This window comes from Amycolatopsis sp. MtRt-6 (assembly GCF_017308975.1).
GTDB lineage: Bacteria > Actinomycetota > Actinomycetes > Mycobacteriales > Pseudonocardiaceae > Amycolatopsis.
Genome location: NZ_JADWPD010000002.1, coordinates 391628 through 505414, shown reverse-complemented (window position 1 = coordinate 505414; position 113787 = coordinate 391628). Strand labels below are relative to the sequence as shown.

105 protein-coding genes and 1 pseudogene (1 of these 106 running past the window's edge) are annotated in these 113787 nt (G+C 72.9%); 53 read left to right on the top strand and 53 right to left on the bottom strand.

Features of this window, described 5'->3' with window-relative positions; genetic code table 11:
* Positions 1-1394: the final stretch of an RHS repeat-associated core domain-containing protein gene (locus I4Q55_RS05925; RefSeq protein ID WP_206784966.1), read on the top strand. Its footprint begins 5296 nt before the window's first position; the window shows 1394 of its 6690 coding nt (coding positions 5297-6690); its start codon lies beyond the left edge, outside the window; it ends in the stop codon at positions 1392-1394.
* A complete protein-coding gene (locus I4Q55_RS05920; RefSeq protein ID WP_206784965.1) occupies positions 1391-1870 on the top strand; it encodes a hypothetical protein in 480 nt (159 codons plus the stop codon). Before I4Q55_RS05925 ends, I4Q55_RS05920 begins: the two co-directional genes overlap by 4 nt.
* Before the next feature lie 183 nt (positions 1871-2053).
* On the opposite strand, the gene I4Q55_RS05915 is transcribed toward I4Q55_RS05920, so the two are convergent.
* Positions 2054-3316 carry a hypothetical protein gene (locus I4Q55_RS05915; RefSeq protein WP_206784964.1) on the bottom strand — a complete coding sequence of 421 codons (1263 nt, stop codon included), beginning with the start codon at positions 3314-3316 and terminating at the stop codon, positions 2054-2056.
* A gap of 116 nt (positions 3317-3432) precedes the next feature.
* Between I4Q55_RS05915 and I4Q55_RS05910 the strand changes: the two genes are divergently transcribed.
* The 3 genes and pseudogenes from I4Q55_RS05910 to I4Q55_RS48970 all read left to right on the top strand — a co-directional run bounded on the left by I4Q55_RS05910 (position 3433) and on the right by I4Q55_RS48970 (position 5561).
* Complete coding sequence (locus tag I4Q55_RS05910; RefSeq protein WP_206784963.1) at positions 3433-3927, top strand: DUF6630 family protein; 495 nt, start codon at positions 3433-3435, stop codon at positions 3925-3927.
* 186 nt (positions 3928-4113) lie between these two features.
* Entirely contained in the window at positions 4114-4584 is a 471-nt protein-coding gene (locus I4Q55_RS05905) for a cupin domain-containing protein (protein WP_206784962.1), read from the top strand.
* 162 nt (positions 4585-4746) lie between these two features.
* Positions 4747-5561, top strand: a pseudogene (locus tag I4Q55_RS48970) (ROK family protein).
* Here the strand turns inward: I4Q55_RS48970 and I4Q55_RS05895 are convergent.
* Positions 5544-9785 (bottom strand): cation-translocating P-type ATPase, encoded by a 4242-nt coding sequence (locus I4Q55_RS05895; RefSeq protein WP_307793127.1) that lies wholly within the window; start codon positions 9783-9785, stop codon positions 5544-5546. The pseudogene I4Q55_RS48970 and the gene I4Q55_RS05895 sit on opposite strands and share 18 nt — an antisense overlap.
* Positions 9786-9877: 92 nt before the next feature.
* Between I4Q55_RS05895 and I4Q55_RS05890 the strand changes: the two genes are divergently transcribed.
* Together I4Q55_RS05890 and I4Q55_RS05885 are read left to right on the top strand one after the other, a co-directional pair.
* The gene (locus I4Q55_RS05890; protein WP_206784961.1) at positions 9878-10288 is read left to right on the top strand and encodes a YkvA family protein; all 411 of its coding nucleotides are present in this window, start codon (positions 9878-9880) and stop codon (positions 10286-10288) included.
* Between the two features lie 29 nt (positions 10289-10317).
* Complete coding sequence (locus I4Q55_RS05885) at positions 10318-11160, top strand: TIGR03619 family F420-dependent LLM class oxidoreductase (RefSeq protein WP_206784960.1); 843 nt, start codon at positions 10318-10320, stop codon at positions 11158-11160.
* Positions 11161-11329: 169 nt separating this feature from the next.
* Here I4Q55_RS05885 and I4Q55_RS05880 read toward each other — a convergent pair whose 3' ends face one another.
* Positions 11330-12268: a LysR family transcriptional regulator gene (locus tag I4Q55_RS05880; protein ID WP_206784959.1), complete on the bottom strand. Its 939-nt coding sequence runs from the start codon at positions 12266-12268 to the stop codon at positions 11330-11332.
* 71 nt (positions 12269-12339) lie between these two features.
* Here I4Q55_RS05880 and I4Q55_RS05875 point away from each other — a divergent pair, with 71 nt between their 5' ends.
* The 11 genes from I4Q55_RS05875 (at position 12340) to I4Q55_RS05825 (ending at position 24061) form a co-directional block, all read left to right on the top strand.
* Positions 12340-13044, top strand: coding sequence for a succinate dehydrogenase cytochrome b subunit (locus I4Q55_RS05875; protein ID WP_206784958.1), 705 nt, complete (start codon positions 12340-12342; stop codon positions 13042-13044).
* Positions 13044-14966 (top strand): fumarate reductase/succinate dehydrogenase flavoprotein subunit, encoded by a 1923-nt coding sequence (locus tag I4Q55_RS05870; protein WP_206784957.1) that lies wholly within the window; start codon positions 13044-13046, stop codon positions 14964-14966. The genes I4Q55_RS05875 and I4Q55_RS05870 overlap by 1 nt, the downstream gene beginning before the upstream one ends.
* The gene (locus I4Q55_RS05865) at positions 14963-15709 is read left to right on the top strand and encodes a succinate dehydrogenase/fumarate reductase iron-sulfur subunit (protein WP_206784956.1); all 747 of its coding nucleotides are present in this window, start codon (positions 14963-14965) and stop codon (positions 15707-15709) included. The genes I4Q55_RS05870 and I4Q55_RS05865 overlap by 4 nt, the downstream gene beginning before the upstream one ends.
* A 501-nt stretch (positions 15710-16210) precedes the next feature.
* Positions 16211-18229 (top strand): phosphocholine-specific phospholipase C, encoded by a 2019-nt coding sequence (locus I4Q55_RS05860; RefSeq protein WP_206784955.1) that lies wholly within the window; start codon positions 16211-16213, stop codon positions 18227-18229.
* Positions 18230-18364: 135 nt separating this feature from the next.
* Positions 18365-18661, top strand: a complete 297-nt coding sequence (locus tag I4Q55_RS05855; RefSeq protein ID WP_206784954.1) for a DUF1540 domain-containing protein — start codon at positions 18365-18367, stop codon at positions 18659-18661.
* 104 nt (positions 18662-18765) lie between these two features.
* Positions 18766-19380 carry a helix-turn-helix domain-containing protein gene (locus tag I4Q55_RS05850; protein WP_206784953.1) on the top strand — a complete coding sequence of 205 codons (615 nt, stop codon included), beginning with the start codon at positions 18766-18768 and terminating at the stop codon, positions 19378-19380.
* 52 nt (positions 19381-19432) lie between these two features.
* Positions 19433-20599: an FAD-binding oxidoreductase gene (locus I4Q55_RS05845; protein WP_206784952.1), complete on the top strand. Its 1167-nt coding sequence runs from the start codon at positions 19433-19435 to the stop codon at positions 20597-20599.
* Positions 20596-20868 (top strand): (2Fe-2S)-binding protein, encoded by a 273-nt coding sequence (locus I4Q55_RS05840; RefSeq protein WP_206784951.1) that lies wholly within the window; start codon positions 20596-20598, stop codon positions 20866-20868. Before I4Q55_RS05845 ends, I4Q55_RS05840 begins: the two co-directional genes overlap by 4 nt.
* The gene (locus I4Q55_RS05835; protein WP_206784950.1) at positions 20865-22151 is read left to right on the top strand and encodes an NAD(P)/FAD-dependent oxidoreductase; all 1287 of its coding nucleotides are present in this window, start codon (positions 20865-20867) and stop codon (positions 22149-22151) included. The genes I4Q55_RS05840 and I4Q55_RS05835 overlap by 4 nt, the downstream gene beginning before the upstream one ends.
* Entirely contained in the window at positions 22148-23059 is a 912-nt protein-coding gene (locus I4Q55_RS05830) for a dihydrodipicolinate synthase family protein (protein ID WP_206784949.1), read from the top strand. Before I4Q55_RS05835 ends, I4Q55_RS05830 begins: the two co-directional genes overlap by 4 nt.
* Positions 23060-24061, top strand: a complete 1002-nt coding sequence (locus I4Q55_RS05825; protein WP_206784948.1) for a proline racemase family protein — start codon at positions 23060-23062, stop codon at positions 24059-24061.
* A 23-nt stretch (positions 24062-24084) separates the two neighbouring features.
* Here I4Q55_RS05825 and I4Q55_RS05820 read toward each other — a convergent pair whose 3' ends face one another.
* From I4Q55_RS05820 to I4Q55_RS05810, 3 genes are all read right to left on the bottom strand, one after another.
* On the bottom strand, positions 24085-25179 hold the full coding sequence (locus I4Q55_RS05820) for a family 2 encapsulin nanocompartment cargo protein terpene cyclase (RefSeq protein ID WP_307793126.1): 1095 nt from the start codon (positions 25177-25179) through the stop codon (positions 24085-24087).
* Between the two features lie 12 nt (positions 25180-25191).
* Positions 25192-26043, bottom strand: a complete 852-nt coding sequence (locus I4Q55_RS05815; protein ID WP_206784947.1) for a geranyl diphosphate 2-C-methyltransferase — start codon at positions 26041-26043, stop codon at positions 25192-25194.
* Positions 26044-26264: 221 nt separating this feature from the next.
* Positions 26265-27806 (bottom strand): multicopper oxidase family protein, encoded by a 1542-nt coding sequence (locus I4Q55_RS05810; protein ID WP_374194447.1) that lies wholly within the window; start codon positions 27804-27806, stop codon positions 26265-26267.
* Positions 27807-28218: 412 nt separating this feature from the next.
* On the opposite strand from I4Q55_RS05810, the gene I4Q55_RS05800 reads away from it, so the two are divergent.
* Positions 28219-29100, top strand: a complete 882-nt coding sequence (locus I4Q55_RS05800; RefSeq protein ID WP_206784946.1) for a LysR family transcriptional regulator — start codon at positions 28219-28221, stop codon at positions 29098-29100.
* Here the strand turns inward: I4Q55_RS05800 and I4Q55_RS05795 are convergent.
* Genes I4Q55_RS05795 through I4Q55_RS05775 form a run of 5 tightly spaced genes read right to left on the bottom strand, consistent with a single transcriptional unit; the run spans position 29069 to position 34061 of the window.
* The gene (locus tag I4Q55_RS05795) at positions 29069-29899 is read right to left on the bottom strand and encodes a carbohydrate ABC transporter permease (protein ID WP_206784945.1); all 831 of its coding nucleotides are present in this window, start codon (positions 29897-29899) and stop codon (positions 29069-29071) included. The genes I4Q55_RS05800 and I4Q55_RS05795 overlap by 32 nt on opposite strands.
* Complete coding sequence (locus I4Q55_RS05790) at positions 29896-30801, bottom strand: carbohydrate ABC transporter permease (RefSeq protein ID WP_206784944.1); 906 nt, start codon at positions 30799-30801, stop codon at positions 29896-29898. The genes I4Q55_RS05795 and I4Q55_RS05790 overlap by 4 nt, the downstream gene beginning before the upstream one ends.
* On the bottom strand, positions 30798-32111 hold the full coding sequence (locus I4Q55_RS05785) for an ABC transporter substrate-binding protein (protein ID WP_206784943.1): 1314 nt from the start codon (positions 32109-32111) through the stop codon (positions 30798-30800). The genes I4Q55_RS05790 and I4Q55_RS05785 overlap by 4 nt, the downstream gene beginning before the upstream one ends.
* 56 nt (positions 32112-32167) lie before the next feature.
* On the bottom strand, positions 32168-33043 hold the full coding sequence (locus I4Q55_RS05780; protein WP_307793124.1) for a DUF3152 domain-containing protein: 876 nt from the start codon (positions 33041-33043) through the stop codon (positions 32168-32170).
* A 19-nt stretch (positions 33044-33062) separates the two neighbouring features.
* On the bottom strand, positions 33063-34061 hold the full coding sequence (locus I4Q55_RS05775) for a polysaccharide deacetylase family protein (protein WP_206784941.1): 999 nt from the start codon (positions 34059-34061) through the stop codon (positions 33063-33065).
* 194 nt (positions 34062-34255) lie between these two features.
* Here I4Q55_RS05775 and I4Q55_RS05770 point away from each other — a divergent pair, with 194 nt between their 5' ends.
* Positions 34256-35191 carry a hypothetical protein gene (locus I4Q55_RS05770; protein ID WP_206784940.1) on the top strand — a complete coding sequence of 312 codons (936 nt, stop codon included), beginning with the start codon at positions 34256-34258 and terminating at the stop codon, positions 35189-35191.
* An 88-nt stretch (positions 35192-35279) separates the two neighbouring features.
* Here the strand turns inward: I4Q55_RS05770 and I4Q55_RS05765 are convergent, their stop codons facing one another.
* Positions 35280-35750, bottom strand: coding sequence for a hypothetical protein (locus tag I4Q55_RS05765; protein WP_206784939.1), 471 nt, complete (start codon positions 35748-35750; stop codon positions 35280-35282).
* A gap of 1050 nt (positions 35751-36800) precedes the next feature.
* On the bottom strand, positions 36801-37112 hold the full coding sequence (locus I4Q55_RS05760) for a WGxxGxxG family protein (protein ID WP_206784938.1): 312 nt from the start codon (positions 37110-37112) through the stop codon (positions 36801-36803).
* A 261-nt stretch (positions 37113-37373) separates the two neighbouring features.
* Here I4Q55_RS05760 and I4Q55_RS05755 point away from each other — a divergent pair, with 261 nt between their 5' ends.
* The 3 genes from I4Q55_RS05755 (at position 37374) to I4Q55_RS05745 (ending at position 39037) form a co-directional block, all read left to right on the top strand.
* Positions 37374-37715: a hypothetical protein gene (locus I4Q55_RS05755; RefSeq protein WP_206784937.1), complete on the top strand. Its 342-nt coding sequence runs from the start codon at positions 37374-37376 to the stop codon at positions 37713-37715.
* A gap of 287 nt (positions 37716-38002) precedes the next feature.
* Complete coding sequence (locus I4Q55_RS05750) at positions 38003-38368, top strand: hypothetical protein (protein ID WP_206784936.1); 366 nt, start codon at positions 38003-38005, stop codon at positions 38366-38368.
* Positions 38369-38683: 315 nt separating this feature from the next.
* Positions 38684-39037 carry a hypothetical protein gene (locus I4Q55_RS05745; protein ID WP_206784935.1) on the top strand — a complete coding sequence of 118 codons (354 nt, stop codon included), beginning with the start codon at positions 38684-38686 and terminating at the stop codon, positions 39035-39037.
* A 47-nt stretch (positions 39038-39084) separates the two neighbouring features.
* On the opposite strand, the gene I4Q55_RS05740 is transcribed toward I4Q55_RS05745, so the two are convergent.
* Positions 39085-40095, bottom strand: a complete 1011-nt coding sequence (locus I4Q55_RS05740) for an AI-2E family transporter (RefSeq protein WP_206785046.1) — start codon at positions 40093-40095, stop codon at positions 39085-39087.
* A 215-nt stretch (positions 40096-40310) separates the two neighbouring features.
* Between I4Q55_RS05740 and I4Q55_RS05735 the strand changes: the two genes are divergently transcribed.
* The gene (locus tag I4Q55_RS05735; protein ID WP_206784934.1) at positions 40311-41246 is read left to right on the top strand and encodes a glycoside hydrolase family 43 protein; all 936 of its coding nucleotides are present in this window, start codon (positions 40311-40313) and stop codon (positions 41244-41246) included.
* Positions 41247-41352: 106 nt separating this feature from the next.
* Positions 41353-42105: a hypothetical protein gene (locus tag I4Q55_RS05730; protein WP_206784933.1), complete on the top strand. Its 753-nt coding sequence runs from the start codon at positions 41353-41355 to the stop codon at positions 42103-42105.
* A gap of 3 nt (positions 42106-42108) precedes the next feature.
* On the opposite strand, the gene ligD is transcribed toward I4Q55_RS05730, so the two are convergent.
* The gene (gene ligD / locus I4Q55_RS05725; protein WP_206784932.1) at positions 42109-44073 is read right to left on the bottom strand and encodes a DNA ligase D; all 1965 of its coding nucleotides are present in this window, start codon (positions 44071-44073) and stop codon (positions 42109-42111) included.
* A gap of 85 nt (positions 44074-44158) precedes the next feature.
* Positions 44159-44716 carry a TetR/AcrR family transcriptional regulator gene (locus I4Q55_RS05720; RefSeq protein ID WP_206784931.1) on the bottom strand — a complete coding sequence of 186 codons (558 nt, stop codon included), beginning with the start codon at positions 44714-44716 and terminating at the stop codon, positions 44159-44161.
* A gap of 122 nt (positions 44717-44838) precedes the next feature.
* Between I4Q55_RS05720 and I4Q55_RS05715 the strand changes: the two genes are divergently transcribed.
* Both I4Q55_RS05715 and I4Q55_RS05710 read left to right on the top strand, forming a co-directional pair.
* Positions 44839-45543 (top strand): alpha/beta fold hydrolase, encoded by a 705-nt coding sequence (locus I4Q55_RS05715; RefSeq protein ID WP_206784930.1) that lies wholly within the window; start codon positions 44839-44841, stop codon positions 45541-45543.
* 45 nt (positions 45544-45588) lie between these two features.
* Positions 45589-46206: a class I SAM-dependent methyltransferase gene (locus tag I4Q55_RS05710; protein WP_206784929.1), complete on the top strand. Its 618-nt coding sequence runs from the start codon at positions 45589-45591 to the stop codon at positions 46204-46206.
* On the opposite strand, the gene I4Q55_RS05705 is transcribed toward I4Q55_RS05710, so the two are convergent.
* Positions 46199-46951: an HAD family hydrolase gene (locus I4Q55_RS05705; protein WP_242545315.1), complete on the bottom strand. Its 753-nt coding sequence runs from the start codon at positions 46949-46951 to the stop codon at positions 46199-46201. The two genes, I4Q55_RS05710 and I4Q55_RS05705, sit on opposite strands and share 8 nt — an antisense overlap.
* Between I4Q55_RS05705 and I4Q55_RS05700 the strand changes: the two genes are divergently transcribed.
* On the top strand, positions 46950-47594 hold the full coding sequence (locus I4Q55_RS05700) for a hypothetical protein (RefSeq protein WP_206784928.1): 645 nt from the start codon (positions 46950-46952) through the stop codon (positions 47592-47594). The genes I4Q55_RS05705 and I4Q55_RS05700 overlap by 2 nt on opposite strands.
* 25 nt (positions 47595-47619) lie before the next feature.
* Here I4Q55_RS05700 and I4Q55_RS05695 read toward each other — a convergent pair whose 3' ends face one another.
* Positions 47620-48066: a DUF4383 domain-containing protein gene (locus tag I4Q55_RS05695; RefSeq protein ID WP_206785045.1), complete on the bottom strand. Its 447-nt coding sequence runs from the start codon at positions 48064-48066 to the stop codon at positions 47620-47622.
* Between the two features lie 149 nt (positions 48067-48215).
* Between I4Q55_RS05695 and I4Q55_RS05690 the strand changes: the two genes are divergently transcribed.
* Complete coding sequence (locus I4Q55_RS05690) at positions 48216-48374, top strand: hypothetical protein (protein WP_206784927.1); 159 nt, start codon at positions 48216-48218, stop codon at positions 48372-48374.
* 104 nt (positions 48375-48478) lie between these two features.
* A complete protein-coding gene (locus I4Q55_RS05685) occupies positions 48479-49204 on the top strand; it encodes an ATP-binding protein (RefSeq protein WP_206784926.1) in 726 nt (241 codons plus the stop codon).
* A 160-nt stretch (positions 49205-49364) separates the two neighbouring features.
* Here the strand turns inward: I4Q55_RS05685 and I4Q55_RS05680 are convergent, their stop codons facing one another.
* From I4Q55_RS05680 to I4Q55_RS05640, 9 genes are all read right to left on the bottom strand, one after another.
* Positions 49365-50093 (bottom strand): hypothetical protein, encoded by a 729-nt coding sequence (locus I4Q55_RS05680; RefSeq protein ID WP_206784925.1) that lies wholly within the window; start codon positions 50091-50093, stop codon positions 49365-49367.
* Positions 50094-50183: 90 nt separating this feature from the next.
* On the bottom strand, positions 50184-50414 hold the full coding sequence (locus I4Q55_RS05675) for a DUF2188 domain-containing protein (RefSeq protein ID WP_206784924.1): 231 nt from the start codon (positions 50412-50414) through the stop codon (positions 50184-50186).
* Positions 50415-50476: 62 nt separating this feature from the next.
* Positions 50477-51343, bottom strand: coding sequence for a 4-hydroxyphenyl-beta-ketoacyl-CoA hydrolase (gene couO, locus I4Q55_RS05670; protein ID WP_206784923.1), 867 nt, complete (start codon positions 51341-51343; stop codon positions 50477-50479).
* A gap of 13 nt (positions 51344-51356) precedes the next feature.
* On the bottom strand, positions 51357-52343 hold the full coding sequence (locus I4Q55_RS05665; RefSeq protein ID WP_206784922.1) for a 3-hydroxyacyl-CoA dehydrogenase NAD-binding domain-containing protein: 987 nt from the start codon (positions 52341-52343) through the stop codon (positions 51357-51359).
* Positions 52340-54262 (bottom strand): acetoacetate--CoA ligase, encoded by a 1923-nt coding sequence (locus tag I4Q55_RS05660; protein ID WP_206784921.1) that lies wholly within the window; start codon positions 54260-54262, stop codon positions 52340-52342. The genes I4Q55_RS05665 and I4Q55_RS05660 overlap by 4 nt, the downstream gene beginning before the upstream one ends.
* Positions 54259-55035 (bottom strand): crotonase/enoyl-CoA hydratase family protein, encoded by a 777-nt coding sequence (locus I4Q55_RS05655; RefSeq protein ID WP_206784920.1) that lies wholly within the window; start codon positions 55033-55035, stop codon positions 54259-54261. The genes I4Q55_RS05660 and I4Q55_RS05655 overlap by 4 nt, the downstream gene beginning before the upstream one ends.
* On the bottom strand, positions 55032-56558 hold the full coding sequence (locus tag I4Q55_RS05650; protein WP_206784919.1) for a long-chain fatty acid--CoA ligase: 1527 nt from the start codon (positions 56556-56558) through the stop codon (positions 55032-55034). The genes I4Q55_RS05655 and I4Q55_RS05650 overlap by 4 nt, the downstream gene beginning before the upstream one ends.
* Positions 56559-56569: 11 nt before the next feature.
* The gene (locus I4Q55_RS05645; RefSeq protein ID WP_206784918.1) at positions 56570-57673 is read right to left on the bottom strand and encodes an NAD(P)-dependent alcohol dehydrogenase; all 1104 of its coding nucleotides are present in this window, start codon (positions 57671-57673) and stop codon (positions 56570-56572) included.
* A 20-nt stretch (positions 57674-57693) separates the two neighbouring features.
* Positions 57694-59166, bottom strand: a complete 1473-nt coding sequence (locus tag I4Q55_RS05640; protein ID WP_206784917.1) for an aldehyde dehydrogenase — start codon at positions 59164-59166, stop codon at positions 57694-57696.
* Between the two features lie 360 nt (positions 59167-59526).
* On the opposite strand from I4Q55_RS05640, the gene I4Q55_RS05635 reads away from it, so the two are divergent.
* Positions 59527-59952, top strand: coding sequence for an STAS domain-containing protein (locus I4Q55_RS05635; protein WP_206784916.1), 426 nt, complete (start codon positions 59527-59529; stop codon positions 59950-59952).
* 10 nt (positions 59953-59962) lie between these two features.
* Here the strand turns inward: I4Q55_RS05635 and I4Q55_RS05630 are convergent, their stop codons facing one another.
* From I4Q55_RS05630 to I4Q55_RS05615, 4 genes are read right to left on the bottom strand one after another with little or no spacing between them, the layout of a single operon-like run.
* Positions 59963-60289 carry a hypothetical protein gene (locus I4Q55_RS05630; RefSeq protein WP_206784915.1) on the bottom strand — a complete coding sequence of 109 codons (327 nt, stop codon included), beginning with the start codon at positions 60287-60289 and terminating at the stop codon, positions 59963-59965.
* Positions 60276-60665: a PRC-barrel domain-containing protein gene (locus tag I4Q55_RS05625; RefSeq protein ID WP_206784914.1), complete on the bottom strand. Its 390-nt coding sequence runs from the start codon at positions 60663-60665 to the stop codon at positions 60276-60278. The genes I4Q55_RS05630 and I4Q55_RS05625 overlap by 14 nt, the downstream gene beginning before the upstream one ends.
* Positions 60662-61894 (bottom strand): NRAMP family divalent metal transporter, encoded by a 1233-nt coding sequence (locus tag I4Q55_RS05620; protein WP_206784913.1) that lies wholly within the window; start codon positions 61892-61894, stop codon positions 60662-60664. The genes I4Q55_RS05625 and I4Q55_RS05620 overlap by 4 nt, the downstream gene beginning before the upstream one ends.
* Complete coding sequence (locus I4Q55_RS05615) at positions 61891-62316, bottom strand: hypothetical protein (protein ID WP_307793123.1); 426 nt, start codon at positions 62314-62316, stop codon at positions 61891-61893. The genes I4Q55_RS05620 and I4Q55_RS05615 overlap by 4 nt, the downstream gene beginning before the upstream one ends.
* A 100-nt stretch (positions 62317-62416) precedes the next feature.
* On the opposite strand from I4Q55_RS05615, the gene I4Q55_RS05610 reads away from it, so the two are divergent.
* On the top strand, positions 62417-62953 hold the full coding sequence (locus I4Q55_RS05610) for a phosphatase PAP2 family protein (RefSeq protein WP_206784912.1): 537 nt from the start codon (positions 62417-62419) through the stop codon (positions 62951-62953).
* On the opposite strand, the gene I4Q55_RS05605 is transcribed toward I4Q55_RS05610, so the two are convergent.
* The 9 genes from I4Q55_RS05605 to I4Q55_RS05565 form a co-directional block, all read right to left on the bottom strand.
* Entirely contained in the window at positions 62925-63857 is a 933-nt protein-coding gene (locus tag I4Q55_RS05605; protein WP_206784911.1) for a sensor histidine kinase, read from the bottom strand. The two genes, I4Q55_RS05610 and I4Q55_RS05605, sit on opposite strands and share 29 nt — an antisense overlap.
* 278 nt (positions 63858-64135) lie before the next feature.
* A complete protein-coding gene (locus I4Q55_RS05600) occupies positions 64136-65008 on the bottom strand; it encodes a S1 family peptidase (protein WP_206784910.1) in 873 nt (290 codons plus the stop codon).
* 127 nt (positions 65009-65135) lie between these two features.
* Positions 65136-67100, bottom strand: coding sequence for a family 43 glycosylhydrolase (locus tag I4Q55_RS05595; protein ID WP_206784909.1), 1965 nt, complete (start codon positions 67098-67100; stop codon positions 65136-65138).
* Between the two features lie 28 nt (positions 67101-67128).
* Positions 67129-68490: a glycoside hydrolase family 43 protein gene (locus I4Q55_RS05590; RefSeq protein WP_206784908.1), complete on the bottom strand. Its 1362-nt coding sequence runs from the start codon at positions 68488-68490 to the stop codon at positions 67129-67131.
* 26 nt (positions 68491-68516) lie between these two features.
* Positions 68517-69905, bottom strand: coding sequence for an endo-1,4-beta-xylanase (locus I4Q55_RS05585; protein WP_206784907.1), 1389 nt, complete (start codon positions 69903-69905; stop codon positions 68517-68519).
* A 35-nt stretch (positions 69906-69940) separates the two neighbouring features.
* On the bottom strand, positions 69941-70945 hold the full coding sequence (locus tag I4Q55_RS05580; RefSeq protein WP_206784906.1) for a cellulose binding domain-containing protein: 1005 nt from the start codon (positions 70943-70945) through the stop codon (positions 69941-69943).
* A gap of 191 nt (positions 70946-71136) precedes the next feature.
* The gene (locus tag I4Q55_RS05575) at positions 71137-71883 is read right to left on the bottom strand and encodes a glycoside hydrolase (RefSeq protein WP_242545313.1); all 747 of its coding nucleotides are present in this window, start codon (positions 71881-71883) and stop codon (positions 71137-71139) included.
* Positions 71884-72037: 154 nt separating this feature from the next.
* Positions 72038-73123 (bottom strand): ricin-type beta-trefoil lectin domain protein, encoded by a 1086-nt coding sequence (locus tag I4Q55_RS05570; protein WP_206784905.1) that lies wholly within the window; start codon positions 73121-73123, stop codon positions 72038-72040.
* Positions 73124-73301: 178 nt separating this feature from the next.
* Positions 73302-75656 carry a ricin-type beta-trefoil lectin domain protein gene (locus I4Q55_RS05565; RefSeq protein ID WP_206784904.1) on the bottom strand — a complete coding sequence of 785 codons (2355 nt, stop codon included), beginning with the start codon at positions 75654-75656 and terminating at the stop codon, positions 73302-73304.
* Between the two features lie 390 nt (positions 75657-76046).
* Between I4Q55_RS05565 and I4Q55_RS05560 the strand changes: the two genes are divergently transcribed.
* The 5 genes from I4Q55_RS05560 to I4Q55_RS05540 all read left to right on the top strand — a co-directional run bounded on the left by I4Q55_RS05560 (position 76047) and on the right by I4Q55_RS05540 (position 83020).
* Entirely contained in the window at positions 76047-76793 is a 747-nt protein-coding gene (locus I4Q55_RS05560; RefSeq protein WP_307793122.1) for an FCD domain-containing protein, read from the top strand.
* An 80-nt stretch (positions 76794-76873) separates the two neighbouring features.
* A complete protein-coding gene (locus I4Q55_RS05555; protein ID WP_206784903.1) occupies positions 76874-78232 on the top strand; it encodes an RICIN domain-containing protein in 1359 nt (452 codons plus the stop codon).
* Positions 78225-79265, top strand: coding sequence for a LacI family DNA-binding transcriptional regulator (locus tag I4Q55_RS05550; RefSeq protein WP_374194446.1), 1041 nt, complete (start codon positions 78225-78227; stop codon positions 79263-79265). The genes I4Q55_RS05555 and I4Q55_RS05550 overlap by 8 nt, the downstream gene beginning before the upstream one ends.
* Before the next feature lie 20 nt (positions 79266-79285).
* Positions 79286-80716 (top strand): arabinofuranosidase catalytic domain-containing protein, encoded by a 1431-nt coding sequence (locus I4Q55_RS05545; RefSeq protein WP_206784902.1) that lies wholly within the window; start codon positions 79286-79288, stop codon positions 80714-80716.
* 459 nt (positions 80717-81175) lie between these two features.
* Positions 81176-83020, top strand: coding sequence for an RICIN domain-containing protein (locus I4Q55_RS05540; protein WP_206784901.1), 1845 nt, complete (start codon positions 81176-81178; stop codon positions 83018-83020).
* Positions 83021-83042: 22 nt separating this feature from the next.
* Here I4Q55_RS05540 and I4Q55_RS05535 read toward each other — a convergent pair whose 3' ends face one another.
* Complete coding sequence (locus I4Q55_RS05535) at positions 83043-84233, bottom strand: oxygenase MpaB family protein (protein ID WP_206784900.1); 1191 nt, start codon at positions 84231-84233, stop codon at positions 83043-83045.
* Between the two features lie 148 nt (positions 84234-84381).
* On the opposite strand from I4Q55_RS05535, the gene I4Q55_RS05530 reads away from it, so the two are divergent.
* Positions 84382-85539 (top strand): TetR/AcrR family transcriptional regulator, encoded by a 1158-nt coding sequence (locus I4Q55_RS05530; protein ID WP_206785040.1) that lies wholly within the window; start codon positions 84382-84384, stop codon positions 85537-85539.
* Between the two features lie 17 nt (positions 85540-85556).
* Here the strand turns inward: I4Q55_RS05530 and I4Q55_RS05525 are convergent, their stop codons facing one another.
* From I4Q55_RS05525 to I4Q55_RS05515, 3 genes are all read right to left on the bottom strand, one after another.
* Positions 85557-85997: a hypothetical protein gene (locus tag I4Q55_RS05525; protein WP_206784899.1), complete on the bottom strand. Its 441-nt coding sequence runs from the start codon at positions 85995-85997 to the stop codon at positions 85557-85559.
* Between the two features lie 156 nt (positions 85998-86153).
* Complete coding sequence (locus tag I4Q55_RS05520; RefSeq protein ID WP_206784898.1) at positions 86154-87158, bottom strand: SDR family oxidoreductase; 1005 nt, start codon at positions 87156-87158, stop codon at positions 86154-86156.
* Positions 87155-88957 carry a thiamine pyrophosphate-requiring protein gene (locus I4Q55_RS05515; protein ID WP_206784897.1) on the bottom strand — a complete coding sequence of 601 codons (1803 nt, stop codon included), beginning with the start codon at positions 88955-88957 and terminating at the stop codon, positions 87155-87157. The genes I4Q55_RS05520 and I4Q55_RS05515 overlap by 4 nt, the downstream gene beginning before the upstream one ends.
* Before the next feature lie 157 nt (positions 88958-89114).
* Here I4Q55_RS05515 and I4Q55_RS05510 point away from each other — a divergent pair, with 157 nt between their 5' ends.
* Positions 89115-89558 (top strand): DUF6098 family protein, encoded by a 444-nt coding sequence (locus tag I4Q55_RS05510; protein WP_206784896.1) that lies wholly within the window; start codon positions 89115-89117, stop codon positions 89556-89558.
* Positions 89559-89606: 48 nt separating this feature from the next.
* On the opposite strand, the gene I4Q55_RS05505 is transcribed toward I4Q55_RS05510, so the two are convergent.
* The 3 genes from I4Q55_RS05505 to I4Q55_RS05495 form a co-directional block, all read right to left on the bottom strand.
* Complete coding sequence (locus I4Q55_RS05505) at positions 89607-90572, bottom strand: threonine/serine dehydratase (RefSeq protein WP_206784895.1); 966 nt, start codon at positions 90570-90572, stop codon at positions 89607-89609.
* Between the two features lie 9 nt (positions 90573-90581).
* Entirely contained in the window at positions 90582-90956 is a 375-nt protein-coding gene (locus tag I4Q55_RS05500; RefSeq protein ID WP_206784894.1) for a VOC family protein, read from the bottom strand.
* 484 nt (positions 90957-91440) lie between these two features.
* Positions 91441-93729, bottom strand: coding sequence for a LuxR C-terminal-related transcriptional regulator (locus tag I4Q55_RS05495; protein WP_206784893.1), 2289 nt, complete (start codon positions 93727-93729; stop codon positions 91441-91443).
* Positions 93730-93848: 119 nt separating this feature from the next.
* On the opposite strand from I4Q55_RS05495, the gene I4Q55_RS05490 reads away from it, so the two are divergent.
* Genes I4Q55_RS05490 through I4Q55_RS05480 form a run of 3 tightly spaced genes read left to right on the top strand, consistent with a single transcriptional unit; the run spans position 93849 to position 97136 of the window.
* Positions 93849-94874, top strand: coding sequence for an amidohydrolase family protein (locus I4Q55_RS05490; protein ID WP_206784892.1), 1026 nt, complete (start codon positions 93849-93851; stop codon positions 94872-94874).
* Positions 94871-95764, top strand: a complete 894-nt coding sequence (locus I4Q55_RS05485; RefSeq protein WP_206784891.1) for an amidohydrolase family protein — start codon at positions 94871-94873, stop codon at positions 95762-95764. Before I4Q55_RS05490 ends, I4Q55_RS05485 begins: the two co-directional genes overlap by 4 nt.
* A gap of 19 nt (positions 95765-95783) precedes the next feature.
* Positions 95784-97136 (top strand): MFS transporter, encoded by a 1353-nt coding sequence (locus I4Q55_RS05480; RefSeq protein ID WP_206784890.1) that lies wholly within the window; start codon positions 95784-95786, stop codon positions 97134-97136.
* A 6-nt stretch (positions 97137-97142) separates the two neighbouring features.
* Here the strand turns inward: I4Q55_RS05480 and I4Q55_RS05475 are convergent, their stop codons facing one another.
* Entirely contained in the window at positions 97143-97913 is a 771-nt protein-coding gene (locus tag I4Q55_RS05475) for an NAD(P)-dependent oxidoreductase (protein WP_206784889.1), read from the bottom strand.
* A gap of 76 nt (positions 97914-97989) precedes the next feature.
* On the opposite strand from I4Q55_RS05475, the gene I4Q55_RS05470 reads away from it, so the two are divergent.
* The 5 genes from I4Q55_RS05470 to I4Q55_RS05450 all read left to right on the top strand — a co-directional run bounded on the left by I4Q55_RS05470 (position 97990) and on the right by I4Q55_RS05450 (position 103312).
* Positions 97990-98664, top strand: a complete 675-nt coding sequence (locus tag I4Q55_RS05470; RefSeq protein WP_206784888.1) for a GntR family transcriptional regulator — start codon at positions 97990-97992, stop codon at positions 98662-98664.
* A 61-nt stretch (positions 98665-98725) separates the two neighbouring features.
* A complete protein-coding gene (locus I4Q55_RS05465) occupies positions 98726-99430 on the top strand; it encodes a 4-carboxy-4-hydroxy-2-oxoadipate aldolase/oxaloacetate decarboxylase (protein ID WP_206784887.1) in 705 nt (234 codons plus the stop codon).
* Entirely contained in the window at positions 99427-100491 is a 1065-nt protein-coding gene (locus tag I4Q55_RS05460) for a 4-oxalomesaconate tautomerase (protein ID WP_206784886.1), read from the top strand. Before I4Q55_RS05465 ends, I4Q55_RS05460 begins: the two co-directional genes overlap by 4 nt.
* A gap of 108 nt (positions 100492-100599) precedes the next feature.
* Positions 100600-101820: an MFS transporter gene (locus I4Q55_RS05455; protein ID WP_206784885.1), complete on the top strand. Its 1221-nt coding sequence runs from the start codon at positions 100600-100602 to the stop codon at positions 101818-101820.
* A 241-nt stretch (positions 101821-102061) separates the two neighbouring features.
* A complete protein-coding gene (locus I4Q55_RS05450; protein WP_242545311.1) occupies positions 102062-103312 on the top strand; it encodes a diguanylate cyclase in 1251 nt (416 codons plus the stop codon).
* 217 nt (positions 103313-103529) lie between these two features.
* On the opposite strand, the gene I4Q55_RS05445 is transcribed toward I4Q55_RS05450, so the two are convergent.
* Positions 103530-104516 (bottom strand): LacI family DNA-binding transcriptional regulator, encoded by a 987-nt coding sequence (locus tag I4Q55_RS05445; protein WP_206784884.1) that lies wholly within the window; start codon positions 104514-104516, stop codon positions 103530-103532.
* An 81-nt stretch (positions 104517-104597) separates the two neighbouring features.
* On the opposite strand from I4Q55_RS05445, the gene I4Q55_RS05440 reads away from it, so the two are divergent.
* Both I4Q55_RS05440 and I4Q55_RS05435 read left to right on the top strand, forming a co-directional pair.
* The gene (locus I4Q55_RS05440) at positions 104598-105428 is read left to right on the top strand and encodes a phytanoyl-CoA dioxygenase family protein (protein WP_206784883.1); all 831 of its coding nucleotides are present in this window, start codon (positions 104598-104600) and stop codon (positions 105426-105428) included.
* A gap of 35 nt (positions 105429-105463) precedes the next feature.
* Positions 105464-105604 (top strand): hypothetical protein, encoded by a 141-nt coding sequence (locus I4Q55_RS05435; protein WP_206784882.1) that lies wholly within the window; start codon positions 105464-105466, stop codon positions 105602-105604.
* A 48-nt stretch (positions 105605-105652) separates the two neighbouring features.
* Here the strand turns inward: I4Q55_RS05435 and I4Q55_RS50100 are convergent, their stop codons facing one another.
* From I4Q55_RS50100 to I4Q55_RS05425, 3 genes are all read right to left on the bottom strand, one after another.
* Positions 105653-105775: a hypothetical protein gene (locus I4Q55_RS50100; RefSeq protein WP_277991823.1), complete on the bottom strand. Its 123-nt coding sequence runs from the start codon at positions 105773-105775 to the stop codon at positions 105653-105655.
* Positions 105776-105859: 84 nt separating this feature from the next.
* Positions 105860-106996: a glycosyltransferase gene (locus I4Q55_RS05430; RefSeq protein ID WP_206784881.1), complete on the bottom strand. Its 1137-nt coding sequence runs from the start codon at positions 106994-106996 to the stop codon at positions 105860-105862.
* 102 nt (positions 106997-107098) lie between these two features.
* Positions 107099-107335 (bottom strand): hypothetical protein, encoded by a 237-nt coding sequence (locus I4Q55_RS05425; RefSeq protein ID WP_242545309.1) that lies wholly within the window; start codon positions 107333-107335, stop codon positions 107099-107101.
* A 463-nt stretch (positions 107336-107798) separates the two neighbouring features.
* On the opposite strand from I4Q55_RS05425, the gene I4Q55_RS05420 reads away from it, so the two are divergent.
* Entirely contained in the window at positions 107799-108905 is a 1107-nt protein-coding gene (locus I4Q55_RS05420) for a S1 family peptidase (protein WP_242545308.1), read from the top strand.
* 42 nt (positions 108906-108947) lie between these two features.
* Here the strand turns inward: I4Q55_RS05420 and I4Q55_RS05415 are convergent, their stop codons facing one another.
* Positions 108948-109208, bottom strand: coding sequence for a GlsB/YeaQ/YmgE family stress response membrane protein (locus I4Q55_RS05415; protein WP_206784880.1), 261 nt, complete (start codon positions 109206-109208; stop codon positions 108948-108950).
* Positions 109209-109326: 118 nt separating this feature from the next.
* Here I4Q55_RS05415 and I4Q55_RS05410 point away from each other — a divergent pair, with 118 nt between their 5' ends.
* The 3 genes from I4Q55_RS05410 to I4Q55_RS05400 all read left to right on the top strand — a co-directional run bounded on the left by I4Q55_RS05410 (position 109327) and on the right by I4Q55_RS05400 (position 113662).
* A complete protein-coding gene (locus I4Q55_RS05410) occupies positions 109327-109752 on the top strand; it encodes a pyridoxamine 5'-phosphate oxidase family protein (protein WP_206784879.1) in 426 nt (141 codons plus the stop codon).
* A gap of 208 nt (positions 109753-109960) precedes the next feature.
* Positions 109961-111784, top strand: a complete 1824-nt coding sequence (locus I4Q55_RS05405) for an alpha-L-fucosidase (RefSeq protein WP_206784878.1) — start codon at positions 109961-109963, stop codon at positions 111782-111784.
* 9 nt (positions 111785-111793) lie between these two features.
* Positions 111794-113662, top strand: a complete 1869-nt coding sequence (locus I4Q55_RS05400; protein WP_206784877.1) for a beta-N-acetylglucosaminidase domain-containing protein — start codon at positions 111794-111796, stop codon at positions 113660-113662.
* Positions 113663-113787: the final 125 nt, after the last annotated feature.

Sequence of the window (113787 nt, the reverse complement as noted above, 5' to 3'; positions counted from 1 at the left end):
CGGTCACCGACGGCGTCGACGACACCGGCAGGCTGACGTCGACCACGGCAGTCACCGGCACCACGACCGTGCTGTCCGCGACCTACGGCCGTGATCCGGCCGGGCAGCCGGCCACCCGCACGGTGGGTCAGGCGTCGCAGACCTTCGGGTACAACCCCAAGGAGCAGCTGGCCTCCGACGGCTCGGCGACCTACACGACCGACGCCGCCGACAACCCGACGACCGTCGGGGCCACCACGCAGGCGTTCGACGCGGCCGGGCAGCTGTGCTGGTCGTCGGCGGCCGGGACGGTCACGAACCCGGCCTGCGCCACCACCCCCGCCGGCGCCACCGCGGTGACCCACGACGGCGTGGGCAACCGGAAGACCGCCGGCTCGGCGACCTACGCCTACGACCAGGCGTCGCGGCTGACGGCGTTCACCGGGCCGGCGACGTCGGCGACCTACCGCTACGACGGCAACGGCCTGCGGACGTCGAAGACGGCGGGTGGCGTGACCACGACGTTCGTCTGGGACAACGGCGGCACGCCGAACATCCTGAGCGACGGCACCACCAGCTACCTCTACGGGCCGGGGCGGCTGCCGATCGAGCAGATCGGCGCGGCGGCGACCTCCTGGTTCGTCCACGACCAGATCGGCTCGACGCTGGCGCTGCTCGACGGCACCGGGGCCGTCGCCGGGCGCTACACGTACACGCCGTACGGCGTCGCCACCGCGTCCGGCACCGCCGGCACGCCGCTGCGGTACGCGGGCCAGTACACCGACGCGGAGTCCGGGCTGGTCTACCTCCGCGCCCGCTACTACGACCCCGCGACCGCGCTGTTCCTCAGCGTCGACCCGCTGCTCGACACGACCCGCACGCCGTACTCCTACGCCGGCGGCAACCCGTTGCTGTACGCCGACCGCACCGGCCTCAGCTTCTGGGACAGCCTCGGCTGGGGCCTCGCGATCGGCGGCGCGATCATCGGCGGCGTCGGCTGCGCGATCCTGGAGCCGTGCGGCGCGATCGTCGCGGCGGGCGTCGGGGTCGCGGAGGTCGGGGTCGCCGCCGTCGGCCTCGGTGCCGCGGCCGGCGCGGGAGCGGCCGTCATCCTGGGCGGCACGATGTACGCTGCCGTCGGCGGCAGCGCCGGCATGGACGACTCGGTCCTGCGCAACTGGGATCCGGGCGACAACTACGACGACGACGGCAACACCACGTCGAAGAGCCGGGAGAAGCAGCAGGAGCAGGCGGACTCCGCGTGGAACCGGATCAGGCAGCAGGTGCGGCAGCTGACGGGCCGGGAGCTCACCAGCGCCGACCGGCAGGCCTGGCACCGCAACATCGGTGAGCTGCACGGCGGGTACCAGGAAATCCTGCGAGAAGGACTGCGCATGTTCGGATGTGGTGAATGACCTCGGTGACCGAAGCGGTCCAGGCGCTGCGCGGGCTGCGCCTGACCGAAGTCCGGCGGGTCGCGAACATCGTGATCGTCGTGGTGCGGCCGGACGGCGGAACGGGCTGGACGATCCACGCGCAGTGCCCGTTCCGCGTCGTGCACGGTGACGTGATCCTGCTCGGATCGCGGGACATGAACTGGCCGCGTGACCGTGGCACCGATCGCGACGAAGCGTTCGAGAACGGCACCACGAAGTTCGACGCGCAGGCGGAGTTCCTGACGGGACGGTTCGCCGAAGGCGACTTCCGGGTGACCGGCGCGAAGCTGGGGCCCGGCGGCGAAGTGGTCCTCGAGGCCACGAACGACGGCGATCCGATCCGGCTCGAGATCTTCCCGGACTGTTCGGGGCCGTGGATCGAGAGCTGGCGGTTGTTCGCCCTCGACGAGGGGGCCGGGTCCTACGTGTACCCGGAAGCCGCCGGCCGCGACTGAGTCCGATGCCGGCGGCCGACGGCCGGCCTCGACGCGGCCATCGCCCGTGCCGAGGGGGAAGCTTCGGCACCGGCGGGGAGCACCCTGCTCGGCCTGTTCGTGCTGATGGCCGTGGTCCCTCGACGGGACGGCGGTGGACATCTGGATCCGCCACCCGGCGGACCTCCGCCGGGTGGCGGATGGTTAGCCGGTGGTTTCCGCCCGGGGCCGGATCAGCCCGGGAAGGCGGGCGACCAGCCAGACCAGCCCCAGCACGGCGAAGAGGGCCGCCAGGCGGAAGCCGAGGGTGATCACGCCGACCGGCCAGCCGGTGAACACGTGCCGGCGGGTCCAGTGCGTCGTCTTGGTGATGTCGAGGCCCGGCACGGCGTTCGCGAACCCCCACAGCTGGTCCCCGATCCCCACGGCGACGGGGGCGTCGGGCGGCAGCGGCGGGACCGCCGCGGCGAGGCCGGACCGGACTGACAACAGGACCGCCGACGCCGTCAGGACCAGCGCGAGGTGCGCCCAGAGGAGCACTCCGGCGACGGCGACCAGAGCCCACCACGCCGAATTGTGCCGGAAGAACGCCGCGACGATCACCCACAGCCCGAAGAAGCCGCACAGCAACAACAGCACCGCCAGCGTCAGCCACTGCACCGCCGGCGTCACCCAGCCCAGCGGCTGCGGGACGTGGTCGCGCAGCCACCGCGCGAGCGGGGCCTCCGGTGGCCAGAGGAACCACGCGCCGGCGTAGGCGGGCACGGCGAGCAGCAGCGTCCAGACCGCGGGCACCGCGGCGACTTCGGCGTCTTCCCCGATGTCCTCGCCCGCCAGGGTGCTTTCGCGGTTGCGCACCCACCAGTAGGCGGAGACCAGCAGTCTCGCCATGGGCAGCAGCAGGACCACCTTCAGGGCCACTACGATCGTGCCCGCCGCCGTGCCGGACAGCTCGGCCGGCTCCGGCCAGGCGAACGTGTCCTCGACCTCCAGGAACGGGACCGCGTCGAGCGTGTGCCAGAGGAAATACCGCTCGCTCGCCCACAGGCCGGGGACGCTGCCCGGCCGCGCGGTGAGCCCGCCGTGGCGCCAGAGGACGGTGACGATGCCCGCGGTCGCCTCGACCGTCAGCAGGGGGGTGAGCACCGAGGCGAGCAGGCCGACGCCGTAGGCGCGGGCGGCGGCCTGCTTGACGTTCCCGAACGCCCACAGGACCGCGCCCAGGCCGGCCACCGACAGCAGGGCGCCGGGCAGCACCCCGAGGAGCGCCGTCACCGGGCGCGGGCTGGTGACGGTGAACGTCTGCAGCAGGCGCACCAGGCCGGTGACCGGGACGGCGATCAACGCCGACACGAGCACGAGCGCGGGCAGGACGTCGGTGTGGCGCTCGCCGACGGAGGTGAGCTGGTGCCAGGACCGGGCGTACACCGCGGCGATCCCCCGGGGCAGCCGCGTCCACCTGGCCATCGTTTCCCTCCGGGCGGACGGTACGTCGCCCGTGGCCGGCGTCGCCAGCCCCGGCCCCCGGCCGGGTGATCTGCCATGATCTGCCGGTCGCACACCCGGCCCCGCGGAGGACATCGATGACGGCACGTGACGCGCTCCTGGCCGTGGCCGGTCTGCTGGCCCCGGACACCCCGCAGGTGGCCGCGCACGCCGCGGCCGCCCACGACGACCCCGAAGCGTTCGTGCGGGAGCACGCCGAGCGGCTCGACGAGCGCGGCATCGACGAGCCGTTCGAGCTGCTGCCGTGGACGGCGCTGGTGGACGCCCTCACCGACCACGGCCTGCTGGCCGAGATCGACTGGAAGGAAGCGCCCGACGAGATCACGGCCGGCCTGCGGGCGCTGCGGTCCGCACCGGCGGCGGACGAGGTGTGGGCGGAGCTGGCGCACAGCGAGCTGCCGACGGACGAGTTCCTCGACGCGGCGGGAAACCGGCTGCGCGACACCGGAACGGTCCTCGCGGTCCTCGACATCGAGTCCGACTGCTATCCGTTGGTGCTGCTGCCATCGACCCGCGCCGACGACCTGGTGAGCCTCGCCGCGGCGGCCGGGTTCACGGCCGAGGTGTGCTAGGACCATGTATTGACGTCGTCCACGCTTCGGTTGCCCTGTCGTGGTTTCCGGTGTTCATGCCCGATCGAGTGATGACCCTGTGTTCGATCGCCGGTAGCTTGGAGGGGTCGCGTCTGCGCGGTCCGCCGAAGCCAACCTCCGGGCCCTGCTACACCAGCCCGACAAGACTTCGACGAAGGAGAGACGATGACCGGCGAGGAAATCGTGCTCGGCCCGCTGCCGAAGGGGATCACCCCGGCCGGCGCGGGGACGAAGGTGTGGAACGTGCTGGGGCACACCTACTTCATGAAGGCGGCGAGCGAGACGAGTTTCGCGTTCGAAACCCACGACCCGCCGGGCACCGGGGTGCCACCGCACGTACACCCGACCCAGGACGAACACATCTACGTCCTGGACGGCGTCTTCACCCTGTACCTCGACGGCGAGTGGACGACGGCCGGGCCGGGCGACACCGTGCGGATGCCGAAGGGCCTGCCGCACGCGTACTACAACCGCAGCGAAGGCATCACCCGCGGTTTGTTCTGGGTGAGCCCGGCGGGCCGGCTGGCCCAGCTGTTCGACCGGCTCCACGACCTGACCGACCCGGCCGAGGTGGTGCGGCTGTCGGCCCTGCACGACGTCGACTTCCTGCCGCCGGGTGCGGTGGAAGGCGCCTGACCCGCGGCTACCCGCCGGCCGGGCCGGTGCTGCCGCGCGGGACGTAGTGCGCGGCCGGTGACCAGCGCTCGGTGACCGCGTCGCCGTCGATCCGGTGCCGTGGTCGCCCGCACCAGCCGCCCGGGGCCGGGCTCGGCGACGGCCGCCGAGGTCGTCGCCGAGATGGCGGCGGAGGCCGCGACCCTGGTCACCGGCGCGGGGATCGACCGGACGCGGCTGCTCGGGTTCGGGCTCGTGTTCCCCGGCCCGCTCGCCCCGGCCGGGGTGTCGCCGCCGTCGATGCGCCAGTGGCTGGAGTACCCGCTGGGCGAGGAACTGCGCCGGGTGACGGGCCGGCCGGTGCTGGTGGAGAACGACGCCGCGGCGGCCGCGCTCGGCGAGCTGTGGTCCGGGGGAGCGGGGACGTCGGCGACGTTCGCGGCGGTCTACATGGGTACCGGGATCGGGGCGGCCTGCTGGTCAACGGCCTGACGTTCCGCGGCACGAGCGGCAACACCGGGGAGGCCGGCCACGTCTGCCTGGACCTCGACGGCCCGGAGTGCTGGTGCGGCGCCCGCGGCTGCCTGGAGGCTCTCGCCGGCCCGGCGGCGGTGGTTTCGCGCGCCCGGGCCGACAGCAGGCTGTCCCGTGCGGCGGGCCTGCGCGGCGCGTCGGTGCCGGCGGACTTCGGCGCGCTGAGCCGCGCGGCCCGGCGCGGTGACGCCGCGGCGGTGGCCTTGCTCGAGCGGTCGGCGCGGTACGTGGCGGTGGGGGTCCGCACGTTGGCGAACGTGATGGATCTGGAGGCGGTGGTGCTGACGGGCCCGAGTTTCGCGATCGCGGGCGCGTCGTACGTCCCGGCGATCCGCGAGGAGCTGGAGCGCGCGGCCACGGCCCCGGCCATCGGCGGCGCGGCGATGGTGCTCCAGCCGGAACTGGTCCCCCTCCACGACGGCCTGCGCCTGCCCGGCCCCTCGAAGTCACCGAGCCCCCGCTGATCGCCCCGGCCTGATCTTGTCCTGATCGGACTCCGGGCGGAGGATCGGCAGCGTCGACGTCAGTGCTCCCGTTGCCACGCCTGCGCCGACGCCGGCCCAGGCCAGCGGGCCGAGCGGGGTGCAGCCGAAGAACTGGCTGACTCCCGGCGTCTGGACGATCGCGGCCAGCGCGAGCGCCGAACCCACCGCCGTCCCGACGACCAGCGGGCTGCGGCTGCGGCCGCGCAGGGTCTGGGCCAGCTGGGTGCCGACCAGGCCGCACAGGGCCATCGTGCTCGTGCGGCGGACCGTGCCCGGGGTGAACCGGCCGATCAGCCACGCCGTCGTCGCGCCGACGCCCGTCGTCACGCCGCGGCTGGTGATCTCGCGGTTGAGGCCCTTGCCGAGGCCGCCCGGTGCGCTGCCGTCGTCGTCCGGGCGGGTGACCGCCACCGCCATCGCCGGGAACAGGTCGGTCAGCAGGTTGACCAGCAGCAGCTGGCGGGTGCCCAGCGGCGAGTCGCCCGACAACAGCGTGCCCAGCACCGAGAAGCCGATCTCGCCCGCGTTGCCGCCGACCAGGATCACCACCGCGTCCGACACGCTGCGCCACAGCGCGCGGCCCTCCGCCACCGCCTCCAGCAGCACCGTCAGGTCCTCGTCGGTCAGCGCGACGTCGGCCGCGGTGCGGGCGGCGGTCGACGCGCGGGCGCGCACGCCGATGCCGACGTCCGCGGCGCGGATGGCCGCCGCGTCGTTCGCGCCGTCGCCGACCATCGCCGTCACCCGGCCCGCCTCGCGCAGCGCCTCCACGACCTGCAGCTTCTGCTCCGGTGCGACGCGGGCGATCACGCCGGCGCCGGCGAGCAGCCGGGCCCGGCCGGCCCGGTCGAGCGCGGCCAGCTCGTCCCCCGTGACGACCGGGGCGTCGGACGGCCAGCCGAGCGACGTCGCGATGGCCCGCGCGGTGTTCGGGTGGTCGCCGGTGAGCATGACCGGGGACACGCCGGCTTCGCGCAGCCCGGTGACCAGCGGTTCGGCCGTCGGCCGCAGCGTGTCGGCCAGCCCGAGGAAGCCGAGGAACTCCAGGTCCGCCAGCACTTCTTCGTCGTCGAGCGATGGCGCCGTCTTCCGGGACGCCACGGCCAGCACCCGCAACCCCTTGTCCGCCAACGCTTCGGCGGCGCGGGCCAGTTCCTCCGCGCCGGCGCAGGCAGGCAGGACGACCTCCGGGGCGCCCTTGACGACGAGCGCCGGATCGCCGTTCCCCTCCCGGCCGATCGTGGCCGAGTAGCCCCGGTTCGCTTCGAACGGCTGCCCGGCCAGCTCGGTCCAGCCCTCGTCCGGACCCGCGGCGTCGAGCACGGCGTGGTCGGTGGCGTGGGCGCGCACGTGGGGGTCGTCGAGCGTCCCCGGGCACGCCCGCGCCGCGGTCCGCAGCACGACGTCGCCCGGTTCCGGCTCGCGTGCCTCGCCGTCGGAGCCGGTCGTCGTCACCACGCGCAGGCGGTTCTCGGTCAGCGTGCCGGTCTTGTCGAAGCACACGACGTCCAGGCGCCCCAACGCCTCCAACGCTCGCGGGGCGCGGACCAGGATGCCCCGCGCGGACAGCCGCCGGGCCGCCGCCCGCTGGGCGACGGTGGCCACCAGCGGCAGCCCCTCGGGCACCGCGGCGACGGCGATCGCGACGCCGCCGGCCAGTGCCCGGCGCAGCGGGCGGCCGCGGATCGCCGAGAGGCCCGTGACGAGCGCGCCGCCGAGCATGGTCAGCGGCAGGGCGCGGCGGGTGAGGTCCTGCAGCCGCGCCTGGATGCCGACCGCGGCGGCGGTCCGGGTGGCCAGCTCGACGGCCCGGCCGGCCACGGTCTCCGAGCCGACCGCCACGACCACCGCCGTGCCTTCGCCGCTGACCACCGTGGTGCCGGCGAAGACCAGGCAGCTGCGCTCGGCCATCGGCGCGCCCGGCACCGGGTCGAGCTGCTTGGCGACCGGCAGCGACTCGCCGGTCAGCGCGGATTCGTCGGCTTCGAGGTCGTTGGCCGTCAGCAGCCGGGCGTCGGCCGGGACGACGTCGCCGACCCGCAGCTCGATCCGGTCGCCCGGTTCGAGGGCCCGCGCGTCGACGACCCGGCCGCCCTCCCGCCGCGCCCGCTGCCGCTCGCCGTCCCGCAGCTTCGCCAGCGCGCGGCGGCCGCGGAACTGCTGGGCCCCGCCGACGAGGGCGTTGAGGCCCATCGCCGCGGCCACCAGCAGCGCGTCCACCGGCGAGCCGACCACCGCGGACGCGACCGCGCCGAGGGCCAGTACCGGGGTCAGCGGGTCGTTCAGCTCGGCGGCGACGTCGGCGGCGAGGCCCACCCCGAAACGGGCCGGCGCCGCGGCCGGGTGCCGGGCCACGGTGCCGGCCACCGCCCGCACCCGCCGGGTCGCCAGGTCCCAGTGCGTCGGCTCGGCTTCCGCGGCCGCGAGCCGCTCGACGACCTCCTCGCCGGTCAGCTCGTGCCAGGCGATCCGGGTCCGGCCCGCCGGGGGCCGGGCGGCGGCCACCCGGACCGCGGCGAACGTGCCCATCGTCAGCCCGGTCAGCCCGCCGAGCAGCACCGGGTCCAGCCGGGGAATGGCCGGGACCAGCGTCCGGCGGCGTCGGGACGCCAGCAGCAGGCCGCCGATCAGGCCGCCCGCCGTCGCCACCCGGGTGGCCCGCTTGCTGTTGGCCCGCGCGGCGCCCGCCGCGCGCAGCACGCGCCACACGCCGGTCAGCCCCGGCCGGACGATCAGGTCGGCACCCCACAGCACCGGGGCGTTGCGGTCGGCGAGGGCGACGCAGAGGTCGCCGGCGAGCAGGCCCGCCACCTCGTCGCAGTGCGGCGCGCACCGGGCGGGCGGACGGGCGACGGTGAGCACGACCCGGCCGTCGTCCTGCAAGCGCGTCACCAGCCCGAAGAACGATTCCCCGGCGACGTCGTCGGCGAGCGTGGCGAACTCGCCCAGCCGGTCGCGGGCGCCCTCGCCGGCGATGAGCACCCGTGCTTCGGCCCGGCGGGCCGCGTCCAGCACGGCTTCGGCGTGCGGGTCGAGGCCGTCCTGGCCGTGCAGCGCGTCGACGTGCAGCACGACGGTGTCCACAGTGTCCAGTGCCTTGAGCCGGTCCGGGTCGCGGACGAGCACGCCTTCGCGGGCGAACGCGGTCCCCATCGCGGTGTGGAAGGCGGTGTCGGCGTACCGGGCGGGCATCGGCGACGCCGCGAGGAACGCTTCGGCGGCTTCGCGGGGGTTGCGGCGCACGAGCAGGTCGGCGACCGCGGCGAGCAGGCCGCCGCCGACGGCGGTGCGGGCGTAGTCCTCGTGGGGGATCCGGACCCGGCGCTCGGCCGGCGTCACGCCGAGACTGGGCCGGTCCGGCGAGCAGAGGTCGTCGTGGTGGGCGTCGAAGGCGGTGAGGCGGGCGATCGCCTCGGTGAGCTGCCCGGTACGGAGGAGGGCGTCCAGCAGCAGTTCGAGGGGGTCCTGGCTCAGCCCGCGCACCGCGGCGGACACGCCCGACCGGGCCAGCTCGGCCGTGTACCAGCCGAACTGCTCGTCGAGCGCGGCGCGGACGGCCGGGTGTTCCCGGGCCGCGGACACGGCCGCGCGCACGGCCTCGTGCACCCGCGCCCTCCGGGCGCCGACCGAAACAGCCAGGCCGGCGACGTCCATCGCCAGGGCGAGCGCGGCGGTCCGCACCCCGTAGGTGTCGCCGGGGTGGGCCGGGGCGGAGGCACCGGGCTCGGCCGGCGTCAGGTCGTGCCGTGCGCAGTGGTCGCCGAGCCAGTCCAGGACGCGGTCGGCGGCGGCTTCGTCGGCCAGGTAGAGGACGACGCTGCCGAGCCCGCCGTCCCAGTAGGCCCCGGCGACGCCGTCGTGCCCGGCCAGTTCGGCGGCGAACGCGGCGCCGTCCGGACGGTCCCCGGCAGGCCGCAGCGGGACGTGCAGCCGCCGTCCCGCGCGCCAGACGGCGGTGCGCGGACCAGCGGCGTTGCGCACGACCCGCGCGGCCCGCACGGCGGTGCGGCCGCTGGTCCGGGCGGCGTCCTTCGTGGCGCCGGCCGCGCCCGCGGTGAGCTCCCCGACGAGCGGGCTCACGGCGGAAACCGCCTTCTTCGCTTGCCGCGTCACGAGGACCGGCCCGGCCAGGGCGAGCGTCAGCCCCGCCTTCGTCACCGCGAACAACCCACCGAGCACTCCGACCTCCGCCTGCCGATCCACTCCGCTCGGCGTTCCCCGGTGGACGGAGGTCAAAACTTCCCGGCCCGATCGCGCGGCGGAACTGGACCGCGGTGCGCGTACCCTCGGTGGGCGTGACCGGTTCCTTCTGGTGGGACCTCCTCATCGGCGTCGCCGCCGCCCTGCTGCTCGCGTGGGCCGCCCTGATCGTCGCGCTCGTCATCGTCCGGCCCCGTGGCGGCCTGCTCCGGGAGGCGCTGCGGCTCCTCCCGGACGTGCTGCGGCTGGTCCGCAGGCTCGCCGCCGACAAGACCTTGCCGCGCGGGGTGCGGATCCGGCTCGGTCTCCTGCTCGCCTACCTCGCACTGCCGATCGACCTGGTGCCCGACTTCATCCCGGTGCTCGGGTACGCCGACGACGCCATCATCGTCAGCGCCGTCCTGCGTTCGGTGGTGCGCCGCGCCGGGCTCGACGCCGTGCGGGCGCACTGGCCCGGCACCGAGGACGGGTTCGCCGCCCTCGCCCGGCTGACGAGGTTGCCTTGACGTCGGCGTGAACGTTTAGCTTCGCGAGCGTGAAGTTCGGAATCAGTTACAGCACCCCCTTCTTCGGCGCCGACCCGGAAACGCTCGCCGGGTTCGCCCGGGACGCGGAGGAGTGCGGGTTCGAGTCGATCTACCTGCCGGAGCACGTCGCGCTGTACCCGGGCGCGCGGATCAGGGAGATGGCGCTGCCGCCGTCCCTGCCCTACGCCGATCCCCTGGAGTGCTTGACTTTCGTCGCGGCCGTGACGAGCCGCATCCTGCTGGGCACCGGGGTCCTGCTGCTGCCGTACCACCACCCGGTGGTGCTGGCCAAGCGGCTGGCGACCGTCGACGTGCTGTCCGGCGGGCGCATGCGGCTGCTGACGGTGGGCGTCGGCGCCCTGCCCGGCGAGGCGCGCGCGGCCGGCGTCGACTTCGCCACCCGCGGCCGCCGAGCGGACGAGGCCATCGACGTCCTGCGGCTGCTGTGGGCGGGCGGCGAGGAGGGAGTCTCGTTCGCCGGTGAGTTCTTCGCCTTCGAGGGAGTCTGCAGCTTCCCGAAGCCGGTCGGCGGCCACGCGCTGCCGATCCACGTCGGCGGGTCGAGCACGGCCGCCGCCCGCCGGGCGGGCCGCAGCGGCGACGGGTACTTCCCCGGCGGCGCGCTCACGGCGGACGAGCGCCGCCGCCAGTTCGAGCTCGCCCGGGCCACCGCGCGCGACCCGGAAAGCCTGCAGTACACGCGGTGGGGGAGCCTGGAAATGTCCACAGAGGACGTGGAGGAGCTGGCCCGCCAAGGGGTGACGCGGGTGGTCGTGACACCCGGCACGGCCGAACCCGGCCGACGGCGGGACGAGATGGCGGACTTCGCCGCGCGGTTCGGCCTCGGCTGACCGGCTGGGGCTTGGGGGTGGCCGGTCGTTGGTGGTCGGCTTTGGCTGGCCGGTTGGGGCTTCAGGTGGCCTGCCTCCGGTGGCCTGCCTCCGGTGGCCGGCCTCGGCTGACCGGCTGCGGCCTCAGGTGACCGGCCTCCGATGGCCGCCCCGCCCGGGTGACCTGGCCTCAGCCGCTGGCGGTGTCCACCAGGGACTCGATGCCCGGCGGCAGGCTCGCCCGCCGGGCCGCGTCGGCCACGAAACCCGCGATCGCCGACCGCAGCGCGCGTACCGCCCGGGTCGGCTCCACGTCCGCGCGGTGCGCGAGCTGCACCACGCGCGTCATCCCCGCGTCGGGCGTGAACCGCGTCATCCGGAACCGGTCGCCGGCCACCGTGCTCGGGACCACCGCCGCGCCCACGCCCGCGCGGACCAGCTCCAGCACCGCGTCCATCTCACCGCCCTCGATCGCGAACGACGGTTCGAACCCGGCGGCCCGGCACGCGTTGACCGTCGCCTCCCGGACGTCGTAACCGCGGCGGAACATCACCAGCGGGACGTCGGCCAGCGCCCCGATGCCGAGGCGGTCACCCGTGACCGGCGCTTCCGGCGCCGAGATCACCACCAGCTCCTCGAGCAGCAACGGCGTCGCCGTCAGGCCGGCGTCCGCCGTGGTCCGGGCGCCTGCCAGCAGCGCCAGGTCGAGCGCGCCCTCGGCCAGCCGCTGCCGCAGGTCGCCCGAGCCGCTTTCGTGCAGTTCCAGCTGGATGCCCGGGTACCGGCGGCGGAACGCGGCGAGCATCGCGGGCAGCAAACCCGTGCACAGGCTCGGCGGCGCGCCCAGCCGGACGCGGCCGCGGTCGAGCTCGAACAGTTCCCGGATGGCCAGCCGGGCGGTTTCGGTGTCGGCGAGGATCCGCCGCGCGATCGGCAGCAGCGTCTCGCCGGCCTCGGTGAGCGTGACGTTGCCGCGGATGCGGTGGAACAGCGGCGCGCCCAGGTCGTGTTCGAGCGCGCGGATCTGCTGCGACAGCGACGGCTGGGCCACCCGCACCTGCTCGGCGGCGCGGGTGAAGTGCCGGTGCTCGGCGACCGCCACGAAGTAGGCCAGCTGGTGGAACTGCATAGCCATAGCCTATCGAGAACAGAGCCATCATGTCTTTGACCTCTGGTTGACGCGCTTCTACCGTCGGTCAGGTGGTGAACACCCTCGCCCCGCACCGGCGCTCGGCCGTCCGGCGCTTCTGGGCCTCGACGATCGGCAAGAAGGCCGTCATGGCGGTCACCGGCGTGCTCCTGCTCGCCTTCGTGTTCGCGCACATGGTCGGCAACCTCAAGACGTTCCTCGGCGCCGGCGAGCTCAACCACTACGCCGGCTGGCTGCGCACGATCGGCGAGCCGGTGCTCGGCCGCGAGTGGTTCCTGTGGCTCCAGCGGGCGGTCCTGCTCGCCGCGCTGGTCCTGCACGTCACCGCGGCGGTGCAGCTCGCCCGGCGCGACCGCCGCGCGCGGCCGGTCCGGTACGTCCACCGGCCGCCGGCGCGGGCGACCTTCGCCGTGCGGACCATGCGCTGGGGCGGCGCGACCCTCGCGGTGTTCGTCGTCTGGCACATCCTCGACTTCACCGTCGGCACGGTGAACCAGGACTTCGTCCCGGGTGACCCGTACCACAACCTCGTCGCGGACTTCCAGGTCTGGTGGGTGAACCTGATCTACCTCCTCGCCCTGGCCATGCTGGGCCTGCACATCCACCACGGCTTCGCCAGCGCCGCGCGCACGCTCGGCGTCACGCGCCCGCGGCGGGAGCGGGCGATCAGGATCTTCGGCAGCACGACGGCGGTCGTGGTCGCGGGCGGGTACGCCCTCGTCCCGGTCGCGATCATGACGGGACTGGTGCACTGATGTCCGAATACCGCGTCGGCGACCCGATCGCCGACACGAAGGCACCCGCCGTTCCCCTGGAACAGCGGTGGGACGACCGGAAGTTCGCCGCGAAGCTGGTGAACCCGGCGAACCGGCGACGGCACCGGGTGATCGTCGTGGGCACCGGCCTGGCCGGCGGCTCGGCCGGCGCGACGCTGGCCGAGCAGGGCTACCACGTCGTGCAGTTCTGCGTCCAGGACTCGCCGCGGCGCGCGCACTCGGTCGCGGCCCAGGGCGGCATCAACGCCGCGAAGAACTACCGCAACGACGGCGACTCCGTGTACCGGCTCTTCCACGACACGGTCAAGGGCGGCGACTTCCGGGCCCGCGAGTCCAATGTGTACCGGCTGGCTCAGGTGTCGGCGCAGATCATCGACCAGGCCGTGGCCCAGGGCGTGCCGTTCGCCCGGGAGTACGGCGGGCTGCTCGACACCCGCTCCTTCGGCGGCGTGCAGGTGCAGCGGACGTTCTACGCGCGCGGCCAGACGGGCCAGCAGCTGCTGATCGGCGCGTACCAGGCGCTGTCCCGGCAGATCGACGCCGGGAACGTCGAGCTGCACGCCCGCACCGAGATGCTCGACCTCGTCGTCGACGGCGGCCGGGCCCGCGGCATCGTCGCGCGCGACCTGGTCACCGGCGAGATCACCACGCACCTCGCGGACGCCGTCGTGCTCGCGACCGGCGGCTACGGCAACGTCTTCTACCTCTCGACGAACGCGAAGGGCTCGAACGCCACCGCGATCTGGCGCGCGCACAAGCGCGGTGCCTACTTCGCGAACCCGTGCTTCACCCAGATCCACCCCACGTGCATCCCGCGCTCGGGCGAGCACCAGTCGAAGCTGACGCTGATGAGCGAGTCGCTGCGCAACGACGGCCGCATCTGGGTCCCGAAGCGGCCGGGCGACACCAGAGCACCAGGGGAGATCCCCGAGGACGAGCGCGACTACTACCTCGAACGCCTCTACCCGAGCTTCGGCAACCTCGTGCCGCGGGACATCGCGTCGCGGGCGGCGAAGAACGTGTGCGACGCCGGGTTCGGCGTCGGCCCCGGCGGCCTGGGCGTCTACCTGGACTTCGCCGACGCGATCGCGCGGCTGGGCCGGCCGGCGATCGAAGCCCGCTACGGCAACCTCTTCGACATGTACCAGCGCATCACCGCGGAAGACCCGTACACCGTGCCGATGCGGATCTACCCGGCCATCCACTACACGATGGGCGGGCTCTGGGTGGACTACGACCTGCAGAGCACGATCCCCGGGCTGTTCGTGATCGGCGAGGCGAACTTCTCCGACCACGGCGCCAACCGGCTCGGCGCGTCGGCGTTGATGCAGGGGCTCGCCGACGGCTACTTCGTGCTGCCCGCGACGGTGAACGACTATCTGGGCAGCACGCGCCTCGACGACGTCTCCGCGGCCGCCGTCGCCGAAGCGGAAACCGAGGTGCGCGCCCGGATTTCCCGGCTACTGGCGGTGCGGGGAACGCGGTCCGTCGACTCGTTCCACCGGGAGCTGGGCCTGCTGATGTGGGACCACTGCGGGATGTCCCGCACGCGCGAAGGCCTGCGCAAGGCCCTGGAGCGAGTGCCGGAGCTGCGGGCGGAGTTCTGGCGCGACGTCCGGATCCCGGGCGGCGGCGCGGAGCTCAACCAGGAGCTGGAGAAGGCTCATCGCGTGGCCGACTTCCTGGAGCTGGCCGAGCTCATGCTCGTCGACGCGCTGGTCCGCGAGGAATCCTGCGGCGGCCACTTCCGCGAGGAACACCAGACCCCCGACGGCGAAGCCCTGCGGGACGACGAGCACTTCGCGCACGTCGCCGCGTGGGAGTACGGCACCGAGCCGGTGCTGCACCGTGAGGAACTGGTCTTCGAACACGTCCACCCGACCCAGCGGAGCTACACATGAAACTCACCGTCCGCGTCTGGCGGCAGGCCGGACCGGCCGCGGAAGGCAGGCTGGTCGCCTACCCGGTCGACGGCATCAGCCCGGACATGTCGTTCCTGGAGATGCTGGACGTGCTGAACCAGCGCCTGATCGAAGAGGGCGACGAACCGGTGGCGTTCGACCACGACTGCCGCGAGGGCATCTGCGGCTCGTGCGGCGTGGTGATCAACGGCCAGGCCCACGGACCCGAGCGCACGACGTCGTGCCAGCTGCACATGCGCTCCTTCACCGACGGCGACGTCATCGACGTGGAACCGTGGCGCGCGGCGGGTTTCCCGGTGGTGAAGGACCTGGTGGTCGACCGTTCGGCGCTGGACCGGATCGTCCAGGCCGGCGGGTACGTCAGCGCACCGACGGGCAGTGCCCCGGACGCCCACGCGACACCGGTCCCCAAGCCGGACGCGGACCTGGCGTTCGACAACGCCACGTGCATCGGCTGCGGAGCCTGCGTGGCGGCGTGCCCCAACGGCTCGGCCACGCTGTTCACGGCGGCGAAGGTGACGCACCTGAGCCTGCTGCCGCAAGGCGGCCCGGAGCGCGCGAGCCGGGTGCTGGACATGGTGGCGGCGATGGACGCCGAGGGCTTCGGCGGGTGCACCAACACGGGCGAGTGCGTGGCGTCGTGCCCGAAGGGGATCCCGTTCACGAGCATCGCGACGCTGAACCGCGAGTACCTCGCCGCGAGCCGCGCCGGCCGCCGCTGAGCGACGCACGTCACGCCCGTCGGCCGGAACACCAGCGGAGACAGGACGTTGTACAGGGTGTCGGTACGGTGGTGCCCCCGGGCCTCACCCCTTGCCTTCACGGAATACCAGTCCGGCTGGAGCCGTGTTGTGCCTTCCGCCGCGAGGCGGCCCCCGTACCGGCCTGGAACTCCCGTCTCCGCTCGCAGGTCGACCCCCCTCGGACCTCCGCTGGGCGGAGACGGGCCTCGGAACTCTTTTCCCGCCGTGACGTTTGCCGGGTTTCGCCCCGGGTACGCCGGTTCCGGCGGTGCCCCGCCCGGTGTTCGAGCTCAGCCCGTGGTCTCCACAGCCCGGGCGCCCGGGCGGGGCATCGCCGCGCAGCCGCGGTTCTGTCCACAGTCTGTCCGCTCGCAGGCGTTAACCAGGGTTTCGCCCGGCGTTAGCCTCGCTCTGCGCGCGGGTTCGCCATCGGCGACCCATACTGACCCGGCTCACCACCACGAGACCCCCGGAGTCCCCATGACGGACGTCAACCGACGACGTTTTCTGCAGCTCGCGGGCGGCACCGCCGCCCTTTCCGCACTGTCCACGAGCATCGCGCGCGCGGCGGAGATCCCCGCGTACCACCGCACCGGGACACTGCGGGACGTCGAGCACATCGTGGTGCTAATGCAGGAAAACCGGTCGTTCGACCACTACTTCGGCACGCTGCGCGGCGTCCGCGGCTTCGGCGACCCGCGGCCGGCGACCCTCGCCGACGGCAAGGCGGTCTGGGCGCAGTCGGACGGCAACCGCGACATCCTGCCCTTCCGGCCCGAAGCGGACAACCTGGGCCTGCAGTTCATCCAGGACCTCCCGCACGGCTGGAACGACACGCACGCGGCGTGGAACGGCGGCCGCTACGACAAGTGGGTGCCCGCGAAGGGCTCGACCACCATGGCCTACCTGACGCGCGAAGACATCCCGTTCCACTACGCCCTCGCCGACGCGTTCACCATCTGCGACGCCTACCACTGCTCGTTCATGGGCTCGACCGACCCGAACCGCTACTACATGTGGACCGGCTACACCGGCAACGACGGCCAGGGTGGCGGGCCGGTCCTCGGCAACGACGAAAAGGGCTACTCCTGGACGACCTACCCCGAGCGCCTCGAGCAGGCCGGCGTCTCGTGGAAGATCTACCAGGACACCGGCGACGGCCTCGACGCCGCGGGCAGCTGGGGCTGGATCGAAGACGCCTACCGCGGCAACTACGGCGACAACTCGCTGCTGTACTTCAACTCCTACCGCAACGCCAAGCCCGGCGACGCCCTGTACGAGAAGGCCCGCACCGGCACGAACGCCAAGGCGGGCGAGGGCTACTTCGACCGGCTGCGCGCCGACGTCAAGGCCGGGCAGCTGCCGCAGGTTTCGTGGATCACCGCGCCGGAGGCGTTCTGCGAGCACCCGAACTGGCCGGTGAACTACGGCGCCTGGTACATCGCGCAGGTCCTCGACGCGCTCACCGCCAACCCGGACGTGTGGAGCAAGACCGCGCTGTTCATCACCTACGACGAGAACGACGGCTTCTTCGACCACGTCGTCCCGCCGTACGCGACGGCCGGCCAGTCCACGGTGGACACGACGGGGGAGATCTTCGCCGGGTCGGCCGCGAACCCGGCCGGCCCGTACGGGCTCGGCCAGCGCGTGCCGATGATCGTGGTGTCGCCGTGGAGCAAGGGCGGCTACGTCTGCTCGGAGACGTTCGACCACACGTCGATCATCCGGTTCGTCGAGCGGCGGTTCGGCGTGCGGGAACCGAACATCTCGGCGTGGCGCCGGTCGGTGTGCGGTGACCTGACGTCGGCGTTCGACTTCGCCCGCACCGACACGCGCGTGCCCGCCCTGCCGGACACCGCGGGCTACGAGCCGCCGGACCGCAAGCGGCACCCGGACTACGTGCCCGAGGTGCCGGCGAACGCCGTGCTGCCGAAGCAGGAGCCGGGGCTGCGGCCGGCGCGGGCGCTGCCGTACGACCTCGCCGTGGACGCCCAGGCCGGGGCCGCGCTGAACCTGACGTTCGGCAACCAGGGCCGCGCGGGCGCGACTTTCTACGTCGTCTCGCCCGGGGGCGAGCCGCGGACGTACACGGCGGGCGCCGGCTGCTCGCTCGACGCCGCCCTGCCCTTCTCCGGCGGCTACGACTACACCGCCCACGGGCCGAACGGCTTCGTCCGGCAGTTCCGCGGCGGCGGCGTGGCCGGGCCGGAGGTGAGCGCGCGGCCGGAGGGCCGCAGCGGCAACCTGGCGCTGGTGCTGACCAACAGCGGCACCACGCCGGTGCGGCTCACGCTGACCGACTCCTACGGCCGTCGCTCGACGTCGCGGCTCCTGCGGCCGGGGGCGCGGGTCGTCGAGGTGGTGGACACGCGGCGCAGCGGCAACTGGTACGACGTCTCGGTCGTGTCGGACCGCGACCCGCGCTTCCTGCGCCGGCTGGCGGGGCACGTCGAGACCGGGCGGCCGAGCACGAGCGACCCGAACACGCTCACGAACTGAGCTCTAACGGGCGCCTTTGTCACCCGGCCGGGCGGGGTGGCTCACCCGGCCGTGGCGGCGTCCGTTGCGGGGCCGGGGTCCGGGTGGGAGCGTCGGGGAACCGACTGTTTTCCCACCACGGAACCAGGAGTGCGGATGACCACCACCGAGATGCCGGCCGTGCACGAGTGCACGGTCAGCGGCTGTTCCTACAACCACGACGGCTGCCACGCCTTCGCCATCACGGTCGGCGGCGGCAACGGGTCGGCGGACTGCGGAACGTTCGTCCCGCTGAACACCAAGGGCGGCCTGGACCGCGTCGTCGCCCAGGTCGGCGCGTGTTCCCGGACGGACTGCCGGCACAACGAATCGCTGGAGTGCACGGCGTCGAGCATCCGGGTCGGCCCGGGCACCGGCGGCCACGCGGCGAACTGCCTGACCTACAGCAGGTAGCGACCACGGCCGGGCTTCTCCGCGGCATCATTCGCCGCGGGGCAGCCCGGCCGTGGCATCATGACGCCTGGCCCGATCGGCAAACCGAACGGAGGGCGCCGCTGATGGACGCTTTACCGAACGATGACGGCAGTCCGTCGATCCGCGACATGCTGGCGGTCAACCTCCGCGCGACGCGGGTGGCGCGCGGCCTGTCGCTGTCGGAGCTGGCCCGGCGGTCGGGCATCGGCAAGGCGACGCTGTCGCAGCTCGAGGGCGGCACCGGCAACCCGACCATCGAGACCGTGTTCAGCCTGTCCCGCGTCCTCGAAGTGGCGATCTCCGACCTGCTCGACCACCGGCCGCGCGGCGGGCTGACCGTCGTGCGGGCGGCCGAGGTCGATGTGCTCCGCGGCGAGGGTGTCGACCTGCGGCCGCTGCGCCGGATCGAGGCGGACAACAGCGTCTTCGAGGTCTACGACCAGCTCGTCCGCGGGGACGCGCCGCAGCGCTCGCAGGGCCACGCCGGCGTCGAGCACACCATCGTGCAGGGCGGCAGGCTCCGCGTCGAGGCCGGCGGCCGGACCGTGGACCTCGGGCCCGGCGACTACGTGGCCTTCGACGCCCGCGAGCCGCACAGCTACACCGCGCCGGACGGCCCCGTGCAGTCGGTACTGCTGCTGCAGTATTGCGCGGACGAACGGCTCGACGGCAGGCCGCACCCCGTCCGGCTGGATTGACACCCGTCCCGATCGACACCTATCGTTCGCTATACCGAACGCTGGAGGGTCGATGAACCGAACGCGGGTGGTGGTGATCGGCGCCGGCATCGTCGGCGCGGCCTGCGCCAGGGAACTCGCACTGGCCGGCTTCGACGTCCTGGTCGTCGACCGCGGCCGGCCCGCGGGCGGCACCACATCGCACGGCGAGGGCAATGTGCTCGTCTCGGACAAGGGGCCGGGGGCCGAGCTCGTGCTCGCGCAGCTGTCCGCCCGGTTGTGGCCGCGGGTGGTGGCCGAGATCGCCGAAGCCGACCCGCGGGCGGCCGCCGCGACGGAGTTCGACCCGAAGGGCGGCATCGTCGTCGCCACCACGGAAGCCGGCGCCCGCGCGCTCCTCGCGTTCGCCGAGGCCCAGGCCGCGGCCGGGGTACGCACCGAGCGGCTGTCCTCAGCGGACGTCGCGGCGGCCGAACCCGCGCTGACCCGCGAGGTGACCGCCGCCGTCCGGTACCCGGAAGACGCCCAGGTCCAGCCGGCCGGCGCCGCGCTCGCCCTGATGGGTTCGGCGCTCCGCCACGGCGCCCGGCTGCGCACCGAGGCCGAGGTGACGGGCGCGCGGGTCCGCGGCGGCCGGATCACCGGCGTCGGTCTTGGTGGCGAAGTGGCCGAAGCGGACGTGGTGGTGAACGCGGCGGGCCCGTGGTCGGGCCCGGTGTCGGCCCGGCTGGGCGCGCCGATCGCGGTCCGCCCCCGGCGCGGCGAGGTCCTGGTGACGACGCCGATGCCGGGCGTGGTGCGGCACAAGGTCTACGACGCGGACTACGTCGACGCGGTCGGCATGGGCAGCGGCGAGCTGCAGACATCGGCGGTGGTGGAGTCGACGTGGGGCGGCACGGTGCTGATCGGCTCGTCCCGCCGCCGCGTGGGCTTCGACGACACGATCCGGCCGGACGTGCTGAGCGCGATCGCGGCCAAGGCGGTCCGCCTGTTCCCGGTGCTGGCCGACGCCGCGGTGATGCGCGCGTACGGCGGTTTCCGGCCGTACGTGGACGACCACCTGCCGGTGCTGGGCGAGGACCCGAGGCTCGCCGGCCTCTGGCACGCGACCGGCCACGAAGGCGCGGGGATCGGCCTGAGCCTCGGAACGGCGAGGCTGCTGCGCGAACTGCTGACCGGCGTGGCGCCGTCGATGCCGGTGGTGGAGTTCACCGTGGACCGCCCGGCGGTGCTCGCGTGAGCGGCCACCCGATCACGATCACCGTCGACGGCGAGGCCGTGACCGGCACCGCCGGGCAGACCGTCGCCGGCGTGCTCCTCGCCGCCGGGCGGGTGTCCTGGCGCACCACCCGGTCCGGCGCGCCACGCGGTGTCTTCTGCGGCATCGGTGCCTGCTTCGACTGCCTGCTCACCGTCAACGGCGTCGCCGACGTCCGCGCCTGCCGTCGCCGGGCCGCCGACGGCGACGAGATCCGGACGCAGTCGCGGGAACGGGAGGAAAGCGCGTGACGCACGTCGTCATCGTCGGCGCGGGGCCGGCGGGGCTCGCGGCCGCCGAAGCCGCGCTCGCCGCCGGGGCCCACGTCACCGTTCTCGACCAGTCCGACGTGCCCGGCGGCCAGTACCACCGCGGCGCGGGAAACCGGTTCGAGGCACTTCTGGACCGGTGCGCGTGGTGGCCGGAAAGCACTGTCTGGGCCCTGGAAGGCAAGCGGGTCCACGTCCTGCGCGGCCCGGCCGACGGGACGAACCGGCGGCGCCACACCCTCGATCCCGACGCCTTGGTGCTCGCCACCGGCGCGCACGACCGCGTCCTGCCGTTTCCCGGCTGGCAGCTGCCCGGCGTCTTCACCGCCGGCGCCGCGCAGGCGCTGGCCAAGGGGGAGCGGGTCGCCGTCGGGCGGCGGGTGCTCGTCGCCGGGGCCGGGCCCTTCCTCCTGCCGGTCGCGCAATCCCTGGTGGACGTCGGCGCCGAAGTACGAGCCGTCCTGGAGGCGAACCCGGTTGGCACTGTCCTCAGTGGATGGTCCTGGCGCGCGGCCGCGCACCTCGGCAAGATGAACGAACTGGTGCGTTACTCGGCCAAGCTGGCCCGGCACCGCATCCCGTACCACTTCGGCCGCACGGTGGTCGAAGCCCGCGGCGACGACCGGGTGCGCGAAGCCGTCACCGCACGCGTCCGCGCGGACTGGTCGGTCGTCCCCGGCACCGAACGCACCTACGAGGTCGACGCCCTCTGCGTCGGGCACGGCTTCGCGGGGCAACCCGAACTGGCCGTCGCGGCCGGCTGCGCCCTCGACGGCGGGTTCGTCCGGGTCGGCGACGACCAGCGCACCAGCGTCACCGGGGTGTTCGCCGCGGGGGAGATCACCGGCATCGGCGGCTCGGCCGCGGCCGCCGCGGAAGGCGCGGTCGCCGGGTGGGCCGCCGCCGGGCGGACGCCGGGCCCCGCCCTGGTCAAGCGGCGTGACCACGCCCGCGCGTTCGCCCGCCGCCTCGCCGCCGCCCACCCCATCGGCGCGGCGTGGCCCGGCTGGCTGCGCGCGGACACCGTCGTCTGCCGCTGCGAGGAAACCACCTACGGCGACCTGAGAACCGCCGCCGCGGACCCGGCCACGCCGGGCCCGCACGCGCTCAAGCTCGGCACCCGCGCCGGGCTCGGCCCGTGCCAGGGCCGGATGTGCGGACCCAGCGTCGCCGCGCTCTGCGGGGGCACCGAACGCCACCACCGTCCGATCGCCCAGCCGATCCGCCTGGGCGAGCTCGCCGATCCGACGAAGGAGTCCCCATGAGTCCCCGCGACCTCGGCGGCGTGGTCGTCGCCGCCGCGTTGCCCTACCGGGCCGACGACGCCGCGCCGGCCGGGCTGGCCGTCGACTACGACGCCTACGCCGAACACTGCCGGTGGCTCGTCGAAAACGGCTGCCGCGGCGTCGGCCCGAACGGTTCCCTCGGCGAGTACTCCTCGCTCACCGACGACGAACGCCGGCGCGTCGCCCGCACCGCGATCGAGGCCGTCGGGACGGACGGGATCGTCGTCGTCGGCGTCCACGGTCCCGGCGCGCACCAGGCCCGGTACTGGGCCGAGGCGGCGGCCGAGGACGGCGCGCACGGCGTGCTGTGCCTGCCGCCGACGCTCTACCGCGCCAACCGCGGCGAGGTGCTCGCCCACTTCGAGGCGGTGGCGTCGGCGGGCCTGCCGGTGATGGTCTACAACAACCCGTTCGACACCAAGGTCGACCTGACACCGGACCTGCTGGCCGAGATCGCGCAGATCGACAACGTGGTGGCCGTCAAGGAGTTCTCCGGCGACGTCCGCCGCGTGCTGGAGATCCGCGAGCGCGCGCCGGAGCTGGCGGTGATCGGCGGCGCCGACGACGTCGTCCTGGAAAGCCTGCTGATGGGCGCCACGGGGTGGTTCGCCGGGTTCCCGAACGTGTTCCCGGCCGAGTCGGCGCGGTTGTTCGAGCTGGCCACGGCGGGCAAGCTCGAGGAGGCCAGGGCGCTGTACGAACCACTGGTGGCCGCGTTCCGCTGGGATTCGCGCACCGAGTTCGTCCAGGCCATCAAGCTCGGGATGGACATGGTGGGCCGCCGCGGCGGGCCGTGCCGTCCACCGCGGGGGCCGCTCTCGGACGTCCACCGCGAGCAGGTCCGCGCCGACATGGGCCGCGCGCTCGCGGCGCTGGGGGTGGCGTAGATGCGGTCTTCGCGCGCGATCACGGCGGTCGACTCGCACACCGAGGGCATGCCGACCCGGGTGGTGACCGGCGGCGTGGCGCCCATTCCCGGCGCCACGATGGCCGAGCGCCGCCGGTACTTCATGGCACACCTGGACCACCTCCGGCAATTCCTGGTGAACGAGCCGCGCGGCCACTCGGCGATGAGCGGCGCGATCCTGCAGCCGCCCTGCCGCGACGACGCGGACTGGGGCGTGCTGTACATCGAGGTGTCCGGCTGCCTGCCGATGTGCGGCCACGGCACGATCGGCGTGGCGACGGTGCTGGTGGAGACGGGCATGGTCGAGGTGACCGAGCCGACGACGGTGGTGCGCCTGGACACCCCGGCGGGGCTGGTGCACGCCGAGGTGACGGTCCGCGACGGCCGTGCTGTGAGCGTGAAGCTGCGCAATGTGGCCTCGTTCCTCGCCGAGCGCGACGCCGTGGTTTCGGTGCCGGGACTCGGTGACGTCCGCTACGACCTGGCGTACGGCGGGAACTTCTACGCCATCCTGGAATTGTCCTCTGTGGACATCCCGTTCGACCGGGCGGAGAAGGACCGGATCCTCGGCGCGGGCCTGTCGATCATGGCGGCGATCAACGAGCAGCGGCCGCCGAAGCACCCGGAGGACCCGCTGATCGGCGGCTGCAAGCACGTCCAGTTCCTGGCGCCGGGCTCGGACGCGCGCGCGTCGCGGAACGCGATGGCGATCCACCCGGGCTGGTTCGACCGGTCACCGTGCGGCACGGGAACGTCCGCCCGGATGGCGCAGCTGCACGCCCGGGGCGAGCTGCCGCTGCACACGCCGTTCGAGAACAGTTCGTTCATCGGCACGACGTTCACCGGCTCGCTGGTCGCGGAAACCACGGTCGGCGGCGTGCCGGCGGTGGTCCCGGAGTTCGCGGGCCGGGCCTGGATCACGGGAACGGCCACGTACCTGCTGGACCCGGACGACCCGTTCCCGACGGGGTTCGTGCTCTAGGCGGGTTGCCGAGCCGCCGGGAACTACTGATACCGGGGATTGGTGGCGTGCCAGGTGAAGCCGCCGCCCATCCAGGAACGGACGCCCACCAGGAAGCGCTGCAGTTCCGGGGACGGCACGGCCAGCAGCTCGCGGTGGCCGTCCTCGAACTCGTGGACGATCCGGTTGTGCAGGGCCACCGTGGCCTCGACCGCCTCTTCGACCGGGCAGCCCCGGTCGGCGGCGATCTGCAGCACCATGTTGCACACCGGCTTCTCGTCCGCCGCGTCCTTGGCCACCGAATGCAGGTCGTTGACCAGCACCGACGCCGTTCCGGCCCGCATCATCGCCTCGCGCACGCGCGGGTCGTAGTAGAACGGGGCGGCCAGCTCGTAGCCGCCGACGGCGTCGACGAGCGTCATCGACGTGTAGAAGCTGTCGTGCTGGCGGGCTGCCAGGTACTCCCACGCCGGGGGGTAGCTCCCGGTGTGGCGCCACGCCGCGTAGGCGTCCCAGCTGACGAACATCGAGAACGTCGCGTAGCAGACGCGCTGCACGAGCACCGGGGAGCCGTGGCGGCCCAGGTGGTCGATCGCCGAGTGCAGCCCGACGAGGATCGGGTCGCCGCGCAACGCCTCTTCGAGGGGCTCCGAAAACTCCCCGGCCGGGGCGACCGGGTCCATCGCCGCCATGACGAGCGCCAGCCGCGGCGGGAGCTCGGTCGGGGCCGCGCCGAGCGTGCTGTCGTCGGCGTAGTAGTCGTCGGCCGCCCACCAGACCGCGTTGAGCTGGGCCGCGACGAGCAGCCGGTCCGGGTCGTCGCAGTCGGCGTGGGCGAGCATCGCCAGCCTGCCGAACCCGGCCCCGGCGATCTGCGCCAGGCCCTTGCCGGTGAACCCGCAGCCGGCCGCCCAGGTGACGAGCCGCCGGTCGACCTCCGCGGCCAGGCCGTCGTCGACGCGGCCCACGACCGGGCAGTACAGCGGCGAAGCGCTGCCGTCGCCCCACGGGAGGTACGCGTACGCCGGATCCTGGCCGGGCGACGGCGCGAACCGGGTCGCGATCCGCGCCGCCGACGTGCCGAGCCCGAACGGTCCCGCCGGCAGCCCGGCCGTGGTCCACTGTGGACACTCAGTCACGGTGTGCCTGCCTCAGACGCGGTCGGCGGCGATGAGCAGGTAGTGGAAACTGCCTTCGCGGTAGGCGGTCAGGAACGGCTTTTCGACGCCGGTGGCGACCGACGACTTCTCGCGCAGTTCCCAGTAGGGGATCGTCGCCGCGGTCAGGTCGACGACGTTGATCGGCACGAACCCGTTGGCCACCATGGCCTTGAAGTAGTCGCTACGGGCGTGGATGTTGCAGATGTAGTGCTGGTCGATCTGGCTCACCGCGCGCGACCGGCCGCCCGTGACGTCGTTGTAGCACCCGGTGATCGTGACGTACCGGCCGCCGGGCTTGAGCTGCCGCGCGTGCTCGGCGAACAGGTCGTTCAGGTCCACGTACATCGTGCTCTCGTTGTTCCAGATGCCCTGGAACGACCCGGATTCGAACTCGGTGTCGAGCATGTTCCGCAGGTGGTAGCGCACCGAGCCGTCGATCCCGCGCTGCCGCACGTGCGCGTTGGCGAACCCGACCTGCTGCTCCGAAATGGAGATGCCGTCGACCTGGCAGCCGAACCGCAGGTGGGCCATGACGCTCGTGCCGCCGCGGCCGCAGCCGGCGTCGAGCAGCCGGTCCTCCGGCGCGATCGGGCCCAGGTGGTCGAGGAGGACGTCCGCCTGCGCGGTCTCGAGCCGGTGCATTTCCGCGATGATCGCCTCGTCGCGCCGGTCGGCCGGGGTCTCGAGCACGGCCGGGTCGTAGTCGCCGAGGCCGTAGTGGTGGTGGTACAGACCGTCGACGTCGCCCAGCCGGAGGTTCACCGGATCCTTCTCCGCGTTCCAGTAGTCGGCCACCGACTGCTGGTACGCGGTGCGGGTCACGGGCTTCTCGAGAGCGGTCATCGATTGAACTCCTCGGTCGTTTCCCTGGCAGAAAAGGGTTTCCCCTCGCTCGAAACGCTAGTGGTGGGAGTTTCACAGGGAAAGGACCTTCACTCGGGCTCCGCCGTCGTGGCCCGTCCGGCCCAGTGGCGCCCACGCCCGAGGTGGTCGGTGCGGAAGCCGCCGCCCCTCGTTCGGCACCCGCGGCGCCACGACCGGGTGACGGCACGCGACAGCCCGTATCAGGTGATTTCGAGGTTCGCCATCATGCCCATGTCCTCGTGCTCGGCGTTGTGGCAATGGAAGAGGTACCGGCCGCGGTAGCCGTCGAAGCGGGCGACGATCTCCGCGGCTTCCCCCGGGCGCAGCGAGACGGTGTCCTTGAGCCCGGCGTCGTGCGGCAGCGGCGGCCGCCCGCCGCGCGAGCGCACGCGGAACCCCGCGAGGTGCAGGTGCACCGGGTGGTGGACGTCGGCGACCAGCCGCCACACCTCGACGTCGCCGAGGGAGACGGTGACGTCCGTGCGGGCCGGGTCGAACGGCCGCCCGTCGATCAGCCAGCCGCGCCCGTGGTCCAGGTGCCCGGCGCGGAAGGCGAAGTCGCGCACCCGGACCGGCCGGTCCCACGACGGCAGGTCCGTCGAGAGCACGGCGGGCACGCGGCTGTCGTCCCGCGCGCGGCGTGCGACCCGGAAGGCCATCACCTCGGCGGTGCGGCCGGACCCCAGCCGGTTGAGCAGCCGGACGCGGCCGCCGACCGGGACGTCCGCGAAGTCGACGACGACGTCGTAGCGTTCGGCCGGCCCGATCGGCAGGGCCGCGTGGGTGACCGGGGCTTCCAGAAGTCCCAGGTCCGCGCCGATCTGGACGAGCGGGAGCCGGCGCCCGTCGTCGGCGACCGCCTCGAGTTCGTAGTGCCGGGCGTTCGACGCGTTGAGGACGCGCAGGCGGTACCGGGCCGCGTCGACCTCGTGCACCGGCCACGGCGCGCCGTTGACGAGGATGACGTCGCCGAGCACGCCGCCGAGGAAGCTCTCGCGCACGCCCGGCCGTTCCCGCAGGGTGCCGTCCACGGACGGGTAGTCGAGGCTGCCGTCCGCGGCGAACGCGCGGTCGGCGATCAGCAGCGGCAGTTCCCGCGGACCCGACGGCAGGCCGAGCGCTTCTTCGGCGTCGTCGCGCACGATGTGCAGCCCGGCGAGGCCGCGCCAGAGCGCCGGAGCCGTGAAGTCCATCCGGTGGTCGTGGTACCAGAGCAACGCCGGCCGCTGGTCGTGCGGGAACGTGTAGTCGCGGGTCAGGTGGGTCCGCACGGCCCGCGGGTCGGGCATCGCGTGGTGGCCGTCGGTCCAGTTCGCGGGCAGTACCAGGTCGGTCGGGTAACCGTCGGAGTCCGCCGGCGTCCGCCCGCCGTGCAGGTGCACCACGGTCGGCACGGGCAGCTCGTTGCGGTGGGTCACGGTGATCGGCCGGCCCCGCCGCGCTTCGATCGCCGGGCCCGGGAACGTGCCGCCGTAGGTCCACATCGGCGTCCGGATCCCGGGCAGGATCTCGATTTCCGCGACGCGCTGGGTGATCTCGTAGCGGCCGGGGGCCACCGGCGCGAGCACCCGCGGGAGCGGCAGGGGCACCTGGAACGCCGGCGGCAGCGGTACGGCGCTGCGGAGCTCGGCGCCGGTGACCGGGGGACGCCGCGAGAGCGCGGCCGCCGTGGACAGCGCTGCTGTCCCAGTCAGCAACCCATCGACGGCCTCCAGGGGACGGCGCCACAGCGCGACGACCAGCGTGACGAGCCCCGCGACGGTCAGCACACCCAGCGGGAGGTGCAGCCACAACGCGCCGTCCAGCCCGGCGAAGTACTGGACCGTCTCCGCGGCCGCCACCGCCGCTGTGGCGAGGAACGGCCACACCCGTCGCAGCCGGACCCAGACCACGATCGCCACGATCAGCTGCGCGTACCCGAGGGACGTGACGACGTCGGCGCCGGTCGCGTGCAGGCGCAGCCCGTCGTAGTCGCCGCTGAGGTACACGCCGGCGAACACCGGCTGACCGGCGATCGCCACCAGGTGCGCGGCCGCCACGACCCGCAGCGCCCAGCTCGTTTTTCCTTGTCTCTCCACACTTCGAAGCTATGACCGGGAATGCATTGTGTCTAAGATCAATATCGCTATGGCGTTATGATGCGGGAGGCATGACGTGGATCTGGGGACCCTGCGGCAGTTCCTCGTGGTGGCCCGGCTGGAGCACCTCAGCCGCGCGGCCGAGGAGCTGCGCGTCGCCCAGCCTTCGCTGAGCCGGACCATCGCCCGGCTGGAGAACGAGCTGGGCACGCCGCTGTTCGACCGGGCCGGTCGGCTGCGGCTCAACGACGCCGGCAAGCTCTTCCGCGGCTACGTCGAACGCGCGCTCGGGGAGCTCGACGCGGGCCGCCGCGCGGTCGCCGACGCGACCGGCGAGGGCTTCGGCACCGTGCGGCTGGCGTCGGAAACCTTTCTCACCCTGACCCGGCCGCTCGCCGCGTTCAAGCGGGCCCACCCGGACGTCGAGGTCGAACTGCACCAGCTGCCCGCCGAGGCGATGGCGCGAGCCTTGCGTGCCCAGGAAGTCGACCTTTGCGTGGCGTCGCAACCGATTCCCGACGAGGGCCTGGCCGGGGTGCAGCTGCTCGACGAGCCGGTGCTGGTGGCCACCTCGCTCGGGCACCGGCTGGCGGACCGCGCCTCGGTCGGCATCGACGACCTCGCCGGGGAGCCGTTCGTCACCGCCCGCCGCGGGCACTGGCACCGGCGGCTGCTCGACCGGCTCTTCGCCGCCCGCGGCCTGACGCCGAAGATCGTCTTCGAAGGCGACGAAACCGCCGCGATCCAGGAACTCATCAGCGCGGGCCTGGGCATCGGGCTGAACCCGGCGATGGCCCGCCAGGTCTCCGCGCAGGTGCCGGTCGTCTGGCTCCCGGTGGACAGCCCGGACTGCCGGCGCACGATCACGCTGTTCTGGGCCGCGGGCGACCGCCTGCCCGCCGCGGCGCGGCTGATGCGCAGCGCGCTCACCGCCTGGGAGTGGGGCCCTCCGTCGTGATCCCGGCGAGGAAGTGGCGCTGCGCCACGAAGAACACGATCAGCAGCGGCACGGTCGTGATGACGCTGCCGGCGAGCACGATCTCCCACCGCTGTTCGCCCGCCTGGCCGAACTGGTCGGACAGCGCCTTGAGCCCGCGGGGCAGCGTGTACAGCACCGGGTCGCGCAGGTAGATCAGCGGCTTGAGCAGGTCCGACCAGCTCGCCTTCAGCTCGAACACGAAACTGACGATGAGCGCCGGGCGGCACAGCGGCACCGCGATGCGCCAGAACAGCGTCCAGTGGTTCGCGCCGTCGACGCGGGCGGCCTCGAACACCTCGCGGGGCAGGCCGAGGAAGAACTGGCGCAGCAGGAAGATGTAGAACGCGCTGCCGAACAGGTTCCCCGCCCACAGCGGCACCTGCGTGTGGGCCAGGCCGGCGCTGTTCCAGATCAGGTACACCGGGATCATCGTCACCGCGGCCGGAAGCATCATCGTGGCCAGCACCAGGCCGAAGAGCGCGTTGCGGCCCGGGAAGCGGAAGTACGCGAAGCCGAACGCCACCAGCGAACTGGTCAGCGTCACGGTCACGGCCGCCGCGAGCGACACGACCACGCTGTTGAGCAGCCAGGCCGCGACCGGCGCGGCGCGCCAGATCTCGACGTAGTTGTCCCAGGCCCAGCTGCGGGGGATGAGCACGTTGTCGAAGACCTGGGCACGCGGCTTCACCGACGCGCTCAGCAGCCAGACGAACGGGTAGAGGAACAGGACGGTCGCCGCGGCCAGCGCCGTCCAGCGGACCACGCGCCGAGCCGTCACCGGTCACCGCCTTCGTAGTAGACGAACCGGCGGCTCAGCCGCACCTGCACGAGCGTGATCGCCAGGATCACGACGAACAGCAGCCACGCCATCGCCGACGCATACCCGAGGTGGAGGAACTCGAACGCCTGCCGGAACAGGTAGATCAGGTAGAACAGGGCCGCGTCGTTGCTGTAGGTCGCCGAGGCCGCGGAGCCGTAGAAGGCGGTGTAGGCCTCGTCGAACGACTGCAGGGCCGCGATCGTCTGGACGATGAGGGTGAAGAACAGCGCCCCGCTGATCATCGGGACGGTGATCCGCCGGAACCGCTGCCACGCCGACGCGCCGTCGAGCTCGGCGGCTTCGTACAGCTCGCGCGGCACGCCGCGCAGCGCGGCCAGGTAGATCACCACCGTGCTGCCCACCGACCACAGGTGCATGAGCACCAGCCCCGGTTTCACCCACGGCCCGTCGGTGCTCCACTGTGGACCGTCGATGCCGACCAGCCCCAGCGCGGCGTTGACCAGGCCGGCCTGGCCGTTGAAGAGGATGAGGAACAGCACGCCGACGGCGACCTTCGGGGTGATCTCGGGCAGGTAGAACACCGTGCGGAAGAACCCGGCCGACCGGCGCCCCGCCCGCGTGAGCAGCGAGGCCAGCGCCAGCGAGACGGCCATCGTGGCCGGCACCGACATGACGGTGTAGACCAGCGTGTTGACCAGGCTCGTGCGCACGGCGGGGTCTTCGAGGAGCCGCTGGTAGTTGGCCCAGCCGACGGCATTCGGCGACCGCAGCGCGTCGTAGTCGGTGAAGGAGAGGACCAGGCTGGCGACCATCGGGAGCGCCATGAAGATCACGAAGCCGATCATCCACGGCGACAGGAAGGCATAGGCGGCCCAGGTTTCCCGCGTGCGGCGCTTCACCGGGCGGCGTCCAGCGCGCGCTGGGCCTCCTGCTGCGCCTGGCGCAGGGCCTCGGCGGGCTGCTGCTCACCCGAGAGCACCCGGTTGACGGCGTTCTGCCAGGCCGTCTTGAACTCCGATCCGGCCGGGGACGCCGGCATGGTGAAGGCACTTTCCTGGGCTTTGAGCACGGTCCGGACGGCGGCGTCGAACGCGGGCCGGTCCTTCAGCTGCACGATGCTGCCGAAGATCTCCTGGTCGGCGACGCGGTTGCCGGTGTAGACGCCGGTGAACGCCTTGCCGCCCGCCTTGCGCTTCTCGGCACGGGCCTTGGCGGCGGCGATCCACGTCGGCGCGTCGGTCATCGTCTTGATCCAGGCGCAGGCCTGCTCCTTGTGGGTGCTCCCGGCGGGGATGACCCAGGCGCTGCCGGTAACCCAGTCGATCGGGGCGCCGGCCGTGTCGGTGAACGGCGCCGCGGTGACCCGCACGTCGGGGGAGTGGTTGGCGAGGACGTTGAGGTACCAGTCGTCCATCAGGGTGGCCGCCAGCTGGCCCTGCTTGAACGGGTTCTTCTCGCCGAAGAAGTCGAAGGAGTCCCGGAACGCCTTCACCGCGCTCCAGCCGCCCTGGGCGTCGATCAGCGACTTGGCGTACGCGAGGGCGTCGGCCAGCCGCGGGTCGTCGAGGTGCGCCGTGCGGCCGTCGTCGCTGAGCATCTGCACGCCGTTGGCCCTGGCCCACAGCGGGAGGAACTCCGGGATCTTGGGGTCGAAGCCGATCCGCGACAGCCCGCCGCCGGTGCGGACGGTGAGTTTCCGCGCGGCCGCGGCGAGCTTGGTGCGGTCGGCGAGGTCCTGGGGCGTGAACCCGCTCCCTGCGACGACGGCGTCGTTCACCAGCAGGACGCGGTTGTCGTAGAACTCGGGCAGGCCGTACACCTTGCCGTCCAGGGTGACTTCCTCGAGCGCGGCGGGCCGGTACTGGGAGACGTCGATGCGCTGCTTCGCGATGCAGCCGGTGAGCGGTTCGAGGGTGCCGCGGGCGGCATAGGTGCCGAGCAGCTGCCGGTCGAGGTAGACGAGGTCGGGCGGCGTGTGCGAGGCGACGGAGGCGAGGAACTGCTGGGCGTCGAAGGCACTGCCGCCGACCTTGACGGTGGCCGGCGCGATCGCCTTGCCGGCCAGGTCGGCCCGCGTGGTGGCGATCTCGTCGCCGAGGCCGAAACCCATGGTCGTCAGCGTGGCCGGGTCGTCGTTGCCGCTTCCGACACCGCCGCACCCGGCGAGGAGCAGGACTGCCGTCGTACCGGCCAGAAGCTTCCGCACCATCGCACACCCCTCCCGAAGGCGGCGCGAGTACCCACTGGACGGCGGTATAAACCAGTTCAGCGCGGCCAGGGGTTGGGGCGGCAGACGGCGCCGTCGGGCTCGACCTTGCCGGCGGCCCCGGGTTCGGCGCGGTTGAGGTGCGCCAGGTAGGTGTTGGAGAGCCCGAAGGTCTGCTGCATCATCACCGGCGCCGGCGCGCCGGGGGCGGGGCAGCCGACGTGGCCGTGGCCGAGGGCGTGGCCCAGCTCGTGGTTGATGGCGTAGGCGCGGTAGCCGGCGAGGTCGCCGTCGTAGGAGTGGGCGCCGCGCAGCCACCGGGCGAGGTTGACGACGACCCGGCGCTCACGCGCGAGCCGGCACGAGGAGTCGTAGGGGATGGTGAAGCCGCAGAGGTCCGGGCGCCGGGCGGTGCCGGGAGTGGTGAGGCTGATCCGCACGGCAGGGTTGGCGTCGACCCGCCGGAAGGTGACCCCGGCCCAGCCCCGCGGGTCGGCGAGGATCGTGTCGACGTCGTGGTCGAAGCCGCGGAGGTCGACGCCGTCTTCGACTTCGACGGTGTAGGTGAGGATCTTCGGCCCGGCACCGATGTCCCGGCCCGGCCCGGGAACGACGTGCCAGCTCCCGGCGCCGGTCTCGGTGACGGGAACGCCCTCGGGCAGGGCGGCGGGCTCGGGCTGGGGCGTGGCGGTTGCCTTGACGGTGGGCTGCGCGGAGGCGACCCCGGAGACACGTCGCGGCTCGGCGGCCTTCGGCGTGAGGAGAAGGGCGAGGGCAAGGGCGACGGCGAAGACGAGGACGGCGGGAGGCCACCAGCCGGTGGTCGCGGGTGATCCGGGTTCGGTCGTCGGGGCCGGTTGCGGCGTCCGGGGTGGGATACGAGGCGCCTGCGCCTGCCGCTCCGGCCGGCGCCGTGGCTGGGGCAGCCAGTCCACGCGGGCCATCGGGTGCCGTTCAGTAGGCAAGGCCCACGCTCGCACACTCCGGTGCCACGGCAGCCGCCGACCGCGGGTACGCCACCGTCGACGGGTCGCCGTCGGACGTGTAGCGGTGGCCGGTCGGTGTGGCCAGCTCGTCGAGCCAGCGGGCCGATCCGTACTTCGCCTCCGGGCCCGTCGATTGGGAACGGATCCGGGGGATCGCGCCCGGCTCGAACCCGGCCGCGCACGGGGACGGCGCCGGTCCCGATCCCACCAGGAGCACGCCGCCGTACGAATAGCCCGGGCCCCGCAAAGCCAGTTCCGGGCGGCGCGGGCTGCTTCCGTACGGCAGTGCCAGGGTCGCCGGCCGGTAGCCCGGGACCGCCCGGCGGATCAGCGCGTCCTCCTCTGCGATGGCCGCCGTCGCCGCCGGTTCCGTTGCCGTGCGCAGGTTCGTGTGGCGGCGCGTGTGGTTGCCGATCTCGAAACCGTGCTCGGCCAGCCAGCGCAGCGCGCGGCCATCCGCGTCGCCGCCGAAGGGGTGTTCGTTGACGTACAGGCTGGCGACCGGGCGGAACCGCGGGTGCGCCGCCGCGACGTCCAGCAGGATGCGGACCGCCGTGCCCGGCGCCGGTTGGCCCTGCGGCGTCAGGCCGAACACGCTCGGGTCGCCGTCGTCGAAGGTCAGGACCACCGGGTGCGCGCCGGCCGGCAGGTCGAGCCGGCGCGACACCAGTTCCGCGGTGGTGACCGGGACGTAGTCCTCGGCCGCGAGCCGTTCGAGCTCCGCGGTGAAGTCCGCGGGCGTGCGGTCGTACACCGACCGCGGCTGCGCGACGATGCGGTGGTACATCAGGACCGGCACCCGGCCGAGCTCGTCGGCGCCCAGCTGCCGCGCGGCGGCGGGCGTGATGCGGACCGGCGCGGCGGCGGGCGCCGGCCGTGGTGCCGGGACGACCGGTGCGGGACCGCCGCAGGCCGCCAGCGCGAGGAGGGCGGTGAACCCGGCACCGAACCGGAAAAGGCAACGCATGCCGGAAGTGTGCGTCCCCTCGGCCGCCGGTGCGGGCCGGGCCACCGGGTCGGGTGAGCCCGGAATTTCCCAGCACAGCGCGGAAAACGGCGTTTCCGCAGGCCGGGGCCATGGGCCCGCGACCGGCTCCGGCACGATGTGGTGATCCCCGGGAAACGCGTTTGCCGAAGATCGGCTACGGGTAATTTCCCGCGATGGTCCCGAAAAAGGCGGTCACCGCCGAACGAACCTTCGATCGACGCCTGGTCCTCACCGCCGCTTTCGCGGGCTTGGCCGCGAGCGCGTGCGGGGCGAGGCAGCTGGGGCGGGCGCCGGCCGTGCCGGCCGCCGTCGCCGCCCCGCCGCCCCCGCCTCCTCCGAACCCGCTCGAGAAAAGCCTGCTCGTCGGGTTCTGCGGAGCTCCGGGCGCGAAAGCGCTCGGCCGCATGACCGGCGATCTCGCCGAAGCGGGCCGCGCGCTGCGCCGCCAGATCGGGACGTTCCCGCCGGGCCGTCCGGTCACGCCGGTCGTCGAGCTGATCGCCACCACCGTGCACCGCTCGCCGGGCGAGGACGGCATGTTCCGCAGCCGCTGCGAGGACTCGACCGTGCGCGACTACCTCGACGCCGCGCGGGCCCTGAACGGCTTGCTGCTGCTGAACATCCAGCCCGGCCGCGCCGACTTCCTGCCCGAGGTCAAGGCCTACGAGCGCTGGCTGGCCGAGCCGGACGTCGGTGTCGCGCTCGACCCGGAGTGGGCCGTGGAACCGGGCGTGGTCCCGGGCCGGAAGTTCGGCCGCACGACCGGCGGCGAGCTCGACGAGGTGGCCCGGTACCTCGGCGGCCTGGCCGAGGCGCACCACCTGCCCGCCAAGGTGATGATCTACCACCAGGTGGCGGCGTCCGTGGTGCGCGACGAGCAGCTTCTGCTGCCGCACAAGGGGGTTTCGGTCGTCAAGGTCGTCGACGGCATCGGCTCGGCCGCCGCCAAGAAGGCGACGTGGAAGACGCTGATGAAGACGATTCCCGGCCACGTGCGGCCGGGCTTCAAGCTGTTCTTCGAAGAGGACACCCGCCGCGGCGCGGACCTGATGACCCCGGCGGAAGTCCTGGCGCTGAACCCCACGCCCGCCTACGTCGTCTACGAATAGCCGTACCTTGGCAGACGGCGAAAGCCCGGCGCGGGAGGGGATCCGCGCCGGGCTTTCGCCGGCTTGCCCGTCCGGGGGTCCGGCCGGTCTAGCCGACCGGGACGGGCAGCCCGCCGAGAAGGTCGTTCACGAGCGCGGAAAGGCTGATCAGCACGCGCTGCAGCAGCGCGTTGAGCAGGGCCGACACCGGGGGCAGCGACTGGCGGGAGGCCACCTTGGCGGCGAGTTCGTCGACGCCCTTGCGCGCTTCGGCGGCGTCCTTCTGCGCGGTGGCGGCGCTGTCCTTCGCCGCGGCCTGGACGGTGTACCGCTTGCCCTGGGCCAGATCGACGAGCAACGGGTCGAGGTCGCCGAGGGTGGCCTGCGTGCCGGGCACGTCCCCGTCGTCCGCCCGCGACACGAGCTGGTCGCGCAGGCCCTGGACCTCCGCCGCGGCGCTCGTGGTGCTCGACGACCCGCTGCCACCGGGCCCGTCCGCCGTCGCCACACCCACCCCCGCCAGGGTCACCGCGGCGGCGGTGGCGAACACCGTGAGCGCTCGGGTCAGTGCACTTTTCATGTCGTACTCCTCGGGATTGTGCGATGCCGACTGCGATCATGGTGATCGCCGATCCGCGATAACGCGAGCGGATGCCGACGGCGGGTGAAGTGGTTTGATTTCGCACGGTGTGCGGCGTCGCGGGTTCCCCGGAACAAACATCGACATCGCGTGAAGTGGCTATTCGACGGTTTTACGCATCGGTTACGGCGTGTGATGTCCTCACGCGGTCGTGTCGCGCGATTACGGTGGACGGCTGAATCGACGGGGTTTTCTTCACCAAAGGTGCGAGAGGTGGCAGATTCGGGTGACGGTGAACGTTCACCCGATCGTGAGGTTTAAGAGAAGAATTGATGGGTAATCAAGCGCATTTGCCAGGCGGTGGGAAAGCCACTCTTAAGTAGGGTACGATGCGAAAAGACTTCTTGCGCGGCGAACGCTCCGCTAATCTGGGTGGCGGCCACAGGGCCGGTTTTTTCGGCTGTTGCTGTGGTCTCCTCGGTGCCGAGACCTGACAACTGGGCGCCATTCGGAGAAGGAAACGCAGAACGTCCCGGCGCCGACGGCGCCGGGACGTTCTGCGCGAAGAGGAGGGATTCGCGGTGCGCGGCACCAGGGTGACCCGGGGGTTCGGTGCGGGTTTGCGGGAGGAGCGAGGTGCCGGGTGCCGGTGGCGCTGGTGAGGCGGAGGGGAGACCTGGCGCGCGGTGCCGGCGGTGCTGAGATGCGGGGCACGGGCCTGCTGTGCGACGCCGGCCGCGCCCCGGCCCCCGTCGGATGCCGGGGCTGCTGTGCCGCCGGTGCTCGACTGCTTGTGGCTCGTGCCGCCGGCCCTCGATCACTCGGCGCGTCAACACCCGGTGGGGATTGGAGCGGCGGCCGCCGTGCCTCTCGGGCGCCTGGCGGGTTGTGCCGGCCCGGTGGGGATTGGGGTGGCGGCCGCCGTGCCTCTCGGGCGCCTGGCGGGTTGTGCCGGCCCGGTGGGGATTGGGGTGGCGGCCGCCGTGCCTCTCGGGCGCCTGGCGGGTTCTGGCGGCCCGGTGGGGACCGGAGCGGCGACCCCCGCGTCCCTCAGGCGCCCGGCGGGTTCTGCCGCGGCTCGGCCGGCGGGTACGCGTTCGCCGGCGGCTGGTTCGACCCCGCGGCCGGGTATCCCGCCATTGCCCCCGCCTTCGGGCCGCGCCGTACCAAGCCCGCCAGGCCCAGCAGGCCCAGGAGGCCGAACAGGCCCCACAAGCCGTTGTCGTCGTTGTCGTCGCGGGCGTTGTCGTTGTCGTCGGTCTGCTGGCTGTACATCGGTGCCGGTGGGGCCGCCGACGCCGGCGTCGCCGCCGTCAGGGCGAATGCCGCCGCCGCCACTCCGGCACTGAGCAGGTTCTTCATCTCGGCTCTTCCTTCCGTTCGGGACGTGGCGTTCGCGTGTACCCCCGATGGCCGCCTTCACTCCTTCCGTCACGGGAATGGGCGAAGAGGCCCGGATTCCGGGGCGCCCGCCCGCTTCGTAAGATGGCTTCCGGTTCAAGCCGGAGCCGTGCAAGGGCGCGCCGCGTGCGCACGTCCGCCTCCGGCCGTCCTTCCTCATCTCACGCGCAGCAGCGCATCCGAGCCGGGCAACACCGTCCACTCTCGTGGACCGGGGGAGGAATGAACACTGAACTCGTCGTCGCGCCGCTCGGCGCGACCTACACGCCACGCCTGATCTGCACCACCGGCGACCGCCTGATCCACCCGGCGGACGGCCGCAACGACCTCGCCAGGATCGTCGTGCGCTGGGCCCGCGCCTGGGTCCCCGAAACCTGGCCCGCCCGCCAGTACTTCGCCGCGCTGGGCATCGGTGACGACGAAAACCCTTGCTACACCGACGAAGACGTCGTCGGGTGGCACCTGCTGCAGCCCCGGCCGGACTCGCTCGCGTGGCGGGTGCGGTCGGGCGAGATCGACGTCACCACCGCGCTCACGGCCGAAGCCGAGGCCTGGCCCGAATAGGAAATCCCGCCTGAGAGCCTTGCGTCATCCGGCGCAGGGCTCTTTGGCGTGCCCGAAACATTCCTTGCTCCGCAAGCGATCTCCCGAGGTGGAGCAGGAAAGGTCCTGGCAGCAAAGGGAACCCGATCGGGCCACACCTCGCGCGGTCAGGGGCCCGCGGTACCCACACGATGGTGGCACGAAGTGGAAACGCCGCCGCGGCATCAGTACGTTTCCCCTCACACGGGACGCCGAACACACCTGCACCGCCGTCCCGTTCTCCGAAATCGTTCACCGAGGAGCAATCCATGCTGAAGAAGATCGGCTTCGTCACGGCCACCGCGGCGGCCGGCGCGTTCCTGGCCGGCGGCATCGCCGCGGCCGACACCCCGGACGGCCACCACCACGGCCACCACTACGGCGGCTACGACCACACCGGCCAGGTCGGCCTGGTGAACCTGAACAACACCGACGTGCTGCACAACGTCAACGGCACGCTCGGCGTGTGCGGCAACGACGTCAACGTCCTCGGCGTCCAGGTGCCGGTCCACGACTCGCTCAACGGCATCGGCGTGCCGATCCTCTCGCCGGGCTCGCACGAGGCCGGCGGGGAGTCGCCCTACAACTGCGCCTCGGGTGGTCTCGCCGACGGCGGCACCAGCCAGGGCCACTGAGTTTCCGTGCCCGGAGCCGTCCGTGCGTGCGGAAAACGGCTCCGGGCACGGGAATCCGGCGCGGACGTCGCACCGCGCGCCCGGAACACGGAGCGAGCTGCACACTCCGGTTCCGCGTCCCGGGCACGCCGCGACGCCGAATGGCGCCGACCCGGGTGGGACCGGCCGCGACGCTGGAGAAGTGCGCCGGTCCCACCCGGCCTGACCGCACCTTAACGGACTTTTCCGGGCCCGGCGAACCGAAGCCGGGCCCGTTCCTTTCCCCCGATCCCCCGCCGGATGGTCCGGTGGGTACGCAGAAGGAGTATTTTTCTCGTGATCAAGCAGCTCGGCTTCGTCGCCACCGCCCTCGCCGCCGGGATGGCGGTGTTCGGCGGATCCGCGTCCGCGGCCAATGTCAGCGTCGCGGGCCACCCGGTCGACTCCACCGACCAGTTCGGCCTCGTCGGCAACGTGCAGAACCTCGACGCCGTGCACAACCTGAACGTCGTCGGCGGCGTCTGCGAGAACGACGTCAACGTCCTCGGCGTCCAGGTGCCGGTCCACGACACCGCCAACGGCATCGGCGTGCCGGTGCTCTCCCCGGGCGCGCACGAGGCCGAGGGCCAGAACCCGGACAACTGTGCCGCCGGTGAGATCGCCGACGGCGGGACCGCCCAGGGCAACTGACCTCCGGCCGGACCGCCGCGCGGGGCGCACCCCGCGCGGCGGTCTTCCTAGGTCCGGTCGAGGCGGTGCACGGCCACTTCCCGCACGACGAGCAGCACCGCGGCCGCGACCGGCACCGCGACGAACGCGCCGACGACCCCGAGCAGCTCGAACCCGAGCAGCACCGCGACGACGGTGACCAAGGCGGGAACCCGCACCGCCCGGCCGACCACTTTCGGCAGCAGCACGTAGTCCTCCACCAGCCGGTAGCCGACGAAGAAGCCGAGGGTCGCGAGCCCGACCGGCACCGACACCGTGAGCGCGACGAGGGTGGTGCCGGCGCCGGCCACCACCGAACCCGCCACCGGCACCAGGTCGAGCACGGCGACCAGCACGGCGAGCACGAGCGGGTAGGGCACGCCGAACGCCGACAGCCACGCGAACGCCGCCGCGCCCGCGATCAGCGACACCACGACGTTGCCGACGAGGTAGGCGCCTACCTTCCGGAAGACCGCGTCGCCGATGAGGATCACCCGCGGCCGCCGCGACCGCGGGGCCAGCCGGTAGAGCGCCGCGCGGATCCGGGGGAAGTCGGCGACGAAGTAGGTGGCGAGCACCACGACGATCACGGCGTCGCCGAGCAGCGCCGCGAGCGACTTCGCGACGTCGGACAGCCGGATCGCCCGGAGGGCGGCTTCCAGGCCGAAGGTTTCGTTGGCCTGGCCGAGCAGGGTGCCGTGGTCGCGCAGCAGCGTCAGGTACCGCGGTGCGCCGTCCCGCAGCCGCGTCGCCTGGTCGGCCAGCGGGACGGCGGCCGCGGCGAGCGCGCCGCCGAGGACGGCCAGCCCGGCGACGACGACCACGGCGGCGGCGAGCGGACGCGGCACGCGGCGCGCGAGGCGGGCGGTCAGCGGTTCGAGCCCCACCGCGAGGAAGAACGCGATGCCGATCAGGAGCAGCACGTCCGAGGCCGCGAGGAGGAGCTCGACGACCGCGACCGTAACGAGCACCCCGGCCGCGGCGAGCAGCCCGGTGAAGAACGGCGAGCGGCGGTCGAGCGGCTTTCCCGGGGCACCCAGCGGCTTTTCCTGCCGCGCCGCCGCGCCTTCGGACTCGCCGACGGGATGGCCGGCGCGGTACGCCCCTCGGCCGCTCGTTGCGTGCATGAGTCGGCGGCTACCCCGCGCGGCGCGGTCGAATCCACCCGATCCGGGCACGCGGGCAAGTCCACGCTTCCCGGTGACGACGTCCGCCTGCCGTTGCCGGAACCGTTGGGGTGTCGACAAAATCGCCTATGGGATTCAAGAGTCTCGTGCCCGTCATCGCCGTCGCCGCCGCGTTCGCGGTGGCCCCGGAAGCGGCGGCCGTCAGCGCGCCGCGGCTGCTGATCAACCAGGACTTCCCCGATCCGGACGTCGTCAAGACCGCGTCCGGCTACTTCGCGTTCGCCACCGGCACGAAGACCACGCGGATTCCGGTGGCCGGCGCCGCCGCCGCGGACGGGCCGTGGCGCGTCACCGGTGACGCGCTGGGCGCCGTGCCCGCGTGGGCGAAGCCGGACGGCGGGTTCTGGGCCCCGGACGTCACGCAGCTGGCGGACGGCACGTTCGTGCTGTACTTCGCGGCCGCGCAGACGGCGGGCGGCGAGATGTGCCTCGGCGCGGCGACGGCGAAGAAGCCGGAAGGCCCGTACACGCCGGCCGGCGACCGGCCGCTGGTGTGCGAGCCCGGCGACCACGGCGACATCGACCCGCAGACGTTCGTCGACGCGGACGGGTCCCGCTACCTGCTCTACAAGAGCGACGGCGCGGCGACCGGGCCGCCGTCGGCGATCTGGGCGCAGAAGCTGCAGGCCGACGGACGCACGCTCGCCGGCCCGCGCACCGAGCTGCTGCGGGCCGACCTCACGGCGGAGAAGTCGGTCGTCGAGGCGCCTTCGGTGGTGAAGACGGCGTCCCGGTACCTGTTGTTCTATTCGGCCGACACGTTCGAGAGCACGGGCTACCACACGTGTTACGCGTCGGCGCCGACGCTGGGTGGCGCGTTCGTGAAGGCGGACGGCCGGTTCCTGTCGACGGAGCTCCTCGGCGGCAAGGTGGACGCCCCGGGTGGTGCGGACGTGGTGGACGGCCGCATCTTCTTCCACGGCTGGCTGGGCGGCGGCCGCACGGCACGGGGCCTGTATTCGCTGCCGATCACGTTTCCGGGGGACGTGCCGCGGCTGGGGTGACGGTGTCACCCACCCGGGTAACGCTCGGATTGGGCGGGCCGGGTCCGGATATCCGGGGAGCGAGGAACGGAGGAACGTCATGACGGTGTGGTGGGGATTGGCGGGTTTGCTCGGGCTGCTGGGGTGCTGCGGCCTCCTCCGGAGCCACCGCCGCGACGGAGCGGCAATCGAGAGCGACCCGTTGGCGCGCTATCCGGCGGCCCGCGAGCCGGCAACGCCCAACGCGGACGCGGCGCACACCCCGCTCATGACGCCGGCGATCACGCCGGAGATGCTCGGGCGCCCGGCTTTGCCGCGGCCGGAGGAGGTCCCGGAGTCGGGGAGGATGGCGGGGGAGATCCCGGCGCCGCGGCCGCAGGCCGGCGAGGCGGGAACCGGTGTGCCGGCCGGGGTTTCCGCGGCGGTGCGTGGAGGGGTGCGGCCAGTGGGGCGGGGAGTTGCCGAGGGGCCGGTTTCGCCGGGGCGGGACTCAGGACTGCCGCGAGCGGCGGCGGAGCAAAAAGTTGCCGGGCTGCCGGCTGTGCCGGAAGGGCGGCCGCGGCCGGTGGAGGTTGCGGCGCCGCCGGCTCGGGTGCCGGTCATCCCGCAAGGATCGCCGCAGCCGGCGGCTGAGCGGGCTTCGGCTGCCCCGCGCGCCGTGCAGCCGGTCGCCGGCCCCGCACCGGAACCGTCTCCCCTCGCGGCGCAGGAACATCCGGCCGAGGAGCGCGTTCCGCAGCAGCCGAAGCACGCGCTTCGGGCCGAGGCACCGGAAGCCCAGCCGGAGCCCGAGTCGCCGGCGAAACAGGGTTCCTTTCGGCGGCGCAACCCGGTCGGAACCGTCGTCGGCAAGGTCAAGCGGCTCCTGCGGCGCCACTGACCGTCACCCCAGCGGCGCGCTGTCCTTGCCCAACCCGGCGAGCAGATCTCCGTACTCGTCGATCCGGTCGAGTACGTCGTCCGCCGTGAAGGTCAAGTGCGTCACGTGGCGGCACGCGCGGACCTCTTCCCACGTCACCGGTGCCGAGGCCGTCGGGCGGTCGCGGCCGCGCAGGGAATACGGGGCCACCGTCGTCTTCGCCGGGCTGTTCTGGCTCCAGTCGATGAACACCCGGCCCGTTCGGTGCGCCTTCGCCATCGTCGCCGTCACCGACTCCGGTGTCTCCGCGGCCAGGCGCTGGGCGATCCGCTTGGCGTACGCCGACGGTGCCGCCGGGTCGTCCGTGCTGATTCCGCAGTAGAGCTGCATTCCCTTCGAGCCCGACGTCTTCGCGTACGGCGTCAGCCCGTCCGCGACCAGGAGGTCGTGGAGGCGCTCGGCCACCCGGCAGCAGTCGACGATCGTCGTGCCCGGGCCCGGGTCCAGGTCGAACACCAGGCGGTCCGGGGGGCGCCGGGTGCCCGACTCCACCGTCCACTGGGGAACGTGCAGCTCCAGCGCCGCCATGTTCGCCGCCCACACCAACCCCGGGAGGTCGTCCAGGAGCGGGTAGTCGATCGTGCCGCCGGTGCCGGCCACGCGCACCGTGCGCAGCCAGTCCGGGGCGCCCTTCGGGACGTTCTTCTCGAACCACTTCTGGCCCTCGACCCCGTTGGGGTAGCGGATGAACGTCACCGGCCGGCCGGCGAGGTGCGGGAGCAGCACCTCCGCCACGCGGGAGTAGTAGTTGATCACCTCGCCCTTGGTGAACCCGTCCGCCGGGTACAGCACCTTGTCCAAATTGGACAGCGTGAGCCGGCGGTTGCCCGCCTGGACGGTGATCCGCTGCGGCTCGACCGCGGGCGCGGGCGGCGCGGCGGGCTCGTGCGGCACCGCGCGCGGCGCCAGGACCTCCGCCGGGTCCTTGTCGTGGCGCAGGCCGCGCCACGCCGTGTGGCGGACGCGGCCCGCTCGCGTGAACTGGCGGTAGACGATTTCGCCCACCAGCCGCGGCTCCACCCAGCGGGCGCGGACGGTGTCCTCCCGCGGCGGCGTCGTCACGAACGGGTGCGTGCGCCGCTCCATGCCCTGCAGCTGCGCCTGCAGGCCGGCGCGGGTGGCCTGGCTGAAGCCGGTGCCGACGTCGCCGATGTAGACGAGGTCGCCGGTGGCGGGGTCGTGCGCGCCGAGCAGCAGCCCGCCGAGGGTGCCGGTGAAGCTGCGCTGGCCGGGCCGCCAGCCGCAGACGATCACCTCCTGCGTCCGGATCAGCGGGTGCTTGAGCCACGAGTCCGGCCGCTGCCCGGGGGAGTAGGCCGACGAACGCAGCTTCGCGACGACGCCCTCGTAGCCGGCGGACGCGGCGTCGGCCAGGAAGTCCGCGGGCGTGCGGCGGTCGGCGGCGAGCTCGTCGAACGTGACCGCGCGCACCACCGAAACGCGGTAGGGATCGGGCATCGGCAGCTCGGCCAGCAGGCGGCGGCGCTCGTCGTACGGCGTGGCCAGCAGGTTCCGGTCCCCGAGCCGGAGCAGGTCGAAGGCCAGGAACCGGACCGGGACGTCCCGGAACTCCAGCCCCTTCGGCCCGCTCTGGTGCCGGACGTAGCGGCCGCGGCGTTCCTGCATCCGCTCGAAGTCGATCCGGCCGTCTTCGCCGTAGACGACGATCTCGCCGTCCAGGTAGGCGGCGCGGCCGTCCAGCGCGGGGGTGAGCACGCCGGCGAGATCGGCGAACTCCGCCGTGAAGTCGATGTTGTTGCGGCTGGTGAGCACGGTCGTGCCGTCCTGGCCGATCCGCATGGCCGCCCGGTACCCGTCCAGCTTGTACTCGTAGGCCCACTCCGGGCCGCTGCGCAGCCGGCCGCCGTCGGCCTTGGCGAGCATGGGCTCGATCCAGGCCGGGACGCGCGCCGCGTCGGGTGCCGCCATCTCGGTCCTCCGTCACCTTCCGTGCCCAAGGTAACCCGTTCGGCCTAGGTTTGCCCGGTTTGTGCAGGTGAAGACGACCCCGGGATCAGGCGGGCAGGAAGTCGTCGACGGCCCGGCGCAGCGTCGTGCGCACCTTTCCGGGTTCGTCGAGTTCGCCGCCGTGCAGGGCGCCGTCGCGCAGCAGGACGAGCACCCGTGCCGCGTGGGCCGGCTCGGGGTGACCGAGTGCGGCCGCCTGCTCGCGCAGGACCTCGAAGAACCACTTCCGGTGGTCGTCGATCACCTGGCGCACCCGGTTCTCCGGATCGGGGTATTCGGCGGCGGCGTTGAGGAACTGGCAGCCGCGGAAGTCGTCGCCGCAGGTCGCGTTGCCGACCACGGCCATCGTGTCCGCCAGGGCGTCGCGCGGCGGTTTGCCCGCCCGTGCCTCGGCGACGGCTTCGCGGATCTGACGGCTCGTCTCGGCGAGGTAGGCCGCGACCAGGTCGTCCTTCGTGGGGTAGTGCCGGTAGAAGGTCGCCCGGGTCACCGCGGCTTCGGACACCAGGCGCTCGACGCCGACGGCGTGGATGCCCTCGGCGTAGAAGAGGCGGGCGGCGGTCGCGAGCAGCCGGTCCTTCGGGTGCGGCTCGGCAGTCCTCATCCCCGCAGCTTAGAGAAAGACCGATCGTTCTGCCAGATCGGCTTCGTCACATTGCGGCGGCGGCCCGGGCGGTCCAGAGTAGCTAGCAGAAAGACCGATCGTTCTCTCTGAAGGAGCCAGCCATGAGCAAGCCCACCATCGTCCTGGTCCACGGCGCGTTCGCCGACTCGTCGAGCTGGACCGGGGTCGTCGCGAAGCTGCAGGAGCAGGGCTATCCGGTCCGGGCGGTGGCGAACCCGCTGCGCGGCGTCGAGTCCGACGCGGCCTACGTCGCGGACGTCGTCAACGGCGTCCCCGGCCCGGTGGTCCTGGCCGGGCACTCCTACGGCGGCGCGCTGATCAGCCGCGCGGCCACCGACGCGCCGAACGTCCGTGCGCTGGTCTACATCGCCGCGTTCCAGCCGGACGCGGGCGAGAGCGTGTTCGAGCTGTCCGGCCGCTACCCGGGCGCGAAGCTCGGCCCGGAGACCACGGACGTCCTGGAGCACGACGGCGAGCCCGAGCTGTCGATCAAGCCGGCGGACTTCGCCGAGGTCTTCGCCGCCGACGTCCCCGCGGCCACCGCGGCGGTCCTGGCGGTGACGCAGCGGCCGGTCGCGCAGCAGGCACTGGCGGCGCCGTTCGAGGGCACCCCGGCGTGGACCAAGCTGCCCTCGTGGACGCTGATCGCCAACCAGGACAACGCGATCCCGGCCGCCGCGCAGGAGTTCATGGCCGAGCGCGCGTCCTCGACGGTCCGCCGGATCGACGCTTCGCACGCGGTCGCGGTGTCGCAGCCCGAGGTGGTCGCCGAGGTCATCCTCGCCGCGGCGGCGCACGTCGAGTAGCCGTCGTCCGGGCCGGCGGCGCCGATCCGTGCTTCGCTGGAGGACATGACGAAAGCGGAGCGGTGGCGTCGGTACTGGGACCGCAAGTCCGCGGGCTACGACGCCGAGATGGGCGTCTGGGACCGCCGGCTCTTCGGCGACTCGCGGGAGTGGGCGTGCGGCCAGGCCGACGGCGAGGTGCTCGAGGTCGCGGCCGGGACCGGGCTGAACCTCCCGCACTACCCCGCGGAGGTGACGCTCACCGGCCTCGACCTCAGCGACGGGATGCTCGCCATCGCCCGCGACCGGGCCCGGCGGCTCGGCCGCCCGGTGACCCTGCGGGTGGGCGACGCCCACCGCCTGCCCTTCGCCGATGGCTCGTTCGACGCCGTGGTCTGCACGTTCGGCCTCTGCGCCATCCCCGACCCGGCGGCCGCGGTCGGGGAGATGGCGCGGGTGCTGCGCCCGGACGGGCGGCTGATCCTGGTCGACCACGTCGCGTCGTCGTCGCGGCTGGTGCGGGCCGTGCAGTGGCTGGTCGAGCTGGCAAGCGTCCCGCTGGCCGGCGAGCACTTCCGGCGGCGGCCGCTGAAGCTCGTCGAAGCACTCGGGCTGCCGGTGGAGCGGCGGGAGCGGTTCAAGCTCGGGCTGGTGGAACGGCTGGTCGCCCGCAAGATCAGCTGATCAGCACGCTCTCGTCCAGCCCGGCCAGCAGCGCGGCGGCGTCGTCGTAGACCGCGACGGCGCCGGCGTCGGTCAGCTCCGCCGCGCCGACACCGCCCGAGAGCACTGAGACCGTGCGCACGCCGGCCTTGGTGGCGGCGTGGACGTCCCAGACCGCGTCGCCGACGAAGATCGTCTCCGCCGGCGCGGTGCCGGCCTTCTCGAGCGCGGCGAACACCGGCTCCGGGTCGGGCTTCGTCGCTTCGACGTCGTCGCCGGAGACGATGCCGGCGACGACGTCGTCGACGGCGAGGACCTTGCGCAGCGCGTCGAGCTCGTCCGGCCCCGCCGACGTCGCCAGCACCACGCGCACCCCGCGCCCGGCCAGCTCGCGGACGAGGTCGGGCGCGCGGTCGAACGGCCGCAGCAGGTCGGCCGTCTCCAGGTAGAAGCGGCTGTGCAGGTCTTTCGCCCGCTCGCCGACGCGGTCGGCGTCTTCGTCGCCCAGCAGGGTGCGCAGCAGCTTGCCGGACCCCTTGCCGATCGCGCGGTGCACGCGCCAGGAGTCGACCGGCCGGTCCAGCGCATGGAACGCCCGGTGCCAGGCGTGGACGTGGAGGTAGTTGGAGTCGACGAGCGTGCCGTCGACGTCGAACAGGACCGCGGTGGCGATGGCCGGCTCCTCGAGGTCGGTGCGGTTTCTCCGGGCTCCGCACGGGTATCGGGTGGGTGATCCGATTACCCCGGCCCGGAGGGCAGTACACATGACCGGTCTCGTCTCGGTGGCGTTCCGCGGGCTGGCGGCGCTGCGCCGCGCTCCGGCCTTCCACCCCGCGGGCGTGGTGCTGCGCGGGGAACTCCGGGCGGTCGCGGACGACCTGCCCTGGCCGTCCGGGCCGGCGCCCGTCGTCGCGCGGCTGTCCAAGGGCGCCGGCACGCCCGGGCGGCTGCCGGACGCGCTCGGGCTGGCGGTGCGGATCCCGGGGGCGGGCCGCGACGGCGGGCCGTGGGACATCCTGCTGACGACGGCGGGCCGCGGCCACCTCGGCCGGATGCTGCCCCGGCCGGCGGCCGCGTGGACCGCCGGCGCCTACAGCAGCCTCGCGCCGTACCGCCGGGCCGACCGGCTCGTCTGGCTGGGGGCGCGGGCGTCGTCGTCGCAACCGCGGGTCGAGGCGTCACTCGACGCGGCACGCGCGGCGGGGAAGTGGGAGTTCGTGCTCCGGACCGGCCGCGAAGACGGGCGCTGGTGCGACAGCGCCGTGCTGACGCTGACGGAGACCGGCGGGGCCGCGCCGGCGTTCGACCCGATGCGGAACCGGCCCGGCGGACTGGAGTTCGCGCCGGGCTGGCTGGCGCGGCTGCGGGAGCGGGCCTACGCGGGGAGCCGGGCCGGACGGCCGTCGTGAGCGCACCGTCCGGCCCGGCACCCGGTCACCGCGAGCCGGCGACGGGGCCGCGCGTGGCGCCCAGCGGGATCAGGCCGAGCGCGATCATCCCGACGCCGAGGCCGAGGTGCAGCCAGTTGTCGGCGGTGTTCACCGGGACGAAGTTGGCCGCGCTGCCGTGGTCGATCAGCAGGCCGTAGAGCCACAGGACCAGGTAGATCACCCCGCCGCCGACGAGGAACGCCCGGGCGCCGCTCGCGGTCCGCGCCAGCGCCAGCCCGGCGACGCCGAAGGCGAGGTGCACGATGTTGTGCAGGATCGAAACGGCGAAGACGCCCAGCAGCAGGGCGCCGGAATCGTGCCCGGCGAAGGCCATCATGTCGTAGTTCGTCGTCACGCCGGGGATGAACCCCAGCACCCCGACCAGCAGGAAAACCACTCCCACGATCGCGGCGAGAAGCTGGCGCGGGGTTCGCCGGACCTCGGTCTCCATCGATGCCATGGTCGCTTCCTCCGAATTCGGTGAGCAGGCCCCTCGGCCGGGGGACCCGCCCGGCGGCATGCCCGGCGGCGCGGCAGGCAAACGCGTTTCGCCGCTCCCGCTGCCGGGTATGCCCCGGTTTCGCCCGATCGGAGGAAGCCATGAGCACTCCCGAAATCGACCCGGTGACGGCCGAGAGCCTGGAAGCCGACGCCGACATCGCCGGCGAGCACACCGAGCCGACGTTCCGCGACCAGGAGCCCCGCGCGAACGACAGCGACGAAGCGGACGCCGACCGCGGGGGCATGCCTCCGTCGTGAGCGCGGGTTCGCCCGTTCGGTCGCGTCGATCGGGGCTCGCCGGGTTTGACGGGTTCGGGCCGGGTTATCCGATCGGGTGATCGTCGCGGAGGAGGTGGTCACCGGTGCTCGCCCGGCACAATTCGGTGTGGCTGGTCCCCCGGCACGGCGCACCGGCGAAGGCCGCGGTCGTCGGCGTGCTGGACCGGACCACGTACCCGCAGCTGCGCGACCGGCTGCTCGAGTTCGCGGTGGATTCCGACGACGGCGTGCTGATCGACATCGAGCGCCTCGAACTGCGCGACCGCGCGCTGGTCAAGGTGTTCGCGCTGGTCGCGCTCCGCGTCGGCGACTGGCCGGCCATCCCGTTCGCGCTGGTGACCGGTCGCCCGGAACAGCGGGCGGCGCTGGCCGCGAGCTGCGTCCCGGTGTACCCGGACGCGGCCACGGCGGAGGCGGCGCTGACCCGCCCGGCCCGCAGGCGCGTGGGTCGCCTGCTCGACCGGTCACCGCGCACATCGGCCCGCGCCCGCGGCTTCGTCCGCGGCGTCTGCGCCGAGTGGATGGTGCCCGAGCTGGCCGAGGACGCCGAGCTGGTCGCGACGGAGCTGGTGGAGAACACGCTCCGCCACACGGATTCGGTGCCCCGCCTGCGGCTCGAGCTGCGCCGCCGGACCCTGGCGGTGGAGGTCGCGGACGAGAGCGCGCGCCCGGCGGTGCTGCGGGAGGGCCTCGACCTGGCCGACGCGGGCCTGGGGCTGCGGATGGTCACCAAGGTCGCGAAGTGGTGGGGGAGCAGCCGGTCGCGGGCGGGTGGGAAGACGGTGTGGGCCCTGCTGGCCCGTGCTTGACCCGGCCGGGCTCCGCGCTCCGGTGCGTCCCGGCCGCGGCGAGCCCGGAAGGTCGCGGATGGCTCATGGGGGACCTCCGACGTCGCGAATGAGTCATTCGCGACGTCGGAAGCCCCCGTCGGCCGGACCGGGGTGGCCTGCGGACGCTGAGCGGGTCCGGTCAGGCGCCCGGGCCCGAGTACATCTCCGCGGCCGGCGGCTCCGAGACCGTCGTCGGCTTGTTCCAGTCGCTGAACTCCATCGCGCCGTTCTTCGGGTCCGCCATGCGCAGCAGGTAGTGGGGCTCGGCCGCCGCCACCGTGGCCGTGCCGTCGGTGCTCGAGAACGTCAGGGCCGGCGTGCCCGCGTGCGTGGCCGGCTCGCCGGGCTTGAACTTCGCCGTCGCCAGCTCGCCGAGCGTGCCCTGGGTGAACGACTTGTAGTCGAGGAACTCCTTGAACGCCTCCGCGATGCCCTGGCCGATCTTGGCCGTGGACGACACCCACTTGCCGGTGATCTGCTTGGCCGCCGACGCCGGGACGCCCGCCTGCTTCACCAGCGACTCGGTGAACTTGAAGAAGTACTTGTCGCCGATCCGGATCACCGGGATCTCGAGGCCGTCCTTGACCACCGTGCCGCTCGCGCTGTCCGCGTTGAGCTGCAGGTCCAGGTTGATGGTGCTGCCCTCCTGGGCCATCGTGCCCTTGACGCGCACCGCGGTCGCCTGCTTGGCGGCGTCCGCGACGGCGGTGCCCACCTTGGCGGCGTCGAGAGCCGGGGGAGCCGGCGTCGACGACGGCGCGGCCGTCGGGGTGCCGGCGGCGGCCGGGGCCGGCGTTTCGGTGCCGGCGCAGCCGACGAGGGCGAGGGAACCGGCCGTGAGGAGCGCGGCCAAGCGGAGTCGAGCCATGGATAGTCCGTTCGTGAAGGCCGGGGCGTCCCCGGACACGAATGGGCTATCGTCCGAACGGGTGAGTCGTTACACCCGATGTGTCCGGAATCATCGGCCCTGGTCCGAGCGCCGGGCGCGGGGCCGGTAGTCACGCTCGGTCTCGACTTCGCCTTCCGGCGTGTGGACGAAGTGCCCGACCCGGCGCTTCCGGGCGATCTGCCGCCCCGCCAGGACGGCGTCGACGCGGCGGGGGGAGGTGTTGGACGCCCGGCGGCCGCCTTCGACGCGGTTCTTCCACAGTCCGTCTTCGTAATAGGTGTGCACGTCACCCTCCGCCACGACTCCGCCTCCCATCGTGAGACCCGAAGGGATGCGGATGCCCGGGGACGTAGCGGACAAACTCACGCCAGTCCGAGTACTTCGATGGCGTTCTCCTTGAGGATCAGCGGCCGCACCTCGTCCTTGAGCTCCAGTTCGGCGAAGTCGGCGAGCCAGCGGTCCGGGGTGATCACCGGGAAGTCGGACCCGAACAGCACTTTCCGCTTCAGCAGCGTGTTGGCCGCGCGGACCAGCTGCGGCGGGAAGTACTTCGGCGACCAGCCCGACAGGTCGATGTACACGTTCGCCTTGTGCGTCGCGACCGAGATCGCCTCGTCCTGCCACGGCACCGAAGGGTGCGCCAGGATCACCGTCAGGTCCGGGAAATCGGCGGCGACGTCGTCGAGCAGCATCGGGTTCGAGTAGCGCAGCTTGATGCCGTGCCCACCCGGCAGGCCGGCGCCGATGCCGGTCTGCCCGGTGTGGAACAGCGCCGGCACGCCCAGCTCCGCGATCGCTTCGTAGAGCGGGTAGTACCGGACGTCGTTGGGCTCGAACGCCTGCAGGCTCGGGTGGAACTTGAAGCCGCGCACCCCGTGCTCGCCGGCCAGGCGCCGCGCGCGCAGCACGGCGGCCTTGCCCGCGTGCGGGTCGACCGAGCCGAACGGGATGAGCACGTCCGCGTGCTCGGCGGCCGCGTCGGCGATCTCCTCACTCGACAGCGCGGGGTGCCCGGTCGCGGCCGGCGCGTCGACTGTGAAGACGACGGCGGCCATGTTCCGGGCCCGGTAGTGCTCGGCGATCGCGGTCACCGTCGGCGTGCGGTCCTGCCCGGCGCGGAAGTACTTCTCCGACGCGTCCAGCAGTTCCTGGTCGAGGGCGAAACAGCCGTGGCCGTCCTGTTCGACGTGGGTGTGGACGTCGATGGCGGTCAGGGAGGAAAGGTCCACGAAGAGCTCCAGGTCAGGGCAGGTCGGGCTGCGCGGCCTTGGCGGCCAGCAGGTGGTCGAGGACGGCGTCGCGGGCGGCGACGAGCCGGTCGGGGTCGGTGCCGGCCAGCTCGGCGTCGACGCCGGCGACGAGGCGTTCGGCGAGTTCCGGCGTCAGGTGGACGCGGCCGAGGTCGCGCCACCACTCCTCGGTCGGCGGGCCCAGGTGGCGCAGGATGTGCGCGAGGCCGCCCGCGCCGCCGGAGAGGTGCTGGTTGACGAACGGGCCGAGCACGGCCCAGCGCAGGCCGGGCCCGTGGGCGATGGCGGCGTCGATGTCGGCGACCGTCGCGACACCGCGTTCCACCAGCGAATACGCCTCCTGCCACAGGGCGGCCTGCAGCCGGTTCGCGACGTGGCCGGGCACCTCCCGGGTCAGCCGGATCGGCCGCTTGCCCGCCGCGGTGTAGAACGCGACCGCGCGGTCGACGACCTCGGGCGCGGTGGCGGCGCCCGGGACGACCTCCACGAGCGGGATCACGTGCGGCGGGTTGAACGGGTGCCCGACGATCACGCGCTCGGGGTGCTTCGGGCAGCCCCGCGCGATGACGCTCGGCAGCAGCCCCGAGGAGCTGCTCGCCAGGATCACGTCCGGCCGCGCGGCCTCGTCGAGCACGGCGAACAGGCGGTGCTTGACGTCTTCGCGCTCGGGTCCGTTCTCCTGCACGAAATCCGCCTCCGCCGCGGCGGCGCCGGCTTCGGTGGCGAAGCTCAGCCGGTCCTGGGACGCGCCTTCGGCGAGGCCGAGCCGGATCAGCGTGGGCCAGTGCGCGGCGACGGCGGCGCGCAGCCGGTCTTCGGCGCCGGGCGCCGGGTCGGTGGCGACGACGTCGAAGCCGCGGGCGAGGAAGTGCGCGGCCCAGCCGGCCCCGATCACGCCGGTCCCGACGATCGCCACGGTGGTGATCGGGCCGGGCTTCGCCGCGCGACCGGCCGGGGACGAGGTGATCCGGACGGTCATGCCCGCTCCCCGAGGAAGGCGTCGAGCGCCGCCGGATCGGCCAGCACGTCCCGGCCGACGACGTCGTCGGCCGGCGCGCCGCGGAGCAGTTTCTTCACCGGCAGCTCCAGTTTCTTCCCGGTGCGGTTGCGGGGGATCGCCGGGACGGCGGTGATCGCGTCCGGCACGTGCCGCGGCGACAACGCGGTCCGCAACGCCGAGGCGATCTTGCCGCGCAAGGAGTCGTCGAGCGAGAAACCGTTGCGCAGCGCCACGAACAGCCGGAGGTCGCCGTTGCCGCCCGCCGGGTCTTCGAGGTGCACGACGAGGGAGTCCTCGATCTCCGGCAGTTCCTCGACGACGGCGTAGAACTCGGCGGTGCCCAGCCGGACGCCGCCGCGGTTGAGGGTGGCGTCCGAGCGGCCGGCGATGACGCAGCCGCCCTCGGGCGAGAACCGGATCCAGTCGCCGTGCCGCCAGATCCCGGGGTAGGTCGAGAAGTACGTCTCGCGGTAGCGCTCGCCCGAGTCGTCGCCCCAGAACCCCACCGGCATCGACGGCATCGGGGCGGTGATCACCAGCTCGCCCAGTTCGCCGACGACCCGGGCGCCGTGTTCGTCGAACGCCTGGGCGTCGACGCCGAGGCAGGGGCCGGAGATCTCGCCCGCCACGACCGGCTGCAGCGGGCCGCCCTGGACGATGCCGCTGCACACGTCCGTGCCGCCGCTGCCGACGTTGAGCAGGACGCCCGGGAACTTCTCGTGCACCCAGTGGAAGCCTTCGGCGGGCAGCGGGCTGCCGGCCGCGCCGAGCTGCCGCAGCGCGGAGAGGTCGTGCTCGGCGGCCGGGTCGAGGCCCGCTTTCCGGCACGCCATCAGGAATCCCGGGCTCGCGCCCATCAGCGTCGCCCGCGTTTCCGCGGCCAGCCGCCACTGCCAGGCCAGGTCCGGGTGCAGCGGGTTGCCGTCGACCAGCACGATCGACGCGCCGGTGAGCAGCCCCGACACCAGCGCGTTCCACATCATCCAGGCGGTGGTGGAGAACCACAGGATCCGGTCGCCCGCGCGCAGGTCCCAGCTGAGGCCGTGGTTCTTGAGGTGCTCCAGCAGGATCCCGCCGTGGCCGTGCACGATCGCCTTCGGCTTGCCGGTGGTGCCGGAGGAGAACAGCACGCACAGCGGGTGCGCGAAGGCGACCGGCTCGAACCCCGGCTTGCTTTCGGTGAGCAGGTCGTCCCACGTGAGCGTGCCGGGCAGGTCGTGGCCGCCGTAGGGCACGTGCACGACGTGCTCGGCGGTGGGCAGGCCCGCGCGGATCTCGGCGACCTCGGCGCGGCGGTCGACGTCCTTGGTGCCGTAGCGGTAGCCGGACACGGTCAGCAGCACCCGCGGCTCGATCTGGCCGAAGCGGTCGACGACCGACCGGGCGCCGAACTCCGGGGCGCAGGAGGCCCAGATCGCGCCCAGGCTCGCGACCGCGAGGTAGGCGACCACGGCTTCCGGGATATTCGGCAGGTAGGCCACGACACGGTCGCCGCGGCCGACGCCGAGCCGGGCCAGTCCCGCGCGGGCGCGCGCGACCTGGTCGCGCAGCTGCCCCCAGGTCAGCTCGGTGCGCTCCCGCGTCTGCGAGTAGGCGATGACCGCGGCCGCGTCGTCGGGCCCGTGGCCGAGGGCGTGCTCGGCGTAGTTGAGGGTCGCGCCCGGGAACCACTCGGTGCCCGGCATCCGGCGGTCGGGCACCACCGCGGTGGCCGGGGTGTGCAGGCGGACGCCGAAGAAGTCCACGATCGAGGACCAGAAGCCGTCGAGGTCGGTCACCGACCACCGGTGCAGCTCCGCATACCCGTCGAAGAAGTACCCGCGGGCTTCGAGCCACCGCAGGTACCGGCCGATCTCGGTGGTCTCGCGGACGTCGGGCGCGACCGGGCGCAGGATCATCGGCCGACCTTCCCGGCCCGCTTTTCGAGGAACGCCTGCATGCGTTCCTTCGCCTCGGCGCTCCCGCCGGCCACCGCGGCCATCAGCGCCTCCATCAGGTAGCCCTCGGCCGGGTTGGCCTCCGCGATCCGGGGCAGGGCCTGCAGGACGGCGAAGTTCGTGATCGGCGAGTTCGAGGCGATCTTGCGGGCTAGGCCGATCGCGTGCTCCAGGCCGTTGTCTACGCGGTAGTGCGACAGCCCGGCGGCGTGGCCCTCGTCGGCGTCGAGCACCCGGCCGGTGAGCATCATGTCGGCCATCCGGTGCGCGCCGATCAGCCGCGGCACCCGCACCGACGCGCCGCCGCCGACGAACAGCCCGCGCTGCCCCTCCGGCAGCGCGTAGAACGCCGACGGCTCGGCGACGCGGATGTGCGCGGCGGCCGCCAGTTCCAGGCCGCCGCCGACGACCGCGCCCTTGAGCACGGCGACCACCGGGACCCGCCCGCGTTCGAGCCGCTCGAAGGCGCGGTGCCACATCATCGAGTGCTCCAGGCCCTCGAACGCGTCGCGCTCGGTGAGCTCGGACAGGTCGAGCCCGGCGGAGAAGTGGTCGCCGACGGCGTCGAGCACGACGGCCTTGACGCCCGGCGGCGGGCTGCCGAAGAACGACTCGATGCCGAGCACGGTCGCGTCGTCGAGGGCGTTGCGCTTTTCGGGACGGGCCAGCCACAGCACGGCGATGTCGTCCCGCAGCTCCAGGCGCAGCGAAGGGGGCAGCAGAGGCGTGGTCATGCGGGTCCGTTCGTGAAGGTTTCGGCGGCCAGCGTGCGCAGGTCGACGCGGCGGATCTTGCCGGTGGCGTTGCGGGGCAAGGTGTCGGTGAACAGCACGTGCTTGGGGATCTTGTAGCGCGCCAAGTGCTGTTCGAGGTGGGCGCGGAACTGTGGTTCGTCCAGCTGTGCCCCGGGCCGGAGCACGACGAAGGCCGCGCCGGCTTCGCCCCAGCGCTCGTCGGGCACGCCGACGACGGCGCAGGCGTCGACTTCGTCGAGCCGGACGGCGACCGCTTCGATCTCGGCCGGGTACACGTTTTCCCCGCCGGAGATGATCATGTCCTTGACCCGGTCGACGACGTGCGCCCAGCCGTCGTCGTCGACGCGGACGACGTCCCCGGTGCGGAACCAGCCGTCGTCGACGAAACTCGCCTTCGATTCCTCGGGCCGGTTCCAGTACCCGTCGAAGACGTGCGGGCCGCGCACGAGCAGCTCGGCCGGGGTCCCGTCGAGCGGCTGCGGGGTGAGGCCGGGGCCGAGCGCGGCGACGTCGGTGAAGAAGTGCGGCACGCCGGCGGCGACCGGGTGGTCGAGCGTGCCCTCGTGGGTGGCCATCGAGACGCCCGGGGCGGCTTCGGTCATGCCGTAGCCCTGCAGGAGCTTCACGCCGCGGTCGAGCCACGCCTGCGCGACGCGTTCGGCCACCGGCGAGCCGCCGTAGAGCACGCAGGTCAGCGAGCTCAGGTCCGTGCTGTCCCAGGCCTCGTGCCGCCACATCATCTCGAGCATGGTGGGGACCGCCGAGAAGCTCGTGATCCCGGCTTCGCCGATCCGGGCGAGGATGGTGCCCGGGTCGAACTTGGCCACCGGCTCGACGCTGCCGCCCTTGAACAGCGTCGGCAGCGTGATCTGGCCCAGCCCGACGCAGTGGAACAGCGGCGCGATGCACAGCGCCTTGTCGGTGCCCAGGACGTCGAGGTGGGCGAGCTGGTTGACGGTGTTCCAGGTGAGGTTGCCGTGGGTGAGGACCGCCGCCTTCGGCCGTCCGGTGGTGCCGGAGGTGTAGAGCAGCAGGCACGGGTCCTCCAGCCGGACCGGGGTGTCCGGCGCCGGCCCGGCCTCGGCGATCTCCGCTTCGAAGTCCCCCTCGGTCGCGATGACGGCGCCGTCCGGCAGCGCACCGGCCGTCGCCACCAGGGCGGCGGTGTCCGCGCTGTGCACGAGGACCGACGCGCCGCTGTCGTCGAGCATGTACCGGATCTCGGTGGGGGAGAGCCGGTAGTTGAGCGGGACGAAGATCGCGCCGCAGCGGGCGGTGGCGAAGAGCGTCTCGAACACCGTGATGGCGTTGACACCCAGGTAGGCCACGCGGTCGCCCGGCCGCACGCCGCGCCGGGTCAGCGCGCCGGCGAGTCTTTCCACCCGCTCGGCGAGCCCGGCGTAGGTGAGCGATCGGCCGTGTTCGACCAGCGCGGTGCGGTCCGGGGAGATCCGGGCGCGCCGCGCGGGCCAGCTGCCCAGGCCGAAATCGGGCCGGTTCACGGTTTCCTCCTTCACCAGCGGAGCACCGGCTTGATCGTCGTGCCGGCGAGCATGTCGTCCACTGCCTGCTGAATCTGCCCGAACTCGTAGTGCGTGACCAGCTTTTCCAGCGGGAACCGGCCCGCGGCGACCAGCTCGGCCAGGGTCGGCACCAGCGCTTGCGTGTCCGCGTCACCCATGGTCAGGCCGACGACGTGCCGTCCGGGCAGCAGGAAGTTGACGTCCACGCCCACCTCGGTGCCGAACGCGGGCGCGCCGACGACGACCGCGGTCCCGCGGGCGGCCAGCGCGCCGATCGCCGTGCCCAGGACGCCGGCGTTGCCGGTGGTCTCGACGACGCCGTCGACACCGCGGCCGCCGGTCAGCTTCCCGACCGCCTCGGCGAGGTCCTCGCCGCTGGTGTCGATCGTGTCGGTGGCGCCGAGTTCGCGGGCCAACGCCAACCGTCCTGCCACGCGGTCGACGGCGATGATCCGGGTCGCCGGGGTCAGCCGGGCGGCCATCACCGCGGACAGGCCGACCGCGCCCGCGCCGGTGACCAGCAGCGTGGCGCCCGGTCGCGGCGCGAGGACGTTCCAGACGGCGCCGGCGCCGGTCATGATGCCGCAGCCGAGCGGGGCGAGCAGGTCCAGCGGCGCGTCGGCGGCGACCTTGACGACGCTGCGTTCGTCGGCGACGGCGTGCCCGGCGAAGCTGGACTGGCCGAAGAAGTGCCCGCCGATCGGGGTGCCGTCGCGGGAGATCGGGGTGGTGCCGTCCGGGCGTTGCCCGCCGAGCAGGTTGGCGGGCAGCCACGTCTCGCAGTAGGCGGGGTGGCCGTCGCGGCAGTTCGCGCAGCGGCCGCAGGAGGTGTAGCTGAGCAGGACCCGGTCGCCGGTCCGCACCCGGGTGACCGCCGAGCCGGTCTCTTCGACGATCCCGGCGCCTTCGTGGCCGAGCACGCCGGGCAGCGGGAACGGCAGGGCGCCGGCGGCGACGCCGAGGTCGGTGTGGCAGACGCCGGTGGCGACGATCCGGACCCGGACCTCGTCCGGGCGAAGCTCGTCGAGGGCCACTTCACCGAGGGTGAACCCGGCTCCGGCGGACTCCACGACGGCCGCGGTGGTGGTGGGCATGGGGCTTCTCCTGGGTGGGCTCAGGCGAGGGAGATGACGACGGACTTCGTGCGCGTGTAGGCGTCGAGCGATTCGGGGCCGTATTCGCGGCCGAAGCCGGAGTCCTTGACGCCACCGAAGGGGATCGCGGGGTCGAGCATCGCCCAGTCGTTGACCCAGACGATCCCGGCCTGCAGCCGCGCGGCGACGCGGTGCGCGCGGGCGAGGTTCGTCGTCTGCAGCCCGGCCGCGAGGCCGTAGGGCGTGCTGTTGGCGAGCGCGACCGCTTCGTCTTCGGACGTGAAGCGCTGCACGGTCAGGACGGGCCCGAAGATCTCTTCCCGGATCACGCGGGAGTCCGCCGGCAGGTCCGCGATCACGGTGGGCTGGAAGAAGAACCCGCCCTCGATGTCCGGCCGGCCGCCGCCGGTGACGATCCGGCCGCCGTCGGCGCGGGCCTGCTCGACGTACTGCTCCACCTTCGCCCGGTGCCGTTCGCCCGCCATCGGGCCGACCACGGTCGCGGGGTCGAACGGGTCGCCGACCGGCACGTGCGGCACGGCTTCGGCGAGCGCGCCCAGGACCGTGTCGTACAGCGCGTCGGCGACGAGCAGCCGGGGCCCGCCCATGCAGAACTGGCCGGTGTTGAACACGAACGCCTTGATCGCCGTGGCGACCGCCTGCTCGACGTCGGCGTCCTCGAACACGATGTGCGCCGCGTTGCCGCCCAGCTCCAGGGTGACCGGCTTGAGGTGCTCGCCGGCCACGCTCGCCGCGTGCCGGCCCACCGCGGTCGAGCCGGTGAACGCGATCTTGTCCACGCCGGGATGGCTCAGCAGGGCTTCGCCGATCTCCGAGCCGAAGCCGGTGACGACGTTGAGCACGCCGTCGGGCACGCCGGCCTCGGCGAGCAGCTCGGCCATCAGCAGCGCGCTGAGCGAGGTGTCCTCGGCCGGCTTGTGCACCACGGCGTTCCCGGCGGCCAGCGCGGGCGCGATCTTCGAGGTGGACAGGATCAGCGGGAAGTTGAACGGCGTGATCGCGGCGACCACGCCGAGCGGTTCGCGGCGGGTGTAGGCGTGCGAGGGGATGGGGATCTGCCGCGTCGCGCCGTCCACGCCCTGCGCGAGAGCCGAGTAGTACTCGTACTGCTCGGCGACGGTCTCGACGTCGACCGCCCGGCACAGCGAGATCGGCTTGCCGACGTCGGCGCTCTCGAGGGCGGCGATCTCGTCGGCGCGGGCCCGCACCAGGTCCGCGACCCGGTGCAGCACCCGGGCCCGCTCCCGGCCCGGCGTCGCGGCCCAGCCGTCGAACGCCTGCCGGGCCGCGGCCACCGCGGCGTCGACGTCGGCGGCGCTCGCGCGCGCGAGGGAGGTGAGGGTGCGGCCGGTGGCCGGGTCCACGGCGTCGAAGCGGCCGTCGGTCTCGGCCCACCGGCCGCCGATGAACAGCCGGCCCGGTGCGACGTCCGGGCGTGGCCGGGTGCCCGGACGCTCCTCCACTGCGGTCATCGGCCGACTCCTCACTGAGCGACGGTATATCAGGAACCCTGAGATAATTCCAGGATGCGGCGAGGCGCCCGTCCGTGTCAAGAGGCCGCGGCGGTGCGCCCGCTGCGGCCGGGGTCCGATGTGGACGGAAGCGGGCGATTCACCCGGATGGGTGGTTTGAGTCGCGTGCGTGCGGGCCGCGTGCGGAGGTGCCGGGTTCGGCCGTTGGCGGGGTTGCGCCGTTCGGATCAAGGACTACGCTGCGAAGTGCGGTTCAGCAGCACCCGTCCCCCGACTTGCCAGCGACCCCCTGCCAGCGACCGAGCGGGCCGGTCGACAACGGCCCGCTCGTCACGTCATCTGCGAATGAGGCGTGGAAGAATGTTAGTCGTCCAGCCCCCCGCGACGGCGATCCCCGTAGCGCCGTCGAAGCGCGAAGAGCGCAGTGCGTTCGACATCCAGGTCATCCGCCCGTACTTCGGCGCGGTCATGGTCCGCATCCGCGGCGCGCTCGACGCGGACAGCGCGCCCCAGGTGCGGTCGGCGCTGAGCACGTGGGCGCACCGCAGGTTCCCGGTCCTGGTGCTCGACCTGTCCGGGGTGGACTTCCTCGACGGAGCCGGCCTCGCCGCGCTGGGCGGCATCCAGGCCAGGGTGGTCCGCGAGAACGCGACGTTGCGCATCGTGACGGGCGACAACCGGGTGGTGCGCCGGGCGTTGTCGGCCAGCGGGCTCGACCACGCGCTCAACGTCAGCCGCCTGCCCTCGGGCTGGGAACGCGCGACGGAGATCCCCGGCCAGAGCTGACACCGTCCGCTCAGAGCTGGTCGAGCGGATCCAGCTCGGCGAACGGCCGCCGCACGAGCACCTGCCGTCCCGACGCGTCCAGGTCTTCCCAGGCGACGTATCGGCTGTGGCGGTGCAGCCGGCGGATCAGCGCCACCAGCGGCGCCGGCCCGCGCTGGTCGTGGCGCTGGTACCCGAACAACCGCACCCGCGTGCGGCCCACGATCACCCCGCGCACCACCAGCTCCGGCATCCCGTCCGCGTTCGGGACCACCTCCGCGCGGATCTCGCGGACCGCGCCGAGGTCGCGGCCCGTCGCGTCGCGGACCGGGCGGCCGATCAGCTCACCGGCTCGCACGGCCCGCTCCCGGGATGCGGCCGATGACGCGGCGGCGCAGCCAGTCCTCCGACGGGCTGTCCGTGGCCTGGGCGACCGCCGTCGTCACGACGATCGTCGGTTCGAGGCGGCGGATCGCGGTCAGCGGGATGCGCTGCGGGGCCCGGGCGCGGAAGCCGCGGCCGATCCGGCGCAGGAGGCCGCCGATCGGGCCGCCGAGGCGGTCGGCGAGGGCCTCCGGGCCCACCAGCAGCGCGTCGACGACGTACGTGCCGCCCTCCGCGCGGAGCTCGAGGTCGTCCACCTTGCCGACGACCGTGCCGTCCTCGCCGGTGATCTGCCGGTCGAGCAGGGAGTCGCCGAGGTCGATGCGGCCGAGGTCGGTCCACGGGTTCATTGGCCTGCTCCGGTGAAGATCATCAGGGGGATCGCCGCCAGCGCCGCGATGGCGATGACGACGAGCATGACCATGCCGACGATGTTGCTGAAGTGGCCGTTGGCGTGCTCCCCGAGGTACTCGCGGTCGTTGGCGACGATGAGCACCGGCAGGTAGGTCAGCGGCAGCGCCACCGCGGAGAAGATCAGCGAGATCTCGGTCAGGCCGACCGGGTCGATGCCCGTCTGCACCACCAGCACCGCGATCAGCAGGCCGGCGCCGACGGTCAGGTGGAAGCGGGCGGCGTTGCGCGGCGCGCGGCGCTTGCCCCAGTCCCAGCCGAAGTACTGCGCCAGCATGTACCCCGACGACAGCCCGGTCTCCAGTGCCGCGCCGAAGGTGGCGGCGAAGATGCCGATCAGCACGATCACCAGCCCGGCCGTGCCCAGCGCCAGCGTCACCGGCAGCACGATCTGGCTGACCTGGCCGACGTCGACCCCGGCCGGGAACAGCACCGTCGCGGCGCACGCCATCACGGCGATCGCGAGCAGGCCGCCGAGCGGGAAGCCCAGCAGCACGTTGGCGCGCTGCACGGGCAGGTCCTTGACCTTCCAGCCCTCCTCGACCCCGCCGGAGGAGAAGAAGAACACCTCGTACGGCGTCATCGCCGACGCGAACAGGGCGACCGCGTGGTAGGCGTAGGTCGGCAGCGCCTGGTCGGGCGGTGGGCCCAGGCCGGCGATCTGCGCCCCGAGCGACGACCAGTCGGGGTGCAGGAAGAACACCGCGACGGCGAACACCCCGATCGCGAGCCCGCCGAGGCCGAAGCCGGTTTCCATCCGCTCGAAGCCGACCCGCCAGACCACCAGCCAGATGAGCACGCCGATCGGCAGCACCCAGACGAGCCGGTCGACCCCGGAGGCCAGCTCGATGACGATCGCGACGCCGCCGATCTCCGCGCACACGGTCAGCAGCGTGATGAGGAACGACCCGGTGAGGTTGAGCAGCGCCATCCGCGGGCCGAGGCGCTCGCGGATCAGGTCGAACACCGGGCGCCCGGACACCGCCACGATGCGCCCGGACATGTCGGCGTAGACGCAGATCCCGAGCACGCCGAGCACGGTCACCCAGACCATCGCCATCCCGTAGCGGGCGCCGACGACGCCGCTTTCGACGAGGTCGCCGATGTCGACGAAGCCGCCGACCGCGGTGAGGATGCCGAGGGTGACGGCGAGGAGCTTCTTGCTCACGACGTCACGCCCCAGCGGGCGAGCTCGCCGATCAGGCCCTGCAGTTCGGCGTCGATCTCGTCGAGCCCTTCGTCGGTGCCGTCGCCGAGGCCGTCGTCGAGCCGGTGGGCCACCGCGACCGCGCGGTCGGTGATCGACGCCAGTGCCGCGCGGGCGCGGTCGTCGGTCAGCTCGCCGACGTCCTTGCCCGCGGCGCCGAGCTCGTCGGCGGCGTCGCGGACGGTGACAGACAGGCTGGGCACCGGCGGCACCGCGTCGCGGTCGGCGGTCACCACCAGGCGCAGGAGCTCGAGCTGTCCCCGGATCTCCCGCCCGGCGTGCACGGTCTCGGCCCGCGGGTCGGTGCCGCAGCCCGCCGCCAGTGCCGCGACCGCGACGACCGCGGCCACCGCGCGGAGCGGGGCTCGCCGCAGCGCAATCACAAGACGGGTGTACCCGCTCGTCGCGCGGACAAACGGCGGGATGCTCCACCGTGGACGGATCGGGTGGTTGAACCGGTGCGAGGACGGGCAGTTGGGGGCCATGCCGAGCGAAGAACTTTTTCGTGCGGAGGACGGACCGGACGACAACGACCTTCCGGTCAGCCGGCCGGCGTGGCCGGTCACGGCGCTCAGCGCGGTGGCCCAGGGCGGCCTGCTCTGGGTGCTGGTGGCCGGCGTGCTGGCGTGGCGCCCGGGCGGCCGGCGCCGGGCGGCGGGCCGCGGGCTCGTGGCGGGCGCGGCCGGCATGGCGTCCGGTCACCTGGTGAAGGCCCTGGTGCGCCGCCCGCGGCCGCCGGCGCGGAACCTGCCGGCCCACCGCGCGCTGCTGGAAAAGCCGAAGTCCACGGCGTTCCCCTCCACGCACGCCACCACGGCGGCCGCGTTCACGGTCGCCGTCGCGCTCACCGAGCCCCCGGCGGGCGCCGCGATCGCGCCGCTGGCGGCGGCGGTGTGCTACAGCAGGCTCCGGACGCGGGCGCACTGGCCGACCGACGTGTACGGCGGCGTCGCGCTGGGCGCCGTCGTGGGCGGCCTCGTGCACCGCCGGCTCAGGCGCGGAAGTACGCCCGGAAGGTGACGCCGTCGTCGTCGGTGTGCAGGCGGACGAGGTCGGCGAGGTGGTTGACCAGCAGGAGCCCGCGGCCGCGCGGCTGGTAGGGGCTGGCGGGGTGGCGCCCGGCGAGCGGATCGGTGAGCCGGCCGCCGTCGTGGACCTCGCAGACGAACTCGCCGTCGCTGCCCCAGAACCGGACGGTGCCCGACCCGCTGCCGTGTTCGACGCTGTTGGACAGCAGCTCGGTGACGACCACCTCGACGTCGGCGACCTGGTCTTCGCTCAGCCCGCAGGCGGCCGCGCGGACGTGGGCCAGCGCCCGGGCCGCGGCGAGGTCGGTGGTGTCGGCCAGTTCGAACGCGCCGTCCGGCACGGGCAGCGGCTGGTTGTACCGGCCGACGACGCCCGCGGGGTCGTAGGCGGTGCTGGGGCGCCGTCCGGTGCCGTCGACGAGGACCGGGTGCGTGGCTTCGGCGTCGGCGAGGACGTCCGGGGCGAGCGTCTCGACGTCGTAGGGGCAGAGGATCGTCCCGGCCCGGCCGGCGAAGGCGAGGTTGATGAGGGCTTCGTGCTGGGCGCAGGCCGGGTATTCGACGGCCGAGCGCGCGGCCCAGATGGGTTCGCCGATGATCCGCACCGGCCGGCCGGGGTGGCTGTCGGCGAAGGCGCGCAGCACGCCGGGGATGATCCGCCCGGGGTTGCGCCCGGCCTCGGTCATGTCCAGCAGCCGGACCCGCGCGGCGTCGGCACCGAGTTCCCGCCGCAGCAGCGCGAGGTTGTCCCCGGGGACGGCGACCGCGACGGGCTCGTCCGCGGCGAGGCCGCCCCACACGAACGGCACGGTGCCGGCCAGGTATTCGGCGGCACCGCGGTAGAACAACGCCGGGTGCCCGAACGCGCCGGTATCCGTCTCCGCGGTTGCGCTCAAGCCGCCTCTCCTTCCGCCGGGACGTCACCAGTATGCGGCAACGCCTCCTCGAACGGGCGACCCCCGGTAACTGGGCGCTACAGTGCCTCGCGGCGACGGCCGGGCGGGCTGCTCACCGGCGCGCCGGCTTTGCCGGGTTTCGGCTCGGGGAAGGCGGGATGCGTCGATGCCCGCGTCATGAAGCGGCCCTGGACCACGCGGACGTGAGCCCCGAGGACCGGCTCGCGGCCGGCGCCAAGCGATCCCCAGCGCCGGCCACGCGGTGCCGGATATCCCGGTCAGCCTCCGATGCGGGCGCCGACCGCGGCCAGTGCCGTGGTCACCGGCTGGAAGAACGTCACTCCGCCCGTGCGGCAGTTGCCGCTGCCGCCCGAGGTGAGGCCGATTGCGCTGTCGCCCGCGAACAGGGAACCGCCGCTGTCGCCCGGCTCTGCGCACACCGTCGTCTGGATCAGGCCCGTCACGCGCCCTTCCGGGTAGTTCACCGTCGCGTTCAGGGCCGTTACCCGGCCGCTGCGCAGGCCCGTCGTGCTGCCCATGCGGGACACCTGCTGGCCGACCTGGGCCGCCGCCGCGCGGGTGATCGCCACCGTGCGGCCGCCGCCCGTGTCGACGGCGCTGGGGGCGTTGGTCGCCGGGTTGTTGTACGTCAGCAGGGCGAAGTCGCCGTTGCCCGGGAACGTCGACTGCCTGACCGTCGCCACCGGGCGGCCGCCCTGCGTCGTCGACCACTGGCGGCCCGCGGCGGTGCAGTGGCCCGCGGTGAGGATGGCGGGACCGCTGTTCGTGGTCACGTTGAACCCGAGGGAGCAGCGGGCGCCGCCGGCGAAGATCGCGTCGCCGCCTTCGGCGAAGAGGCTGAGCACGCCGGGGGTCCGCTCGACGCGGACCTGCCGGCCGCGCGTGGCCGCCATCAGGCTGTCCCACTTGGCGCCCCGCACGGTGCTGTCGGCGGTGACGACCGTTTCCCCGGTCCGCTCGTCGACCGCCCACGCGGTACCGGTGATGGCCCGGGCCGCTGCCTGTGAAGCAGCGTCGCCGCCGGCCGCGTTCGCCTGGGGGAGGGCGATGGCCGCGGTGCCGGCGGCCAGCACGGCGGCCGCCGCGGCCAGGATCTTGCCTCGGCTGATCTTCCTGTGTCGGGAGCGCATGGCGGGGTGACCTCCGTAGCCGTTGACCCACTTCCTGTAGTGGTGCACGGCTCAGCGCGGTGGCCGGTTCACCCGAATCGGGAGCAACCGGGCCCGGCCTGCAGCCGGGCCCGGCGAGCGTCCCAGATCAGGGCGTGGTCAGGTCGAACCGCTGGAGGGTGACCGAGCCGCCGAGCGCCTGGGTGGCGTGGTTGAAGACGGCGAAGCGGTAGCCCATGAAGAACTGCCAGGCGTTGTTGAGCGTGAACGCCGGGCCCAGCGGGGTGAAGTTCACCCCGTCGGTGCTGTAGGAGAACCGGGCCTGCCGTCCGGTGCCGGGGCGGATGTCGGCGTTGGCGCGCAGCCAGACCCGGCTGCCGGACAGGGCCGCGCTCGCCACCTCCGTTCCGGTGCCGGTGGTGTTCCAGCTGCTGTTCATGGTCAGGCCGTTGACCATGACGATCCGGTTGCGGCCGCCTTCCCGTTTGACCCCGATGTACGCCGACGAGTCGCGCAGCATCGCCAGGCCCGTTCGGTCGCCGTCGCGCATCGACGTCAGGTCGAGCGTGGCGGTGCCCGTGGAGGTCGGGCCCTGGATCCGGCGGGTCAGGGTGTTGCGGGCCGCGTACAGGTCGTTGGTGACCGTGGCCGTCGAGAGCTTGACGCCGTTGGCGACGGAGAACTTGGTCGTGTCCGGGTTGTGGTTCCACTCCCACTGCGGTTTCAGGGCCGGGCCCGGGAAGGTGTCGGTGCCGGTCATCGGCTCGACCTGCCGGGGTGGTGGCGGCAGGTTCGGCTTCGGGTACGTGACGCCCCAGCGGCCGTTGACCGTCTGCAGCCGCGGCCAGCCGTCGGCCGTCCAGCTGATCGGGGCGAGCGCGGGGACGCGGCCGCCGGGGTAGGCGTCGACGAAGGACATGTAGTACCAGTCGCCGTTCTGCGTCTGCACCAGCCCGCCCTGGTGCGGGACGCCGCCGCCTTGGATCGGGCCCGGCAGGTCCAGCAGCAGCTGCTGCACGGTGTAGGGCCCCCAGGGGTTGCTCGCCTTGAGGATGTACTGGCCGTTGGCCGGGCGCGTCACGAAGATGTAGTAGCTGCCGTTCCGCTTGTAGAACCGCGCTCCTTCGAGCGTGCCGATGTTCGACGGCGTCTGGAAGACCTGCTGCGAGCGGACTTCGGTCTTCCCGTCCTTGGACAGCTGGGCGACGCTGAGGGTGGTGTTGCCGTAGGCGACGTACATCGTGTCGTCGTCGTCCACGAGCATCCCGGCGTCGTAGTAGCACTTGTCGATCGTGGTGTGCTTCGACCAGGTGCCGTCCACGGCGGTGGCGGTGTAGATGTGGGTCTTGGCGAAGTCGATGCAGCCACCCCAGTAGAAGGTGTTGTTGCTGGCGCGGTGGCTGAGGAACGACGCCCAGATGCCGCGCACGTACCCGCGCCCGCCGTTGAGGTCGTACTTCGCGCCGAAGTCCAGCTTGGGCACCGAGTGGCCGGCGAACTCCCAGTTCACCAGGTCGTAGGAGCGCAGGATCGGCGCGCCGGGGGAGTAGTGCATCGTCGAGGCGGAGTAGTAGTAGGCGTTGCCGACCCGGATGATGTCGATGTCGGCGAAGTCCTGCCACAGCACCGGGTTCGTGAAGGTGTCCGCCGGGGCGGGGGTGGTCGTGGTGGTCGGCGTGGTCGTCGGCGTGGGATCCACGTCGCCGGTGCACAGGGTGCCGTTGAGCCGGAAGGACGCCGGAACCGGGTTGGCGGAGGTGAACGAGCCGTTGAAGCCGAACTCCGCCTTGCCACCGGTGGGGATGGTGGCGTTGTGGGCGACGTTCGTCGCGTTCACCTGGGTGCCGGCCTGGGTGATCGCCGCGTTCCAGTGCTGGCCCACCTGCTGGCCGGCGGCGAACGACCAGCCCAGCGTCCACCCGCTGACGGCGTCACCGAGGTTGGTGACCGACACGGACGCGCCGAAGCCGCCCTGCCATTCGGAGGTCTTCGTGTAGGTGACCGAGCACCCGGCCGCGGCGTGCGCGGCCGGGGTCGCCACCAGGACTGCGCCGGCGAGGCCGGTCGCGGCGAGCAGGGCCGAGACGGCGGCCCGGGTTCGTCGGCGTGACACGGGTGTCCTTTCGGGTCGGTGGGGGAGCTCAGGCGGCGAACTGCCACCAGTTCACGTTGAACAGGTAGCCGCTGCCACCGGCGAAGCGCAGGACGACGTCCTGGGTGCCGGTCACGCCGCTCACCGGGCAGGAGACCGACGTCCACGTCTGCCAGCCGCCGGTGCCGGGCACGGTGCAGCGGCCCACCACGGTGCCGGTGGCGCTGCCCAGCCGGACCTCGATCGTGCCGCCTGAGCCGGCGGAGGCGACGCGGGCGGTGAACGACTTCGCGCCCGCGCCGAAGGCGACGTTGCGGACCTTGACGGTGTCGCCGTTCTCGATCCACCCGATGTTCATGCCGCCCTCGGAGGCCGGCTCGGTCTCGATCCCGGTGCCCCAGGCGATGGTTTCCGCTTCCTGCCGGGTGTAGGGGTTGAGCGTGTCGGCCGGCGGCGGGCCGCCGGTGGTCATGTTCATCGTGGGGATGCTGCCGTCGGCGTTGTAGGCGAACTTCTCCACCGCCACCGAGCGGGTGAAACCGCCGCCGCCCGGCAGGGCGCCGTTGTGATAGAAGAAGTACGAGCTGCCCTTGTAGTCGATGATCCCGGGGTGGTTGGTGAAGCTGCTGCCCTGCGTGGGCATGACCGTGCCGCGGTAGGTCCACGGGCCGGTCGGGCCGGGCGCGGTGGAGTAGCCGATGAACTCCGAGCAGCACTTGGCCGCGAACACGTTGTAGTACGTGCCGTTGCGCTTGTAGACCCAGGGCCCTTCTTCGTACAGCGTCGGCCGGTTGCCGCCGTTGGGCCGGGTGCCGAACCCCGCCGTGGTGAGCGGGATCTGGGTGACGCCGCCCGAGTACGACGTCATGTCGGCGTTGAGCCGGACGTACCACAGGTTCGGGTTGCCCCAGTACAGGTACGCCTGCCCGTTGTCGTCGATGAACACCGTGGGATCGATCTCGCCGTTCTCGACGAGCGGGCGGCCGATCGCGTCCCGGAACGGCCCGGTGGGGCTGTCCGCGACGCCGACCCCGATGGCCATCCGGCCGGTCGCGCGGTTGACCACCGGGACGTACCAGTAGAACTTGCCGTTGCGTTCGACGGCCTGCCCGGCCCACGCGTCCTGTTTGGCCCAGCTGAACGTCGCCAGGCTCATCGGCGAGCCGTGGTCGGTCCAGTTGACCATGTCCGCGGACGACCAGACCCGCCAGTCCTTCATGGTGAAGTAGGTCGAGCCGTCCTCGTCGTGCCCGGTGTAGAGGTAGACGCGGCCGTTGTGCACGAGCGGGGCCGGGTCGGCGGTGTAGATGTGCTGCACGATCGGGTTGTCGGCGTGCGCGGTGCCGGGCAGGAGTGCCGTGGCGCAGAGGGCCGCGGTCAGCCAGGCGAGCAGGCGCCTTCGGTGGGGCACGGTGGTCTCCGTTCGTCGGAAGGGGATCAGCTCGCTGCGCAGGTCGCCGACATGCCTTGGGCGCTGCCGGTGCCCTGGAAGCCGAACTCGGTCGACTGCCCGGCCGCGACGTTGCCGTTGTAGGAGACGTTCGACCAGGTGACGCTGCCGGTGGTGCCGCTGTTGGTGGCGCTCCAGGCGTTGGTCACGGCCGCACCGCCCGGCAGGCCCGTCGTCACCCGCCAGCCGCTGAGGGCGGTGCCGCCCGCGGTGACCTTCACCGTGGCCACGAAGCCGCCGTTCCACGAGTTCAGCGACACCGAAGCGGTGCAGCCGCCCGGGTTCGGCGTGGTGGGAGTCGTGGGCGTGGTCGGGGTGGTCGGCGTCGTGGGCGTGGTCGGCGTCGTCGGGGTGGTGGTCGTGGAGGGGGTGGCGGCGTTCAGTGCGTCGAGAACGCTGTTGTAGGCGGCCTTCTTGTTTCCGTTGCCGTCGAACAGGAGCGGGTTCTCCCCGGTGCGCCACGAGTCGGTGTCGCGGATGCCCCAGACGGTGATGCCGGCGCAGCGGGCGACGGCCAGGCAGGCGCGAGTCACCGCGGCGTAGGCGTTGGCCTGGTTGGCGCCGGCGATGTCCAGCTCGGTGATCTGGACTTCGACGCCGAGGTCGGCGAACCGCTGCAGGTTGGCCTGGTAGTCGCCGGGAGCCGAGTTGGTGAGGTGGGACTGGATGCCGACGCAGTCGATCGGGACGCCGCGGGCCTTGAAGTCGCGGATCATGTTGTAGATGCCGGTGCTCTTGGCGTTGATGCCGTCGGTGTTGTAGTCGTTGTAGCAGAGCTTCGCGGCCGGGTCGGCGGCCCGCGCGGCGCGGAACGCCGCTTCGATCCAGTCGTTGCCGGTGCGCTGCAGATTGGAGTCGCGGCGGCCGCCGCTGCCACCGTCGGCGAACGCCTCGTTGACGACGTCCCAGGCGTAGATCTTGCCCTTGTAGTGGGTGGCGACCTGGGTGACGTGGTTCATCATGGCCTGGCGCAGGTCGGAGCCTTCCATGCGCTGCGCCCAGCCCGGTTCCTGCTGGTGCCACAGCAGCGCGTGCCCGCGCACCCGCTTGCCGTTGCTCACCGCCTGGTTGAGGATCTGGTCGCCGCGGCCGTAGCTGAACTGCCCGCGGTTGGGTTCGGTGGCGTCCCACTTCATCTCGTTCTCGGCCGTGACCATGTTGAACTCACGGTTGAGGATGTTGACGTAGGTCGAGTCGCCGAGCTTGCCCGCCGAGACTGCGGTGCCGAAGTACCGGCCCGTCTGGGCCGCCGCGGCGCCGAGCGTCGAGGCCGCGCCGGCGGCGGACGTGGCGAGCACCAGCGAGACCCCGAGCGACGTCGCCAGGAAGGCCGAAGCCAGTGCCGCGCGGGAGAAGGACCGCGATGTCGTCTTCATGTGCACACCTTCATTCGTGGATACGGGTGCCCGCGTCACGGGCTGGTGCAGGTGGCCGCGCCGACGCTCGCCGCGCCGGGACCGGACACGAGGAAGCCGAAGGTCGTCGAGGCGCCGGCGCCGAGCGCGCCGTTGTAGGCGGCGTTCTTCACGGTCACCGGGCTGGTGCCGCTCACCGTGCCGTCCCAGATCTGGCCGACGCTCTGGCCACCGGCCAGTGCGAACCGCACGGTCCAGCCGTCGAGCGCCGCGGTGCCGGTGTTCGCGACGGTCACTTCGCCCTGGAAGCCGCCGTTCCAGCTGCCGACGACCCGCGGGGTCGCGGTGCACGGGCCGTCGCCCGGCTGCGGCTCGCCGCCGATGCTGCCCGGCACCGCCTTGAGCGCGTTGTACCAGGTGGTGGCCATCTTGCTGTAGCCGGTCGCGTTGGGGTGGATGCCGTCGGGCAGGTCCGCGATCGGGACCGCGGGGTACATGTCGACCAGGTGCACGCGCTTGCCGGCCGCGGCCTTGGCCCGCATGTCGGGCGCGATGGCCGCGTTGAAGGTGCGGACCGTCTGGTCGGCGAACCGGATCGGGATGATGGTGGCGACGAAGACGTCGGTGCCCGGCAGCTGGTTCGTGATCTTGTCGACCAGTGCCGACAGCCGCCGCGGCGCCCCGGCCGGGTCACTGCCGTACATGTCGTTGGTGCCGATGTGGAGCAGGATCGTGCGCGGGCGGTACGTGTTCAGCCAGCCGGTCACGGATCCGTCGATCTGGGCGATGGTCCAGCCCGGGTGGCCTTCGTGGTTGCGGTCGGGCATGCTCGACGGCCCGTCGGCCAGCGAGCCGACGAAGTCGACCGAGCGCCCGTCGGCCCGCAGCTTCGCGCCGAGGTCGAGGCGGTAGCCGCCGATCGACCCGCCCTGGGTGATCGAATCGCCCAGCGGCATGATCGGCACCGGGGCGGCGGCGGTCTCCGCGGCGGCGGCCGCCGGCACCGCGCCGAGTGCGGCGCAGGCCGTCAGCACGACGGCGGCGATCTTCGCGAGTTTCATCGGGAATCCTTCGTGTGCCGCGGGCCGGGGAGGGTATTCCGCGCCGTATTCCGCTCGGTGAGCCAGCGTATCCGGGCACCGGCACCTCTGACCACGGCTTCCCTGTAAGTTACATTTCGCCCGCCGCCCGAAACTTTCGACGGTAAAAGTTCCGGACGGCGGAATCCTTTGTGGACGGAACAGTTCCCGCGCTAGTTGACGCTCGCGGAGAACGAGTTGACCGCGAGGCCGACGCCGCCGCTCCACGGCTCGAAACCGGCCTGGATGCTCGTGAGGTACCAGGAGCGGTCGACGCGGGTGCGGTTGTCGACGTCGTTGACGAAGTCCATGACGTTGAACGACCAGCCCGAGATGGTGGGCTGGGCCACGTAGGACACCACGTCGTTGCCGCCGTTGTTGCCCTGCCACACTTCCCAGCTCCGGCCGCCGATGCTGGTGGTGCCGACCCGGCCACCGATCGGCTGGATGTTCCCCGTGCGGGTGAACCAGATCATGATCTCCATCTGGTTGACCCCGTTGGTCTTCGGCGTCGGGTCCAGCCAGATGTCGTATGAGGCGTTGAAGACGCCACTGGTGTAGGTGTAGGAGATCGACGACGGCGCGCTGCCGATCCGGCTGAGCTGCCGCGGCAGGTTCGTGCCGGGGGAGCAGTTCGTGTAGTGGCACCCGATGTAGACCGCCGGGTACGACAACGGTGCCCCGCCGCTGGTGGACCCCTGCTGCGTCTGGATCCGGAACCCGCTGCCGGTGACGTTGATGCACTGCTGCGCGCTGCTGCCCCACCGGTTGTTCATGACGACGTACCGGCCGCCGATGGTGGTCGAGCCGTACTGGTCGCAGATCAGCGTGTCCGCGTGCGCGGCCGGTGCGACGGCGACCGGGGCCGCGAGACCGGCCGCGGCGAGCAGCGCCGCGGACAGGGCGTTCCTCAGCTTCATGGTTTCCTCCACGTCGTTGTGGCATTTTCTGGGAGCGCTCTCAACCGGAATCGCTTTCGATGTAACCACAGCGGGCGGCCGGAGCAAAGAGGGTGGCCGTGATCGATTTTCCGAATGCGTTCCCGTGGCCCGGGCACAATGGGGAACGAGCCGGTCAGCCGGCCGCTCGCAGCGTCCACTTCTGGTTCGCCTGCCCGTGGCAGGTCCACAGGATCAGCCGGGTGCCGGCGGTGGTGCCCTGCCCGGTCGCGTCGAGGCACCGGCCGGACTGCACGCCGGTGATCGTCCCGTCGGCGTTGACGTTCCACTGCTGGTTGGCCTGGCCGGAGCAGGTCCAGATGATCACCGGCGTCCCGTCGGCCGTGCCCTGGCCCGACGCGTCCAGGCACTTGTTCCCCGCGGTCGTCAGCTGCCTGCCGGTGCGCGTCCACGGCGCTCCGGCACAGTCGGCCAGCTGCACCGGGGTGCCGTCGGCGGCGGAAGGGACGTCGGCGCACCGGCCCGACTGCACACCGACGAGCTGTGTTGTCGAGGACTGTCCCGGGGTGCCGATGCTGCCCGGAACCGACTGCAGCGCGGCGTACCACTTCGCGGCCATCTTGTCGTAGCCCGTGGCCGTGGGGTGGACGCCGTCGATCAGGTCGGCGGTGGTCAGTGCGGCGTGCATGTCCACCAGGTGCACGTGCTTGCCGGCGTTCCGCTTGCTCTGCACCATTCCGGGGATCGTGGCGTTGAAGGCGCGCCCGGCGGCTTCCTGGCCGCTGTTGGCCAGCGGGATGATCGTCGCGACGAACACCTCGGCGTCCGGTGCGGTCGCGGTGATGCGGTCGACCAGGGCCGACAGGCGGGCGGGGGCGCCCGCGACGTCGTGGTTCTGCAGGACGTCGTTGGTGCCGATGTGCAACAGGACCGTGTGCGGGGTGCTGGTGCGCAGCCAGGAGACGATGTTCGCGTCGATCTGGTCGATGCGCCAGCCCGGGTGCCCCTCGTGGTCGCGATCGCCGAGGGTGGCGGGGCCGTTGGCCTGCGAGCCGGTGAAGTCCACCTGGTACCCGCCCGCCGTGACCCGCTGCCAGAGCCCGATCCGGTACCCGCCGGGCACCTGCGTGCCTTCGGTGATGGAGTCGCCCAGCGGCATGACCCGGACCCCGCCGTTCGAATCGGCGGTGGCGGTGCCCGGCAGGACGGCGCCGGCCAGGACCGCCGCGGCCGCGGCGAGCCACCTGAGCCGTGTTCGCATCTCGTCTCCTCGCTGGTCGGCCGTCACACGCCGGTGATGGTCCACTGGTTGTTCGTGCTGCCGTTGGGTGCCACTGCTGGCTGGTGGCGCCGGTCCACCCCAATGTGGCCTTCGGTGCGTTCAACGCACCCAATGTGGCCTTCGGTGCGTTCAACGCACCCAATGTGGCCTTGGGGCGCTAGCCGAGAGTCCACTTCTGGTTGTTCGCGCCGGTGCAGGTGGCCAGCTGGATCAGGGTGCCGTTCGTGGTCGCGGAGCCGGTGACGTCGAGGCACAGCCCGGACTGGACACCGGTGATCGTGCCGTTCGCGTTGACCTGCCACCGCTGGTTGCCCTGGCCGTTGCAGTTCCAGGTCACGATCCGGGTGCCCGGGGTGGTGCCCTGGCCGGAGGCGTCCAGGCAGCGGGTGCTGTCGCGGCTGTAGACGGTCAGCTCACCCGCGGTGGTCCGGGCCCAGGCCTGGTTGGTGCCGCCGTGGCAGTCCCAGATCTGCACCTGGGCGCCGGGGGTGGTGCTGGCCCCGCTGACGTCCAGGCACTTCCCGAGCGCGCGGACCGGGCCCGCGGCCGGGCCGCTCCCGCCGGTGCCCGCGGCGGCGATGACCTGCCGCGCTTCCGGCGGCCAGTTCGTGCCGCTGACCTGGACGTTCCCGGTGAGGACGTTGTTGTGCGGCGGCCCGGTGGCCACCTGGGTCGCGCCACCGTTGTACCAGTTGCCGCGGAACGTGTTGTCGTTGGTGTTGTTGCTGCCGTTGGCGTTGGTGAAGGCCCAGACCCCGGCGTCCTGGATGACGTTCGCCGACACCGTCACGTAGCGGGAGCCTTCGTCCAGGTACAGGCCGACCGTGCGGTTGTTGTCGAAGATGTGGTTGTGGTCGATCGAGCTGCCGGGGTTGGCGGAGAGGTTGTAGATGCTGCCGCCGTCGTGCATCAGCTTCTTCGTGCCGTGCACCCGGTTGTAGCTGACGACCGTGTCCCGCAGCGTGGTCGGCGTGCTGTAGACGGGCTGGTAGTCGTACAGGCCGCGGTTGCGGTAGTCCTGGCTGCCGCCCTGGTCGTTGGCGCCCCAGCCCCAGCCGACGTCGATGCCGTCGTAGGTGAGTTCGGAGACGTCGTTGTGCGTGATGACGGTGTGCGTCGCGTAGGTCGAGAGGATGCCGGCCATTTCCTTGTAGTCCAACGCGACCCGGCGCACGGTGTTGTACGAGATGGTGACGTCCCGGTTCGTCATCGCGGGGTTCGACGGGTGGTGGGCGTCCGGGCGCACGCCGCCGACGATGACGCCGCCGCCGGAGACCTCGGTGAACGTGTTGTGGTCCACGGTGATCGACGACGCGCCGAGGCCGATGCCGGAGCCGTGGGCGTTCGCGTCGTTGCCGATGCCGAGCGCGACCTGGCCGAGCCGGGTGAAGGTGTTGCCGCTGAAGGTGATCCCGGTGGCGGCCGAGACCTGGACGGCGGCGGGGGCCTGCGCCCAGCTGTTGCGGGCGCCCTCGAACTGGCGGCAGCCCGACTGGCAGGAGGTCAGGAAGTCGCCCGGCATCGGGGCCGCGGCCGGGAGGAACGTGCCGGTCTGCTGGTTCGCGTAGCCGACCGACGTGCTGGGCGTGAGCCAGGTGGTGTGCTCGAAGCTCAGGCCCTTGAAGGTCAGGCCGCGCACCGGGTTGTCGTAGCTGCCGCTGATCTGCAGCAGCGACGTCAGCCGCGGGAGCTCGACGGCGTGGCTGCCGGGCACCCAGCCGCTCGGTGCCTTGTAGTACAGCTTCCCGGCCTGCGGGTCGAGGTACCACTGGCCGGTGGTCTTGAGGAACGAGTAGGAGTTCTGCAGGAACATCCGGCCGCCGCCGAACGGCTTGGCCAGGGTGTCGTAGCCCCAGTTGTTGTTGTTCCACGCGGGTTGCTGCATGACGATCGAGTTCCCGCTGATGCGCTCGACGGGGGAGTACCGGTCGGTGAAGGAGTTCTGGCTCTCCACCTCGATCCGGTTCTGCTGCGGCAGCGTGGCGAGGTAGTTCAGCGCCGGGTTGGTGATGGTCATCCCGGTGGTGGTGAACTGGACGTCGGTGCGGGCCAGCGGGATCGACGCGCGCGGGGCGAGCGCGCCGTCGACGAACAGCTGGCGGGAGTCGGCACCCGGCGGCACGGACGCCACCCAGATGTTCTGGCCCGCGTCCTGCACCGCCCAGCCGGTGACCGGGCTGCCGCCGGAGAGGACCGGCGTCTGGCCGGGCGCGGCCTGCCAGGTGACGGTGTGGCCGTTCTGCCCGGAGTCGGCGTTGGTGAACTTCAGCGGGGCCGGCAGCCGGTACGTGCCGCCGGCCAGCTGCACGACGACGTCGTTGGCCGCCGACTGGGCGCGGGCCAGCTCCTGGGCCTTCGCCGGGGTGGCGACCGGCTGCTCGGGCGTGCCGGGGTTGGCGTCGCTGCCGTTCGGCGCCACGGCGATGGTGACGGTCGCGGCGTGGGCGGGTGGCGTGGCGAGCGCGGTCACCACGAGGGCGGTGACGAGCGCGGCAACGGTGCGCGACAGCATGGCGGGGACCTCTCCGGAGACGGGGCGGCGGTCAGCTGCGCCAGACCGTCCACTGTGTACTGAAACCGGTACCCGGCCGGCCGGCGCGGTGCCGGACCGGCCACCGGTCGGCGGTGGACCGGGCGGGATGTGTCGGACTCATCCGCCGGCGGCGGGGCTCGGCCGGCGATCGAAAGTTTCGAGGGTGCTTGACGGTTTTCCGTTGGTGGGTCGGTGATCCATGAGAACAGCGCGCCTCCACGGCGTCAAGCGATGAGCATGCTCATTGCTCCGTCCCGGTGCCGCGGCGGGCGCCGGGGATGTAATTTTCAGGTCGGTCTGACAAAGATTGACCGGATGGCGGGTGAGCGAGGTAAGGTGCTGCCCGGAGTTATTGGTCATACTCATTGCGTGACCCGTGACGAGGAAGTAGTAGCACCGCCTGTCCCGTACCGCCCCGGCTACGAAGTCGTGGCGGAGCAGATCCTCCGGCTGATCGCCGAACTGGAACTGCGGCCCGGCGATCGGATGCCGACCGAGAACGAGCTGGCGGCGCGGATGGGAACGAGCCGGACCATGGTGCGGGAGGCCGTCAAGATCCTCTCGGCCATCGGCCGGGTGCGAGCGCACAAAGGACGTGGGCTGTATGTCTCCGACGACGAGGGCATGCTCGGCGGGTCCCGGTGGGGCGCGTTCTTCCTGCCCACCGATCTCGACCACGTCTACATGCTCTTCGAGTTCCGCCGGATCCAGGAGACGGCGGCCAGCCGCCTGGCCGCGGCCAACGCCACCCCCGCGGAGCTGCGCGCGATCGAGGCCGCCGCCGAGACCTGCCGGCACGGCCACCTGAGCGGGCAGTACTCGCTGTTCGACGCCGGCGACGACGACTTCCACGCCGGGATCGCCGCCGCGTCGCACAACCAGTTCCTCGTCGCGGCCGTGCGCGAAGCCCGCCGCCTGCAACGCCAGTCGAACATCATCGGGATGTCCGGCGCGATCGGCGGGCACGCGGCGGGCGCGATCGACGAGCACGCCGCGATCTACCGGGCGATCCGGGACGGCGACCCGGACGCGGCGGCCCACGCCGCCGGTGTCCACCTGGACAACACCCTGGAGGACTACCGCCGGGAGATCCAGCGCCGCCTCTTCGGCCGGTGACCATCCACTGTGGACCAGCTTTGCTCCGGGGTCCCCCGCCCCGGAGGACGACGACGTCCGAACACCGAGGGAGCCATGTGATGGTGAAGCGCAGATCCCTGTTCGCCTCCGCCGTGATCGGAGCCGTGCTCGCGCTGGGGGTGAGCGGCACCGTGCAGGCCGCCCCCGCCGGCGCCGACCGGCCGGCCTCGGTGGCCGCCGGCACCGCGGGCTGCGGGAAGGCCCCCGGGCTGGCGAGCGGCAACCACACGATCTCCAGCGGCGGCCAGAACCGCAGCTACATCCTGCGGGTCCCGGCCAACTACAACAACAACCACCCGTACCGGCTGTTCATCGGCCTGCACTGGCGCGGCGGCACCATGAACGACGTCGACTCGGGCGGGAGCGACGGCTACAACTGGTCGTACTACGGCCTCCGCCGGCTGGCCGACAGCTCGGGCAACAACACGATCTTCGTGGCGCCCCAGGGCAACGGCAACGGCTGGGCCAACCCCGGCGGCCAGGACGTCACGTTCATCGACGACCTGCTGCGCCAGGTCCAGGCCGCGCTGTGCGTCGAGACGACCCAGGTGTTCGCCGGCGGCTTCAGCTACGGCGGCGGCATGAGCTACGCCCTCGCCTGCGCCCGGCCCACGGTGTTCCGCGCGGTCGCCGTCTACTCCGGGGCGAACCTCAGCGGGTGCAACGGCGGCACCCAGCCCGTCGCCTACATCGGCATGCACGGCCTCGGCGACAACGTCCTCCCCATCTCGCTGGGGCGCTCGCTGCGCGACCAGTTCGTCCGGAACAACGGCTGCACCCCGCAGAACCCGCCGGAGCCCGCCGCCGGCAGCCGGACCCACATCGTCACCGCGTATTCCGGGTGCCGGGCCGGGTACCCGGTCGTCTGGGCCGCCTTCGACGGCGGGCACGACCCGGGTCCGAAGGACGGCGGCGGCAGCGGCTGGCAGACCTGGACCTCGGGTGAGGTGTGGAAGTTCATCACGCAGTTCGGGTCCACGCCCTCGACGCCGCCGGTGCAGGTCGGCGTGAACTACCGGCTGACGGCCCAGCACAGCAACAAGGCCGTCGGGATCACCGGCGCCTCGACGGCGGCCGGCGCGCTCATCCAGCAGGAGCCGGCCAACGGCGGGCTCAGCCAGCAGTTCGACTTCGTCGACTCCGGTGACGGCTACTACCGGGTCCGGGCGCGCCACAGCGGGCTGGTGCTCCAGGCGGCCAACGCGAACAGCGGCGCCGACATCAGCCAGCAGGCCGACACCAACGCCCAAGCCCAGCAGTGGCGGGTGGTCGACCAGGGCGGCTCGGTGAGCCTGGTCAACCGGATGAGCGGCCTGGCGCTGGACGTGTGGGGCGTCTCGACCGCCGACGGCGCGCGGATTTCCCAGTGGACGTTCACCGGGAACGCCAACCAGCGTTTCGCGCTCCAGCGTGTCTGAACCGGTGTCCGTCGCCGATTCGCGGGACTTCCGTCCCACCCTGGCCGACGTCGCCCGCGCGGCCGGGGTGTCGATCGCGACGGCTTCCCGCGTCCTGAACGGGTTCCCGCGGGTGAGCCCGGAACGCCGCAAGCAGGTGGAGTCCGCGATGCTGGCGCTCGGGTACGCCCGCCAGCGGGCGGCGCGGGCGCCCAGCGCGCGGCACACGGGCTCGATCGCGCTGGTGGTCTGCGAGGAAGTGCCGCGGTTGTTCACCGACCCGTACTTCCCGCGGATCGCCGCGGGGGTCGGCCGGGAACTGACCGCGGTGGGGGTGCAGCTCGTGCTGCTCACCGTGCCGGCCACCGACGACTACCAGTCGCCGGTGGTCCGGTACCTCGACGGCGGGCACGTCGACGGCGCGCTGGTCGTCGGCATGCACGGCCGCCGCCCGCTCGACCTCGACTGGCTCGGCATCCCGGTGGTGTTCGGCGGGCGGCCGGTCCAGCCGGGGCGGACGGGCCGGCTGCCGTACGTCGACGCGGACAACGAGGGCGGAGCGCGGCTGGCGACCCAGCGGCTGCTCGACGGCGGCCGCCTCACCGTCGCGACCGTCGCCGGGCCGCAGGACATGACCGCCGGCGTGGACCGGCTGCTCGGGTACCGGCAGGCGATGGCGCGGACCGGCCGGTACGACGAGAGCCTCGTCGTGTGCGGGGACTTCGGGCAGGCGTCCGGCGAGTACGCGACGTCCCGGCTGCTGAGCCGCCGTCCCGACATCGACGGGATCTTCGCCGCGTCCGACATGATGGCCGTCGGGGCGTTGCGCGCGCTGCGCCGCGCGGGGCGGCGGGTGCCCGAGGACGTCGCCGTCGTCGGGTTCGACGACCTGCCGATCGGCTGCTGGACGGACCCGCCGCTCACCACCGTGCGCCAGCCGGTCGAGGAGATGGGTGCCCGGATGACGGCCGAGCTGCTGGCGATGATCGACGGCGCGGCCCCGCGCCGGAGCACGGTGCTCGACACGGAGCTGGTGCCGCGCAAGTCGGCGTGACTGTCCACAGAGGAGGAATCGTGCGCGTGTTCGTGGTGGTGGCCGCGATGCTGCTGACGACGCTGGCCGGGACGGCCCCGGCCGCGGCGGCCGCCGCGCCCCTGGTGGGCGAGGCGTCCGGGCGGTGCCTGACCGTCCGGGACGGTACCGGCGCGCTGGAGATCCGGGACTGCTCCGGCCAGGCCGGGCAGGCGTACGAGTTCACCGCTGCGGGGGAGCTGCGGACGCTGAACGGCACCCGGTGCGTGGACGCCTACGGCGGCCAGACGTCGGCCGGGACGGCGGTGATCAGCTGGTCGTGCCACGGCGGCGCGAACCAGCAGTGGCGGCAGAACGCCGACGGGACGATCAGCGGCGGCCAATCCGGACTGTGCCTGGACGTGACGGGTGCCGGCACGGCCAACGGCACGGCGGTCGTCCTGTGGACCTGCCACGGCCAGGGCAACCAGCGGTGGAGCACCGGGACGACACCGCCGGACCCGGGCGGGACGGCCCCGTGCGACATCTACGCGTCGGGCGGCACGCCGTGCGTCGCGGCGCACAGCACGGTCCGGGCGCTCTACGGCAGCTACGCCGGAAGCCTTTACCAGGTAAGGCGTTCGTCGGACAACACGAGCCGGAACATCGGCGTCCGGGCCGCGGGCGGCACCGCGGACGCGAGTGTCCAGGATTCCTTCTGCGCCGGGACGTCGTGTGTCATCACGGTGGTGTACGACCAGTCCGGGCGCGGGAACGACCTGTGGTACCAGGGCTCGAGCGTGGTCCCGGGCTCCAGCCAGAGCAGCCCGGCGAAGGCGACGTCGGAGTCGCTGACCGTCGGCGGCGCGAAGGCGTACTCGCTGTACATCAACCCGGGCAACAGCTATTGGCGCGACGGGCACCTGACGGGCGTGCCGACCGGCAGCGCGCCGGAGGGGATGTACATGGTGACGAGCGGAACGCACGTCAACAGCGGCTGCTGCTTCGACTACGGCAACAGCGAGACGACCAGGAAGGCCGACGCGGCAGGCGCGATGGACGCGATCAACTTCGGCACGCAGTGCTGGTTCGGCGGCTGCCAGGGAACGGGTCCGTGGGTGCAGGCCGACCTCGAGTGGGGGCTGTACCCGGGCGGAAGCCAGCAGTGGAACCCGAACCAGCGCGCGCTCCCGAGCAAGTTCGTCACGGCGATGCTGAAGAACAACGGCACGTCCCGGTTCGCGCTGAAGGGCAGCAACGCCCAGGCGGGCAGCCTGATCACGATGTGGGACGGAAGCCTCCCGACCGGCTACAGCCCGATGAAGAAGCAGGGAGCGATAGTGCTCGGCAGCGGCGGCGACTGCTGCAAGCCGGGCGGCGGCGCCAACCTGAGCGCGGGAACGTTCTACGAGGGGGCGATGGTGGCGGGCTACCCGTCGGACGCGACGGACAACGCGGTGCAGGCGAACGTGGTGGCGGCCGGCTACCGCTGAGCCGGGGAGGGGTGGGGAGGGGGCTTTCCTCGCGGGGACGGGAGGAAGCCCCCTTTCTGCTGCGCGCCGGCGGGCGTCGGGTCGGGGTGCGGGCTCGCCGGCGGGGCTGCGCTGGACGGCGGGGTGGCTGCTCCAGCCGGCCGGGCCTGCGTCACCCGTACGCCCGCTGACAGCCCGCTGCCCGGGCCCACCACCCCGGCCGAGCCCACCACCCCGGCCGAGCCCGCCATCCGCCACCCGCTCCCGCCACCCCGGCCCGCGCCCACCCGCCGGCCCGGCTCCCGCAGCGGCGTCCACCCTCCCGCCGAGGCCGTCCTCGACCAAGCCCACCCCGCCGAACCGGTTCGCCTCCATTTGGCCGATTGTCGGTGAATACCCTGCGGCGTACGTTCCTTGGTGGTCGAACCGGTTCGATGACGGTGATCGACCTCCGCACGTCCACCGCCAAAGGAGCTGTTCGTGGACACCTCGCGTCAGCGGCCCCGCGTCCGCCGTGGCCTGGCCGCCCTTCTGATCACCGGTGCGCTGACCGGTGCCTCCGCCGTCGCCCTCTCCGTGCCGGCCCGGGCCGCGGACGAGTCGATCTCCGTCGACTTCTCCGTTGCCGGTGGCGCGCCCACCCACCGGGCTTCCGGGTGGATCTACGGCATGACCGAGAACGCCGCGAACCCGCCCGACCACTTCTTCCGGGACGTCGGTTTCCAGGCGATGCGGGCCGGCGGCGCGCAACTGGACAGCCCGGGCGGCTGGGTTTCGGGCAAGTACGACCGGCGGTGGAACGCCACCCGCGCCCAGCTCCTGCGCACCCGCGCGCTCGGCGGCCAGTTCGTCCTGCTCGTCCACGACCTCTGGGGCGCGGACGGCTACCCGATCTCCCGCTTCCCCGGCGACAACGGCGACTGGTCCGACTACGACGCCTTCCTCACCCGCCTGATCAACGACGTGCGGGCGACGGGCGCCCCGGTGGAGTGGGACATCTGGAACGAGCCCAACATCACGCTGTTCTGGAACCGGCCGCAGAGCCAGTACTTCGCCATGTGGCAGCGCGCCTACCAGCGCATCCGGGCGGCCTTCCCGGCGCAGCCGATCGTCGGCCCCAGCCTCGCCGGGGTTCCGGCGACCTCGGCGAGCTGGTGGACGCAGTACCTCGACTTCGTGCGCGGCTCGAACACCGTTCCCGACATCGTCAGCTGGCACTCCCTGCCGGGCGATCCGGTGGCGAACGTCGCCGCCGCCGACGCCTCGCTCGGCTCGCGCGGCATCCCGCACCCGCGGCCGTACCAGATCAACGAATACGGGGCGACGAACGAGCAGAACCCCGGTGACGGCGCCTGGTACATCGCCCGCCTCGAGCGCGCCGGTGCCGACGGCCTGCGTGCCAACTGGGCCAGTGGCGGGAACCTGCACAACGACCTCGCGAACCTGCTCGTCCGCAACTCCGCGGGCCGGTACCTGCCCAAGGGCGAGTGGTGGGCCTACCGCTTCTACGGCTCGCAGACCGGCCAGATCGTGGCCTCGAAGCCGAGCCCGGCCTACGACCCGTTCGCCACGAAGGCGGCCGGGGTGGCGAAGGTCCTGGTCGGCGGCGGTGGCACGACCGGGAACGTCGCGGTTGCCCTGCAGCGCCTGGACACCACCGCCGGCGTCGTCCAGAACAATCAGGTGCGGGTCGTCGTCCAGCAGTTCCCGTTCAACGGCGGGGCCGCGGTCCAGAGCCCGGTGACCATCCGGGACTCGGTGGTGGCCGTCTCCGGCAACGCCCTCACCGTCAACCTCCCGCACACGGCCATCGACGACGCCTTCGGCATCACCCTGCTGCCGCCGTCGGACCAGGGTTTCCAGTCCGTCGCCGTCGCCCAGCATTCCCAGCAGTGCCTGGACAACACCGACGGCGGCACCGCGGACGGCAACCGTCAGCAGCAGGACGTCTGCGAGGGCGGCGCGCAGCAGCTGTGGGACTTCCGGCCGGTGCCCGGCGTCGCCGGCGCCTACACCGTCGTCAACCAGCAGAGCGGCAAGTGCCTCGAGGTGGCCGGCGCCTCGGCCGCCGACGGCGCCGCCGTCCAGCAGCGGACCTGCGCCGACGGTGCCACGAGCCAGCAGTTCTCGCCGCGCCGGGTGACCTACGGCGGCAACGATTCGCACGACTACCAGCTCGTCGCCCGGCACAGCGGCAAGTGCGTCGACGTCAACGGCGTTTCCACCGCCGCCCGCGCCGCGGTGATCCAGTGGACGTGCCGGCCGGTCACCCAGAACAGCCCGCTCAACCAGACCTGGCGGCTGTGGGGCCGGGGCCCGGCCTGACGCTCCGCCGGTCCGGCGCTCCTCAGGCGCCGGGCCGGTTGCCGGTCGGGATCGTGATGGGCGTGCTCGTCGAGGACGTTCCCTTGTTGAGGAACAGCATGGCGAGCGCGCGGACGAACTGGTCGAAGAGGTAGAAGCCGGCCGGGGCGATGGGCAGCAGGCCTTCCCGGAAGGCGATGTACGCGGGCCACCCGGTGCGGATCAGCGCGGCCGCCGCGTAGTCGCGCGGCAGGCCCAGCCAGTCGCCGACCTCGTTGCTGAGCACGTACCGCACGAACTCGTCGAGGAAACCGCGGGTGACGCCCAGGTCGATCTGCGCGGTCAGCCCGAGCAGGTCCGCGGCGAGCTCCTTGCCTTCGGGCGTCGGGGCGAGCAACGGCGTGAGCACCTGGGCCGACTGGGCGTCCGCCGCGGCCCACGTCTGCGGGATGAACTCGTCCCGGACGCCGAGCAGGTGCATGGCGACCTGCCACTGGTGCAGGAAGGCGGCCTCGTCGGCGGGCGGCATCGGGACGCGCCACTCCTTGAGCTTCCGGTGCACGAAGGTGCCGAGGCTGTGGAAGGTGACCAGGATGTCGCCGTTGCTGATCGGGATCCGCTCGTCGGCGACCGCCCGCCAGCGCGGTGACTGCGGCAGCAGGTGCCGCACCGCCGCGTGCACCAGGCGCGTCTTGTTGGCCGTGACGACGAACTGGCCGCTCGGCTGGAACGCGTTCAGGTCGCCCAGGTCGTAGCCGAAGGTGAACGTCTTGGCCGCGCGGTCCTGCATGTCGGCCCCGCCCGCCGACCAGTAGACCGACCGGGCCTCCCGCGGGATGACCGTGCTCATGATGCCGCTGCCGAGGCCGTAGAGCATGAAGAGGTAGGTGTCCTTGCGCCGGTTGAAGTCGGCGGCGCGGCGCAGCTTGGCGGGGTCGGCCCAGGAGGGCAGCCGGTTGACCCGCTGGAGCCAGGAGGCGAGGTCGGCGGGCAGGCCGGACGGCAGCGGGTCGGCGTTGTCCACCCACGACCGCAGCGCGGTGTTGACCGCGGGGACCCGGCCGCCGTCGACGATTCCCGCCATCAGGGCGTCGACTTCGTCGTCCCACACCCACCACGGGTCGGCGCCCGCGGCCGTCGCCGTCGGCGCCCAGGCCGGGACGACGCTCGCCGCACCGGCCAAGCCCAGCGCGACGCCGAGCGAGAGCGCGTTCCTCCTGCTGAGATTGCTCATTTACTTACCTAGCTTCCTTGATAGGTAATAGGCGCTTCGCGAGGAGATTCCTCATTAACATAGAAGGTGACTCGCGGGTGGGCAAGACCCGGCGGTCCTGTGGTTGACTGGCACGCATGGCCCGTCGCACCCCGCTCCGGCCGCCGCGGTGACCGCCGAGCCGGCCGCGGCCGTCCGGCCGCGCAACCGCAGGCAGCTCATCGTCGAGGCGGGCGCCGCGGTGTTCAGCGAGCGCGGCTACCACGCGGCGTCGATGGAGGAGATCGCGGCGCGCGTGGGCATCACCGCGGCCGCGCTGTACCGGCACTTCCCGAACAAGTACGCGTTGTTCGCCGAGTGCGCGAACGTCATGGCGGACCGGCTCGTCGCCGCGCTCGCCGAGGTGCCCCCGGCCGCGTCCCTCGACGCGATCTTCGCCGCCGTCACCCGGGTGACCGTCGCCCACCGGGAGACCGGTGGCGTGTACCGCTGGGAGGCCCGTTACCTCGAGCGCGAGGACCGCCGGCTGCTGGCGGGCAAGTTCGCGCACGTCGTCGACCGCGTGGCGGACGCGGTCCGGCGCGAGCACCCGGGGCCCGACGAGCACCTGCGGGCCGTGGCGGCCCTGGGCGCCATCGGGTCGGTCACCACGCACCACAACGCGATCGCCCAGCGCCGGGTCGAGGACCTGCTGCGGACGGCCGCCCTGCGCGTCGCCGCCACGGACCCCGCCGCGGCCGGGCCGGTCTTCGCCGAGATCCCCGCCCCGCCGGTGCCGCGGACCCGGCGTTCGGAGATCCTCGCGGCGGCCGTCCCGCTGTTCGAACGGGACGGCTTCGCCACGGTCACGAACGGCCGGATCGCCGAGGCGGTGGGGCTGGTGCCGTCCGCGCTCTACCGCTACTTCCCGGGCAAGGCCGACATCCTGGCCGCGGCGTGCCTGCAGGCGGCGGGGCTGCTGGCCCAGGCGGTCGACCACAACCTGCGCGGCAGGACCGGCCCGCACGACGCGCTGAGCGCCCTGACGGCGACGTACGTGGCGTACAGCTTCGAGCACAGTGCCCTCAACAGCGTGGCCAACGCGGAAATCGCCGGCTTGCCGGAGGCGCTGCGCCGCCCGCTGGTGGCGGCGCAGCGCGAGCACATCGCGGTGTGGGAGCAGCACCTGCGGCAGGCCCGGCCGGACCTCGACACCCGTGGCGCCCGGGTCCTGGTGCACGCGGGCTTCGGCGTGGTGGTCGAGGCCGGCCGGCGGCTGCGGTGGGCGGACAGCCCGGGGCACCGTGCCGCGGTGGCCGCCTTGCTGGTCAGTGCGCTCGGGGTGTGACCCTCACGTCGCGCTGATCACCTCGCGGGCGGCGTGGTCTCGCACCGCACCTGCGGCGCGGCTTCGGTCCCGGAGGCCACGCAGCCGACGACCCGGCCGGGCGCGGGAACGGGATAGCTGAAGAAGATCGGCCCGTCGGCGTCCGAGCCGGCGGAGAACTTGACGACCGTGTGCTGCCGGTTCCCGCTGCCGTGCAGGGTCTTCGAGTAGTACGTGGTGTGCGGTCCGATGGCGGTGCTGACGCCTTCGCCGTCGTCGTCGAGTTCGTGGACGTTGAGCACGTAGTTCCCGGTGGTGTACTTGCCTTCGGTCTCGTGCCCGGCGTCGGCGGGTGTCGCGCCGGCGACCTCGGGCGAGACGGGATCGGCGGCTGTGGCGATCACGGTGGCCCCGGCACCGACCACGGCGACCCCGGCCGCGGCCGCGGCGACGACGACTCGCTTGGCGGTGAACTTCATGGCCCCTCCTCCCCGCCTGCCGATCAAGCTAGGGGAGGGAAGGGCCCGGTCACCTCGGCCGAAGGGGCGGTTCGCGCGCGGCGGCCTCGTCCTTTCGGCCGATGCCCGGCGGCACCGGCCGGATCGCCGTCGGGCTTCCGGCCGGCCTGAGCCCGGTCACGACCGCGCCCGCCGCCACACCGCCAGCGCCGTCGCGGCCAACGCGCCTCCCGCCGCGGCGACGACACCGTGGTGCCGGCTCGCCCACAGCTGCACGCTCCGCGGCGTCGCCTGCCCGTCGAACTGGCCGTGCGCACCGAAATCCCGCCCGCGGTCCGCCGGAGCCCACAGGTTCTCCGGCTGCCCGGCCGGCTTCTCCGCACCCGTCTGCTGGGAGCGGTACCCCGTCCGCGCGAGGTACCGGTCGAGCACACCCGGGGCGACGGCGTTCGCGAGCAACGTCCCCACCGTGCTCCCACCCACCCAGTACTCGCGCCGGCGCGGGTGGCCGGCCGCGTGCACCACCGCCCGGGCCGCGACCTCCGGCTGGTAGATCGGCGGCACCGGCTGGGCCTGGTGCGGCAGCTTGGAGCGGACCCACGAAAACTGCGGCGTGTTGACCGCGGGCAGCTGCACCATCGTGGTGCGGACGTGGCTGCCGTCGTGCAGCAGCTCGCAGCGCAGGGCCTCGGTGAACCCCTGGATCGCGTGCTTCGCGCCGCAATACGCGCTCTGCAACGGGATTCCGCGGTACGCCAGCGCCGAGCCGACCTGCACGATCGTGCCGCGGTCGCGGGGCTTCATCCGGCTCAGGGCGGCCATCGTGCCGTGGACGTACCCGAGGTAGCTCACTTCGGTGACGCGCCGGAACTCGTCCGGCCCGATCTCGTCGAACGGCGCGAACACCGAGGTGAACGCCACGTTCACCCACACGTCGATCGGGCCGAGCTCCTGCTCGGCCCGGGACGCGGCGGCGTCGACCTGGTCGAAGTCGGCGACGTCGGTGGGGAGGGCGAGCGCCGTCCCGCCGGCGCGGGTGACGTCTTCCGCGGCCGCTTCGAGTCCCCGCTTTCCGCGGGCCAGCAGGGCGACCCGGGCCTGCCGGGCGCCGAACGCCCGCGCGACGGCGCGGCCGATGCCGCCGCTGGCCCCGGTCACGACGACGACCTCGGCGGTGCTCACGGGGTGCGGCTCTTCCCGCCCGGCAGGAACTCCTGCAGCTTCGTCTTGACGCCCTGCGCGACGACGTGGAACGCGTCCGGGTCGCCCTTGAGGACGGCCTCGGTCGCCGACTTCACCTGCTCGAAGGTGGCGTGCGGCGGGATCGGCGGCACGTCGGGGTCGCAGCGGACGTCCAGCACCGCCGGCTTGCCCGCCGAGAGCACCGTCTCCCACGCCGTGGCCAGCTGGTCCGGCTTGTCGACCGTGACGGCGGCCAGCCCGAGCGACAGCGCGAACCCGGCGTAGTCGACGTCCGGCAGGGTCTGGGACTCCTCGAACTTCGGCGCGCCGCCCATCGCGCGCAGCTCCCAGGTGACCTGGTTGAGGTCGTTGTTGTGGAACACGCAGATCACGCAGCGCGGGTCGCTCCAGAGGTGCTGGTAGCGCGCGATCGTGATCAGCTCGGCGAGGCCGTTCATCTGCATGGCGCCGTCGCCGACGAGGGCGATCACCGGCCGGTCCGGGTGGGCGAACTTGGCGCCGATCGCGTACGGCACACCGGGACCCATCGTGGCCAGGGTGCCCGACAGCGACCCGCGGATGTCACCGCGGATGCGCAGGTTGCGGGCGTACCAGTTGGTCGACGAGCCGGAGTCCGCGGTGACGATGGCGTCCTCCGGGATCCGCTTCGACAGCTCGGACACGATGGCCATCGGGTTGACCGGCTCGGCGGCCACCGCCGCTTCCTTCTCGACGGTCTCCCACCAGGAGGCGACGTTCTTCTCGATCGTCTCGCGCCACGAGGAGTCCGGCTTGCTCGCCAGCTTCGGCAGCAGCGCCCGCAGCGTGGCCGCGCTGTCGCCGACCAGGTTGACCTCGGTCGGGTAGCGCATCCCGATGAACCGGCCGTCCAGGTCGATCTGCACCGCGCGTGCCTGCCCGAAGTCCGGCAGGAACTGGCTGTACGGGAAGTTCGAGCCGACGATCAGCAGCGTGTCGCAGTCGCGCATCAACTCGTAGCTCGGCCGGGTGCCGAGCAACCCGATCGAGCCGGTCACCCACGGCAGGTCGTCGGGCAGGACGTCCTTGCCCAGCAACGCCTTCGCGACGCCGGCGCCGGTGACCTCGGCGACCTGGCGGACCTCCTCGGCCGCGCCGCGCGCGCCCTGGCCGACCAGGATGGCGACCTTCTCGCCGGCGTTGAGCACCTCGGCCGCCGCGTCGAGGTCCGCCTCGGCCGGGACCGGCCGGGACCACGCCGTGCTCGGCGGGCTGGAGGGCACCTGCTTGAACGCGTGCTGCGGCGGCGAGTACGCCTCCTCCTGCAGGTCCGCGGGGATGATCAGGGCGGTCGGGCAGCGGGACGACTCGGCCGTCCGGATCGCCCGGTCGAGCGCGTTCGGCAGCTGCTCGGCGACGTTGACCTCGACGAGGTATTCGCTCGCGACGTCCTTGTAGAGCGCCTGGAGGTCGACTTCCTGCTGGTAGCTGCCGCCCATCGCGCTGCGCGCGGTCTGGCCGACGATCGCGACCACCGGGACGTGGTCCAGCTTGGCGTCGTAGAGCCCGTTGAGCAGGTGGATCGCGCCCGGGCCGGACGTCGCCATGCAGACGCCGACCTTGCCGCTGAACTTCGCGTAGCCGACGGCCGCGAACGCGGCCATCTCCTCGTGCCGGGCCTGCACGAAGCGGGGCTGGTTGTCCGCCTTGCCGAACGCGGTGACGAGCCCGTTGATCCCGTCGCCCGGATAGGCGAAGACCTGGTCCACGCCCCACTCGCGCAGGCGCTGGAGCAGGTAGTCACCGACTGTCTGGCTCATGAGTACTCCCTTTGGCGTGCGGTGCCGCTTCGGTGCGCGCCACGCCTCCTCTCGTGATCGCCCACGCAGGCGCTGTACCCGCTATCGGCGGTTGTCATGCCGATCGCAGGTCCTGACCGCCTGGGTTAGCCGCCGGACGCCCGGGTACTGCGTGATCATGCTGCCCACGGTGAAGGATCTGGCCGAGCTGGCCCGGCTCTTCGGAGCCGAAGGCGACCTGTATGTCCGCTGGTCCCGCGGCCCGGAGACCGACCTGGCCGACAGCGCGTCGAGCCGTGACGGGCTGACGGGGATCGCGCTGCCCGGCCTCTCGGCGAACTCGCTGCGCCGCGAGCCCTGGTGGGGCGACCGGTCGGTCCGGCTGTGGCTGGCGCGCCGCCTGTACGACTACGAGCACCTGCGCGACCTGCGCGGCCCGGGGGTGCGGCCGTGGGTCCTGCGCGGCCGCGAGATCGCCCGCGGCCCGGACAACGAGCCGCTGGTCGTCGACGTGGAGCCGCTGGCGTGGGTGGCGGACGAGGTGCTGCGGGAAGCCCGGCGGCTGGTGGACGAACAGGAGTCCCGGGAATGGGGGCCGCTTGACCGCCGGGCGCACCGCTGAACGAATTCGCCCCGGCGGGCGCGGAGCCGAAGCCCGCCGCGGTGTGAATCAGGCCGGTCCGACCCAGCCGCGGTAGGCGTGCGGGTCGACGTTGCCGCCGCACACGATGGTCACCACCTGCCGGCCGGCGAAGCGGTCGCGGTCAGCCAGGATCGCCGCGATGCCCAGCGCGGCCGACGGTTCGGCCACCAGCCCGGCGTGGTCGAGCAGCAGCCGCATCCCGGCGATGATCGACGCCTCCTCGACCAGGACGGCGTCGTCCGCGACGACGAGGAGGTCGGCCAGGACCTCCGGGATGGGCCGCCGCCCGGCGACGCCGTCGGCGATGGTGTTCGTCGGGCCGGTCGTGACGACGCGCCGCGCGTGCCAGGAGCGGGTCATCGCCGGGGCACCCGCCGGCTGGACGCAGATCACCTCGGCGCCGGGGGCCAGGGAGCGCACCACGTGCCCCACCCCGGTGGCCAGCGCCCCACCGCCGAGGGCGATCAGGACGACGTCGAACGACGGCACGGCCGCCACCAGCTCCAGGCCGATGGTCGCCGCGCCCTCGCAGGTCTCGAGGTCCAGGCTGTCTTCGACCAGCCGGATGCCGTCGTGGCGGGCGATGGCCGCGGCGCGCTCGCGGGCCAGCTCGTGGTCGCCGTCCACCAGTTCCAGCCGGGCGCCCAGCGCGCGGACGCGGTCGAGCTTGGCCGCCGTCGCGTGCCGGGAAGCGACGACGGTGACGTCGAGTCCCCGGCCGCGCCCGGACCACGCGAGGGCCTGCCCGAGGTTGCCCGCGCTGGCGCACACGGCCGCCCGCGGTCCGTTCCGGACGAGCCCGTCCGCGACCACTTCGGTGCCGCGCCCCTTGAAGCTGCGCACCGGGTTCGCCGTCTCCAGCTTGATGCGCACCGAACACCCGAGCACGGGATCCAGTGCTTCGCAGCGGTACAGGGGCGTGTCGCGGAAGACCGGATCGATCACCTGGCGGGCCGCCTGGATGCGGGCGAGGTCGAGGCGCGTTTCCGGCACGGCCGCAGCCTAGTGCGCGGGCTGGAACAGCTCCACGAGGTTTCCCGCCGGGTCGGCCAGGAGGATCTGCCGTCCGCCGGGGCCGGACACCACGTCGGTGCGGAAGGGCACGCCGGCGGCGGTCAGCCGCGCCACCTCGGCATCGAGGTCGGCCACCACCAGGTGGATGCGGTTGCGCCCGGCGGCGGCGAAGTCCGCGGGGGTGGCGCGGGCACCGGAACTCGCGGGCCCGGACAGCAGCAGCCGCAGCGGGCCGCGGACGACGTCGGCGAACGCGGGGCCGGGGCTCGTGCGCACCGTGAACCCCAGGTGGGTGGTGTAGAAGCCGATGGCCGCCGGGACGTCGTCGACGACGTACCGGACGCTGGCGTGCTCCTCGTTCACGGCCGGACCTCCTTGTGCTGCCGGAGGCCCGAGAATACATCAATCCGGATTGATGGAAAAGCGGGCGAGCGTGGTGGGGGGGGGGGGGGGGGGGGGGGCGGGGCCCCCCCCCCCCCCCCCCACACACCCCGCCCCCCCCACGGAGGACCGGGCGGTCTTGGGGGGAGGGAACCGCCCGGTCCCACCACGTCTACCGGGCCACGCGAGGTGGCGGCCGCCGGCCCGGCTGTTGGACCGGCCCCACCGGAACGGGCGTGGCCCGGTCGTCCCCCGGGCGGAGCGCCCAGGACGGGGCACCGCACTGCGGACGCCAGGTGCCGACGTGGACCCACTGGCGTCCCCAGGCGTGGGAGACGAGGACCGTCGGGCGACGGCACCGGGGGCACGTCTGCGGCGCCGAGTCGATGGACACTCGTCCTCCTCCCACTGTGAGCGGTCGCGGGGAAGAGGATCGTCCGAACAGGACCGGAGGGGACCGGGGAAACTACCCGGATCGCCACCCGGGTTGCCCGGCGAGCCACGAGGCCACCTGGGTGCGGGAGGTGAGCCCGAGCTTGACCAGGATGTTCTCGACGTGCCCCTCCACGGTCCGTCCGCTGAGGACGAGGGCCGCCGCGATCTCCTTGTTCGTCATCCCGCGCGCCACCAGCTCGGCGATCTCCCGCTGCCGCCGGGTGAGCCCGCCGGGCTCGGCCGCCTTGCCCGCCGTTCCGGGGGCGGGCCGCTCGCCCAGCGCGTCGCGGATGACGTCGTCGAGGCCGGAACCGGCCGCCTCGGCGAAGGCCGCGTCGAACGCTTCGTCGCCGAGCGCCGTGCGGGCCGGCGCCGCGCACTGCTCGTCGACGCCCTGGTAGGGACTCATTTCGCCGACGCGGGCGCCGCTGAGCCGCCAGACCGCGGCGGCGCCCCCGAGCAGCCGCGCCACCCGGTCGTGCGCGCCTTCGGCGGAATGGCACCAGGCGAGCGCCTCGACGAGGAACGCGAGCAGCGTGCGGTCGGTCAGCCGCAGGGCGATGGCCTCGCGCAGCAGGTCCGCGGCTTTCCCGGGCTCGCCCGCCCGCCAGCGGTGGACCGCGACCGCCCACAGCGCGTAACCACGGGACCAGCGCGCCTGGTGCTGCTCGGTGAGGGCCAGCGCCTCCTCCGCGGCGGCCGCCCCGCGCGGATCGCCGAGGAAGAAGCGCACGGCGGCGAGCAGGATCAGCGTGTCGAACACCAGCAGCGCGTCCCCGGCCGTGCGGTACCCGGCCAGCGCCCGCTCCAGCAGGACGGCACCGCCCGCCAGGTCGCCGGCGAAGAACGTCGCCATGCCGGCGCACTCGGCGTGGCCGGCCCGCAGCCGTGCGTCGTCGAGCTCTTCGGCGAGCTCGGCCAGTTCCGCCAGCAGGTCCGCGTGCGGCGCGCCGGTCTGGATCGCGAGGAACGCCATCGCGTACAACCCCCGGGCCCGGACCACCGTGCGCTCGCGGCACAGCTCGAGACCGCGCCGCAGGTAACCGCAGCCCTCCGGCACCAGACCGCCGCCGTACCAGAAGTTCCACAGCGAAGCCGCGATGTCGAGTGCCTGGCCCGCCTGCCCGGGGCCGGACAGGCAGTGCTCCAGCACCGCGCGGAGGTTGGCGTGCTCGCGCCGGAGCCGGCCGAGCCACTCCGACTGCCGCGGGCCGAACCCCTCGGCCCGGTAGCGCCGCGCGAGCTCCGCGTAGTACGCGGTCTGCCGGGCCCGCACGGCGGCTTCGTCGCCGGTCAGCTTGCCGCCGCCGTATTCGCGGACGGTCTCCAGCATGCGGTACCAGGCGTGCCGCCCGAAGGTGCCGTTCTGGCGGCTGAGGACGGACTTGTCGACCAGGCCCGTGACGACGTCCAGCGTGCTGGGGGCGTCCCCGGGCGCGCAGACGTGCTCGGCGGCGTCGAGGTCGAACCCGCCGGGGAACACCGACGCCTGCGCCCACAGCCGCTGTTCCGCGGGGGTGCACAGCTCGAAGCTCCAGCCGACCGCCGCCTCGAGGGTCCGGCGGCGGGGCTGCGCGGCGAGCGGCCGTTCGGTGAGCAGGCCGAGCCGGTCGTCGAGCCGGTCGAGGATCTGGTCGGCCGACAGCACCCGGACGCGGACCGCGGCGAGCTCGATGGCCAGCGGGATGCCCTCCAGCCGCCGGCAGATCCGGTGCACCGCCGCGCGGTTGCCGGGGGTGAGCTCGAAGCCGGGGGCGACGGCGGCCGCGCGTTCGGTGAACAGCGTCACCGCCTCGGCCGGGCCGGCGGCGGTGTCGTCCGCCGGCGGGACGGGCAGCGGCGGGACGTGCAGGATGTGCTCGCCCTCGACGTGCAGCGTGTGCCGGCTGGTGGCCAGCACCCGGAGCCCGCCGGAGGCCGCGAGCAGCTTCGCGGCCAGCATCGCGCACTCGTCCCCGACGTGCTCGCAGTTGTCCAGCACCAGCAGCAGCTGCTTGTCTTCGAGGTACTCGGCGAGCCCGGCCGCCTGGTCGCTGGTGCCCCGCAGGCCGAACGCGGTCGCCACGGTGTTCGGCACCAGGTGCGGATCACCCAGGTCGGCGAGCTCGACCAGCCACAAGCCGTCCGGGAAGGCCCGGCGCACGTCGGCGGCGACCCGCAGCGCCAGCCGCGTCTTGCCGACCCCGGCGGCGCCGGTCAGCGTGACCAGCCGGGCCGCCGCCAGCAGGCGTTTCGCTTCCGCGGTTTCCTGCCGCCTGCCGACGAAGCTGGTCAGCTCGGCGGGCAGGTTGCCGGCGCTTCGTCGGGAACGGGCACCCATGCGCAGAGTCTAGGTGCGGAGGGACGCGCACCCATGACAAACTTCGTCGTAGATATTGTTAACAATGTCATCGACGATTACTGTGCGACCATCGGAACCCGAAGCGACGAGGAAGCACCTTGATCATCGACTGCCACGGCCACTACACGACCGCGCCGCCCGCCCTCGCGGCGTGGCGCGACCGGCAGGTCGCCGCGCTGACCGGCTCCGGTGCCGCACCTGCCCGCGCCGACCTGCGGATCAGCGACGACGAACTGCGCGAGAGCGTCGAACCGAACCAGCTGCGGCTGATGGACGACCGTGGCATCGACCTGACGATCTTCTCGCCCCGCGCCTCCTTCATGGCCCACCACGTCGGCGGCTTCGAGACGTCGGCGGCGTGGGCGGCGATCTGCAACGAGCTCTGCCACCGCGTCAGCACGCTCTACCCGGAGCGGTTCGCGCCCGCCGCGATGCTCCCGCAGTCCCCGGGCGTCGACCCCGCCACCTGCCTCCCGGAGCTGACACGCTGCGTCGAGGAGTACGGCGCCGTCGCGCTGAACCTCAACCCCGACCCGAGCGGCGGCCACTGGACGGCCCCGCCGCTGACCGACCGGTCGTGGTACCCGATCTACGAGAAGATGGTGGAGTACGACGTCCCGGCGATGGTGCACGTCAGCACCAGCGTCAACCCGGCGTTCCACACCACCGGCGCGCACTACCTCAACGCCGACACGACCGCCTTCATGCAGCTCGTGCAGGGCGATCTCTTCACCGACTTCCCGGCGCTGCGGCTGATCATCCCGCACGGCGGCGGCGCGGTGCCCTACCACTGGGGCCGGTTCCGCGGGCTGGCGATGGCGCTGGGCAAGCCCGAACTGGAGGAGCACGTGCTGGGCAACGTCTTCTTCGACACCTGCGTCTACCACCAGCCGGGCTCGGACCTGCTCTTCGACGTCGTCCCGGCGCGCAACATCCTGTTCGCGTCGGAGATGATCGGCGCTGTCCGCAGCGTGGACCCGCGGACTGGCCACCACTTCGACGACACCCGCCGGTACGCCGAGGCGGCGAACCTGTCCGAAGCGGACTGGGCGGCGATCCGGGAACACAACGCCCGCGCCGTCTACCCGCGCCTGGACGCGCTCCTGAAAGGCCAGGGCCGGTGACCGCACCGAAGACGCCGGGCTGGCTGGACTGGTGCGCCGCACCGTCCACACCGGACTTCCGGCTGCCGCCCGGCGCGGTCGACGCGCACTGCCACGTGTTCGGCCCGCAGGCGGAGTTCCCCTTCGCGCCCGAACGCAAGTACACCCCGTGCGACGCGGGCAAGGACCGGCTCTTCGCCCTGCGCGACCACCTCGGCGTCTCCCGGAACGTCATCGTGCAGGCCACCTGCCACGGCGCGGACAACGCCGCGATGGTCGACGCCGTCCGCGCGGCCGGCGGCCGGGCGCGCGGTGTCGCCACCGTCCGGCCGGACATCGGGGACGCCCAGCTGCGCGAACTCGACGCGGCGGGCGTCCGGGGCGTGCGGTTCAACTTCGTCAAGCGGCTGGTCGACGCCTCGCCCCGGGAAGACCTGGCCGCGATCGCGCGCAAGATCGCCCCGCTCGGCTGGCACGTCGTGCTGTACTTCGAGGCCGCCGACCTGCCCGAGCTGGCAGGCTTCTTCGGCACGCTGCCCGTGCCGCTGGTGATCGACCACATGGGACGGCCGGACGTCACGAAACCGGTGGACGGCCCGGAGTTCGGCCGGTTCCTCGAGTTCGCCGGCCGCCACGACGTCTGGGTGAAGGTGAGCTGCCCTGAGCGGCTGACGGTCACCGGGCCCCCGGCCTACAGCGACGTCGTGCCGTTCGCCCGCCGCGTCGTCGAGGCGTTCCCGGACCGGGTGCTGTGGGGGACCGACTGGCCGCACCCCAACCTCGAGCACCACATGCCCGACGACGGCCTGCTCGTCGACCACGTGCCGCGGATCGCGGACACCCCCGAACGGCAGCGGAAGCTGCTCGTCGACAACCCGATGCGCCTCTACTGGCCCGGCGAAACCGCCTGAACCCCTTGAAGGGCCTGCCATGCAGCACGCCAACGCACTGAACCGGCTGAACCGCCTGCCGATTTCCCGGTTCCACAAGTTCACCCTGTTCGCCGTCTCGTTCGCCTACTTCTTCGAGTTCGCCGACATCAACAGCTTCGCCACCACCGCGCCCAAGCTGATCAAGCTCTGGGGCGTCACGGTCGACCAGGTCGCGTACGTGACGTCGCTGTCGTTCGTCGGCATGTTCTTCGGCTCGATCATCGCGAGCACGATCGCCGACCGCTGGGGCCGCAAGAACGCGCTCGTGCTGACGACCGTGTGGTTCGGCGTCTTCTCGTTCGCGGCGGTGTTCTCCTGGGACATCGTGTCCCTCGGCGTGTTCCGCGTGCTGACTTCGGCCGGCCTGTCGGCGATGACGGTCGTCGCGGTCATCTACGTCAACGAGCTGTACCCGGCGGCCAGCCGCGGCAAGTACCAGGCCTACGCCATCGTGATCGGCATCTGCGGCACGCCGGTGACGAACCTGATCGCCAGCGTCGTCGTCCCGCTCGGCGACTGGGCGTGGCGGCTGGTCTACCTGTGGGGCGCGCTCGGCGTCCTGCTGGTGCTGTTCACCCGGCGGCTCCAGGAGTCGCCCCGCTGGTACGAAAGCCGCGGCGAGCACGCGAAGGCCGACGCGGTGCTGCGGGAGATCGAAGCCCAGGTCGCGGCGGAGAAGGGCCTGCTGCCGGAGCCGGCGCCGCCGATCGAGGAGGCCCCGGTGGCCAAGGCACCGCTGCGGCTGCTGCTGAAGAAGAAGTACCTGCTGCCGACGCTGCTGCTCACGGTCCTGTGGGTGACGCAGACGATCGGGTTCTTCGGCTATTCCAGCTGGGCGCCGACGCTGCTGGCGAAGGAGGGCTTCAGCGTCGAGAAGTCGGTGTTCTACGTGGCGCTCACGACGGTCGGCGCGCCGCTGGGCTCGTACCTGGCGGCCCTGGTCACCGACCGCTTCGAGCGCAAGTGGTGCCTGGTCGCCTTCGGCACGGTGATCGCGCTGTGCGGGCTGTTCTACGGGCTGACGTTCGACCCGGTCCTGATCGTGGTGTTCGGCTTCCTGGTCAACATGTTCGAGCGCGGCTACACGGCCTTGGGGTACGCGTACTCGCCGGAGCTGTTCGACACCCGGGGCCGGTCACTGGGCACCGGCGTGTCGTACGGCTTGGGCCGGCTGTCGAACGCGGCGGGCCCGCTGATCGTGGCCGCGCTGTACAACGGCAGCGGGTACCGGAGCGTGTTCTTCTTCATCGCGGGGACCTGGCTGGCGGGCGCGCTGGTGCTGGCGGTGTTCGGGCCGCGGACCCGGCAGGCGCGGCTCGGACGCGTCGCCGTGGAACGGGCCGGGGTCTGACCGGGGTCAGCCATCCTGGGCGAGCCGGCGGAGCTGGTCGCGGGCCGCGGCGGCGACGTCGGCCGGGACGCCGAGCTCGCCCAGCATCTCCGCGGCGGCCGCCATCTCGGCGGTGCGGCGGACGGCGTGCCGGTACGAGCCGCCGACCAGCCGGTCCACAGTGGACGCGTCCGCGGCGGTGAGCTCGGCGACGACGACCTCGCGCAGCCAGTCTTCGCAGCCCGCGGCGCGGGCGGCGCGCAGGGCCTCGACCACGGCGGCGGACATCCCCTTGAAGAAGACGCTGCGCAGCAGCTTGCGTTCGGCGGCGAGCCCGGCCTCTCCGGGCAGGGTCCCGACGGCCGCGCCGAGCGGGTTCAGCAACGCGGCGACGGTGTCGGCCGCGGGCCCGCTGGCCAGCATCGGCACCCGTAGCCCCCGGCCGGGGACGGGCGCCATGATCGCGACGTCGGCGAAGGGAATTCCGCGCCCGGCGGCGTGCGCGGCGAGCTGCCGCTTGGTGCCGGGGGAGGCGGTGTTCAGATCGGCCCAGACCGCGCCGTCCGGTAGCCCGGCCAGCCCGGCTTCGAGCGCGTACAGCGCGGCCGACGCGCTGTTGACGCTGAGGACGAGATCGGCGCCCCGCGCGGCTTCGGCTTCGGAGCTCGTGCTGACGACCCCCTCCGCGATGGGGACCGCCGGGTCGTAGCCGCGCACCACGGCCCCGGCCGTCACCAGGTCGCGGGCCAGCGCACTGCCCGCTTCGCCCAGTCCGAGTACCGCGATGGTTCCGGTCATAGCAGAATCCTCCTCGCCAGCTACGATCGAGTACACGATGTGCTCGACAAAATTGTCAACAAACGGAGCCGAGGGTATGACCGAGAGTGCTGCGGACCGGCAGCCGGGGGAGCGTTCCGTGGTGGCGGCCATCCGCGACGCCATCGTCCGCGGCGAGTTCGTGCCCAACCAGCGGCTGGTCGAGGCCGACCTGTCCGACCAGTTCGCGGCGAGCCGCGCCACCGTCCGGGCCGCGCTGATCGAGCTGACCAACGAGGGACTCGTCGAGCGGGTGCAGAACCGCGGCGCCCGGGTGCGCGCGGTGTCGCTGGAGGAAGCCGTCGAGATCTCCGAAGTGCGCATGATGCTCGAGTCGCTGTGCGCGGCGAAGGCCGCCGAGCGGATTTCCGACGCCGAGGTGGCCGAGCTGCGCGAGCTGGGCGAGCGGATGCGGGCGGCCGTGGCGGGCGGTGACGTGGTCGGGTATTCGGCCCTCAACCAGCGGCTGCACGGCCGCATCCGCGAAATCGGCGGCCAGCGGACGGCGGCCCAGGTGCTGGAACGGCTCCGCGGCCAGAGTGTCCGTCACCAGTTCCGCCTGGCCATGCGCCCGGGCCGGCCGCAGGTGTCGCTCCCGGAGCACCTGGCGATCATCGACGCGATCTGCGCCCACCGCCCGGCCGAGGCCGCCGAGGCGGCGCGGGTCCACCTGGCCAGCGTGATCGAGGCGCTGAAGTCGGCCGACGCCGAGGTTTCGCCGCTGCACTCCTGACCGGACTGCTCTGCCGCCAAAATTGTTGACAATTTCGTCGACCGGATCGTACGGTGGCAGCATGAAGCCCGTCATCGTCACCGATCCGCCGCGCGCCGACCTCGACCAGGTGACCCGGCTGGCGGACTACGGCGTCGCCACCGTGCACGAAGCTCTCGGGCGCACCGGCCTGCTCGACGCCGGCCTCCGGCCGATCCAGGACGGCGTCCGCGTCGGGGGCACCGCCGTCACCGCGCTGTGCTGGCCCGGGGACAACCTGATGATCCACGCCGCCGTCGAGCAGTGCCGGGACGGCGACCTGCTGGTCGTCACGACCACCTCGCCCTGCCGGGACGGCTTCTTCGGCGAGCTCTTCGCCACGGCGCTGCGCCGGCGGGGCGTCCGGGGCCTGGTGACCACCACCGGCGTCCGTGACGTCGCCGACCTGCGTGCCCTCGGTTTCCCCGTCTGGTCCGCCGCGGTGAGCGCGCAGGGCACCGTCAAGGCGACCGCGGGTGCCGTGAACGTGCCCGTCGTCGTCGGCGGGCAGCTCGTCCGGCCCGGTGACGCCGTCCTCGCCGACGACGACGGCGTCCTGTGCGTCCGCCGCGAAGACGTCCACAAGGGCGTCGAGAAGGCGCGGGCCAGGCTGGAAAAGGAAGCCGCGGCACGGGAAGCGTTCGCGAACGGCCAGCTCGGCCTCGACCGCTACGGCCTGCGCGAGAAGCTCGGCGCCCTCGGCGTCCGGTACCTCACCGCCGATGAGTACGCGAAGGAGCAGGCATGACCGGCGTGCGCTGCATGCTCATGCGCGGGGGGACGTCGAAGGGCGCGTACTTCCTCGCCGAAGACCTCCCCGCCGACCCGGCCGCCCGCGACGACCTGCTGCTGCGGATCATGGGCACCCCCGACCCGCGCCAGATCGACGGTCTCGGCGGCGCGCAACCGGTCACGAGCAAGGTCGCGATCGTCTCGAAGGCGGCCGACGCCGGTCACGACGTCGATTACCTCTTCCTGCAGCTCGGCGTCGCGGAGCCGACCGTCTCCGACCGCCAGACCTGCGGCAACCTCCTCGCCGGTGTCGGGCAGTTCGCCGTCGAACGCGGGCTCGTGGCCGCCGGGCCCGAGCGCACGACCGTCCGCGTGCGGCTGCTCAACACCGGTTCGATCGCGGTCGCGACCTTCGCCACCCCGGGCGGCGAGGTCGACTACCGCGGCGGCACGGCGATCTCCGGCGTGCCCGGCACCGCCGCCCCGGTCGAGCTCGGCTTCGCCGACACGGAAGGGTCCGTGTGCGGCAGCCTGCTGCCCACCGGCCGGGTCCGCGACGACGTCGGCGGCGTCGAAGTGTCCTGTGTGGACAACGGGATGCCGGTCGTCGTGGCCCGCGCGCGCGACCTCGGCGTCACCGGGTACGAGCCGGTCGAGGAACTCGCCGCCGACACCGCGCTCGCCCGCCGGATCGACGCCCTGCGCACCGAAGCCGGGAAGCTGATGGGGCTCGGCGACGTCGGCGGCAGCTCGGTGCCGAAGACGACCCTGGTCGCGGCGCCCCGCGACGGCGGCGCCGTCTGCACCCGCACGTTCATCCCGGTCAAGCCGCACCCTTCGATCGGCGTGCTCGGCGCGGTGAGCGTGGTGACGGCGTTGCTGCTCGACGGCGCGGCCGGCCGGGAGCTGCTCGTCGCCCCGCCCGCGGGCGAGCCCGTCGAGGTCGAGCACCCGAGCGGCAAGCTCGCGGTCGGCATCGAGCTGGACACCACGGTCACCCCGCCCCGCGTCAGCCGGTCGACGGTGCTCCGCACGGCCCGGAAGCTGTTCGACGGCACCGTTTTCCCCCGGCCCTGACGAGCGCGAACCGGCGCGCTCCGCCCGGCGGCGATGGTGGACGGCCGGCGCACGCGCTACCGTGAGCGTCTTGGGCAACGCTCTGCGTGACAGTGCCTGGGGGTGGGGATGGCTGCGACGTGGTCCGCGTGCGCGGTGCGCGGGTTCCGGGCGCTCTGGCTGGCGGGCCTGCTGTCGGTGGCCGGCGACCAGCTGGCCCGGGTCGCCTTGTCGATACTCGTCTTCCAGCGCACCGGTTCCGCCGCCCTGAGCGCGGCGACCTACGCGCTGTCGATGCTGCCCGCGCTCGTGTCCGGCGCGCTGCTTTCGTGGCTGGCCGACCGGTACCCGCGCCGCCGGGTGATGGTGGCCTGCGACGCGGTCCGGGCGGCGCTGGTCGCCGTGATGGCCGTGCCCGCCGTGCCGTTGCCGCTGCTGGCCGCGCTGCTCGTGCTGGTGCAGCTGGCCGAAGCGCCGTTCTCGGCCGCGCAGGGCGCGGTCCTGCCCGAGCTGCTGGGCGGCCGTTACGAGGCGGGACAAGCGGTGCAGCAGGTCACCACGCAGCTGTGCCTGGTGCTCGGGTTCGCCGCGGCCGCGTTCGTGGTCACCGGCGTCGGCGCGCACGCCGCCCTCGCCATCGATGCCGCCACGTTCGCCTTCTCCGCCCTGCTGATCCGCGCCGGCCTCGGCAGCCACCCGCCGCCGGCCACGGCGGAAAGCGAAAGCGGGACGACGTGGTGGCGGCGGATCGCCGCGGGCGCGGTGGCCGTGCGCCGGGACCGGACGCTGGGCACCTTGGTGTGGCTGGGCTGGCTGGCGCTGTTCACCGTCGTCCCCGAGGGGCTCGCGGTCCCGTTCGCCCACCAGGTCGGGGCGGGCGGCGAATGGATCGGGGTGCTGCTCGCCGCGGAACCGGCGGGCGCGGTCGCCGGCGCGCTGCTGCTGCGGCGGGTCGCCCGGCCGGTGCGGGTGCGCGCGCTCGGCGTGCTGGCGGTCGGGACGTCGGCGCCGCTCGTGGCGTTCTGGGGCGGCCCGAGCCTGGGCGCGGCACTGGCGCTGCTGTTCGTGTCCGGGCTGTGCTCGGCCTACCAGGTCACCGCGGGGGCGACGTTCGTCCAGCTGTCCCCGCCGCGGGTGCGCGGGCGGACCCTCGGCTTCGCGCGGACCGGCATGATCGCCGGGCAGGGGCTCGGCATCGTCGCCGGCGGCGTGCTCGCCCAGCTGGTCGGCCCGGCGGCGGCGATCGCCTGGGCGGGGACCGCGGGAGCGCTCGTCGCGCTCGCCGCGGCCGCGGCCTGGGCACGTCGCCGCCCGGACACCGTTTCGGCCGCGCTCCCGGCCGAGGCCTGAGGGTTCACCAGCCTTTGTCGCTCATCGCGGGCTCCTTCCCGGTGGCAGGGGAGTGGGACATCGAGTTCACCAGCCCTTGTCGCGCATCGCTCGCCTTTCCGTGCGGTTCGTCCGGTCCGGGATACCCGGGAATGGTCTCAGCCGCCCGGTCGGGTCGCGGCGGCGGGAAACGCCTGACATCCGGCCGGGAGGCGACTACCCTGGGCGACCGGGGGATCACCGGCGCGGGGGAGGCGCTGCGATGGGGGAAAACGTGGTCTGGGCACCGTGGAAGCTGTGGTCGTTGCCGAGGCGGGTGCGGATTCTCGTCCTGGGCGTGAGCCTGCTGGCCGTGGGCCTGCTGGCACTCGCGGCCCGGGTGGCACCGACGCCGGAGCAATGGGTGACGGCCGGCTGGCTCGCGGCGGCGGCCCTGCCGCACCTGCACGCTTCGCACCTGATCGAGCGGCGGCGCCGCGACCGCGCGGGCACGCCGTACGTCGACCTGTGCAGCGTGTGGATCTTCGCCGGGGTGATCGTGCTGCCCCTGGTGCTCGAACTGGCGCTGGTGGCGGTGATCTACGCCCACCGCTGGGCACTGGTCAACCGGTTCGACGCGGTCCGGCCGGCGCACCGCACCGTCTTCACCGCCGCCACGCTCGCGCTGGCCGCGGCCGCCGCGGCCGCCGTGCTGCGGTCCACCGGCGTCCAGGAGCACCTCGCCGGCGGTGCCCGGCCCGGCTGGGCCGACCTGGTCGCCGTGGTCGCCGCGGCCGCGGTGCAGTGGGCGGTCAACACCGGGCTGGTCGCCACGGCCATCGCCTGGACGGTCACCGTCGACCACCCCCGGCGGCTGCTGGGCAGCGCCTCGGACAACCTGCTGGAGGTCAGCCAGCTGGCGCTCGGCGTGTTCGTCGCGCTCGCGCTCCTGTGGTGGCCGCCCGCCGCGCTGCTGATGATCATCCCGACGTTCGCGCTGCACCAGTGCGTCCAGCTCGACCAGCTCAAGCTCGCCGCCCGCACCGACCAGCGCACCGGGCTGCTCAACGCGATCGCCTGGCACGAGCAGGCCGAGCACGTGCTCGAGCGCACCCGCGGCCGGATCGGGGTGCTGATGATCGACCTCGACTGGTTCAAGCGCATCAACGACACCCACGGCCACCCGGTCGGCGACGACGTCCTCGCCGAGGTGGCCTCGGTCCTCACCCGGGCCGTCCGCCGCGGGGACACGGTCGGCCGGTACGGCGGCGAGGAGTTCGCCGTCCTGCTGCCCGACGTCGACGAAGCCGAGGTCCGCGCGATCGCCGAGCGGATCCGCGTCCGCATCCGCGCGTTGCGCATCACGGCACCGACGGGCGAACCGGTGACACTGTCGGCGACGATCGGCGCGGCCCTGCACCCGATGGAGCCGGGCGCCGGTCTGGACGAGATGATCCGCGCGGCCGACGACGCGTTGTATGCGGGCAAGAAGGCGGGCCGGGACCGGGTGGCGGTGGCCGGGCTGCGGCCGTGACCACGCTTCCGGCAGGCGCCACGCCCAGCGACGTCGCCGCGACCGTGATCGAAGGGGCATCTCGCGTGATCGGAGGGGCGACACGCGTGATTGGAGGGGCATCGCGCTGATGCCCCTCCAATCACGCGTGATGCCCGGCTGATCACGGGTGATGCCTCCCCAATCACGCGTGATGCCCCTTCGCGCGCGGTTACCCGGACGGCGCCACCCCACACGCTCAGCTCGTCTCGCGCACTTCCAGGTGGTGCGGGGCGACGATCGACCTCGGGGGACCCGGGGCGGCGGTGAGGCGGTCGAGGGCGAGTTCGGCGATGCGGTCCTTGTCCGGCGACACCGTCGTCAGGGCCGGCACGCTGTAGCGGCCGTCTTCGATGTCGTCGAATCCCACCAGGGCCAGGGCTTCCGGCACCGGGACGCGCCGGTCGGCGGCCGCCCGCAACGCGCCCAGCGCCAGCTCGTCGGTGAAGCAGAAGACGGCGTCCGGCGGCTGCGCCAGGTCCAGCAGCCGCAGCATCGCCCGGTGGCCGTCGGCCCGGTGCAGGCGCCGCACCGGGACCTCCAGCTCCGGTTCGGCCGGCAGGCCCGCCTCGGCCAGCGCCTGGCGGTAGCCGGCGAGACGCTGCCGCGCGGTCGCGTTCAGCGAGCGCGGCTGGATACCGAGCGCCGCGACGCGGCGGCGGCCCGAGGCCAGCAGGTGCGCGGTGGCCTCGCGGGCGGCGGCGACGTTGTCGATGGCGACGTGGTCGACGCCGGCGGTGCCGTCGTGCTCGCCGAGCAGCACCAGCGGCACCGGGTCGGTGCGCGCGGCCAGTTCCGCGGGGGCCACCGCCCACGGGCTGAACAGGACGCCGTCGACCAGCTGGCCGCGCCGGCCGTGCAGCAGCTCCTTCTCGCGCTCGGCGTCGCCGTCGGTCTGGTCGATGAGCACGGTCAGGCCCCGGGCACCGGCGATCCGGACGGTCCGCGCGGCGAGCTCGGCGAAGTACGGCGAGTCGATCTCCGGGATCACCAGGGCCACCAGCCCGGTCCGGCCGCGCCGCAGGGTGCGGGCGGCCAGGTTGGGCCGGTAGCCGAGGGCGTCGATGCTCGCCTGCACGCGCTCCCGGGTCGCCGGGGCCACGTACCGGAACCCGTTGACCACGTTGGACACCGTGCGCACCGAGACGCCGGCGTGCTCGGCCACGTCACGCAGTTTCGGGTTCACCGCCGCAGCGTACCTCTTGCAACGTGGCATGCCACGTTGCAAACTGAGCTGCCACGCCGTCGTGCCCCTCAGGAGGCCAGGATGACCGTGCCCGCCCCGCTGCCCCCGGCCGAACTCGCGGCGCTGACCGCGCGCCTGTACGCCGACGGCATCATCGGCCTGCCCCGGGCGTTCCCGCGCGACTGGGTCCGGCAGCTCGGTGAAGACATCGACGCGGCGTTCGCCGAGGCACGCGCCCGGCCGGACGGTGCCGTCGGCCGCGGCCCGAACCGCTTCTACGTGGAGATCCACCCCGAGCAGCTGCGCGGGTTCGCCGACCTGGCCGGCCACCCGTGGATCACCGCCGTCGCCGAGGCGGTGCTGGGGCCGGGCTACCGGATCGTCGAGGTCGGCTTCGACGTCCCGCTCGCCGGCGCGGTGGACCAGCCGTGGCACCGGGACTTCCCGATGCCCGCCGAGACCGCGCGCGAGCGCAGGCTGACGTCCTTGGCCGTCAACGTCACGGCCGTCGACACCGAGCCGGACATGGGGCCGTTCGAGATCGCGCCCGGCACGCACTGGGACGACGGCAGCGCGTTCGAGCACGGCATGTTCCCGCCGAAGCCGGCCTACCCGCGCTACCGCGAGCTCGCGACGCGCAAGTTCCCGCGGCGGGGCGACATCTCGATCCGGTCGGCGTTGACGGTCCACCGCGGCACCGCGAACCACTCGGCCAAGGCGCGTCCGGTGCTGGTCCTGGGCCTCGACGCGCCGGGCGCGGGCAACGACGAGCGGCACGACACCGCGGTGACCCGGGAGTTCCACGCGTCGCTCCCGGAATCCGTGCGCGCGCACCTGGTCTGCCCGGTGGTCGACGTCCTGCGGCCGATCACCCAGAAGCACACGATCGAGGGACTCGTGATGGGGGCTTGATGTTTGGCGGCTCGCGAGGCGGGCACCTGGTGGCCATGACTGAAGCGGGAATCACCGAAATGTCGGGCCGGCCCGGGGTCATCGCGGGGCTGCGGCGCGTCCTGCTCGCCTTCGGCGTCGGCGGGGCGCTGGCGTGCCTCGCGTGGATGGCGTTGTGGCTCGCCATGCGCGTCTAGGTCTTCAGGCTCCGGCCACGCGGGTTGCGCCGTGGCCGGAGCCTGATCTCACTGGCAGGCTTCGCAGTCCGGGTCGTCGATGCGGCAGGCGGCGCCGTCGGTGAGCGGGAAGTCGAAGTCCTCCAGCTCGGGCACGGCGACGGACTCTTCTCCGGTGATGGCGGCGGACATGGCCCTCCCTTGTGGACGAACGGTTTCTCCTGTGTGTAGCGCCGAAGATCGCCGGGCATTCCGTGACGCGCGCCACACCGCCGCTCAGGCTTCGAGGTGCCGGACGAAATCGGTGATCGGCGGCAGCGCGGTGACGCCGTCGCGGAACTCGCGCGCGGCCGAGCGGTAGGCCGGCTCGCCGAGGACCCGTTCCACCGCGGCGGCCAGCCCTTCCGCCGTCAGTCCCGCGGCGTCGAGCCGCACCCCGGCGCCCAGTTCGTGCACGCGCGCGGCGTTGGCCGGCTGGTCGGCGAACAGCGGCACCGCCACCATCGGCACCCCGGCCGACAACGATTCCCGCACACTGCCGAACCCCGCGTGCGTCACGAACACGTCGCTCGCGGCGAGCAACGCGCGTTGGGGCACGAAGCCCGCCAGCTCGACGTTGCCCGGACGCGGACCGGTCCACGACGCCACCGCGTCGTCGCTCCCGAGCGCCATGACGGCCGGTTTGCCCAGCAAACCCAGCGCTGCCACGGTGATCGCGGTCAGCCGCGAGTCCGCGGCGAGCAGGGACCGCACGTTCGAGCCGAACGCGGCGAGCACGACCGGCCCGGCCGCGGGCGGCGGCACGGGCGCTTCCGGCACGCGGTAGTACCGGTGCCCCGGCGTGCGGAGGCCGGCCGGATACCACGGTTCGGGCAGCAGGCCGGCGGTCAGCCGGTCGGCCACGGCACCGGACGGCGCCGGCCCGAAACCCTGCCGGAGGACGTCGAGCCGGCCGGCGAGCCCGGGTACGAGCGGCGGCACCGACGGCGCGATGTCGACCACGGCGGACGGGACACCGAGCACTTCGGCGGCCACGAGCCCGCCGAAGGCGTTGGTCTCCCGCACGATCACGTCCGGGCGCCACCCGGCGCCGACGACGTTCGCGGCGAACTCCGCGGTCATGGTGGCGTGGAAGAGCGGCAGGTCCAGCGGCCCGGAGACCTCCGGCCGCCAGTTCCGCAGCCGCCGGACCAGCGACGGATCGACGAGCTCCGGCCGCCGCCCGAGTTCCCCGGGCGCGAGCACGTCCGGCAGGACCACGACGGGCACACCGAGCCGTTCGAGCTCCCCGGCCATCGCCGTCCCGGTGGCGATGGCGGTTTCGTGGCCCGCTTCGCGTGCGGCGCGCGCCAGCGGGACGAGGACGGGCAGCAGGTGGGAGGGGATCGGCAGCCCGGTCAGCAGCAGTCGCACAGCGCCCCCCTTGATCGACTGCGGCTCAGCGTAGCGAGGGGTGAGCCGGCCGAGGGGGCGGATTTCGCTGCCCGCTCCGGCGGTTCGCCGGCGACGGGAACGCTACGGAAGCCCGATGCGCCACCGGAACGCCGCGCGCAACGCCTCGATGAGGGCTTCGTCGTCGACTTCGCTGGGGCGCTCGCCCATCGGCAGCCAGGTTCCGCTGTCGGGGATGCCAGCGATGACCCGGGTGAGCGTGACACCCGGGTAGGTGAGCGTCTCATGGCTGCCGTCGGCGCCGGAAACGACGACGCGGCGGGATTCCGCCCGGACGAGTACCTGCCGCTGGTCGTTCATGTCGCGCGTCTTCCCGGAACCGAAAGTCCTGCCGCCGTCCAGCATAGACACGCGAAGCGGCGAACACCCTCGTGCGAACAGCGGATTCTCGTTCACACCAGCTCAAGAACCAGTGCGGGGCAACATCTCCGCTGGCGGACACGGCGTGCTCCGAGGGGGAGGAGAGCACGCCGTGCCCGTGGTTCGAACGGTACGCCGTGGGCGGCCCGGCGGCGCCGGAACCACTCGTACGCCTCAGTGGCGCACCGTGACCGGCGGAGTTGCAGTGCGCGAAAAACACCGGTGGGCGAAATGCCCGGTACCTATCTTTTGTCCCGTGCGACGAAAGTCGGTACCGCCGATCCCGGCGGCGGACCACCCTCGACCCACCGGATCACCGGTGCCGGCCCCGTGGGCCGGCTCGTCCGGCGCGGCCATCCCCTCGCGCCGGCTTCGCCCGCGATCGCGAAAGTGAGTTACCGGCATGCGCAGAACGTCCCCGGGACACCACCTCCTCGCCCGCTCCGCCACCACCCTCGTGGCCGCCGCCGCGGCCATCGGCTTCTTCACGCCCGTTTCCGCCACCGCGACCACCATCGACGGCTACTCCGCGACCGTGCAGCAGGAGGCCGTCGCTTCCCTCGCCGCGGAGGCCGGGATCAGCGAATCCGCCGCCGTCGCCCTGCTGCGCACGCAGGCGGCGAGCGTCGGCACGCTGCAGCGTGTCACCGCTTCCCTCGGGGCCCGCGCCGCCGACGGCTACCTCGACGCGGCCGCCAAGCCCGTGGTCAACGTCCTGGACCAGGCCGCCGCCGAGCAGGTCGAGCAGGCCGGCGCGCAGGCCCGGCTGGTCAAGCACTCCAGCGCCGCGCTGGCGAGCGCGCAGGACGCCCTGCAGGCGCTGCCCGCGGTGGCGCACACGGCGATCGGGCTCGACCCCAAGACCAACCAGGTCGTGCTGACCCTGGCCGACGCGGCCAAGGGCACCGAAGCCCTGCTGAAGGCGGCGGCCTCGCTCGGCGACCGCGTCCGCGTGGAGCGGGTCGCCGGCGAGATGCACACCGCGATCTACAACGGCGAAGCCATCACCGGCGGCGGTACCCGCTGCTCGGCGGGCTTCAACACCAACCGCGGCGGCCAGAACTACATCATCGACGCCGGTCACTGCACCCGCGCGGTGTCGCAGTGGAACGTCGGCCCGTCGCAGGGCGCGAGCTTCCCGACCAACGACTACGGGCTGATCCGCAACACCACCGGCAGCGCGCCCGGCGCGGTCACCCTGTGGAACGGCTCCACCCAGCGGATCACCTCCGCCGGCACGGCGACCGTCGGGCAGCGGATCAGCAAGAGCGGCAGCACCACCCGCCTCACCTCGGGTTCGGTGCAGCGGACCAACGTGACGGTGAACTACGCCGAGGGCTCGGTGTACCAGCTGATCCAGACCAACGCGCTGGTCAACCCCGGCGACTCCGGCGGCTGCCTGTTCGCCGGCAGCGTCGGGCTGGGCATCACCTCCGGCAAGGGCGGCGGGAGCTCCTACTTCCAGCCGGTCGGCGAGGCGCTGAGCGCCTACGGCGTCACCCTGAACTGAGCCGGCGCCGGTGGGGCACCGCGCCGGTGCCCCACCGGTACCTCAGTCGCGGCGGCTGAAGACGAGCCGGTAGCCGGCCAGGATGATCAGGGCGCCCAGGATCGCCAGGCCCCAGGTGCGCAAGTCGAAGAACGTGCCGAGCTCGGTGTGGAACAGGGTCTTGCCGACCCAGCCGCCGACGAACGCGCCGGCGATGCCCAGCAGGACGGTGATGATGCAGCCGCCCGGGTCCTTGCCCGGCATGAGGGCTTTCGCGATCACCCCGGCGATGAGTCCCAGCACGATCCAGGCGATGATGCCCACGAAGTGTCCTTTCGTCCGCGCCTTCCGGCCGGCCCAGGATGGCACACGTCCACTGTGGAACGCAGCGCGACCTGCGGAGGTGGGCGTTTTGTCGGACCCCCGGAGTAGCTTCGGCCGCATGGCGCTTTCGAAGGAAGAACGCGAAGAGTTCCTGGCCCAACCGCACGTCGGTGCGCTGTCGGTGGTCGAGCGGCCCGGGCGTGGCCCGCTCACGGTCCCCATCTGGTACCAGTACACGCCGGGTGGAGAGCTGTGGGTGCGCAGCGCGCCCGGTTCGCGGAAGACGCGGGCCATCGAGGCGGCCGGCCGGTTCAGCCTGCTGGTGCAGCGAACCCGGCCGACGGCCCGGTACGTCTCGGTCGAGGGGCCGCTGGTGGCCACCGGCCCGGACGACCCCGAGCGGGCCCGCGAGATGGCGGCGCGCTACCTGCCGCCGGACAAGGTCGACGATTTCGTGGCGTACGAGCGCGAGCAGCTCGGCGAGCACATCACCCTGGTCATGCGCCCGGAGCACTGGCTGTCGGCCGATCTCGGGCCGGCTTGACCGGTGACCCGTCGGATCAATCCCGCTCTCGGCGAGCATTCGACACCTTCACACGCCGAGAGGAGGGCCAAACCGGACACTTTCCGGCGACATTCCTTGTCATCTCGTCAGGTCTAGACATCCGATGGCTGGCCGACCTAATCTGGCGATCGTCCACCCCAGCTCGCCGCCGCCGGGTCAGTGGCCGCGGTCCGTCACGAGGAGCGTCATGCCGATCCGGACCCCGCTCGGTTTCCTCCTCGCCGTCGTCGCGGCCGGAGCCCTGCCCACGGTGGCACCGGCCGCGGCGGCCGCCTCGGACGACGGGTGTGGCGGTCCGATCCGGCCCGCGACCGTCATGACCGTCCAGGCCTGCGACAGCCCGGCCCGGATCGTCGCGAAGGCCGCGGCGGTCGTCCCGCGCGCCGGGCAGCTGGCCTGGCAGCAGCGGCCGGTCACCGCGTTCACCCACTTCGGGATGAACACCTTCACCGACCGCGAATGGGGCTCCGGCGCCGAGAAGGAATCGACCTTCGCGCCGCCGGCCGTCGACACCGCCCAGTGGATGCGGTCCCTGAAGGCCGCCGGGGTCACGCAGGTGATGCTCACCGCGAAGCACCACGACGGCTTCGTCCTCTACCCGACCCGGTACACCAACCACTCCGTCGTCGCCAGCCCGTGGTGGCTCACGCCGGGCTGCACCGACCCGAGCCGGGACGCGGCGCAGGCGAACCGTGCCCACGACCCGTCCGCGTACTGGCAGACGCGGAACACCGCGTGCGCGAATCCCCGCGGCGACATCCTGCGCGACTACGTCGATTCGGCACGCGCGGCCGGGCTGAAGGTCGGCGTCTACCTCTCGCCCGCCGACGGCGCCGAGCTGCCGAAGCAGTTCTTCGGCGACGAAGTGCGGCGGATCGAAGCGAAAGTCGCCGCCGGGCAGCCGTTGAGCATCGAAGAGCAAGCCACCTACGAAGACCGGGCGAGCGCGCCGCAGGGGCAGGGCCGCTACGGCACGAACAGCGCCGTCACCCGCCGGACGATCCCGACGCTGGTGCCGCACGACGACCGCGCCGCCGCGCTGGCAGCGGGGAAACTGCCGAAGTTCACCGTCGACGAGGACGACTACAACACCTACTACCTCAACCAGATCTACGAGCTGTTCACCCAGTACGGCCCGGTCGACGAGCTGTGGCTCGACGGCGCGAACCCCTGGCGCGACCACGGGATCGGCGAAACCTACGACTTCACCACGTGGTTCCGGATGATCCACGCGCTGTCCCCGGACACCGTCACCTTCGCCGGGCCGGCGGGCGTGCGCTGGGTCGGCAACGAGGCCGGGCAGGCGCGCGAGACGGAGTGGAGCCCGCTGCCCACGACCGGCGACCCGGCCACCGCGCACAACGAGGAACTCTTCGTCGGCGGCGCGACCGCCGAAGACCTCGGCTCGCGGCAGGTCCTGGCCGACCCGTCGGTGCGCTACCTGCAGTGGGCGCCCGCGGAGTCCGACGTCTCGATCCGGCCGGGCTGGTTCTTCCACCCGGACGAACAACCGAAGCCGCCCGCGCAGCTCGTCGACATCTACCGCCGCACCGTCGGGCGGAACTCCTCGCTGCTGCTCAACGTGCCACCGGGGCCGGACGGCCGGATCGCCCCCGCCGACACCGCCGCGCTGGCCGGCTTCGGCCGGGCCATCGCCTGGACGCAGGCCCGCAACCTCGCCCAGGGCGGCCCGGCCGCCGTCACGGATTCCTCGCTCACCACGGCGGAACCACTGGATCGCCCGCTCGACGTGCGGCTGCCCAGGCCGGTCACGTTCGACCAGATCCGGCTCGGCGAGGACATCACGCGCGGCCAGCACGTGGAAGGCGCGCTCGTGCAGGCCGAGATCGGCGGCAGCTGGCAGACGCTGGCCACCGTGACGACCATCGGCTACACCCGGCTCGTCACCCTGCCCGTGCCGGTGACCGCAGGTCACCTGCGCGTCGTCGTCACGCAGTCCCGCGCCACGCCGTACCTGGCCACCTTCGCCCTGTACCGCACCGCTGCCTGAAAGGGAGCCATGACCGCCCGCCGCAGAGCCCTGTTCGCCGCCGCCGTCACCCTCGCGGCCACCCTCACCGCCGCCGGACCCGCCGCCGCGAGCGGCGCGTTGCCGCCGGTTTCCCCGACTCCGCAGCAGATCAGCCGTACGTCCGCGGACGTGCGGCTGCCGTCGTCGGTCGCGCTCGTCACCGACGCCGGCACCGACCCGGCGGCCAAGGACCTGCTGACGTCGTTGTTGCGCGACCACGGCGTCACCATCGGCGGTCACGGCCTGGCCATCCGGCTCGGCAGCACCGGGAAGGACATCCCCGAGCAGGCCGAGGGGTACGCGCTGAGCGTGTCCCGCGCCGGGATCACGATCGGCGGGCGCGACGGCGCCGGGCAGTACTACGGCGTGCAGACGCTGCGGCAGCTGTTCGTCCGGTCGGGACCCGGCTGGGCGGTCGGCGGTGCGGCCGTGCGCGACTGGCCGAACATGGCGTTGCGCGGCTCGATCGAAGGCTTCTACGGTCCACCGTGGACGACCGCGGACCGGCTGCGGCAGCTCGCGTTCCTCGGCGAGGTGAAGGCCAACACCTACATCTACAGCGCCAAGGACGACACCTACCTGCGCGCCCGGTGGCGTGATCCGTACCCGGCCGGCGAGCTGGCCACGCTCGGGCAGCTGGTGCGCGCGGCGACCGCGCACCACGTCGACTTCACCTACGCGCTCTCGCCCGGCGTCTCGATCTGCTTCTCGTCGCCGGCCGACATCGCCGCGGTCGAGGCGAAGTTCCAGGCGGTGTACGACCTCGGGGTGCGCTCGTTCTCGCTGCCGTTCGACGACATCTCCTACACCAAGTGGAACTGCGCGGCCGACCAGACGGCCTTCGGCGCGCCCGGGCAGGCCGCCGCGGGCACGGCGCAGGTCTCCCTGCTCAACACGATCACCGAAAAGTTCGTCAAGACCCACGACGGCGTCCGGCCGCTGCAGACCGTGCCGACGGAGTACAGCGACCTGAAGGACTCGCCGTACAAGACCGAGCTGCGGGAGCACCTCGATCCGTCGGTGGTGGTGCAGTGGACCGGCACCGACGTCGTCCCGCCGAGCGTGACCACCGACGAGGCCGAGCAGGTGTCCACAGTGTACGGACGCAAGGTCTTCCTCTGGGACAACTACCCGGTCAACGACTACGAGCAGTCGGCCGGACGGCTGCTGCTCGCGCCCTACGCCCAGCGGCAGGCCGGGCTTTCGCGCTACCTCAACGGGATCGTCGCCAACCCGATGAACCAGGAGGCGGCCAGCGAGGTCGCCGAGTTCGGGGCCGCGGACTTCGCCTGGAACGACGCGGGCTACGCGCCGGAGCGGTCCTGGCCGCGGGCGCTGGCCCGGCTCGCGGGCGGCGACCCGCGCGCGACGGCGGCGCTGACGGTGTTCGCCGACCTCGAACACCTGGCGCCGACGTTCGGCCCGACGCCGTGGCAGCCGCAGGCGCCGGTCCTGGCGGCGAAGACCGCCGCGTTCTGGCAGCGCTGGAACGCGGGGGACCACCGCGCGCTCGCCGACCTGCGTGCCTACGCGGTCCGGATCCGCGACGCGGCAGGCGTGATCCGCGCCGGCCGGGTAGAGCGCGCGTTCGTCACCGAGGCCGGCCCCTGGCTGGACGCCACCGCGTTGTGGGGCGACGCGATGGTGACCCGGATCGACGCCCTGGCCGCCGCGACCCGAGGCGACCACGGGAAGGCGCAACGCCTCACCTCGGTCGGGGACGCCCTGGTCACGCGGGCGCAGGCGGTCAAGACCGGCAACACCAACCGTTGGGGCATCAGGCAGGCGCTCGTCGGCGATGGTGTTCTTGACTCGTTCCTTGTTCAGGCTCGGGCTGTGACGGTCGGGTCTTCGTGAACCCGGTGGCTGGGTTTCAGGCACGGCTTCGCCGTGGCGTGGGAAATCGGCGCTCCAGGGGTTGGGTTGCGTCGTTGGTCGGTAGCGCCGATTCCCCACGCTTCGGTTGCCCTGCCGGACTTTTC

Coding starts and splice junctions, on each gene's coding strand:
- I4Q55_RS05920 (WP_206784965.1), top strand. CDS start 1,391: ATGACCTCGGTGACCGAAGCGGTCCAGGCGCTGCGCGGGCTGCGCCTG.
- I4Q55_RS05915 (WP_206784964.1), bottom strand. CDS start 3,316: ATGGCCAGGTGGACGCGGCTGCCCCGGGGGATCGCCGCGGTGTACGCC.
- I4Q55_RS05910 (WP_206784963.1), top strand. CDS start 3,433: ATGACGGCACGTGACGCGCTCCTGGCCGTGGCCGGTCTGCTGGCCCCG.
- I4Q55_RS05905 (WP_206784962.1), top strand. CDS start 4,114: ATGACCGGCGAGGAAATCGTGCTCGGCCCGCTGCCGAAGGGGATCACC.
- I4Q55_RS05880 (WP_206784959.1), bottom strand. CDS start 12,268: ATGCAGTTCCACCAGCTGGCCTACTTCGTGGCGGTCGCCGAGCACCGG.
- I4Q55_RS05870 (WP_206784957.1), top strand. CDS start 13,044: ATGTCCGAATACCGCGTCGGCGACCCGATCGCCGACACGAAGGCACCC.
- I4Q55_RS05865 (WP_206784956.1), top strand. CDS start 14,963: ATGAAACTCACCGTCCGCGTCTGGCGGCAGGCCGGACCGGCCGCGGAA.
- I4Q55_RS05860 (WP_206784955.1), top strand. CDS start 16,211: ATGACGGACGTCAACCGACGACGTTTTCTGCAGCTCGCGGGCGGCACC.
- I4Q55_RS05855 (WP_206784954.1), top strand. CDS start 18,365: ATGACCACCACCGAGATGCCGGCCGTGCACGAGTGCACGGTCAGCGGC.
- I4Q55_RS05850 (WP_206784953.1), top strand. CDS start 18,766: ATGGACGCTTTACCGAACGATGACGGCAGTCCGTCGATCCGCGACATG.
- I4Q55_RS05845 (WP_206784952.1), top strand. CDS start 19,433: ATGAACCGAACGCGGGTGGTGGTGATCGGCGCCGGCATCGTCGGCGCG.
- I4Q55_RS05830 (WP_206784949.1), top strand. CDS start 22,148: ATGAGTCCCCGCGACCTCGGCGGCGTGGTCGTCGCCGCCGCGTTGCCC.
- I4Q55_RS05825 (WP_206784948.1), top strand. CDS start 23,060: ATGCGGTCTTCGCGCGCGATCACGGCGGTCGACTCGCACACCGAGGGC.
- I4Q55_RS05815 (WP_206784947.1), bottom strand. CDS start 26,043: ATGACCGCTCTCGAGAAGCCCGTGACCCGCACCGCGTACCAGCAGTCG.
- I4Q55_RS05785 (WP_206784943.1), bottom strand. CDS start 32,111: ATGGTGCGGAAGCTTCTGGCCGGTACGACGGCAGTCCTGCTCCTCGCC.
- I4Q55_RS05775 (WP_206784941.1), bottom strand. CDS start 34,061: ATGCGTTGCCTTTTCCGGTTCGGTGCCGGGTTCACCGCCCTCCTCGCG.
- I4Q55_RS05770 (WP_206784940.1), top strand. CDS start 34,256: ATGGTCCCGAAAAAGGCGGTCACCGCCGAACGAACCTTCGATCGACGC.
- I4Q55_RS05765 (WP_206784939.1), bottom strand. CDS start 35,750: ATGAAAAGTGCACTGACCCGAGCGCTCACGGTGTTCGCCACCGCCGCC.
- I4Q55_RS05760 (WP_206784938.1), bottom strand. CDS start 37,112: ATGAAGAACCTGCTCAGTGCCGGAGTGGCGGCGGCGGCATTCGCCCTG.
- I4Q55_RS05755 (WP_206784937.1), top strand. CDS start 37,374: ATGAACACTGAACTCGTCGTCGCGCCGCTCGGCGCGACCTACACGCCA.
- I4Q55_RS05750 (WP_206784936.1), top strand. CDS start 38,003: ATGCTGAAGAAGATCGGCTTCGTCACGGCCACCGCGGCGGCCGGCGCG.
- I4Q55_RS05735 (WP_206784934.1), top strand. CDS start 40,311: ATGGGATTCAAGAGTCTCGTGCCCGTCATCGCCGTCGCCGCCGCGTTC.
- ligD (WP_206784932.1), bottom strand. CDS start 44,073: ATGGCGGCACCCGACGCGGCGCGCGTCCCGGCCTGGATCGAGCCCATG.
- I4Q55_RS05720 (WP_206784931.1), bottom strand. CDS start 44,716: ATGAGGACTGCCGAGCCGCACCCGAAGGACCGGCTGCTCGCGACCGCC.
- I4Q55_RS05715 (WP_206784930.1), top strand. CDS start 44,839: ATGAGCAAGCCCACCATCGTCCTGGTCCACGGCGCGTTCGCCGACTCG.
- I4Q55_RS05710 (WP_206784929.1), top strand. CDS start 45,589: ATGACGAAAGCGGAGCGGTGGCGTCGGTACTGGGACCGCAAGTCCGCG.
- I4Q55_RS05700 (WP_206784928.1), top strand. CDS start 46,950: ATGACCGGTCTCGTCTCGGTGGCGTTCCGCGGGCTGGCGGCGCTGCGC.
- I4Q55_RS05705 (WP_242545315.1), bottom strand. CDS start 46,951: ATGTGTACTGCCCTCCGGGCCGGGGTAATCGGATCACCCACCCGATAC.
- I4Q55_RS05695 (WP_206785045.1), bottom strand. CDS start 48,066: ATGGAGACCGAGGTCCGGCGAACCCCGCGCCAGCTTCTCGCCGCGATC.
- I4Q55_RS05690 (WP_206784927.1), top strand. CDS start 48,216: ATGAGCACTCCCGAAATCGACCCGGTGACGGCCGAGAGCCTGGAAGCC.
- I4Q55_RS05680 (WP_206784925.1), bottom strand. CDS start 50,093: ATGGCTCGACTCCGCTTGGCCGCGCTCCTCACGGCCGGTTCCCTCGCC.
- I4Q55_RS05665 (WP_206784922.1), bottom strand. CDS start 52,343: ATGACCGTCCGGATCACCTCGTCCCCGGCCGGTCGCGCGGCGAAGCCC.
- I4Q55_RS05660 (WP_206784921.1), bottom strand. CDS start 54,262: ATGATCCTGCGCCCGGTCGCGCCCGACGTCCGCGAGACCACCGAGATC.
- I4Q55_RS05655 (WP_206784920.1), bottom strand. CDS start 55,035: ATGACCACGCCTCTGCTGCCCCCTTCGCTGCGCCTGGAGCTGCGGGAC.
- I4Q55_RS05645 (WP_206784918.1), bottom strand. CDS start 57,673: ATGCCCACCACCACCGCGGCCGTCGTGGAGTCCGCCGGAGCCGGGTTC.
- I4Q55_RS05640 (WP_206784917.1), bottom strand. CDS start 59,166: ATGACCGCAGTGGAGGAGCGTCCGGGCACCCGGCCACGCCCGGACGTC.
- I4Q55_RS05635 (WP_206784916.1), top strand. CDS start 59,527: ATGTTAGTCGTCCAGCCCCCCGCGACGGCGATCCCCGTAGCGCCGTCG.
- I4Q55_RS05625 (WP_206784914.1), bottom strand. CDS start 60,665: ATGAACCCGTGGACCGACCTCGGCCGCATCGACCTCGGCGACTCCCTG.
- I4Q55_RS05610 (WP_206784912.1), top strand. CDS start 62,417: ATGCCGAGCGAAGAACTTTTTCGTGCGGAGGACGGACCGGACGACAAC.
- I4Q55_RS05600 (WP_206784910.1), bottom strand. CDS start 65,008: ATGCGCTCCCGACACAGGAAGATCAGCCGAGGCAAGATCCTGGCCGCG.
- I4Q55_RS05585 (WP_206784907.1), bottom strand. CDS start 69,905: ATGAAGACGACATCGCGGTCCTTCTCCCGCGCGGCACTGGCTTCGGCC.
- I4Q55_RS05580 (WP_206784906.1), bottom strand. CDS start 70,945: ATGAAACTCGCGAAGATCGCCGCCGTCGTGCTGACGGCCTGCGCCGCA.
- I4Q55_RS05575 (WP_242545313.1), bottom strand. CDS start 71,883: ATGAAGCTGAGGAACGCCCTGTCCGCGGCGCTGCTCGCCGCGGCCGGT.
- I4Q55_RS05570 (WP_206784905.1), bottom strand. CDS start 73,123: ATGCGAACACGGCTCAGGTGGCTCGCCGCGGCCGCGGCGGTCCTGGCC.
- I4Q55_RS05565 (WP_206784904.1), bottom strand. CDS start 75,656: ATGCTGTCGCGCACCGTTGCCGCGCTCGTCACCGCCCTCGTGGTGACC.
- I4Q55_RS05555 (WP_206784903.1), top strand. CDS start 76,874: ATGGTGAAGCGCAGATCCCTGTTCGCCTCCGCCGTGATCGGAGCCGTG.
- I4Q55_RS05535 (WP_206784900.1), bottom strand. CDS start 84,233: ATGAGCAATCTCAGCAGGAGGAACGCGCTCTCGCTCGGCGTCGCGCTG.
- I4Q55_RS05525 (WP_206784899.1), bottom strand. CDS start 85,997: ATGAAGTTCACCGCCAAGCGAGTCGTCGTCGCCGCGGCCGCGGCCGGG.
- I4Q55_RS05515 (WP_206784897.1), bottom strand. CDS start 88,957: ATGAGCCAGACAGTCGGTGACTACCTGCTCCAGCGCCTGCGCGAGTGG.
- I4Q55_RS05510 (WP_206784896.1), top strand. CDS start 89,115: ATGCTGCCCACGGTGAAGGATCTGGCCGAGCTGGCCCGGCTCTTCGGA.
- I4Q55_RS05495 (WP_206784893.1), bottom strand. CDS start 93,729: ATGGGTGCCCGTTCCCGACGAAGCGCCGGCAACCTGCCCGCCGAGCTG.
- I4Q55_RS05480 (WP_206784890.1), top strand. CDS start 95,784: ATGCAGCACGCCAACGCACTGAACCGGCTGAACCGCCTGCCGATTTCC.
- I4Q55_RS05475 (WP_206784889.1), bottom strand. CDS start 97,913: ATGACCGGAACCATCGCGGTACTCGGACTGGGCGAAGCGGGCAGTGCG.
- I4Q55_RS05470 (WP_206784888.1), top strand. CDS start 97,990: ATGACCGAGAGTGCTGCGGACCGGCAGCCGGGGGAGCGTTCCGTGGTG.
- I4Q55_RS05465 (WP_206784887.1), top strand. CDS start 98,726: ATGAAGCCCGTCATCGTCACCGATCCGCCGCGCGCCGACCTCGACCAG.
- I4Q55_RS05460 (WP_206784886.1), top strand. CDS start 99,427: ATGACCGGCGTGCGCTGCATGCTCATGCGCGGGGGGACGTCGAAGGGC.
- I4Q55_RS05455 (WP_206784885.1), top strand. CDS start 100,600: ATGGCTGCGACGTGGTCCGCGTGCGCGGTGCGCGGGTTCCGGGCGCTC.
- I4Q55_RS05450 (WP_242545311.1), top strand. CDS start 102,062: ATGGGGGAAAACGTGGTCTGGGCACCGTGGAAGCTGTGGTCGTTGCCG.
- I4Q55_RS05440 (WP_206784883.1), top strand. CDS start 104,598: ATGACCGTGCCCGCCCCGCTGCCCCCGGCCGAACTCGCGGCGCTGACC.
- I4Q55_RS05435 (WP_206784882.1), top strand. CDS start 105,464: ATGACTGAAGCGGGAATCACCGAAATGTCGGGCCGGCCCGGGGTCATC.
- I4Q55_RS50100 (WP_277991823.1), bottom strand. CDS start 105,775: ATGTCCGCCGCCATCACCGGAGAAGAGTCCGTCGCCGTGCCCGAGCTG.
- I4Q55_RS05425 (WP_242545309.1), bottom strand. CDS start 107,335: ATGAACGACCAGCGGCAGGTACTCGTCCGGGCGGAATCCCGCCGCGTC.
- I4Q55_RS05420 (WP_242545308.1), top strand. CDS start 107,799: ATGCGCAGAACGTCCCCGGGACACCACCTCCTCGCCCGCTCCGCCACC.
- I4Q55_RS05410 (WP_206784879.1), top strand. CDS start 109,327: ATGGCGCTTTCGAAGGAAGAACGCGAAGAGTTCCTGGCCCAACCGCAC.
- I4Q55_RS05405 (WP_206784878.1), top strand. CDS start 109,961: ATGCCGATCCGGACCCCGCTCGGTTTCCTCCTCGCCGTCGTCGCGGCC.
- I4Q55_RS05400 (WP_206784877.1), top strand. CDS start 111,794: ATGACCGCCCGCCGCAGAGCCCTGTTCGCCGCCGCCGTCACCCTCGCG.